This is a genomic window from Ruegeria sp. CDSB013 (genome assembly GCF_059611165.1).
Genome location: NZ_JBXWPA010000002.1, coordinates 225331 through 337313, shown reverse-complemented (window position 1 = coordinate 337313; position 111983 = coordinate 225331). Strand labels below are relative to the sequence as shown.

The following is a 111983-nucleotide window of genomic DNA, read 5'->3' as shown; positions in this document are numbered from 1 at the left end:
TGCGTCGGCAAAGCCTTGGCCGATGACCTGTTGCAACAGCTCGTGCAGCGTATCCCAATAGCCATCCACATTCATGACCAGAATGGGTTTGTCGTGCAGGCCCAGCTGCCGCCAGGTGAGCGCCTCGAACAACTCATCCAGCGACCCCGGGCCGCCGGGCAGGACAATAACCGCATCGGCGTTCATGATCATGACCTTCTTGCGCTCGTGCATCGTCTCGGTGACCACGAAACGGGTCAGGTCCGTCTTGCCGACTTCGCGTTGCAGAAGGTGCACGGGGATGACGCCGAACGTGTCACCACCAGCGGCTTGAGCGGCCCGTGCGACCTCGCCCATTAGCCCCACATCCCCGGCCCCGTAGACCAGCCGCCAGCCTTCTTTGGCCAAAAGGGTTCCAAAGTGTTGCGCCGCGTCGGAATAGGCCGGATTCGCGCCATTTCGTGACCCGCAATACACACAGACAGATTTCTGAGACATGGGTTGGCTTCTCCGGGCTTGTATATGGTGTTTTGACCCGTGATAGCGGGATTGATAGATTGGCTCAACCGTTAGGCAGAATGTGTTTTGCTCAAAGCACTTGCGCTGCGGAGCGAAAGGAAAAGAATGAACTCCAAGTCGGGAAGCGAAAGCTCCGGTACTTTCATCTGGGGGGTGATTGCCGGCATCGTTGCATTAGTCGGGGCGGGCGGGTTGTACCTGTCCGGCGTCTTCGGGACGGGCCCTCAGGAAGCTTCACCGCAGCAAGACACCTCTGTCCAAACCACGGAAGAGGCCAGTTCGGTTTCCACCCCGTCCGAGGATCAGAGCACGGCAATTGAGGAACCGGAAACCGCTGATCCGTCTGATTCCGAGACTGCACCGGCGACGGAAACGGCTGAGGCTGACCCGGGTGTCGCGCCGCCGACTCTGGACCAGATCTTTGTTGAGCCGGACGGCAATACCGTTCTTTCTGGCAATGCAGAGCCAGGCACGGATGTTCGTGTCCTGCTGGATGGTGAGCAAGTGCACAGCTTTACCGTCGACAACACCGGTCAGTTTGCCGAGTTCCTTTCGATTCCATTTTCAGACGATGCGCGCGGGCTTACGTTGGAAACTGCGGGCCAGGATCAACCCGTTCGTTCGGACGACTATTTGATTGCAGCCTTGCCTGAACCTGAACCTGAACCTGAACCGACGACCGAGCAGGTCGCCGCTGCCGAAACGGGTGACGCTGCGCCCTCCGGCGACGAAACAGCAGGAGCGCAAGACACACCCTCGTCAGAGCCAACAGATGAAGCGACGACCGGGGATGTCGAAACGGCGGATGCGCCCGCAGAACCGTCTGCGGATCAACCCCAGGAGACGGCACAAGAAACCGCTGAAGAAGGCAATGAAAATCAACAAGTTGCCATTCTGCGTTCCGGCGAGGACGGGGTTGAGTTGGTTCAGTCTCCAACCGCCGAAACCGACGCCTCAGACGAGGTGGCTTTGGACACGATTGGCTATTCCGACGTTGGCGACGTAGAGCTTACCGGCCGGGTCCCGGACGGGTCTGCGGTACGCCTGTATCTGGATAACCAGCTTGTCGATGATCTGTCGCCGGTTGATGATGGTAAATGGCGCAGCGAACTCGAGGGAATTGATCCCGGTATATATACATTGCGCGTCGATGAAATCGCCTCGGATGGTACAGTGGTCAGCCGCCTGGAAACCCCGTTCAAGCGCGAACCGCTAGAGGTGCTGCGCGCGGCAGAGGCCAGGGATGAGCCCGAGGGCGAACCAGATACGCCCCCCATCCGCGCGGTCACCGTGCAGGAAGGCGACACGCTTTGGGCCATTTCGCGCGACCGGTTCGGTGATGGTATCCTGTACGTGAAACTGTTCGAGGCCAACCGCGGCGCGATCCGCGATCCTGACCTGATTTATCCCGGTCAGATATTCACCATCCCGGAATGAACTATTGCCGCTGGCCCTTGGTGGGCCGGCGGTCTATCTCTGACCGCAAATCAGGTACGTGATGAGACGAGCAGCGCCAATGACATCAGCCGATACGCCCACGTCCGACGAACGCAGCTCTGGCTGGCGCACGATCCGGAAAGTTGCGCCCTATATGTGGCCCGAGGACGAGCCTTGGGTAAAACGACGCGTCGTGCTGGCCATGGGCATGCTTGTTTTGGCCAAGCTGATCGCGGTCTATACTCCGATCCTTTACAAGGGCGCAGTTGATAGTTTGGCGGGTGAGGGCGTACCGCCGCTTGCGTTGGGTGCTATTGGTCTGACGGTGGCTTATGGCGTCGCGCGGATGATGACCGTCGGCTTCCAGCAGCTTCGCGATGCGGCCTTTGCTCCGGTGGGGCAACGGGCCTTGCGCGCGCTGGCGTTGGAGACGTTCCAGCATATCCACCAACTATCCATGCGTTACCACGTGACGCGTCGCACCGGAGGGCTTAGCCGGATTATCGAGCGTGGTGTGAAAGGCGTGGAATTCCTGTTGCGCTTTTTGCTGTTTTCGATTGGTCCGCTGATCCTGGAACTGCTGTTGGTCGCGATCATCCTGATGTGGCTGTTCGACGTCTGGTATCTGGTTGTCGTTGCTGTCACCATCGCGCTGTACATCTGGTTCACCTTTGCGGTGACGGAATGGCGCGTGAAGTTGCGCCGCGAAATGAACGATCAGGATACTGAGGCCAATCAACGTGCCATCGACAGCCTGCTGAACTTTGAAACCGTCAAGTATTTCAATGCTGAACCGCGCGAGGCGGCACGGTACGACGTGTCGATGAAAGCCTATGCCGGGGCAGCGCTTAAGACGGCGTATTCGTTGGCCTTCCTGAATTTTGGTCAGTCCCTTCTGATCACCTGCGGACTGATCGGCGTGATGGTTCTGGCGGCCATGGGGGTGCAACAGGGAACGCTGACCGTCGGCGATTTCGTCATGGTCAACGCCTATATGATCCAGATCACCGTGCCGCTGAACTTTCTGGGCACTGTCTACCGGGAAATCCGTCAATCGCTGGTGGACATGGGTCAAATGTTCGACTTGCTGGAACAACCGACCGAGGTGCAGGACAAGCCCGGCGCGCCAGGTCTGGTGGTCAGTGGTGGTGAGGTGACATTGGACAATGTGCGCTTTGGTTATGATGTGGACCGCGAGATCCTCAAAGGTGTGTCGCTGACGGTACCTGCTGGCCAGACTGTTGCAATTGTCGGTGCCACAGGTTCGGGTAAGTCGACGATAGGCCGCTTGCTGTTCCGGTTCTACGATGTCACCGGGGGCGCGTTGAAGATCGACGGGCAGGACGTGCGCGACGTGACCCTGAACAGCCTGCACGCAGCCATCGGCGTCGTGCCGCAGGACACTGTGCTGTTTAATGATACCATCCGCTACAACATCGCTTATGGCCGGGACGGGGCCACTCAGGAAGATGTCGAAGCTGCTGCCAAAGCTGCGCAGATCCACGACTTTATCGTGACCTTGCCAGAAGGCTATGACACCAAGGTTGGAGAGCGGGGCTTGAAGCTGTCGGGTGGCGAGAAACAACGGGTGGGCATTGCGCGCACCCTTCTGAAGAACCCGCCGATCCTGCTGTTGGATGAGGCGACCTCGGCGCTGGACACAGATACCGAACAGGACATCAAGGACGCATTGGCGCGGGCTGGTGAGGGACGGACCGTGCTGACGATCGCGCACCGCCTGAGCACCATTGCCGAAGCGGACCGCATTGTTGTTCTGGAACGCGGAGAAATCCTTGAACAAGGCACCCATGACCAGCTTTTGCAGCGCGCGGGCCGTTACGCGCAGCTCTGGAGTCGCCAGCAAGCGGACGCGGCCTGATCCGGTCACCTGTGTAATTCCAGAGACCAGGTAGAACAGCACTGCAAAAATGCGTTCATTCCCGCAGGTTTAATTTGACGTTCATTTTCCTTGGTGACAAATCACCTAAAATCACGGTGCCAGGTTCTTTGGCCGGACCTTAATCAAAGGAATATCTAATGAAAATGCGTGCAGCAGCAGCCTTGGCCGCAACTGTTCTTATGGCGACTTCGGCATTTGCCGAGGATCTTGAATTTCTGGTTGTGAATGACTCCAGCGCGGATCTGGTCGAGTTTAATGTCTCACCTGCATCTTCCGGCAGCTGGGAGGGGAACCTGCTGAGCGGTGGCTATGTCGCGCCCGACTACGAAATCGATGTTGTCATCGCGGATGGTCTGACCACATGTATCTACGATATTCGGGGGGCGTTCGACGATGGGTCGTCGGCGGAAGACTTCGGCCTGAATCTGTGTGATTTGGGTGAATATGTATTCACCGACTAAGTCTTAGAAAAGAAAAATGGCGAACCCTGGGGTTCGCCATTTATGTTACTCAGCCGCCTTGAGGGGCGATGTTGGTGGGTGATCCGGACGCTCTTCCTTGTCTGCATCCGGTGCAGGTGCGGCGGGTGTTTCATCACCCCAGACAACCTCGGTGGCCTGTACCTGACGGGCAGCGTGACCAACGGCCATATCCTGGGCGATTTGGCTGGAACGGCCTGCAGTGGCCCGAGCTATCGCCTTGGCCAGCCATACCGCATAGGTGGTGACCCACACCCGCAGGGCCAGGAACGATGGCGTCACGATCAGGGTCAGAACCGTTGCAATACCAAGCCCGAACACAACCGCCGTAGCCAGCTGTTTCCACCACAGCGCAGTTGGGCTGTCGATAGAATAGCCGCCATTAATGAAGTCCAGAGACAATCCGAACATCATCGGCGTCAGACCGGCCATCGTGGTCAAGGTGGTCAGTAGAACCGGCCGGATACGCGCCTCAGCCGTACGGATGATGGCTTCGATCCGGGGCATATAGCGGCTGTATTCCTGATAGGTGTCGATCAGAACAATGTTGTTGTTCACCACGATTCCCGCCAAGGCCACAATCCCTGTCCCGGTCATGATGATCGAGAACGGCTGCTGCATGACCATCATCCCGATCAGAACGCCGGTGGTCGAAAGCACAACAGCCAGCAGAACCAGCACCGAGTTGTAGAACGAGTTGAACTGGGCCAGCAGGATCACAAACATCAGGCCTAAAGCAGCCAAGAAAGCGCTGGACAGGAAAGCCTGGCTTTCTGCCTGATCTTCCTGATCGCCGGTCCATTCCCAACTGACGGTGCTGCCGAAGGGATTGGTTTCAAGCCACTCGGTCAGCACGGCAATGCGTTCGTTGGGGTTGATCAGGCTAATCCGGGCGTTTCCAGATTCCAGATCGGCGCGCACTGCATCGACATCTTCTGCACCCGTCAACATGACAAGCTCGAAATTGTTGCCGGTCGGTCCAGTGATGATCGCGCCTGTGGGTTCTGTACCTTCCACGACGCCGCGCACAACTGCCAGCCGCTGTTCCGTGCCATCCGCGTTATCTATCACAACTTTGCTCAGACCCGGCTCAACATCCGCTTTCACATCGTAATAGCGCTGCTGGTTGATCCGGTTGATCTCGGCCAGTTTGGCCACTGGCTTGCGGGTGACAAAGTTTGACAAAGGCACCAGCCCATCCGGCGTACGCACTTTGAGCGTATCCAGTGTCGACAAAACCCGGTCTTCATCGGGCAGGCGAACGCGGATTTCGATTTCCTCGTCCACGCTGTCGGGGCGCATTTCGCCCAGCAGCAGCCCGCGCGTGACCAGTTGCACCATCGCGCCAACGGTTGCGACGTCCGCGCCGAAACGACCCGCTTTGGCAACATCCACGTCGATTTGCCAGTCGATACCGGGCAAGGGCAGGGTGTCTTCGATCTTGATCAGGCCGGGTGTTTCATCGAACATCTTACGGGCCGCAGCAGTGGCTGAGTTCAGTTCTTCCCAGCCGTCCGCCTTGATGCGCAGATGAACGGGCTTGGCCGAGGCCGGGCCTTGTTCCAGGGGCAGGATTTCCACGATGAAGCCCGGAATCTTCGCAAGTTCGGCGTTCAACTGATCGAGCACGAAGTCACCGTCATATTCAGGGGCAACCGTTTCACGGTCGATCAACCCGCCGAAGATCGGTTCGGACACGTTGGGCCGGTCTTCCCACGGGATGATTTCGAACTGGACGCGACCGACAGTGTCTGCTGGTGCTTGCGCACCTCCATTGTTCTGGTTCAGCCCGCCTTCTCCGGCAAAGGAAAACACGTTCACGACTGCGGGGTGCGCGCTGATAATTTCTTCGGCCGCCAGTACCATCTGGTCCTTTTCGACCAGCGATATGTTGCCACGTGCACGAACATAGGCCGTGGCTTGCTCGGGTTCGCTTTCGACGAAGAACTCTACGCCCCGGTTATTGTTCCCAAATGCGGTCATGACTGACATCACAGCGAAGCCAATGACGACAATCGAAACAATCGGCATGATCGGGTTGCCGACCAGGAACTTGATGACATAGCCAAAGGGTGTGTGTTCGCGCGCCGTATGCACATGCTGATCGGGCGCGCGTTCGATTTTCGCGGCACTCAACGTAACAGAACCGGCAAATGCTCCGAAAATGAACAGAAAGGCACCAAGCAGAACTGCTCCGAATGCGCCTTCGGGCAACAGATAGGTCGGATTCAGCAGTTGCATCGCACCAAGGAAGATCAGGTACAGCGATGGCGGCACCATAACCGCACGAACCCACCAAGCAGTGCGCGCGCGCAGCCAGTCAGAGGTGCGGTCAAAAACCCGGCTCAGACGTCCCGAAACACCGCCCATGACAGGCAGATAGATCAGCGCAACGATCAACGAGGCGGACAGAACGAAGATCAGCGTGACGGGCAGCATCCCCATAAACTCACCCGGGACACCCGGCCAAAACAGCATCGGCAGGAAGGCACATAGGGTTGTGGCTGTGGATGACACGATAGGCCAGAACATACGCTGCGCAGCTTCGACATAGGCGTGCATCGGGCCGACGCCCTCTTTAATGCGCCGGTCGGCGTATTCCACGACAACAATGGCCCCGTCGACGAGCATACCCACTGCAAGGATCAGGCCGAACATCACGATGTTCGAGATGCTGATGCCCATGACTGCCAGGAACGCAAAACACAGCAGGAATGAGGTCGGGATCGCAAAACCTACCAGCAATGCCGCGCGTGTGCCCAAAGAGGCCAGAACAACGATCATTACCAGCGCGATGGCCGTCAGAACCGAGCCTTCCAACTGGCTGACCATCGAACCGACGATGCGGCTTTGGTCGTTCGAGGTGCCCAGCTGGATTGCGGCCTGCATCTCGGGTGGCCATTTGGCCTGCGCAGCGGCAATGGTTTGTTTCACACCCTCGACTGTGTCGATCAGGTTGTAGCCCTTGCGCTTGACCACCTGCAACGCGACGGTTTGTTCGCCGTTGAAACGGGCGGTGCCTTCGCGGTCCTCAAAGGTATAGTTAATCTGCGCCAATTCCCCCAGGGTGACGACCCGGTCGCCGTTCACTTTGACCGGCAGGCCATAAACATCCTGCGCAGTTTTGAAGGAAGAGGGGATCTTGACCGAGAATGTGCCCTGTGCGGTTTCGACCTCACCGGCAGCGATCAGCTGATTGTTGTTGCGCACAACATCTATAAGCTCGGCGGCGGTGACGTTGTACGCCTCAAGCCGAAGGGGATCGATGATGACCTCAAGCAATTCGTCGCGGTTGCCCGCGATACCGGCTTCGAGCACCGAATCCATCGCCTCAAGGTCGTCCTGTAAAGCCTTGGCGACCCGCGCCATAGTGCGCTCGGGGACTGCACCCGTCAGGTTGACGATAACGATTGGGAATTCTGAAAAATTGATCTCGGTCAGCGAGTATTGCTCGGCCCCGTCGGGGAAATCGGCTTGCGCGCTGTTCATCGCGTCACGCACATCAGCCATGATCGCGGTCTTGTCCCAGCCGAAATCGAACTCCAGCGCCACGCCCGCATACCCTTCGGCGGCGGTCGAGGTCATCTCTTTCAGCCCATCAAGGTCAGCAAGTTCGGTCTCCATTGGTTTGACCAACAGATTTTCCGAATCCTCGGCTGAGATGCCCGGAAACTGAACCGAGACAAACAGGGCAGGAATTTCAATGTCGGGCTCGCCTTCTTTCGGCAGGCTGACATAGGCAAAGCCACCAATCACCAATGAGATGGCGATGAAGGCCAGAACCATTCTGGCCCGGCCGGCGGCCCAACTGACGATTCCGGTCATTTCGAAGCTTCCCGATATGTGGGTTCAACTGTGACGCCGCGGGTCACGAACTCTTGCCCGATGACGATGATGTCCACAGTCTCCGGCAGGCCACCGACCCAAACGCCTTCGGCGGTATCACGCAGAAGAACGACCGGCTGGAAATCGACCACGTTGCTATGGCCAATCGTGCGGACACCGAGTTGACCGTTATTGCTCAGGGTCAGAGCCGATTGCGGCAGGAAATGCGCCTTGGCCCCGGCGGCCGAAATGCGGATGTCGGCGGTTTGGCCGTCCCGAATGGCCAGTTCCGGGTTCGGAACAGTGATTTCGACTTCGAACGTGCGGGTTGTTTCATCGGCCGAGCGGCTCAGGAATGTCACACGACCAGAAACCTTCAGGCCAGTGACCAACTGCGCGGTGGCTTCGGAACCGACAATGATGCGGTTAACCTCGGTTTCCGGCACAAATCCGACCAGCTTGATCGGATCCAGTTGGATAACGGTCGCGCATAGCGCACCGGGCTGCATCAGGCTGCCCAATTCGGCGGTATCGCTTTCCAACAACCCTTTGAAGGGCGCTTTGATGGTCTGGCGGTCGATTTCGCGTTCCGCGGCTTTGACCTCGGCGGTTGCGGCTTCGATCCCTGCGCGGGTGGCCTCAAGACCGGCTTCGGCGGTCTTGATACCCGCCTCAGCGGTTCTCATCGCCGCCTCGCTTGAGATTCTGCGTGTCTCTGATCCAAACCCGGAGTCAGACAGTTTATTCGCAGCCGTCAGGTTGATCTCTGCCTCGGCGACACGCGCATGTGCTTCTTCCAGGCGGGCTTCGGCTTCTGGAATGCGGCTTTGGGCTTCTAACTTGGCAGCCTTCGCTTCGGCCAAACTGGCGGGGCGGGTACCTGGGTCAAGCTCGCACAGAAGATCGCCGGCTTCGACGAACGTGCCTTTGCGCTTGGGCTCTGAGATGACGGTCGATGTGGTTTCGGCCAGTACTTCGACCTGACGATTGGCCTTTGTCTGGCCCCGCAACAACACGGCGCTGTCAATTTCACGTGCAGTTGACCTAACGGCAACGACGCCAATCGTCGCCTGATCCACGTCCACGACTTCGCCAGATTCGCTGGCAACCTCAGGGCTGGCCTCGGCTTCCGCGCGCCCGGCGAAAGAGAACAGGCTGTCCCGTTCGAAAACCAAAAAAAACAAAACAACAATAACCAAAGCGGCGTTTACTAATGAAATCAATCGCATGCAGGACTACTCCCAGAATTCTGCGCCACATTTTTTTGCGGTCATGCTAGAAAGTGGGGACGATTATGTATCGTTTCCACACTAAACTGAATAGTTCGGTTTATTTTTTTCTACAAGAGGGCAGGCCACCGGCGGGATTGTAAAAAATCGGGCTCTTGGCTTGGCGATTGCGCCGGGGTATGACATGGCGCCATACACCAAGGATGCAGCCCCGGAGGGCAGGGATGAGCGACGTCGACAGTTTTATTGATGAGGTGACCGAAGAGGTGCGCCGGGACCGCCTGTTCTTGCTATTGCGCAGATGGGGTTGGGTTGGTGTGCTTGTGGTTGTCCTGATCGTGGGCGGTGCTGCGTTCAATGAAGTCCGCAAGTCGCGCGCAACCAGTCAGGCGCAGGATTTGGGTGATTCAATCCTGGCGGCGCTGGCACAGAATCAGTCGGAAGACCGTGCAGCCAGTCTTGCCGCCGTCGAAACACAATCGCCGGGTGGGGATGCGGTTCTTAACATGCTGTTGTCGGCCTCTCAGTTTGAGGCCGGATCGGAACAGGATGCGGTTGCCAGCCTGAATGCCATTGCGTCCCAAGGGGATCTGCCGGAAATCTATCGCGCGATCGCGGCTTTCAAGGCGCTGCTGCTGCAGAGCGACACTCTGCCTGCAGCCGATCGCCGTCTTCAGTTCGAAGCGCTGGCTGCGCCGGGTGCTCCGCTGCGGTTGCTGGCCGAAGAACAGTTGGCCCTGATTGATGTGTCCGAGGGCAATGTTGACGCGGCCATCACGCGGCTTCAGACTTTGCGTCAGGACGCAGAAATTGGCGTGGATCTGCAACAGCGTGCGGCTCAGTTGATTGTAGCACTGGGCGGTGAACCAGAGCCGTTGATCGCCCAACAGGGCTGATCCGGTGGCGGCAGGAATAATAACAGGCGAGTTCGGAATATCATGGTAGCAAGTCTATTCTCCCGTATTGGATTGCCGATGGCAGCCCTTTCATTGACCTTGGTCGCCGCCTGCCGGGAACCCGAGGTTATCTTGCCGGGACCGCGGGAAGATATCCGACCTGCTGCCGATACCGAAACGGTGGAAACCCGCGGCTCAAAACCGATCAGCCTTCCGGCGCAAAGAGCCAACGCGAGTTGGCCGCAAAGCCCGGGTACGGCTGCGTTCCGGACCACCAATGCACAGTTGCGGGCAACGCCGCAGCGCATTTGGTCCGCTTCAATCGGACAGGGTGACTCGCGCAAGCAGCGGATCACGGCTGATCCCGTTGTTGCGGGCGGGTTGATCTACACGCTTGATGCCGGCGCAACGGTGTCTGCCGTGTCGCCGCAAGGGCAGGTCGTTTGGAACACCGATCTTATTCCGCCAAGTGATGGCGACTCGGATGCCACGGGTGGCGGCATGGCCTATGACAACGGTGTGCTTTATGTGTCTTCCGGTTACGGCCGCCTGACAGCGCTGGATGCCAAAACCGGTGCAGTTCGTTGGCAAAAAAGGTTGAACGCGACCGGTAGCGGCGCGCCTTTGGTCAGCAACGGTCTGCTGTATCTGGTGGCGGGTGACGAAACCGGTTGGGCGGTCAACACCAAGGACGGCCGCATTGCCTGGCAAATTCAGGGCACCCCAAGCGTTGGAAACGTTCTGGGTGCACCGGCGCCAGTCATTGCATCCGATTTTTCCGTGTTCGCCTTTGGCTCGGGTGATGTCGCAGCGACGTTCCGTCGGGGGGGTATTCGCCGCTGGAACGCGTCAGTAGCCGGGGGACGTCGCGGACGTGCGGCGGCGCAGATCGTCGATGTAACCGGTGGACCAATGGTTGCGGGAGATAAGATCTATATCGGCAACCATTCTGGGCGCACAGTTGCGTTTGACGCCAATTCCGGCGAACGGATATGGACCGCAGACGAAGGGGCCGTCGATACGGTCTGGGCCGCTGGCAACAGTATTTTCCTGATCAGTGATCGCAGCCAACTGGTCCGACTAGACGCCGCGACCGGAGCGATTGTTTGGGCGCAGGACCTGCCGGGTTTTGTCAAGGATAAGCCGGGACGCCGGGGGGCGGTCTACGCGCATTATGGTCCGATCATGGCGGGTGGGCGCATCGTCATCGCCTCGAACGATGGCTATGTTCGGTTCTTCAGCCCTGTTGACGGAGCACTGGTGAACCGTGTCGAAGTGCCAGGTGGCGCGACCACGGCACCGGTTGTGGCGGGCCAAACACTGTACGTCGTGTCGACCAAAGGTGATTTGCACGCTTTCCGTTGACCACAAGATGCGCTAAAGGGCGCGTCTGAGTCTTGAAAGTTGAGTATCATGTCGCTGACCCTCGCCATCGTGGGGCGCCCGAATGTGGGCAAATCCACCCTGTTCAATCGCCTTGTGGGCAAACGTCTGGCTTTGGTCGACGACCAGCCCGGCGTGACGCGCGACCTGCGCGAAGGCCAAGGGCGTCTGGGGGATCTGCGCTTTACCGTGATCGACACCGCGGGGCTTGAGGACGCGACCGACGACAGCCTTGAGGGCCGCATGCGCCGCCTGACCGAGCGTGCGGTGGACATGGCAGATGTCTGTCTGTTCATGATTGACGCGCGCGTTGGGGTCACGCCGACCGACGAATTGTTTGCCGAGATTCTGCGCAAACGTTCCAAACACGTGATCCTTGCGGCCAACAAGGCCGAAGGAAACGCAGCGGATGCGGGTGTGCTTGAAGCCTATAACCTTGGCCTGGGTGAGCCGGTGCGCCTGTCGGGCGAACATGGCGAGGGGATGACGGATCTTTATTCCCAGCTTATGCCATTGGCCGATGCCGCCGAGGAAAAGGCGGTCGAGGATGCACCGGAAACCGATATTGAACTGGATGAGGACGGCGAGGGCGACACGCCCCTGATCAGCGCTGAAAAACCGTTGCAGGTGGCAGTTGTTGGCCGCCCGAATGCCGGTAAATCCACATTGATCAACAAGATCATTGGCGAAGACCGCCTGCTGACCGGGCCAGAGGCTGGTATTACGCGCGATGCCATCAGTCTGCGGATCGATTGGGCCGACCCGGACGGAGACAGCACACCGATGCGTATCTTTGATACCGCCGGTATGCGCAAAAAAGCCAAGGTGCAGGAAAAGCTTGAAAAGCTTTCAGTCTCGGACGGCTTGCGCGCCGTAAAATTCGCCGAAGTGGTGGTGGTTCTGCTGGACGCTGCCATTCCCTTCGAACAGCAGGACCTGCGTATTGCCGATCTGGCCGAGCGCGAGGGTCGTGCCGTTGTTGTCGCCATCAACAAATGGGACATCGAAGAAGACAAACAGGAAAAGCTGCGGGATCTGAAAGAGTCGTTCGAGCGTTTGCTGCCGCAATTGCGTGGCGCACCGCTGGTGACGGTCTCGGCAAAGACGGGCCGGGGGCTAGAGCGCCTGCGCGCCGCGATTCTGCGGGCCCATGACATTTGGAACCGCCGTGTGCCGACGGCCGCGCTGAACCGCTGGCTGACGGCCATGTTGGAACAGCACCCGCCGCCAGCCCCGCAAGGTCGCCGGATCAAGCTGCGTTACATGACCCAAGCCAAAACCCGCCCGCCGGGCTTTGTTGTCATGTGTTCGCACCCAGACAAGATGCCAGCCAGTTACACCCGGTATCTGGTCAACGGTCTGCGCGAATCTTTTGACATGCCCGGTACTCCGATCCGCCTGACTTTGCGCGGACAGGGGGACAAGAATCCGTACAAGGGACGCCGCAAGAAAAACGCGGGCGCCTTGGCCAAACATCTCAAGGGCCGCGCGTAACTGCGCCAATTTTCAGCATTTTCGGCTGAGGGGCGTGACAGCCCCAATTCCCCGCGCTAGCATTCACTGGCGTGCATCTGTTTTGTGCGCGCGTAATTTCACGCGGAGCTTCCGCACCAGTTTTTGACAACCATTGGACCTGACCAACGTGAGGAGCGGCTGGATGGATCTGAGGGAATACACTCGGCAATACGCGGTTCAGGACAACAGATTGGCCGCGCTGAGCTATTTTGGAACTTTTGCGGTGTATTTCACATCGCTGGCATTGGCGATCATCTATGTAGATCGCTGGTTTGTCATGATTCCGGCCGGAATCGTTTTTGCCTTTTCGGCGGTGCGCCTGTACGTGCTTCAGCACGATTGCGGGCATCATTCGCTGTTTGAGACGCGCGCGCAGAACGAATGGGCCGGGCACGGGCTCTCGCCATTCACTTTCGCTCCGTTCGAAGTGATGAAGCAGAACCATAACCTGCACCACGCCGGTATTGGCAACCTCGAACACCGCGAGACAGGTGAAATCCACACAATGACCGTGCGGGAATGGAACAAGGCGGATTGGAAAGGGCGCTTGTTTTACAGGCTCTACCGAAATCCCTTCATCCTGGTTCCGGCTGGGGCGCTGTTCACGTATTTCATCCGCTACCGGTGGCCCAAGAACACGGTTCGGTTTGGCGTGAAGGGCGTATTGCTACACAACTTGTCGATCATCGTATTTCTTAGCCTTCTGTATTTGATCGCCGGCACCATGGGTATTCTGGTGTGGTTGGTATTCTCTTTGTTGGGCGGGATGCTGGGTGTTTTTCTGGTCTATCTACAGCACAATTTCGAGGACACGTATTGGGATCGCCGTCCGGATCTGGACCCGCAATTGGCCGCGCTGCAGGGATCATCGGCGCTGGATTTCGGGTGGTGGTTCGACAATGCGGTTGCCTGCATCACGCTGCACGACATCCACCATTTCAATGCGCGTATTCCGTCATATCGGCTGCGTGCATGCCACTATAACCTACCGCCCGAATTCACGCCGCGCCGGATCAAATTCCCCGAGGCAGTCGCGGCTTTGAACCTGAAACTGTGGGACGAAGACGCCAAGCGGCTTGTTCCGTTTCCCGGAAAGGATCAATCCGGTAACCTTGCACACAGTAGCTGACACAAATGACCTGCAACTCTGAGCACTGGCTTGTGAGAGCGTGTTTCTGGTATACATAAGATAATGCAGGGAAAATCGGAAAGGACAAAGAATGACCGCAGTGACCGCAATAAAAGGCGTTGGAGAGGGGCTAGGAAAGTCACTTACCGCCAACGGTTTCAAAACCGCTGAAGCCGTTGCCAAGGCAACCCCCGCTGCACTGGTCAAAGTTCCTCGTATCGGCAAAGCCCGCGCAGCCGTTTTGATCGCCGCCGCGAAAGAGGCGATTGCGGCGAAACCGGCAGCCGCCAAGCCCGCCGCGGCCAAGCCTGCCGCCAAGCAACCTGCTGCTAAAACAGGAACGCGCCGCGCACCTGCCAGAAAACCCGCAGTGCGCCGACCAGCGACCCGCAAGACCATTGCCGCCGCCGCTGCCGAGAAACGGGCGGAAGAGGCTGCGCGCAAAGCCGCTGAGGAAAAGGCCGCAGCCGAACTGGCAGAAGCCAAGGCAAAGAAGAAGGCCAAGGCCAAAGCCAAGGCTGAAAAGGCCGCTAAAAAGCTTCAGGAGATGGAAGCCGTCTTCTCGAAAGCCAAGGACAAGGTGAAGGCCAAGGCGAAGAAAGATAAAAAGAAAGACAAAAAGAAAAAGGCCGACAAGACGGACAAGAAGAAAGATAAGAAAAAAGACAAGAAGGAGGATAAGAAAAAGGCGAAGAAGTAACCCTTCTCCGCCCTTAACCCTCTTGAACCGGCGCCCTGTTGGCCGCCGGTTTTTTTATGCCAGCGTGCCGTCCAGTTGCAGCGTCAGCTTGCCGCCCAGATAGGGGGCCAGAACCTTGGGCAGGGTGACGGTACCGTCTGCGTTCTGGCCGTTTTCCAGCACTGCGATCAGGCATCGGCCAACGGCAAGGCCCGATCCGTTCAGCGTGTGAACATATTCCGGTTTGCCGCCACCTTCGGGCCGGAAGCGCGCATTCATCCGACGTGCCTGAAAGTCGCCACAGGTCGAGACCGAGCTGATCTCACGGTACGTATCCTGACCCGGGAGCCAGGCCTCGATGTCAAAGGTTCGGCGCGCACCAAAGCCCATATCGCCTGTGCACAAGATCACTGTGCGATAGGGGATGGCCAGCTGTTCCAGAATACCCTCGGCACAGCGCAGCATGCGTTTTTGCTCATCATCCGACTTGTCGGGATGGGTGACCGAGACCATTTCGACCTTTTCGAACTGGTGCTGGCGCAACATGCCGCGTGTGTCCCTGCCGGCCGATCCGGCCTCAGACCGGAAGCACAAGGAATGCGCGGTGTAGCGGCGGGGCAAATAGTTTTCTTCGATCATCGTGTCGTTGACGATATTGGTCAGCGACACCTCGGACGTCGGGATCAACCACCAGCCTTCACGGGTCTGATAGCTGTCTTCGCCAAACTTCGGCAATTGGCCTGTGCCCTGCATCATCTCGGACAGAACCAGAACCGGGCCGTTCACCTCGGTCAGTTCGTTTTCATTGATGTGCGTGTCCAGCATGAACTGCGCCAGCGCACGGTGAATGCGGGCAACGCCGCCGGACAACAGGACAAAGCGCGAGCCGGACAACTTTGCCGCCGTTTCAAAATCCATGCCGTTCTGAACGGCCTCGATTTCGAAGTGCTCCTTCGGTGCAAAACCCAACTCAGGCGGGGTGCCCCAGCGGTTGACCTCGACATTGTCGTTCTCGTCCGCACCTTCTGGTGCGTCCTCGGCTGGCAGGTTCGGGATGCGGATCAGCTGATCAGTCAGCAGCGCATCCAGATCCTTGGCCTCGGTCTGCATCCGGGCGATTTCGGCCTTTTTCTCGGCGACCAGTGCGCGCAGGCGTTGGAATTCATCCTCGTCGCCGCGTGCCTTGGCGGCACCGACCTCTTTGCTGGCCTTGTTCTGTTCGGCTTGTGCCGTTTCTGCGGCCTGAATCTTGGTTCGGCGGCTTTCGTCCAGCCTTAGCAAATCTGACGACACCGGCGCGTCCCCACGGCGCGCAAGTGCGGCGTCGAAGGCGGCGGGGTTTTCGCGAATGGCGCGGATGTCGTGCATGGTTCAGATCCTTAAATGCGTGAATCACTGAAACCGCTTATGCACCATCTGAAAGGCGGGGTGTAGCGCCGGTTACGACTTATCGGCATCCTCGTGTGTTTCATGCGCCAGATGGCCATCCCAATGCTCGGTTGGGATCTTAGGATCAGGTGGATCAGCCATGTAAGAGGGCGTCATGATCTGCACACTGTTTTCATTGAACACGGCGACGATATTGCGATGCAGGTCCGACCGGATTTTCGGAATGATGCTGCCACGGGTCGTATAGCCGTTGATCTGGTAGTTGATTGCGTAATCCGCCAATGCGGTCCACAAAACAAAGGGTTCAGGCTTGGCTTTGATGCCTTTGGTTCGGTTGGCGGCCTCAATTAACATGGCCTCGACCTTCTCGGGCGGCTCTTCATAGCCGATGCCAACCGTGGTGTGCAGCAGCAGCCCGCTGCCGTCGGTTTTTTTCGAGAAGTTCACCACATCCGAATTCATTAGTTGCGCATTTGGGATCGAGATCAACTCGTTCTTGATGGACTTCAGATGCGTCTCCATCAGTTTGATCTGAACCACATCGCCGATGTGGTCTCCGATCTGAATCCGGTCACCGATCGAGGTCGAGCGACGATAGATCACGAACAGACCAGCCAGCATGTTTGAGACGACAGAATTTGCTCCCAGCGACAGCATGGCGCCCACCAGGATCGTCAACCCCTGGAACGCGGCCGAGTCGGACCCGGGGATGTAGGGAACGGCAAAGACCAGGGCGATCATGATCACCACAACACGGGCAATGTTGAAGGTTGGGCTGACCCAGTGTTTTTCGAAATCGCCCATGTCGAAGGAACCCGCTTCGACCGCGTCAAAGAACACCCGCATCCCCTTGATGATGTACAGCGCCACCCAAGAAATCAGGCCCAACATGATCAAATTGGGGATGTAGCTGATAACGCCTTTGAAGATCAGCAATACTGGCTCTGTCAGATAGGTCAGCAACAGCTGCGCAAAATAGCGGGTTTCGGCGAAAGCCAGCAGAACAAACGAGAGGTAGTAATAAAAACCGAGAAAGAAGATGATAAGCAGAACGAAGTTCAGCCCATATCGTACCAGCGCGGCAATCGCCTCGGCCTGAACGCTTTTAGCTGTGGCCGTTTCCACGTCCCTGAGGTGACGCGAGACAAATTTCAATGTCTTCCGTCGAATCCGACGATGCACCCACAGGATTGCCACCACAAATGCAACAAACCCTACAGTCCATGCCACCGCCTCAATTGCACCGGACACGCGCGCCCGATCGGTGCGGTTGGCGCGATAGTCTTCGATGGATTGTTTGATCGCGTTCCCGTGCAAAACGCTTAGAACGCTCAGCTCCATCTGATCCAACTCGGCATCAGCTTCGGTGACGATTGAGACCCTCTCGCCATCGACCAGAGTCCAGATACCGAACTCGGTCTCTTCGTATGTCACCTCAACCGTTGGTGCGTCTGAGGCTTCGGCGATTTCGATGATCTTGTCCTGAACATCTTCCGCCCGCTCTGGCGCGGGTAGGGCACTCGAGCCCCGGACCTGGAACAAGACGTCCCCGTCCACGATGACCGGAGCCACGAAAGTGTCCGAATCCGCCCCGTCAGAAGCTGGGGACTCTGCCGGTGTTTCCTGTGCGAGTACGACATCTGAAAACCACAGGCTGGACGCCAGGGCTGTCAGAAAATAAACCAGCAAAAGGAAGGGCTTGAAATGCCTTGCCATGTGTCCCCCTTAACCCGAACTATACCCGGTTTCAACAAGGTGCCTAGGACATATCTGCAACGACTGGCTTGTTCTTTTTGCACTGTGGCCGGGTCAGGGCGGTGTACAGCGTTGCCATCGCTTGCAAAGGCGCAATTCAGAGCATAGGTTCTCGCCAAATTTGCGGAGCTTCTCCGCAGCATCAAAACAAAGGAATATCCCATGGAAGGTGGCGCAATCGCCCAGTTTCTCCCGCTGATCCTGATCTTCGCTATCATGTATTTTCTGCTCATCCGTCCGCAGCAGAAAAAGATGAAGCAGCATCAGGCCATGGTCGAGGCCGTGCGTCGCGGCGATCAGGTTGTCACCCAAGGTGGAATGATCGGCAAGGTGTCCAAAGTCAAGGAAGGCGACAACGAGATTGAAGTTGAAATCGCCGAGGGTGTGAAGGTTCGTGTTGTCAAATCGACCATCGCGCAGGTTCTGAGCAAGACCGAGCCTGCGAAGTAACTTCGCGCGATAATTCCTTGAAAAGGCAGGGTAATGCTGCAAATTGATACCTGGAAGCGGGTTCTGATCTGGTCGGTCTGCGTGATCGGCCTGCTGATGGCCCTGCCGAATGCGTTTTATACGCGCGTCGAGCAATCCAACGATGCCAAGGCCGCAATCGAGCTTGGCATCGACACCCCCGAAATGCAGGCCGAGGCGGCGCAATGGCCGAACTGGCTGCCGTCGTCGCTGGTCAATCTGGGCCTCGATCTGCGCGGTGGTGCGCATCTGTTGGCCGAAGTTCAGGTCGGCGATGTGTACGAGTCCCGGATGGAGGCCATGTGGCCCGAAATTCGCGATGCACTGCGGGATGAGCGCTCCACGGTTGGCACCATCCGCAAACAAGAGTCGGCCCCGGACGAGATTCGGGTGCGCATCAGCCAGCCCGAGGGCATGTCCCGCGCGCTTGAAGTTGTGCGCGGCCTGGCCCGTCAGGTGCAAACCCTGACCGGTGTAGGTGCAACCGATATCGAGGCGCGGGCTGAAGGCGACACAATCGTCGTTCAACTGTCAGAGGCGGAAAAACTTGCCACAGACGACCGCACTGTGCGCCAGTCGCTTGAGATTGTGCGCCGCCGTATTGATGAGGTCGGAACGCGTGAACCCACGATCCAACGCCAGGGTGCGGATCGTATCTTGATCCAAGTGCCGGGTATCGGCAGTGCTGGTGAACTGAAAGAGATCATCGGCACCACTGCTCAGCTGACGTTCAACCCCGTTGTGGGGCGGGGTACCAACCCGGACGCAGTGCCGGGGATTGGCGAAAAGGTCCTCCCCTCCATCGACGAAACCGGTTTGTTTTACACAGTCGAGTCGGCCCCAGTCGTTACCGGCGAAGAGCTGGTGGACGCGCAGCCAGCATTCGACCAGAACGGTCGCCCGGCGGTCAGCTTTAGGTTCAATACATCGGGGGCACGCAAGTTCGGCGACTATACGCTGGAAAACATCGGCCAGCCTTTCGCAATCATTCTTGATGATGAGGTCATCTCGGCCCCTGTCATTCAAAGCCACATTCCTGGCGGGTCGGGCATCATCACCGGCAACTTCACCGTTGAAGAAAGTACCAATCTGGCAGTTCTGTTGCGCGCAGGTGCTTTGCCAGCGGGGCTGGAATTCCTCGAGGAACGGACCATTGGTCCGGAATTGGGTCAGGACAGCATTGATGCCGGTAAGGTCGCGACGATCGTAGCCTTTGCCGCAGTGCTGGTTTTCATGGCGCTCAGCTACGGCCTGTTTGGTATCTTTGCCAACATCGCTCTGATCATCAACGTGGGCCTGCTGTTTGGTCTGTTGTCCCTGATCGGAGCCACCCTGACACTGCCCGGTATCGCCGGTATCGTGTTGACGGTTGGTATGGCGGTGGATGCCAACGTGCTGATCTTTGAACGTATCCGCGAAGAACTGAAATCCGCCAGAGGCCCGGCGCGCGCGATCGAACTGGGTTATGAAAAGGCGTTGTCGGCCATTCTGGACGCAAACGTGACCACATTCATCACCGCTGTAATCCTGTTTGCCATGGGCAGCGGTCCGGTGCGCGGTTTTGCCATCACGTTGGGTCTGGGCATTCTGACCTCGGTCTTCACCGCGATCTTCGTGACGCGTCTAATGATCGTCATCTGGTTTGAACGCCGCCGCCCGAAAATGATCGAGGTTTGACATGAGACTGAAACTCGTACCCCAGAATACCTCGTTCGATTTCTTCAGCCGCTGGAAAATCTGGCTGGGTATCTCGGCTTTGATGATGATCGTGGCGTTCACGTCCTTCATGCTTCAGGGGCTGAACTTCGGCATCGACTTCCGCGGTGGCACAACGATCCGGACGCAAAGCACCCAAGAGATTGATGTTGGAGTTTATCGTGACGCCCTTGCCCCGTTGGAATTGGGGGATGTGACAATCACAGAGATCTTCGATCCAAACTTTGGACCGGATGAGAATGTCGCGATGATCCGTATCCAGGCGCAAGAAGACGCCGAGGCAGTTACATCGGACGTGATCACTCAGGTCGGCGAGGTGCTTGCCGCTGCTGATCCAGGCCTCAAATTACCATTTGAAAGCGTTGAATCCGTCGGCCCCAAAGTCTCCGGTGAGCTGATCCAAACTGCCGTTATCGCGGTGGTGTTGGCGATCGGGGCGGTGCTTGTCTACATCTGGCTGCGCTTCGAATGGCAGTTCGCTTTGGGCGCTGTGGCCGCGCTGGTGCATGACGTGATCCTGACAATTGGGATTTTCTCGGAACTGCAAATCCGGTTCGACCTGGCTATCATCGCCGCGCTGTTGACCATCGTTGGCTATTCGCTGAACGACACTGTGGTCGTGTTCGACCGCGTCCGCGAGAACCTGCGGAAGTACAAGAAGAAGGACCTCAAAGAGGTTCTGAATATCTCGATCAACGAAACACTCAGTCGAACAGTAATGACCTCGGTTACCACCCTGTTGGCTCTGATCTCGCTCTATGTGCTGGGCGGTGACGTGATCCGCGGCTTTGTCTTCGCGATGATCTGGGGTGTGATCGTGGGGACGTATTCCTCGGTCTTTGTGGCCTCGACCATTCTGCTGTGGCTGGGCGTTAAGCGCGACTGGTCTAAGCCATCCAACAACGCGGGCAACCAGTTCGCAAATGTGGATGCCTGATCTTCTCGGCCAATCCCCCACGGGGCTGGCCGTTATCCTTTTTGCAGCGACATTGGGTGGCATCGTTCGCGGGTTTTCCGGCTTTGGCACCGCGCTGATTTTTTTACCTCTGGCCACACCGTTCCTCGGCCCGTTTGGGGCGCTGATCGGACTGACGATCATGGATATCTTCGGGCCACTCCCCAACCTGCGACGGGCGTGGCGCGTCGTGGACCGCGGCGACCTGGCACGGTTACTGCTGGGCTGCGCCCTGGTCCTGCCCGTTGGCCTGTGGGTCCTTACGCAGGTCGAACCTGAGGTTTTTCGATACGCGGTCAGTTTTCTGGCCTTATTCATGCTTGCAATCCTGATCCTCGGATTACGCTATCAAGGCCGCGTGCGGCGCGCGATGGTGACCGCAATCGGTGGCGCTGCGGGCTTTCTCGGTGGCGTCGCTGGGTTGCCTGGACCGGCGGTGATCTTGTTCTACATGTCTCGCCCACTTCCTGTAGAGGTTATCCGGGCCACAATCCTGCTGTTCCTTTTTGGATTCGATTTTCTCATCTTTGGCTTCCTGTCCGGCATGGGGCGTGTGACCCTCGACAGTGTCGTTTTGGGTTTGGCTCTGTCCGCCCCGAACCTTCTGGGCAATTGGCTGGGCGGATGGCTATTCAATCCGGAAAGGGCAAAGCTCTACCGTGCCGCGGCTTATGTGGTCATCGCCCTTGCTGCCTTGTCGGGCCTGCCGCTTTGGGGCATAGAAGATATCCATGCGGTTGAATGAGATCACATATAACAACGCAACACCGGTTGATGGCTACGGGCCCGGCTTTTTCCGTATTGGTGGCCAGGTTCACCAAGGGGCGGTTCTAACCGGTCCATCGGGCACCACTGGTTGGGGCGGATACGACGATCAATCCTCTTTGCTTGCATTGGCTGGGCATGTGGATGTCCTGTTGATCGGAACGGGCGCTGATCTGGCCCACATCCCCTCTGACCTTCGAGCGGCGCTCGAGCAGGCCGGCATGGGCGTTGAGATCATGAACTCACCCGCAGCCTGCCGGACTTATAATGTACTGCTCTCCGAAGGCCGTCGCATCGCGCTGGCTTTGCTTCCCACCTGACAGGAACCGCTTCATTTGGCCAAAAATACCCAGGAGAGAGCGAGGGGCTGGCCCCTCGCTACCGCGGTCATTTGAAAGCGGATCAGGTGTCACCCTGCGGCAAATCCCGCCTTTTGCCCCTATGCGCAATAAGATAAGCCGGACCGTATGACACTGACCGTATCCGATCTTGCCATCACCCGCGGGGGCATCCCCGTGCTCGAGGGGCTGAACTTCTCGCTTCGACCCGGTCAGGCATTGATCCTGCGTGGACCGAACGGGATCGGAAAAACGACCTTGCTGCGCACGCTGGCGGGGTTGCAGCCGGCGTTGAGCGGAACCATTGACGGGGCCGAAGATCAGATCGCCTACGCCTCTCACTCCGATGGGTTGAAGCCAACGTTGACGGTTGTGGAAAACCTGATCTTCTGGGCCTCGGTCTTTGGAACAAATGACATCCAACCGGCATTGGATGCCTTTGCTTTGAACGAGCTGTCGGACCGCCATGCGGGAAACTTGTCCGCCGGGCAGAAACGTCGCCTTGGACTGGCCCGGATGCTGGTCACCGGGCGGCCGATCTGGATGCTGGACGAACCGACGGTGTCACTGGACAAAAGCGCCGTCCAGATGTTCGCCGATACCGTTCGTGCCCATCTGGGGCAGGGCGGTTCGGCCCTGATCGCAACCCATATTGACCTGGGCCTGGACGGGGCGGTTTTGGATGTGGGTCCTAACAAAGCCAAGCCAAAACCTATCGACGACTTTGACGGAGGCTTCCTGTGATCGCACTGCTGCTGCGCGACCTGAAACTGGCCTTCCGCGCGGGTGGGGGCTTTGGTCTTGGCCTTGCATTCTTTTTGATTGTAACCGTTCTGGTGCCGTTCTCTGTCGGCCCGCAATCTTCGCTGCTGTCGACAATTGCGCCGGGTGTGCTTTGGCTGGGCGCGCTGTTGGCTTGCCTGTTGTCGCTTGATCGTCTGCTTGCGCTGGATTGGGAAGACGGATCGCTTGACCTGCTAGCAACGGCGCCCTTGCCGCTTGAGGCGGTTGTGACGATCAAGGCGCTGGCCCACTGGTTAACGACGGGTTTGCCCCTGGTTCTGGCCGCGCCGTTTCTGGGTGTGCTGTTGAACCTGCCGGTGCCGGGATTTTTCTGGCTGGTGATCTCACTTTTGGTCGGCACCCCGGCCATGAGTGTGATCGGGACCTTCGGCGCAGCTCTGACAGTCGGCCTAAAGCGTGGTGGTCTATTGCTGTCATTGCTTGTTCTGCCGCTTTATGTTCCCACACTGATCTTCGGGGCCGAGGTCGCGCGCCGTGGTGCCACGGGGATGGAAACGCAGACGCCGCTTTTGATGCTGGCGGGGATCACCGCCGCCACGATTGCGCTGTTGCCTTTTGCCAGCGCAGCAGTATTGCGGATCAACCTTCGGTGACGCTGTCGCAGTTTGACTGATGTCAATTGAGAACAAACACGAGTCGGACTAAATAGAGCCCATGTCTATCGCAGCCAAAGCCAATACCCTCTGGGAATACGCTAACCCGCGCAAATTCCTCGTGACCAGCGAGCGGATCCTGCCGTTCTTCTGGATGACTTCTTTTGTGTGTCTGTTCGTTGGGCTGGTTTGGGGCTTTTTCTTCACACCGGATGACTACAAACAGGGCTCGACGGTCAAGATCATCTATCTGCATGTGCCTGCGGCGCTGATGGCGATTAATTGTTGGCTGATGATGCTGGCGACCTCGCTGATCTGGCTTGTACGGCGTCACCATGTCAGCGCGCTGGCAGCCCGGGCCGCTGCGCCGGTCGGTATCGTGATGACCATGGTCGCCCTGGCAACCGGCGCGATTTGGGGGCAACCGATGTGGGGCACGTGGTGGGCCTGGGATCCGCGCTTGACCGCGTTCTTGATCCTGTTCCTGTTCTATTTGGGCTACGTGGCGCTATGGGAAGCGATCGAAGATGCCGACACAGCCGCCGATCTGACCTCGGTCCTGTGTCTGGTAGGTTCGGTTTTTGCGTTGCTCAGCCGCTATGCCGTGAACTTCTGGAACCAAGGTCTGCACCAAGGAGCCTCTGTGATGCGCGCTGCTGCCGTCACGGGTTCGGATACTGAAGAAAAGGTCAGCAACATCTATTTCTACCCGCTGCTGCTGTGCATCATCGGATTTGTGCTGCTGTTCATTGCGTTGGTTCTGTATCGCACAGGAACAGAAATCCGGGCGCGACGGATCAAGGCGCTGCTGGCGCGAGAAAGGCTAAACGGATGATCCCAGATCTTGGAAAATATGCCGACGCGGTCCTGTGGTCCTATGCTGCCTCGCTGGGGTTGCTGATTGCACTGGTCGTTCTCAGCGTAATGCGCGGGCGCAAAGTCCGGGCGGAAATGGAAAAGGTCGAACACAGGATGTCGCGCAATGGCTAAAATCTCACCCCTGATGATTGCGCCGCCGTTGATCTTCGGCGCTTTTGCCGTTTTGGCCGGCATTGGCATGTTCCGGGATGACCCCGATGCCTTGCCATCTGCACGCGAAGGGCAGCCCGCGCCACCTGTCGTTCTGACAGAGTTTCCGGGCAAAACGTTGTTCGACGATGACACCCTGCGTGATGGTGAGGTCAAGCTGGTCAACTATTGGGCCAGCTGGTGTGCGCCCTGCCGGGCTGAGCACCCCAACCTTGAGGCGCTGTCCGAAGAGGGCATCCCGGTCTATGGCGTCAACTACAAGGATCAGTTGGCCAATGCCGAAGGTTTTCTGACCGAACTGGGCGACCCTTACGAAGCCATCGGACGGGATGAGCAAGGACGCATGGCGCTGGACTGGGGTCTCTACGGTGTACCGGAAACTTATGTAATCGACGGAGAGGGCACGATCATTCTGCGCTTTGCCGGTCCGATCACGCAGCGCGTCATCGAAAGCAGGATCCGCCCGGCATTGGAAAAAGCCAGCCAGTGATCTGATCCGTTGCCATCCGGAGCGTGCCTGCTGCACGCGATCTGTTTCTTATTTCTGCTAGTTGCGCTGGCACCCAAGAAAAAGCCCCGGCGCATTGGCCGGGGCTTTGTTGCTTTAATCTTCCTTGGCAAGGTTCCGCAGCACATATTGCAGCACGCCGCCGTTTTCGATGTATTCGATCTCGGGCGCGGTATCGATCCGGCATTTCAGCGTGATCGTTTTCTCGGTTCCGTCGCCGAAGATGATGGTGCAGGGCACCTCTTGCAGCGGCTCGACCGAATCCAAGCCGTGGATTGATACGGTTTCATCGCCAGTCAGGCCCAGTGTCTTGCGGGTGTCGCCGCCGGTGAACTCGAACGGGATCACGCCCATGCCAACCAGGTTGGACCGGTGGATACGCTCAAAGCTTTCGGCGATCACGGCTTTGACGCCCAGCAGGGCCGTGCCTTTGGCAGCCCAGTCCCGGGATGAACCGGCACCGTATTGCTCACCACCAAAGACGACCAGCGGAAGGCCTAGTTCCTGGTAGGCCATCGAAGCGTCGTAGATCGAAGCCTGCTCGCCGTCAGGACCTTTGGTATAGCCACCTTCGACGCCGTCCAGCATTTCATTCTTAATGCGGATGTTGGCGAAGGTACCACGCATCATGACCTCATGGTTGCCGCGGCGGGAACCGTAGGAGTTGAACTCACGCGGTTGTACCTGACGTTCGATCAGGTACTGACCGGCAGGCGAGGTGCTTGCAAAAGACCCTGCGGGTGAGATGTGGTCGGTCGTGACCATGTCCCCAAGAACCGCCAATACCTTGGCCCCTTCGATATTTGTGATCGTGCCCGGCTCGGCACCCATTCCCTGAAAATAGGGAGGGTTCTGGATATAGGTCGAAGTCGGCGGCCAGTCATAGGTTTCCTGTTGCGGAACCTCAACGCTTTGCCATTTCTCATCGCCTTTGAAGACATCCGCATATTTCGACTGGAACGCTTCGCGGGTGACAGTTTCTTGCACCAGCTCGGCAATTTCGCTTTGAGTTGGCCAGATGTCCTTCATGAAGACGTCATTGCCGTCCTTGTCCTGGCCGATCGGCTCGGATGTCAGGTCGATATCCATGGTGCCAGCCAGTGCGTAGACTACGACCAGCGGCGGCGAGGCCAGATAGTTGGCCCTCACGTCCGGCGAAATCCGGCCTTCAAAGTTGCGGTTGCCTGAAAGAACCGAGGTCGCGACCAGATCACCTTCGGCAATCGCTTCACTGATCTCCCTCTGGATCGGGCCAGAGTTGCCGATGCATGTGGTGCAGCCATAACCAACCAGGTTGAACCCGATGGCATCCAGATGTTGCTGGAGGCCTGCTGCCTCAAGGTATTCAGACACAACCTGCGAACCGGGGGCCAGCGATGTTTTGACCCACGGCTGACGGTTCAAGCCTAGCTCATGCGCCTTTTTTGCGACTAGGCCGGCACCGATCATCACATAAGGGTTCGAAGTGTTGGTACACGAGGTGATCGAGGCGATCACAACCTTGCCCGATTCCATGCCGTAGTTTTCGCCCTTGACCACGACCTGCTTGCCCATCGGGCGCTTGAAGGTTTCGGCCATTTCCTTGGTAAAGGCAGCTTTGGCGTCGGTCAGCGCAACATAGTCCTGTGGACGTTTTGGCCCCGAGATTGCGGGAACAATTGTGCCCATGTCCAACGTCAGAGTGTCGGTGTAGATGGGCGCATAGTTTTCATCGCGCCACAGGCCGTTTTCCTTGGCATAGGCTTCGACTAGTGCCAGACGATCCTCATCACGGCCGGTGTTTCGCATGTAGCGCAGTGTTTCACCGTCGATTGGGAAGAAGCCACAGGTCGCGCCATATTCGGGCGCCATGTTGGCAATGGTCGCGCGGTCGGCCAGCGGCAAGCGGTCCAGACCGCTCCCATAGAACTCGACGAATTTGCCCACCACGCCCTTTTCGCGCAGCATCTCAACGACCTTCAGAACAAGGTCGGTGCCAGTTGTGCCTTCGACCATCGCGCCGGTCAGCTCAAAACCGACAACCTCGGGGATGAGCATCGAGATCGGCTGGCCCAGCATCGCGGCTTCGGCCTCGATCCCGCCGACGCCCCAGCCCAGAACGGCCATACCGTTGACCATTGTGGTGTGGCTGTCGGTACCAACCAGCGTATCGGGGTAGGCGACTTCGTCGCCGTTCTGGTCGGTGTCGGTCCAGACGGTCTGGGCCAGATATTCCAGGTTCACCTGATGGCAGATACCGGTTCCGGGGGGGACAACGCGGAAGTTGTTGAATGCCGACTGACCCCATTTCAGGAACTGGTAACGCTCCATGTTGCGTTCATATTCGCGATCCACGTTCATCTGGAACGCGCGGGGGTTGCCGAATTCATCAATCATGACCGAGTGATCGATGACCAGATCAACCGGGTTAAGCGGGTTGATCTTTTGTGCATCACCGCCCAGTCCTTTGATGCCATCGCGCATCGCGGCCAGATCAACAACAGCCGGAACGCCGGTAAAGTCCTGCATCAACACGCGGGCAGGGCGATACGCAATCTCGCGCGGGTTCTTGCCGCCATTGGTTGCCCATTCGCCAAAGGCTTTGATATCGTCGACCGCAACAGAAAAGCCATCGTCCTCGAACCGCAGCATGTTTTCCAGAACCACTTTCAGCGCGGCGGGAAGCTTGGAAAAATCACCCAGACCAGCCTCTTGCGCGGCAGGGATCGAGTAATATGAAATGGATTTGCCATTCACGCTAAGGTTGCGGCGTGTTTTGGCAGTATCTTGTCCGACTTTGATGGGCATCTGTGGCCTCCCTCTGAAATGACTTAGATCCCGGGATTCGCTAATAGTTATCTGCATCACCAAAGCCTTTGGTTCAAGGACCAAGGTGGTGAGCTTGTTGAGTTATGTATACCATTGCACACAAAATATAAGGGTAACGATGGTCGCATGTCTCAAGAAACGTTGATTGGAGGTTGAACGGGCTTGCGTTTAAACCGGGCAGTACACCCAGCCAAAGGCCCGAGACCCGTAATGTTCAGATCCATTCGCGCGACAGCGCTAGTTTCCTTGTTTCTCTCTACAGCAGCCCTGGCCGAGGGCGATCCGGTTGTGGTTGAGTTGTTCACATCTCAGGGCTGTTCGTCCTGTCCGCCTGCCGACCGGATCATGCATGATTTGGCCAAACGCGACGATGTGATCGGCCTGGCACTGCATGTGGATTACTGGGACTACATCGGCTGGAAGGACGAATATGCCGACCCGGATCACACTCTGCGCCAGCGCACTTATGCGCGAGAAGGTGGGCGGTCGATGATCTATACGCCTCAGATGGTGGTGAATGGGCAGCAGGATGTGGTCGGGGCGCAATCGCGGGAGCTGGATCGCCTGATCAATGCACATCTCAAGGCCACCCCGCAAGCATCCGTGACGGCCGTGCGCTCGGGTGATGATGTATCGGTGGATGTGACGCCGGTCGAACTGCCGGCCGGAGAAACCTATGACATCCGGGTCATTCAGTATTCACCGATGCGCCATGCCTCGATCCGACGTGGAGAGCTGGCTGGCCACGATCTGGACTATGCCAATGTTGTCGAGGCCTGGCATATGGCAGGTCAATGGGACGGCGTCGCGCCTCAGGCGTTTTCGGTAACCGTCGACACGGATTTTCCGGCAGTTGTGCTGGTGCAAAGGGCAGGGCACGGCCCGATTGTGGCAGCCGCGCGGGTCAAGTAATCAGGGCATATCCTCGGGCTGAACGCCCAAACCGTTCCAGGCTTTCCAGCGCCGGTGGATCCAGAACCACTGACCCATATGCTGTCTTACCATGGCCTCAAGGTCGTCATTGGTGAACTGGGTCATGGTTCTGGGGTCTGTATGCGGCACCGGATCGTGCAGCACGATTTCGAAATCCACGCCGTTTGGTTGCCGCACCGCATAACACGGGATCAGGACAGCGTTGTATTTCATTGCCAGTTCTGCATTCAGGACTGAGGTCACGGCGGGCTTACCAAAGAATGTCAGCTCTTCACCGCCATGGGCGTGCAGATCGGATACGATTGCGATGATCCCATTTTTCTTGAGCGACCGAACCATCTCGACCATTCCGCGACGGCCCTGTTCGAACATCGGCGAGCCGGTCTTATGGAACGCCTCGACATACATGTCGTTGAAATAAGGATTCGCCATGCGGCGATAGAGGCACCCAATCGGTTGACCGCTGCGTTCCTGCAGGGCGATGCGTGCTGCAAGATAGTGACCAAAATGCGCGGTGATCATCATGATCGGTCGCCCTTCGGCGACGGCAGTGTCAAATGCGGCAACACCCGAACCGCTTACCTTTGCCGTGCGCTGACGTTCGGTGAACCCTTCGGGCGAAAAGTGCTCCATAATCGCGCGACCGGCATTGTCCGGAACGGCACTGCAAATTCTGTTGACCTCGGCCTCTGACAGGTCAGGGCGGGTCAATTTCAAGTTGCTGCGCACGCGTTTGGTAAAGCCGATCAACGGTGAAAGTCCACGTGCGATTGCGCCCATGGTGGCCAGGCGAGCTTCATAGGGCAGCAACCGCAAGGTCCCGATGACGCCCTTCATGAACAATCCAGTGATGTAGTATTTTCTAAGCTCTGTGCGGCTTAGTTCCGACTTTTCGACGGGCATGAATAGGTCTCACCGGCTGTTGCGATTTGCCGGGCAAGACATACAAGGCGGAAACCGCAACCACAAGCGTTGCAAACCAAAGCCATGCTTTGACTTGCCGGATCGGACTTGCCGGTCACTCTTCGCTATCCTCTTCGATCAACGCTAGTGCGCCTTCATCCACCAGTGTTCGAATTGCAACAACGACTAGGGTCATCGCGTCTTCGGCTTCGGACAGTTTCACCTTGCCGCGTTCGGTGATTTCTTCGCGCAGGTTATCCGCCATACGCGTGGACATGTTGGACAGCAGAAACTCGACCGCTGATTTATCATCTTCGCCCTGGGCTCCGGCCAGGGCGGTAACAAGGTCTGCCTGTTCCACGCCACGCAGAATCGCAGGCACGTCCCGGGGCAGGATGCGGGCCGGGATATGGGCAAAGGTGAATATCGATTGGCGCACCAGAGCTGCAAAGTCGGTGTCTTCTTCGTCCAGGGCCGTCAAAAGCCCGTCGCGCGTCGCTGCGGCTGATTGGTTCAGAATCGCACCGACCCGCGCGCCGGGGCCATCCGAAAAGGCCGTGGCCGGGCGTCGATCAAGTTGCGCCGCCAACGACCAGCCAATCCGTTCAACCGCCTCGGGCGTGATGTTGGCTGTTTTGGACACGGCATAGGTGATGCGCCGCGCGACCGGGCCGGGCAGGTGACCCAGAAGTTGCGCGGCATTCGCAGTTTCAAGCTTGGACAACATGACCGCCGCAATTTCAGTGCTTTCGGCCAGAGCGATGGCGGCCAAATCTTCTGTCGGGATTTCGCGCAGCCGTTGCCACGGATCCCCGACCTGGCGCACCCCGGCTTCTTTCCGCAACCTGGCCGCTGTTGCAGGCGTTATCCGGTCGCTGACTGCGTCCAGAGCACCGGCCAACCCATGTGGAAAAGACAGGCCGACACTGTCCAGCGCTTCGGCAAATTCATGTGCGACGGATGCCAGCGTGATGCGATCCACAAGGCCCATCTGACCCAGCTGGTGCGTCAGCTTTTCCTGCAAATCGTCGGGAAGTTCTTCCAGGGGGATATCTGCGCCCTCATTCAACAAAAGACGCACCACGACGGCGGCTTTTTGTCGGTTGCTCAGCGCCTTGGGGACGACGCGGGGCGCGTCGTTCTGGGCGTCGGCTGCGGGTTTTGATGTCCCCGGTGCCAGTTGAACCAAAGAGTTTGTGTCCTGCATCTGCCTGTGGTGCCAAGTTTCTGTTCCACAGGCAGATTACGGAGAGTCGGGTAAAGAAAGGCTGAAGTTTAATAGTTGTAAGTCAGCCCGGTGCGGATCGCCTCGCGCAGGGATGCCTCGGCCCAGGTGCCTTCACCGCCGCGCGCCTTGATCTCGCGCCACTGTGCGATGGCAAGATCGGTTTTGCCCTCGGTGACAAAGCCCTGACCCATATAGCTGCGCGCCAGTATGTTGTCGGGATTTGCCTCAATGGCGTTCGAATAGAAGGCATTCGCCAGATCAAGCTCACCCATTTTGCGGTAGGTGAAACCCCAGTAGGTCAACACGCGATCATCATCCTGATCCATGATGCGCAGGATGTCCTGTGCATTTTCGAACTGTCCGTCATAGGCCAGTTCGCGCACAGCGTCGTAAAGTTCGTCTTCAGTAAAGTTGGTCTTGTCCGGCTTCACGCACCGTCCGGCGTCTTTGTCATAGACGCGACCGAAGAAACACTTCTTGGTCGTGTTGGTCGGCTTTGGCGGGCTGCTGTCACCGCCACCAGCGGCAATCGCGACCGGCGCGAATGCGAAGGCCTGAAGGGCGATGGCTGAAGCGAGTACTAGGCGCATATTCCTACTCCGTTGTATGGGCTACTTACAGAAAGCATAGTGCGTTCTTCTCAAAAGCTAACAACCGAAGGCTCGCGTTTATTCACGAATAGGAAGATTTTTTCTCAGCTATTCACAATTTTGGCGCAGGTATGGGCTTCTGCATCCCAATACGTGCCCGGCGCGCAGGACTGGGTTTGCTTGGAATGGCCACTGCAGGCCAAAGCAACGGAAGCTGAACAACTAAGAGCCAAAGCGCAAATCAAAGTGCGGATCATCGTGTTTCTCCTGTCCGGACATACGCGGGCATCATAGCCTGTTTTGGCCTGTCTGGCAAAAGAGCAGGGCCCGGATCACGTCACGCGAACCGGGCCCTGCGAAGCATTTGATCAATCGCGGTTTATTCGCCGAACACACGGGCGAAGATCGTATCAACGTGTTTGGTATGATAGCCGAGATCGAATTTCTCTTCGATTTCTTCAGGGCTCAGCGCGGCGGTGACGTCCGCGTCTGCCAGCAGTTCTTCTTTGAAATCGGTGCGGTGTTCCCAGACTTTCAGCGCGTTGCGCTGAACCATGGCATAGGCATCTTCGCGGCTGACACCTGCTTGGGTCAGCGCAAGCAGAACCCGCTGGCTCATAACCAAGCCGGGGAACTTGTTCATGTTCTCAAGCATGTTCTCGGGGAAGATCAGCATCTTGTCGATCACACCTGTCAGTCGCGACAGTGCAAAATCCAGTGTGATGGTGGCATCCGGCCCGATCATGCGTTCGACTGAGGAATGCGAGATATCGCGCTCGTGCCAGAGCGCCACGTTTTCCATCGCCGGGATCACTGCCGCGCGCACCATGCGGGCCAACCCGGTCAGGTTCTCGGTCAGCACCGGATTTTTCTTGTGTGGCATGGCTGAGGAGCCTTTCTGACCCATCGAGAAGAACTCTGCCCCCTCCAGCACCTCGGTGCGCTGCATGTGGCGGATTTCGATGGCAACGTTCTCGATGCTGCTGGCGATAACCCCCAGCGTGGCAAAGAACGCAGCATGACGGTCGCGCGGGATGACCTGAGTGCTAATCGGCTCGGGCACCAGACCCAACTGGTCGCAGACATGCTCTTCCACACGCGGGTCAACATTGGCGAAGGTGCCGACCGCGCCGCTGATCGCGCCAGTGGCGATTTCAGCGCGGGCGTCGCGCATGCGGGACAGGTTGCGGTCCATCTCGGCGTAGAAACGCGCGAAAGTCAGGCCCATGGTGGTTGGCTCTGCGTGGATACCGTGGCTGCGGCCGATGCGGACCGTGTCCTTGTGTTCGATTGCGCGGCGTTTCAGTGCAGCCAGCAGACCTTCGAGATCTGCGATCAGCAGGTCGGCGGCGCGGGTCAGTTGCACGTTGAAACAAGTGTCCAGAACGTCCGAGCTGGTCATGCCCTGATGGACAAAACGGGCCTCTTCACTGCCGACATGTTCGGACAAATGGGTCAGGAAGGCGATGACGTCGTGCTTGGTAACCGCTTCGATTTCGTCGATGCGCGCCACGTCGAATTCCACATCCTTGGCCTTCCAGACAGCCTCGGCATTCTCGCGCGGGATCACGCCCAGATCAGCCATGGCGTCGCAGGCATGGGCCTCGATCTCGTACCAGATGCGGAACTTGGATTCGGGCGACCAGATGGCGACCATATCGGGGCGGGAATAGCGTGGAATCATTGGCAGCGGCACCTTATTGTGATTTGGCAGGAGGCGTTGCGGCGGGGTTTAAACCCGCGCAGACAAAGGAACAAGGCGCGAGTGCGAATATGAGACGGTTTGCCCTGATTTTGGCCCTATGGCCCAGTTTTCTGGCGGCTGAGGAGTTCAGAACGCTGACGGGGGATGAAATTCTGTCTGCATTGACTGGACGGAAGCTCGATTACGGGGAAGGCATCTGGCAGACCTTCGATGATACGATGCTGACGCAGTATTTCTCGGGCGGGCCCAGCGCAGGGCGGTGGGCAGTGCGCGAGGATCGTTATTGCTCGGTCTGGCCGCCTTCGGATTTTTGGGCCTGCTATGATGTCGAGCAAAGTGGCAATGTGATCCGGTTCGTGGATGATAACGGTGCCACGACCGACGGGACAATTGCCGAATGAGCCTGCCGCGCAGACTGTCGGATTTCGAAGGCCATTGGAGCCTGACCCGGACCATTCTGGATACGCAGGCGGGGCAGGTGGTGCAGGCCGATGGTCACACGGTCCTGAGCCCGACCGAGGACGGCTTGACATACGACGAAGAGGTCACGCTGCGTGTGCCGGGGCAAGCCGAGATGAAAGGCACGCGCAGGTACCTGTGGCAAGCAGCGGGTGCGACGATTGCCATACATTTTGACGACGGCCGCTATTTTCACCGGCTGGCCTTGGGGCAGGCACATGCGTCTGACCACCACGATTGCCCGCCCGACAGCTACGATGCTGTCTACGATTTTTCGGCCTGGCCGGTCTGGTCAGTGCGCTGGATCGTCTCGGGACCTAGAAAATCTTATGAAATGAGCACCGAATATCGGTTAAGATAGCGTAATCATGTTGCAGTCAAAGCTCTGAGCGGGCATTTCTGCAGTTGAAAATAGGTGGAGACATAAGAATGAATGCGAATGTACTGGCCAATGCGATTGGCCCGCGCGAAGGCACCGCGCTGCGCGTCAAACAGGTTGTGCTGGTCGCTCTGGGTATTCTGGCGCTTGCAATTGCCGCAAAGATCAAGGTCCCGATGTGGCCCGTCCCGATCACGATGGGCACCTTTGCCGTGCTGACCATTGGCACCGCCTATGGCACACGTCTGGGTCTGGCCACCATGCTGGGCTACCTGCTGATCGGCGCGCTGGGCTTTGATGTGTTCGCAGGTTCCTCGGCTGAGAAATTCGGTCTGACTTACATGATGGGCGGTACCGGCGGTTATCTGGTCGGTTACCTTCTGGCAACCGTTCTGCTGGGCGCACTGGCCGCGCGAGGTTGGGACCGTTCGTTCGGCAAGATGGCGTTGGCTCTGGTTCTGGCAAATGTCGCGATCTACGTGCCCGGTCTGTTGTGGCTGGGTCAGCTGTACGGATGGGACCAGCCGATCCTGCAGTGGGGTCTGACACCCTTCTTGGTGGGCGACGCGATCAAGCTGGTGCTGGCTGCACTGCTGATCCCTGGCCTGTGGAAACTGGTGGGCGACGCTCGTTCGTAATTTCCAACCAATCCAAATCTGACGAAGCCGCGCCCGGAGATATCCCGGCGCGGTTTTTTGTGCCCGCACATTGGAATGCTGGACAAAAGGGGCCACTGCAGGTCAATCTGCATTCAATGAAATCATTAGGTTATTGAGATATGCGTATTCAATTAGCTTCGGCACTCGCGGTTTGTGCTTCGCTTATGCTGAGCGGTGGGACGGCATCCGCCGACACTCCGGTTACCTATACGGACAATGGACGCGCGCTATTCGGCTTTTCCGTGCCCGACTTCTGGGCGCTGCGCACCGGTGGCCCGCGCGAAATTGAAGATACCGAGCTGGGCGATGCACGTGCCGTGGCTCGGGTCATGGGGATGCGGCCAGTCACGGACGATAATGTCTGGATGGGCTTTGTGTCGCCTGCTGGCGTGGCCTCGATCGAGGGCGGTCTGCGGTATCTTGAAGACATAGACAGGTTTCTGGTCAAGGATCCGACCGTATCCGAAACCACCACGACGCGTATCGGCGGATTGCCCGCACGGGTTATTCGCGGGACCGGCAATCGCGAAGGACGTGGTGTTAACTTTACGGTTTCAGTGATCGACTTGCCGAGGGGGCGCGTAGCCATTGCCGTGGCGATCCTGCGCGACGGCGCCGATCCAGCTTATGTGAACGACCTGAACGCCGTGTTCGCGTCGTTCCGGTCCCTTCAGTAAGGAGGCGCACATGACACGCAAATTGATCAAACGTGCGACCCTTGCCCTTGGATTGGGTGCTGCCACACTGACGCTTTCGGCCTGTGATGGCGTCACCGTTGGCGTGGGATACGGGTATGACCCCTTCTACGACTCGATGTTATGGAACGACTACTATCACGACGTGGACGTAGATATAGACATCGACCGACCGGATCGACCCAGACCGCCGGATGGACGCCCACCTGCGCGTCCCGTTCCGCCAATCGCCAAGCCACCGAACAGACCGCCGGTGTCCCGACCACCGAACCGTCCAAGACCACCAGTCGCACGGCCTCCGGCGGCTCGGCCACCCATTCACCGCCCCGCAGGGCGGCGCTGAGCTAGCGGGTCAGTCCAGTAATTCCGTCGTGATCTGGGCTGACCCTTCCAAGGTTCTGTGGACCGGGCATTTGTCCGCGATTTCCAGCAGTCGCGCGCGTTGCTCGGCCGTCAGCGGACCTTCAAGGCGGATCTTGCGGCGGAACTGATCGACTTTTCCTTCGTTGGCCAGCCCGGCATCTTGTGCGTGGACCTTGTTGTGGCACACATCGACTGAAACGGTTTTCAGCGGCCACCGCTTGCGCCGCGCATACATGCGGATGGTCATCGATGTGCAAGCCCCAAGACCAGACGACACGAATCCATAGGGAGACATGCCTCGGTCGGTGCCGCCGTATGAGGCGGGCTCGTCCGCAACTGCGTGGTGCCGGGGACCTGACTGGATATCCTGCAGGAAGCCTTCCGGATCAGCTTCGGTCACTCGAACGACACCTTCGGGCGCCCCCGGTGGCGGGGCAGGCGGGCAGAGCTTGACGTATCGCGTCACCCACGCGGTGATCACGTCCGCCGCGTATTCTGCATCGGATGCGCGGGTAATCAGGTGATCGGCATCGTCGAGGGTCACAAAGCTCTTGGGGTGTTTGGCGGCCAGAAAGATTGTGCTGGCATTGTCGATGCTTACGGTCTCGTCCCGAGGGGCGTGCAAGATCAGCAAAGCGGCCTTCAGATCTGCGATAGCGGGCATCAGGGCTGCTTCGGAAATATCATCCACAAAAGCTTTGCCAATGCGGAAGGGACGCCCGCCCAACATCACGTCCGCCGATCCAGCCTGCTTGATCTCCGGCAGCGCATCTTCGAAGTGATGCGCTACATGGCCCGGATCTGCGGGTGCACCCAAAGTGACCACGGCCTTGACGCTGGGAATTCCGGCGCGGGCGCGCAACACAGCCGCACCACCCAGCGAATGGCCGATGAGCAATGCCGGAGCCATGTTGCGGCCCGCCAGATAATGTGAGGCGGCGATCAGGTCTTCGACATTGGAGGTAAAGGTTGTGTTGGCAAATTCCCCACCGGAATGACCCAGCCCGGTGAAATCAAATCGCAGCACGGCGATGCCCATTGCCGCCAGTCGGGCCGCGATCCTGCGCGCGGCAGGGATGTCTTTGGAACAGGTGAAACAATGCGCAAATAGCGCCGTGGCCAGAACCGGTCCGTCCGGCAAATCCAGGCGCGCGGCCAATTGGTTGCCGTCGTGACCGGCAAAGGTAATGCGTTCGGTGGGCATGGCAGTTCCTTGTTCGTCGGGATGACTAATAGTGTGTGCTTCCGTCTGGCCGCTCAACCCCATTGTAAGAAGCGTCACGGGAAGGTGAGTGAAGCGAACGGATTGCGCGCATTCCTTTGTCTTTGCTGTGAACCTAAAGCATCAAATTTCGTGAAGTATAATGCAAAAAGTATTTGTTTTACTAATTCATATCACACCCCCATCTTACGACCATCGCACACGTGCAGCCCAGGAGGTTCAAATGGCACATACTGCAATGGATCAAAGGGGCGTGGTTCTACGCCCGGATATACTGGCCGTGATTGCCCTGACCGGCGTGATCGGATTTGCGCTTGGTCAAACTCTGCCGCCGGTGACATCCACTGAGGCCCAGGTTTTTGATCCCGTGTCCGAAGACTGGCACGGAAATGTCAGACGGTCACATTGGTCGAACTGAAACGTCAGCTCAGCCCCATGAGCTGCCGATCAAAGGGATAGGTGGTCAGGTTCTCATAGCCGTCTTCGGTGATCAGAACCTGATCCTCCAGCTTGATCGAGAAATCTCCGCCAACCTCTCCAACGGCAGCCTCGACACAAAGGACCATGCCGGGTTCGAGCGCGTAGTCGTAAGAGCCTGCCACTGCCTTGTCCGGATAAGCAACCAGAGGCCACTCATCGCACAAGCCGACGCCGTGCATCAGGCAGCCGTATTTCTGCGCCAGAAACTTGTCGTCCAACTTGTGAGCATTGGCCGTCAGCTCCGGGATCATCACGCCGGGCTTCAGCATCTCCATATTGGTCATGATGTGTTCGTGCGCGTGCTGCATGGCATAGACCATGTCGGGCCGGGGTTTTTCGTCGCCGATCCACCATGTGCGCGAGATGTCGATGCAGATGCCGTAGGATCCGATCAGGTCGGTATCAAAGGCGATGATCTCATTCTGTTGGGTGATCCGGGGACCGCATTCCTGAAACCAAGGATTGGTGCGCTGACCCGAAGCCAGCAGGCGGGTTTCGATCCATTCGCCGCCGCGCCGGATGTTTTCGGCATGCAGCACCGCCCAAATGTCGTCTTCAGAGGTTTTGCCGTCTCCCACATTGGCGCGCGCGAATTTCTCCATTTCCGCCACAGCGGTTTCGCAGGCGTGGTTGGCACAGCGCATGGCCAGGATTTCGTCCGGGCCTTTGATGGCGCGGGTCTTTTCCGTAGCCTCTTCGCCTTCCATGATCTCGAAGCCCTGCGCCTCTAGTGCGCGCAGGCCGTGCAGCATGATCTTGTCCACGCCGAGGCGCTTGTTTCCGCCACCATGTTCGTCGATCAGAACGCGCACCTCGTTGGAAAACACGTCCGCGGCCACGTCGACTTTGTCGCCCCGGTCAAAGTAAAACAGATCAGCTCCGGATCGTTGCTCGCGCACCAGCGGGTTGAACGTGGAAAGGAACGGAGAGTTTTTATAGTCCCAAATCACCATGTAGCCGTCGGCGCACAGCAAGACGGCGCGGAATGGGTTATGCGTGTTCCACAACTGCATGTTGGTGCTGTCGGTGGCATAACGGATGTTCAGCGGGTCGAACATCAACAGCCCGCCATAGCCGCGATCGACAATGGCCTGCGTCAACCGTTTCCACCGGTGTTCGCGCATCCGGGCCAGATCGGGCAGGGCAAGGCCAGCCTTTTCCCATTCTGAAAACGCAAGCTGCGTCGGGCCGATCTCGATCCGGTCGTTTTCATTCGGGGTGCCATCACCAAGGGTCGCACCTTTGGTCGGGTCGATCTTGCGGCTGTCGCGGTAGTGTCGGTTCATGGTGGGTCTCCCTGCCTGTTCTTTGAGCGTGAAGAATCAATCTCTCGGCGTCTTGAAGGTTTGCGACCGTGCGTTCGTCGCTTTTTGACCGACAAGCGGAAATTCTGATGATACGTCAAATTCATGACGACCATTCTTCAGACTTCAATTCCGTATGACCCGTTGGACAAGCGCCCATTGCCAGGCATTCAGCCAGCAAGCATGGACAACTGGTTGCACCACGATGATGCGTTCGCCGCCCAGATGCAAAGACGCGAGGACCTTTTGGTTAGTCATCGTTCGGATGTTCTGGCGATGGATGCAGGTGCTAAACCCGCTGCGCAGGAGTTGTTGGATCTTGTCCTGAACCAAGTCTATCCCGAGTGCACAGATCACGTCACTCGCCCGGACGGGACAGGTGTTTCGATCGATCAGGTTCAGCCATTGGATACTCTGTGCCGATTGGTGCAGGAAGATTTCTGCATCCTGCAAAAGCAGGGGGATGGACATGTTCTGACCGGAGCCATCCTGTGTTTTCCTGCCAGTTGGCGTTTATCCGAGAAATTCATGCGGCCCCTGATCGACATCCATCTGCCTGTTGACAGCTACAACTCCGACATTGCCCGGCGAGTTCAGCGGTTGTTTGACGGGATACAGCCAGGGCGCCCTCTGTGGCGGTTCAACGCGCTGTGGTATGAGGACGCCGAGCTGCATCAACCTCGCAGTGCATACGACCGACGGGCCCCGCAGGAGCAAGGACACGCCAGGTTCCTGCGAAGTGAGCGGCAGACGCTGTTGCGACTGCCAGAGACGCAGGCCGTGGTTTTCTCGATCCATACATATGTTCTGGCGGCAGAGCAGGTGCCAAAAATGGAAAACCCCGCCTGATGGCGGGGCCTCCAAGGAGGGTCATTTCATACCAGGCTACATGCCCAGCGCGCTGGCAGCGCCCGCAAGTGCCCCGCTTGTGCTGAGAGCGGAGATCGCGACCGAATACACCAGCACCTGAGTGTTCAGGCGGAAGTCTTCGCCCCTTATCAGGTTCACAGCGGCCAAAGAGGCCGCAATCGGGACGGACACGCTTGCCACGGCACCCGTCAATCCCCAACTGGTCAGTCGGAGGATATCGCTGGGTTGCTCGTGGACGAGGGGGGGCGTGTCGTCCCGATCGGTAGGCTGCTCGATAGGTTCTGTCCGAAAAGCGATGCTGAGCAACTGCTCATCTGACAGCTGGATTGGCCGGGCTACTGGGGTCAGCGCCTTTTTTTCTGGCTCATCCAGGTCTTCTGCGTCAGTAACATTCAGTCCGGCAAACGGGCCTGTCACTGCCTCGAAAATCTGCTTTCTGTCACGCGGCCTGCTTGGGGCCAGCGTGTCAAATGCGCTCATGAATTGTTCGATAGTCAAAACGGTGTTGGGCGACAGCCATTCGACCCGCTGGGTCGCGCAGACGTCAACCATTCTGTAAAGGATTACGACCAGCATCAGCTCGGTAACTTCGCTGTCATCCAATAGGGGGGAAACTGGAGTCACTGTGATCGTCAGCCGGTTATTCGGCAGGGTGACAATAGGTCTCTGGATTGTCTTCAGACCTGCAGCGCGGTTGAGGCGATCGAACCGGTCTTCGGTTTCGGCGACCTTGGTATCCAGCGTCAGGCGCACCAAATACTGGCTGGACACAATGCTTGCTTCGGTGTCGTTCTGCAGAGACTTACGCTCGACCAGGTGACCATAGTCCGCAAGGGTCTTGGCAACGATGTCGCTGAACCGCTCGACCGCGTTTTCGGCCTTACCGTTGAATTGCAGACCACCGTGATAGCTGTGCTTCGGAGTCACTGCGCTGTCCTTTGTCGCATCCTGTGTTTGGAAACAATCTAGCAAGCGATCTGGGGCAGATTTGGGCAAAAATGGAAAAAAATGAGAAATCGCGGGGATTGATTACGCTATGGAAACCTAGGCATTTTAAGGGCTTTTTGACGTCTGTGGCGACAATGTGGCCGAAATCGGGTGTAACTGCCGGAATCCCGAGCCTGCTTCAACCGTCGATTCGGGCAGCCATTATTGCAATGGATTGTTGGTAAACCGAGGCGGCATTCCACTGTTGAATGACAGCAAAGTTTGGCTGACCCTGTTGATAGCCCCGACCAGGTTTCCAGCCCTTCTTACGCAGAAAATTGGCGGTTGAGGCCAATGCATCCGTCATATTGTAAAAGTCGACCTGACCGTCGCCGGTGGCATCAACCCCGTATTGCATGGCATTGCCCGGCAGGAACTGGGTGTGCCCAAGTTCGCCATGTTTTGCCCCTTTTGTCGCTGTCGTAATGCTGCCTTGATCGACCAGCTTCAGCGCTCCGATTGCGTGAGGAATGAAAAATTCGGACCTGCGGCAGTCATAGGCCAGTGTTGTGATTGCGGAAACAACCTGACTGTCCCCCATGAAGTTTCCGAACCCGGTTTCCATGCCGTGAATGGCGATCAGTACCCCGGCCGGTACGCCGTATTGGCGTTCGAGTGCTGCATAGAATTGCGGGTTGCGTGCTTTACGTTTGCGCCCCTGCGCCACGATGGTGTCTGCCCCGCGTACGCGCATGAACTTGTCCAAGGAATATTTAAAGCTTTTCTGATTGCGGTCCGCAGCGATCGTGCGCGTGGCGTACTGCGTTTGTGCCAGCGCCTGCAGCCCCTTCTTTTTGACGCCAGCACGCTTGGCCTGTTTCGCAAAGTCCTTTTTCCATGCTTCGAAGCCGTTACTGGTGTTTCCGCAAGGAGCGGCGGCTGCAACTGTGGGAAGGGACAGGGCAAGTATAAGGGCAAATCGCAGCATCAGTGAAATCCAGGCAAGTGAAATGTTATGGATAGGGTACGTGGCATTCCCCAATCCGAAAAGACGTTAGTACAGGTCCAACTCTCCAGTACCTTTCAGGCTTTCAAACCACTCTTCAGGCGTTTTGTCTATCTTGGCGTGTTTGACCATCATCGCGTTCATGTTCGGTAACTCAGACGAGTCCGGCCATTCCTCCGGCCGCCACAGGTTCGCGCGTATCACACATTTGGGGCAGTGTGCGAACACTGTTTCGACATGGATGACCAAGGCCAGTTTCGGCGAGCGGTTGTTTATTGCCATGCTATCCAGCAAGTCGCGATCTTTGCATAGACGGGCAGTGCCACGAAGGCGCAGAGTTTCCATCTTGCCCGGCACGAAGAATATCAGGCTGACGCGTGGGTCCAGCAAAATATTGTGGAACGTATCCACGCGCTTGTTGCCAGGTCGGTCAGGGATTGCGATCAGGGTGTCGGATAACACATTTACGAACCCTTCTGGATCACCTCGGGGCGAGATGTCCAGATGACCACCTGGATTGGCCGACGCAATCAGGCAGAATGTGGACTTGGCAATAAAGTCGCGGCACATCTGGTCCAGCCCGGACAGCTCTTTGGCGATGATCTGGGGCAGGGGCGCGCCGGTTATTCGCTCCAGTTCATCGCTCGAAGTCACGAAATCTGTGAATTGAGAAAAGGGGGCGTCTGATGACATGCGATCTCTCCTAACCGGGTGGGCCGAGTGTGAGAGATCGTACCAAACGAAACAAGGGCGCCCAAATGGACGCCCTTGAGTATTCTAACCCTGAACGGGATCAGCAGCTGTAGTACATGCCGTATTCAACCGGGTGCGGGGTGTGCTCGTAGGTTTCGACTTCTTCCATCTTCAGTGCGATGTAGCCGTCGATCTGGTCCTTGGTGAACACGTCACCCTGCAGCAGGAAGTCGTGATCCGACGCCAGCGCTTCCAGCGCCTCGCGCAGCGAACCGCAGACGGTTGGGATATCGGCCAGTTCCTCGGCGGGCAGGTCGTAGAGGTTCTTGTCCATGGCTTCGCCTGGATCGATCTTGTTCTTGATGCCGTCCAGACCAGCCATCAGCAGAGCGGCAAATGCCAGGTAAGGGTTCGCAGCTGGATCGGGGAAACGAGCCTCAACGCGCTTGGCTTTCGGGCTTTCAGTCCATGGAATACGGACACAACCCGAACGGTTACGTGCAGAGTATGCGCGCAGAACTGGGGCCTCAAAGCCCGGGATCAGACGCTTGTAGCTGTTGGTCGCCGGGTTGGTGAAGGCGTTCAGCGTTTTGGCGTGCTTCAGGATGCCGCCGATGAAGTAGAGTGCCTCATCCGACAGATCGGCGTATTTGTCGCCTGCGAACAGTGGCTTGCCGTCTTTCCAGATCGACATGTTCACGTGCATACCAGTGCCGTTGTCACCTGCGATCGGTTTCGGCATGAACGTGGCCGATTTGCCGTATGCGTGTGCAACGTTGTGGATGATGTATTTGTACTTCTGCAGCTCGTCGGCCTGTTTGGTCAGGCTGTCGAAGATTAGGCCCAGCTCGTGCTGGCACGAAGCAACCTCGTGGTGGTGCTTATCGACCTTCATACCCAGACGCTTCATAGTCGACAGCATTTCCGAGCGCAGGTCCTGCGCTTCGTCGATGGGGTTGACCGGGAAGTAGCCGCCCTTGACGCCCGGACGATGGCCCATGTTGCCCATCTCGTACTCGGTGTCGGTGTTCCACGACGCGTCAGTTGCATCAACTTCGTATGATACTTTGTTGATACTGTTCGAGAAACGGACGTCATCGAACAGGAAGAATTCGGCCTCGGGCCCCATGTAAGCAACGTCGCCGATACCGGACGCTTTCAGGTACGCTTCGGCTTTCTGGGCTGTGCCGCGCGGGTCACGTTCATAAGCTTCACCGGTGTCGGGTTCGACAACCGAGCAGTGCACGCAGATGGTTTTTTCCGCGTAGAACGGATCAACATAGGCGCTGTCGGTATCGACCATCAGCTTCATGTCGGATGCTTCAATCGACTTCCAACCTGCGATGGAAGAACCGTCGAACATGAAGCCTTCTTCCAGGAAGTCCTCGTCAACCTGGTCGGCCATCAGCGTCACGTGCTGAAGCTTGCCGCGGGGATCAGTGAAGCGAACGTCGACGTACTCGGCGTCCTCGTCTTTGATCAGCTGAAGAACTGCGTCCTTGCTCATAACTTAATATTCCTCTGCTTTGAGTTTGTTACAGTGCTTCCGGGCCGGTTTCCCCGGTCCGAATGCGAATGGCTTGTTCAACAGGCGAGACAAAGATTTTGCCGTCGCCGATCTTGTCGGTCTTTGCGGCCGCGACGATGGCGTCGATGGCTGCGTCGACCTGATCGTCGTCCAGCACAACCTCGACCTTCACCTTGGGCAGGAAATCGACGACGTACTCCGCGCCGCGATACAGTTCGGTGTGGCCCTTTTGACGGCCAAAGCCCTTAACCTCGATCACGCTGAGACCCTGGACGCCGACGTCCTGCAGCGCCTCTTTAACCTCATCGAGTTTGAACGGCTTGATGATCGCTTCGATCTTCTTCATCCCGGGCTCCTATTAACTCTTGTCAGTCAGGCACTGACCACGTCTAAAATCGGGCGGCAATGTGATTGCGATATCGGCCCATACAAGGTGTTGAGAAACTAGGCGATGGGTCAAATTTTGATCGACTTGCACAAAAAATAAGCGAATTTGAATCGCCAAGGGATTTGAGATGACGGAATTGCTGACAGCGGCGCAGATGCGAGCAATTGAAACAGCGGCGATTGAGTCAGGTCAGGTGACCGGGCTGGAAATGATGGAGCGAGCCGGTCGCGGGGTCGTCGAGGCGATTTTCGAGGAGTGGCCTGAACTGTCAAGAACGTCTGGCACTGCCGTGGTTTTGTGCGGTCCCGGCAACAATGGCGGTGATGGGTTCGTCGTTGCGCGGCTGTTGAAAGAGTGGGGTTGGGAGATCGAGGTTTTTCTGTTTGGCGATCCGGAAAAGTTGCCGCCGGATGCGAAGGCGAACTGTGAACGGTGGAGCAAAATTGGAGATATCGAAGGCAGTAATCCAGTAGCGGGCGAATTGCTGAAAGCCGACTTTGACCTTGTTATTGACGCCGTGTTCGGAACAGGGTTGTCGCGACCGCTTTCTGGAGACGCCAAGGCGTTTTGCCGTGAGATGTTCAAGGTTGGCATTGATGTGGCTATCGATGTTCCCTCTGGATATTGTTCCGATAGCGGGAAGTTTCTGGACGAGGAAACACAGTTCTACGATGGACCCGAGGTCGTCGGTCTCATTGTAACGTTCGAACGCAAGCGGCTTGGCCATAAAATTGGCCTTTTGGCGGATCAGGCGGAAACGTTGAAGGTCAAGGAAATTGGAATTGCCGATTTTGTTCCGTCTTTTCGACGGAACTCTTCCATTCAATACGAGACCGGGAATTCCCGCTGGCAAGTGTCAGAAAAGTACCCTTCCAATCTCCGAACGAACAAAGCGATGCACAAGTACTCTCATGGTCACGCCCTGATTATTTCTGGTGACCCCGGAAAGACTGGCGCGGCGCGATTGGCGGCGCGCGGTGCTTTGCGGATTGGGGCCGGGTTGGTAACGTTGGGTGTCCCGCCGGCCGCGCAGATGGAAGTTGCGGCGCAGGTCACGGCCATCATGTTGCAACGGGTTGAGGGTGGTGAGGGGTTGTCCGATGTTCTCAACGACGAGCGGTTGAATACGCTTTGTCTTGGCCCCGGTCTGGGATTGGAGCGTGCGCAGGCGTTGGTTCCGGTTGCTCTGGCTGCAAATCGGGCGACAGTTTTGGATGCGGACGCTTTGACCGCGTTTGCGGACGACCCTGCGGTTCTGTTTGACCAATTGCACGATAATTGCGTTCTCACACCGCATGGTGGAGAGTTCGCCCGGCTTTTCCCGGATATTGCTGAGAAGTTGACTGCGGTTCCCACCAGAGGCCCGGCCTACTCCAAGGTCGACGCAACGCGTGAGGCGGCCACGCGGGCAGGGTGTGTGGTTCTGTTCAAGGGGCCGGACACGGTGATTGCCGCACCGGATGGGCGCTGTGCGATCAATTCGGCCCATTATGAGCGTTCGGCACCGTGGTTGGCGACGGCTGGCTCTGGCGATGTGCTCGCCGGGTTTATCACCGGGTTGCTGGCGCGAGGGTTCGCCCCAATGCAGGCAGCGGAAACGGCAGCCTGGCTGCATGTTGAATGCGCGCGCCAATTTGGCCCCGGGCTGATTGCCGAGGACTTACCCGAGCAACTTCCTGCAGTCTTTCAGAAATTTGTTAAATGACGTATCGGCGGAAATTGGCCGTTTTTTTTAGCGTTCGGCAAGAAATAGCCGCACGTATACGCATCAGTGCATGTCATTCCTTTTGAAAGACTTCGGACAGAGTGGCAGACTTGTACCCAGATTTTCCTACCAACGAAATCTTGGTGGCCAAATCTTTGATATGATTAAAATTTACTTTCTGCCGATTTGAGCCGTAAGGCAGAAACTCTAAACGCGACTAACTCGGTTCCTTGCGGAGTGGCCCGTCATATCGGTTTTTCTTTTGGCGGTTCCCACAAACGAAACGTTCAAGGTGAATAAAATGACAGTGAATTTGAAACTCCCCTCGGTTGCCGCTGTTCTGGCGATGACCACGGCGATCCCTGCTGCTGCTGAACTAAAGTACGAAAACAACAGCGGCGGTTATGTGGTGCTGTACGGTCAGCTTGATCCGGTGATCGTATCGGTCGATGACGGCCAGGAGACCGAGACCCGGTTGCTGGATAATGACCTGTCCAACAGCCGCGTGGGTTTGCGAGTCATGCAGCCCTATGGCAGCAATGAGTTTATGTTCCGGTTCGAAACGGGCCTGGGTCTGCCAAGTACGGGGTCAGCAAACCAGAATGGCACCAACACAAGCGGTTGGACCCGCGAAGACATCCGCCATGTCGATTTCTCGCTTAAAGGTGGATACGGCAAGTTTTCTGCCGGTCAGGGCAGCATGGCCTCGGACGGGGCCGCCGAAACGGATTTGTCCTACGTCGGGACAGCTTTGTATTCTTTCACAAACGATGAAAACGGCGCGTTTTTCTACCGAGGAGCAGACGGTGTCCTGAGTGGGATCACCGTTGGCGACTCGGCCAGCAACTTTGATGGCGCGCGTCGGGGCAGGGTCCGGTATGACACGCCCGATTTCAACGGCTTCTCCGCGGCGATTGCTTATGGTCAGAACATTCTGTCCAGCAGCGACGATGACGATTATTACGATCTCGCGGTCAAGTACCGGAACACCTTCACCAACGGTGTCGAGTTCGCAGCGAGCATTGCCTACGCCGTAAGGGACTTCGATGGCCAACCCGGCGAGCGCAAGGATACCATCGGGTCCGCGTCGGTCCTGTTGCCCAGCGGGTTCAGCTTTACTGCAGCCCTCGGCACGCGGGACGATACCTCTACCGGCGCCAGCGACCCGGACTATTGGTACACTAAACTTGCTTATGAAGGGGATTGGGTGTCCTGGGGTAAAACCGGCGTTGGCATCGACTATTTCGACGGTTCTGATTTTGAAAATCAGGGGTCCAGCACCAAGTCCTGGGGTATTGCCGTTGTCCAGCGGATCGACGCGATCAACACAGACGCCTACCTGAAATACCGTAACCACGATTTCGACGACACGGTCGACTTTGACAAGAACGAAGCCTGGGTGCTGGGTGCGCTCTGGAAGTTCTGACGACGTTTCCCCGTAAACTAACGGCGCCCCGGTCTGACTGGGGCGTTTTTTTGTTCAAATCGGCGGCAAAACAAGGCTGATCTGGCCATTGCCTCTTGCACGTAAGCGGCTGGGCAAATAGAAGGCGTCAAATTTGCCCGGCGCGCCGTTTTGCGCGCCCCGAATCCTATGGGGACTACCATAATGCAGGTTACTGAGACGCTGAACGAAGGTCTGAAACGCGGCTACAATATCATCGTATCCGCAGCCGAGCTGGACGACAAAGTTAACGAGAAACTGGTCGAAGCGCAGCCGGAAGTCGAAATGAAGGGTTTCCGCAAAGGCAAAGTGCCGATGGCATTGCTGAAAAAGCAGTTCGGTCAGCGCCTGTTGGGCGAAGCGATGCAGGAAAGCATCGATGGTGCGATGAACCAGCATTTTGAAGACAGCGGCGAGCGCCCTGCGCTTCAGCCCGAGGTCAAAATGACCAACGAAGACTGGAAAGAAGGCGACGACGTCGAGGTCGCAATGTCTTATGAGGCACTGCCTGCGATCCCCGAAGTTGACCTGAAATCGGTCGAGCTGGAAAAGCTGGTTGTCAAAGCAGACGACGCAGCCATCGAAGAAGCGCTGAACAGCCTGGCCGAAACCGCGCAGGACTTCAAAGCGCGCCGCAAGGGTTCGAAAGCCAAGGACGGCGATCAGGTTGTGATCGACTTTGTTGGCAAAGTTGACGGCGAAGAGTTCGAAGGTGGTTCGGCTGAAGACTATCCGCTGGTACTGGGTTCCAACAGCTTCATCCCCGGCTTTGAAGAGCAGCTGGTTGGTGTCAAGGCCGAAGAAGTCAAAGACGTCAACGTTTCCTTCCCCGAGGAATACGGCGCAGAGCATCTGGCCGGCAAAGACGCCGTATTCACCTGCACCATCAAAGAGGTGAAGGAACCTGTTGCTGCAGAGGTAAACGACGAGTTGGCGACCAAGTTCGGCGCAGAAGATCTGGCCGCGCTGAAAGGTCAAATCGCCGAGCGTTTGGAAGCGGAATATTCCGGTGCATCGCGCGCTGTTATGAAGCGTGGCCTGCTGGACGCGCTGGACGAGAAGGTCTCGTTCGACCTGCCTCCGTCGCTGGTTGAAGCCGAAGCCAAGCAGATCGCACATCAGCTATGGCACGAGGAAAACCCGGAAGTGGAAGGTCACGACCACGCCGAGATCGAGCCCACAGACGAGCACAACAAGCTAGCCGAACGCCGCGTGCGTCTGGGCCTGCTGTTGGCTGAACTGGGTCAGAAGGCCGAGGTTGAGGTCACCGACTCTGAGATGACCCAGGCGATCATGAACCAGGCACGTCAGTACCCTGGTCAGGAACGTCAGTTCTTTGAGTTTGTGCAGCAGAACGCTCAGATGCAGCAACAGCTGCGCGCGCCGATCTTCGAAGACAAAGTCATCGATTATGTCTTTGAACTGGCTCAGGTCGCGGACAAAGAAGTCAGCAAAGACGATCTGCAGAAAGCCGTTGAGGCACTGGACGAGGAGTAATCCTCGTTCGCCCATCCCCGTGGGCGCAAAAAAATACGGAGCCGTCTGAAATTAGACGGCTCCGCTTGGGTGGCTTTAACTTATGAGGTGAGGGGGTCAGGCCTCATGAGCAAAAGCACGGGGGGTTCTTAGCAGAGCGGTCTTCTGCTCTGGCGTGAAGCGGTCCGAAAGCGCTTCGATCAGTTTCAGCACTGATTCAACTTCGGCTTTCGATGTTGCCGAACTCATCTGTTCGACAAAGTATTTTTCCAACTGCGTCAGAGGCTGGTGGTCATAATTCGCGGCACTTGGCTTGGCCTTTGCCCGTTCAACCAGTTCCAAGGCCTGTTCGTCGGTCAGGAAGACATCGTGTTCAATGTCGGCGTAATCCCGAATTCCAGCGATCCGTTCATCCGAACAGTCCATAAGGGCGGCCATGGCCACAACCTTGCCCATCGGCTTGGCAGTTCCAAGATAATCGTAAGGCGCATTGCCGGACCGTTGCAGGACGCGGTTCATCACCGGGTCTATCACGGCGATAGAGTCCAGAACACCGGCCATCTTGGCATATTCGAACGAGCCGATCATTACCTCGCTGGTGACGTAAGAAACGGAGTTTTCTCCGCGTCCTCGCCCAAGCTTTTTGGTATCGACGCAAAACCGGGTTGCTTCCCAGACCTGAGCGCTGCGGATCGGCGGTTCGCCGTCCAGAATTGAATGAAAAACGTCGGACAGCATGTGTGGCCCGGTCGTTTGCAGTAGTCGCATGCACCCAACGACGTCCCCCTCGTCATTGATGCTGACTACATGTGCTGGATGAAGGTCGTCAAAATGGTCGCGTTCGCGCCCATCGACAATGTTTACATCCCAACCAAGGCGGTCGCCGAAAACGCGCGCGCGCAGTTTGTACATCTCGTCCAAGACATGCTTAAACTTATTTTGGTTGATACCATCAATTACGATGATCATTTCCATCCCCCTACAGTCTGGTTACCGTAAGGATGACGTTAACTTAGATTTGAGCTAAGACTATTGGGGGTTTCCCGTATTTTTTAATCTTTTTTGATTATCCTGGGGCAATTAGGCCCAATCCAATAGCTCTTCCAATGGCTTGCGGTGTTGTCAACGCGCCCATTTTTTCGCGGCCAGACCGCATGTGAACTTCGACGGTTCGGTGTGAAATTGACAGGATATCACCGATGTCCTGCTGTGATTTTCCATCCGCAACCCACTGCAGGATCTCTTTCTCTCGCGTCGAAAGAGCTGGTAAATAGAGCGCTTTGGCCAACAGGCCAGACTGCATCACGGTATCATGCGCTGTAACTGCGGCCATCTGCAGGTCCCCCATCACATGTTTCTTCAGCTTTGCCCACTCGGAATCCGAGCAATTTCGGGTCACATTCAGCAGGCCACATTCCCCGTACGGGCCACGTACCGGAACGGTTAAGCCACGGGAAGTAATGCCAAAATCATGCGCATCCCGAAAAACCGAATGGAACTTTTCGTCGTGATTAAATCTGCCCCAGTCCACCGGAGCGATGCTGAGCGCAGATTGATACAAGGTCGGATCGAAATGGTGGAAACCTTGGCTGCCATAGTGAATCTTCCATTCGTCCGGGTAGTTGGCATATCCCTGAACATCACCCTTTACAGGGTTAAAAGTGGCGTAAGATGCGTAATCGAATCCCAATTCATCGCAGACAGCATTAATTATGTCGGCTGCCGACTTTTCCTCGTGGTCGATCGCGGCCAAGTCTATAAGTTTCACCTGTCCAACCTTTGCGGCGGCAAATCTTTCCCCAAAGAAATGCCAAGTCTGTCCATTTCACCGAATACGTTGCGTCAACTGTGGTGCCTGACGCAAGCTAATTATACATATCGCTTAAGCATAATGCGTGGTTATGGCAACAGAATACCTTAGCGATTGCATAAGCCATTATTGCAACCTTTACGCTAATGACAAGTTATATCCTTACCCAACGTCACTCTGACCTTAGGCCAGTTTCAACCAGCATCCCGGCGGCCTTCGCCTCGGGGTAGTAACCTTTGGCATAAAGGAAGATAGCCCGCTTCTGGTCGCCATCTGACAAGAGCCACGCCCCACGCAGGTATTTTCCGGCGAACTCCAGATTGGTGTCTGCATCCAACAAACCCTGTGCGTTGCCTTTGTACCCCATGGATCGCGCTGTCGCGGGTAGGATCTGCAGCAACCCGTAATAGGGGCTGTTGACCGCCCATGGCCGGTGCGTGCTTTCCCTTATGGCGAGCTTGTGCAACAGCTCGCGTGGCAATTCATAATGGTCAGCCCACTTGTTGATTGAGGCGCGCAATTCAGGGGTTTCGTTGGGGTATAGCGGCGGATCAAAAGGGGCATTGCGAGAGCTCTGCTTGCCATCCAGGCCACCACAGGCAGCCAGGGCAGGTGCGCCGAGTAATGCAACAAGTAGAGCGCGTCGCGTGTAGTGGGGCATGTGTAGTCTCCGGATGGGGTTTGGGGCATGATAGTCCTGCCGAACGCAACCGCAAGCAGACAGCCAGCCCGCGTGCTGATTTATGCCGGGTCTCGCTGCGTCACAATCCGGTGCCAGAGTGTTCCTTATTGGTCAGCTCGGAAAGGCGGGTTGTCACATATCGACCTGGAACCACAAAATGATATCCGCAAACCAGGTCTTGTTCTCTGTCGCGCGAAACTGAACGGTGTTATTGATCCCCGGGTTCAGAACAGTTCCGGGGAAGGTCTCCCATAATCCACGAATGTCGCCGCCCGACATGGATGGGCCGTAGATAAAGGTATCGTTTATCTCGATCTGAAAGGCCCCTCCGGACGGCGTTGCCCAGGCTTTGAAGGCGAGGATCGGTTTCGCGCGGTTGGTTCCGATGATCAGGTTGGAAGGGATTGGGTCGCTGAAGGTTTGGCTTTCTCCGGGGTTTAAAGAGAATGAGCCGTCGTTCACAACGATGTAGTCGCACAAGGATGCCATGGTGATTTCTCCTGCCGGATCGCGGTCCGCCCAGATGCGCGATCACGCAATTTGCTAATAAAATGAACTTCAAAAAAATACGGCTGGGGCGGCAGGGGCCGCGTGACCATAGGATAGCACAATTTCCATCCAGATTCATGGTCGGGCCGGACGTCGCTCGTTGTCACGGCCTGAGGGTCGAACACAAAAAAAGGCCGCGCCTTTCAGCGCGGCCAATCAATCTTTCAAAAGTAGCCAGATCAGGCTTTGGCTTCGTCTTCCTCAGCCGGGGCCTCTTCGGCAACCAGATCGTCATCGTCAGAAGCTGCGGATCCGATATCGTCAAACAGTTCGGCGATTTCGAATTCTGCGGCGGCCTCTTCTTCGGCAGCCAGTTCCTGGATCGACTTGCCCGAAGCCTGCAGTTCGGCTTCTTCTTGCGAGCGGGCAACGTTCATCTGGATCTTGACTTCGACTTCGGGGTGCAGCTTGACCGCCAGCGAGTGCAGGCCCAGCTCTTTGATCGGTGCGATCAGAGCGATCTGCTTTTTGTCGACGGTGAAACCAGCTTCGGTTGCGGCATCTGCGGCGTCACGCGGGGTGACCGAACCGTACAGAGCACCAGCATCCGATGCCGAGCGGATCACGATGAACTGCTGACCGTCCAGCTTTTCAGCCAGAGATTCAGCTTCTTTCTTGGTTTCCAGGTTGCGCGCCTCAAGCTGCGCTTTTTGGGATTCGAACGACGCAATGTTGGCGTTCGAAGCGCTCAGCGCTTTGCCTTGGGGCAGCAGAAAGTTGCGGGCGTAGCCAGGCTTGACGTCAACGACGTCGCCCATCTGACCCAGTTTCGCAACGCGTTCCAGCAGGATAACTTGCATATCAGTCTCTCCTTACTTCACAGCGTAGGGCAGCAGGGCGAGGAAGCGGGCGCGCTTGATAGCACGGGCCAGTTCACGCTGCTTTTTCGCCGAAACGGCGGTGATGCGCGAGGGAACGATCTTGCCACGCTCAGAGATGTAGCGCTGCAGCAGACGGGTGTCTTTGTAATCGATCTTCGGCGCGTTGTCGCCCGAGAACGGGCAGACCTTGCGGCGGCGGAAAAATGGTTTTGCGGCCATGGTATATGTCCTTTCGTCAGGCGTTGATCAGCGGCGCTCGCGGCGGCCTTCGCGCTCGTCGCGCTTCTGCATCTGGACCGAAGGGCCCTCGTTGTGCTCGTCGACCTTGATGGTCAGAACGCGCATAACATCGTCATGCAGGCGCATCAGGCGCTCCATTTCCTGAACGGCGCCAGCGGGGGCGTCGGTCTTCAGGAAGGAATAGTGACCCTTGCGGTTCTTGTTGATCTTGTAGGCCATCGTCTTGACGCCCCAGTACTCGCTTTCGACGACGTTGCCGCCGTTGTCAGCCAGAACGGTGCCGAAATGTTCGACGAGGCTTTCTGCCTGCGCGTTGGACAGGTCCTGACGCGCGATCATTACATGCTCATACAGTGGCATGTGCACTCCTGTTTATATCAAGGCGCATTTCAAAGGCGGGGCCGGTTCGTCCTTCGCGACCCTGCCACGAGAGGCTGCGCGATTCTTAACTCTTGCGAAGGATGGCCCCATATACACCATTCGCGTCGGGGGGCAAGGGCCGTCACACATGCCTTGGTGAAGTCGCGCTATTTCCATTGCGCTGCCCAATTCCTGACTCTTTTCGGCTCAAAGTTGTTTTACATACCGGGAACTAACCGGACAGACCGAACCAAAGACGGCAACGTGAACTAGGGTACAGAGAAATGACCGCGATGAACACGAATACCATCGAGAAGTCTGCGAACAGCACGACTTATGATCAATCGGTTCCAATTCTTATCGCATTTGCGCCGAATTGGAGGGCACGCACTATTCTGGCACGCGTCGCCGGCGCGTTTTTGATCATTGTGGCGTTTTCCATGTGGCTGATGTCGGGTGCGGTGATGGCAACCGAGGTTTGGCCGATCAAGCTGGCTGCGTCGCTGACGTTCCTACTGATCGGTGTCAGCCTGCTGACCATTCAGGTGCTCGATGCGCGCCCCGATGCCTATTTTGATCCGATCCGCCGCGAAGTACGCGTGCTGCAAAAGAATGAAAACGGCCGTCCTCAGACAGTACTGCGCCGCAGCTATGACACCCTGGGTGGTGCCCGGTTCGATGATGATCAGGTCGAACTCTATGACGTGGACGGTAGCCTGCTGATGAAATTGCCGCTGCAATCGGCGGATGTTGGCCGAGCGCTGAAGGGCCAATTGAGCGGAAGTGTAACGATCTTCGCCTGATTTTCACTTCTGTTCATTTAGGAACAGAAATTGTTAGAGAATAAGTCTTGTGTGCCGCCCTTGGGCGGCACATTTTCTTTATCGAGCATTCCGATTGGTTTGCATTCACAACATTTTTGGAGATTTTCATGAAATCCACCCTTCTTGCTGCTGCACTGGCCGTATCGGCGACCTCGGCATTTGCCAGCGCCGAGAAATACGTTCTGGACCCCAGCCACAGCCAGGTAGTTTTCAACTACAACCACCTTGGTTTTTCCACCACGACTGGCATGTTCTCGGGTTTTGAGGGCGAAATCATGTTCGATCAGGAAAACCCGGCAGATTCCAGCGTGAGCGTGTCGATGCCAGTGGTCGAAATGATCACCGGCTGGAAGCCGCGCGAAGATCACTTCATGACCGAAGACTTCTTTGGCGTTGCCGAGGGTGACCTGATTTCGTTCACCTCGACCGGTATCGAAGTCACCGGTGAAAACACCGCGAACATCACCGGCGACCTGACCATGAACGGCGTGACCAAGTCGGTCGTTCTGGACGCCAAGCTGAACCAAGTTGGCGAGCATCCGATGGCGGGCAAGCCCTGGGCCGGATTTGATGCCACCACGACACTGGTCCGAAGCGAGTTCGACCTGGGCCAGTTCGCACCGTTTGTAAGCGATGAGGTTGAGGTTCGTATTTCGGTAGAGGCGCAAAAGGCCGAGTAAGCCTGCCGTATATGCAAAAAGAAACCGCCGGGACCCGTCAGGTCTCGGCGGTTTTTTCTTTACTCGGCTTGGGTGGCTGTCAGTTCAACGGCTACTTTGACGGCAAAGGCCAGCGAATCTTCGGTTGGCTGCGACGTGCCAACGTCATAGTCCAAACGGTTCAATTCCAATTCACCCTGCATTTTTGCCGTACCGTCCTGCAGGTCCAGCTCGAACGGCAAGACGACGTCCATGGTTTTGTCCCGGATGGTTAAGGTGCCGCGTGCCTCATAGGCCAGATCGGTCTTGAACAGTTCGGCGTTGAAATTTGCGGTCGGGAACTGAGCGCTGTCAAAGAAGTCCGATCCCATAGCCTGCTGTGTCACGGTGCCAATGGTCAATGAGCCGATGGCGATTGTCACATCAACAGCCCCGGCCGGTCCGGATTCCGCAGGGTCGTCGAATGTGATTGCCGCAGTCCAATCAGAGAACGCTCCGCTGACGGGGCTGCCCAACTGGGTGATCGTGATCGACAAAGTGCCTTCCTGCACCTGCCAGTCGGATTGCACCGCCTCCAGTTCGGCAGATGCATTATCACCGGTCGGATGTGCCGAGTAGGCTCCGTCGAACCACCCGATGCTAAGAGCAACAGCCCAGATCACGACTGCTGCGACGACGGGGGCAGGTGAGTGCCATTGCGTTGGCGGTTCCGGCAAATCCACCCGTCCTGGCATCATACGGCGCAATGTGCTGTCTTTGTCGATCACGTGATGCTTGAGCGCGCCAACGATATGCAAAACCAGAGCACCGACCAGCACCAGCATCAGGACGAAGTGTAACCCGGCGCTTGTTTCGGCCAACGCGGGGGATTTGGGCACAAAGGGCAAGTTCTGACCGAACGGCCAGAGGATCGGCGCAAACCCCTCGGTGGCCGCATGGTGAATCCAGCCTGTCAGGGGAACCAGAACCAGCGAGCCATACAACAGCCAGTGGACGGTTTCAGCCGCAAATGCCTCGGGCTTGTTTTCAGCATTGAGCAATCCCGGCTTGGGTTGGCTGATCGCCCACAAGATACGGGCAAGCGCCACGAAAAAGACCGTTACACCGACAGTTTTGTGCAGCGAAAACAGCTGCGCCGCCTGTTGCAGGTCTTCCGGTGTCGTTGGAATGGTCGGGTCTTCGATTGCGTGTGCCAGTTGGTTTGCAAACCACCCAATCGGCAGCGCCGTCAGAATGAGCAAGGCTGTCAGCCAGTGGAAGGTTTTCGAAACGCCTCCATAGCTTTGTGTGGTGTTGGCAAGGGGCATTGGTTTGCGACTCCGATCTGTTTGCTGTGGCCACCCTAAATGCAGCCGGGGCCGACACAATAGCCTCTGACGCACAGAATGCGTGTCAGGATGCAGAGCTTGTGCCGCTCGTTCACTCGGTTTACACCCCATCGCAACCTAACGTCATCCAAGAGGTTGCAATGACACGCGCGTTCGTTTTTCCGGGGCAGGGCGCCCAGACCATCGGTATGGGCAAGGCACTGGCTGAGGCCTACCCGGCTGCACAGGCTGTTTTCGACGAGGTCGATGAAGCGCTGGGTGAAAAGCTGAGTGACCTGATCTGGAATGGTGACATTGCAGACCTGACCCTGACGCAGAACGCACAGCCCGCATTGATGGCAACCTCGATGGCCGCGATGTGTGCGTTGGAAGCCGAAGGTGTAGCCGTCACAGATGCTGCGTTCGTGGCGGGGCACTCGTTGGGGGAATACTCGGCGTTGGCCGCTGTTGACGCGCTATCGGTTGCTGATACGGCGCGTCTGCTGCGCACCCGTGGTCAAGCGATGCAAAGCGCTGTGCCAGTTGGCGAAGGCGCGATGGCCGCCATTCTGGGGCTGGACCTTGAGGCCGTGCGCGCAGTCGCAGAAGAGGCAGCGCAAGGTGAGGTCTGTCAGGCCGCGAACGACAACGATCCTACTCAGGTCGTTGTTTCAGGCGCAAAAGCAGCCGTGGAACGCGCCGCCGAGATTGCCAAGGAAAAAGGCGCAAAGCGCGCTGTAATGCTCCCTGTTAGTGCTCCGTTCCATTGTGCGCTGATGCAGCCTGCTGCCGATGTGATGGCAGAGGCACTGGCCGCGGTGGAAATCAAGGCTCCGGCGGTTCCGCTGATCGCCAATGTGCGGGCTGAGGCTGTCAGCGACCCGGACCTGATCCGTCAGTTGCTGGTCGAGCAGGTCACCGGGTCAGTGCGCTGGCGCGAGAGCGTGCAGTACATGGCGACGCAGGGCGTCACCGAGACTTGGGAGATCGGCGCAGGCAAGGCGCTTTCGGGGATGATCCGCAAGATCGACCGCGCGATTGCTGGCAAGGCTGTCGGCACGCCGGATGACGTGCAGAATGTGGTTAAGAGCGAATCATAAGAGCAATGTGCGACGCAAGTTGCGCTGCAAAAGGAAGATCGAATGTTTGATTTGACAAGTAAGAATGCGTTGATCACCGGTGCATCCGGCGGGATTGGCGGCGAGATTGCGCGCGTGCTGCACGGTGCGGGGGCCACGGTTGCGTTGTCGGGCACTCGTGTCGAACCGCTCGAGGCACTGGCCGCCGAGCTGGGTGAGCGGGCGCATGTCCTGCCGTGCAACCTGAGCGACGGTGAGGCCGTTGCGGCGCTGCCAAAGCAGGCGGCCGAGGCGATGGGCTCAGTTGATATTCTGGTCAACAACGCCGGGATCACGCGTGACAACCTGTTCATGCGCATGTCGGATGACGAATGGCAGAGCGTGATCGACGTGAACATGACCTCGACCGCCAAGCTGTGCAAAGGCGTCCTGCGGGGCATGATGAAAGCCCGTTGGGGTCGGATCATCAACATCTCGTCCGTGGTTGGCGCCACCGGCAACCCCGGTCAAGCAAACTATGCCGCATCCAAGGCGGGTATGGTCGGTATGACGAAGTCGTTGGCCTATGAAGTTGCCAGTCGTGGGATCACGGCTAACGCGGTTGCGCCCGGCTTCATCACCACAGCCATGACCGACAAGCTGACCGACGATCAGAAATCGGGCATTTTGGGGCAGGTTCCCGCCGGTCGCATGGGCGATGCGTCGGAAATTGCGGCGGCTGTTCTGTATCTTGCCAGCCCCGAAGCCGGATATGTTACCGGAACCACCTTGCATGTTAACGGCGGTATGGCCATGTTGTGAGCGCGGACAGGGGCAGGTGCGAAAGCGTTTGCCTCGCGCGTTGTCTATGCTATAGGCGGCGCATAAATGCTGGGGTCGACCAAATGGTCGGCCTTCTACTTTCCCGGTCATCCGGGACCCAACCGCCCGCACCGGGCAAATCAAAGCCAGCCTGAGCGGGCAAGGGCAGAACCGGGCACTAGGCCCTGAAAACGGAATGAGGAATAGACATGAGCGACGTCGCAGATCGCGTTAAAAAGATCGTTGTTGAGCACCTGGGTGTTGAAGAAGACAAAGTGACCGAAAACGCGTCCTTCATCGACGATCTGGGCGCAGACAGCCTGGACACTGTTGAGCTGGTTATGGCCTTCGAAGAAGAGTTCGGCATCGAAATCCCCGATGACGCAGCCGAGACCATCCAGACATTTGGCGACGCCGTCAAATTCATCTCGGAAGCTTCCTAAAGCTTCAAAATAATTAAAAAGCGGCGCTTCCGGGCAACGGAGGCGCCGTTTTTTTGTGCCTTGCCCAATTCCGCCTTGCAAGGTGCCGTATTCGTTCGCAACCTTTTACCCGAGGCACATAATTCAGAGCGGGAAGGGCATGATAAGATCCACCCCGATGATCAATACGGCCCGTTTGACGCTGAGCGGCATGCGGCCAGAGGATTTCAACCGGTTCGCCGAGATTTGGCGCAACCCATGCATCGTGCGACATATCGGCGGCAAGCCGCGGTCGCGCGGAGAGGCGTGGGATTCATTCCTTCGAAATGCCGGGCACTGGCAAATGGCCGGTTTCGGGCAATGGGCCGTGGTTCAGCAGTCGAATCGGCAGATGATCGGGCAGGCGGGGTTCTTCTACGGTAACCGCTCGATCGGCGAAGATTTTGACAGTTTCCCCGAGGCAGGCTGGATTTTGGTCCCCGAGTCACAAGGGCAGGGCTTGGGGTTAGAGGCCGCGCAGGCCGCGCATGATTGGTTTGACCGGATCATGCCTGGGCCATTGGTTGCAATGGTGAATTCGGAGAATTCTGCCTCGCAAAAGCTGGCGAACAAGCTGGGGTATGCCCCGATGCGTGAATGCGCGTACAATGGCAGCGACGTTACGCTACTGCGCCGCAATGGTCCGCCGCCGCGCCACTGACAATTTGAGACTTCCTGAATGCCGCAAACCGAACTTGGTTTGCCGATCCTGGTAAAAACGGGCTGATGTTCCGCGTGTATGGTACTCTGGATTTGCAGAGCGATTGAGCGGAGGAGCAAGCTCATGAGGATTTACCCCACGATGGAATTGCAGAACGGCCGGTGTGTCACACTGGACAAGGGCCGTCTGGACGACGCGATGATCTGGCATGTGAATCCGGCGGACACGGCACGCAGCTGGTCTGCGGCTGGTGCCACTTGGATGCACCTAACGGATTTCGATGCAATCGAAGGCCGCGACACCAACGCCGAATTGGTAGAGGAAATCATCCGCACGTCTGAGATGTCAGTGCAACTGGCCGGCGGTATGCGGACGCGAGAACAGGTCGAGTATTGGATCGACAAAGGCGCGGGACGGATCGTGATTGGCACACTGGCGGCCTGGGACCCGAATCTGGTCAAGGAGCTGGCCAAGCTTTACCCGGACCAAATCGTTCTGGCTGTGGATGTCTGGCAAGGACAGGTCATGACCGAAGGCTGGCGCAGCCAGAGTGCGTTTACGCCGGAAGCATTTATTGAGGCGTTCGAAGGTACGCCCTTTGCGGCAATTCTGGTGACCGATATCGACAGCGACATCGAAGACGTCGACGCGCAGCTGGGTCTGATCTCGGGTCTGGCGCAACTTTCGCGCACACCGGTAATCGCCAGCGGTGTCGTTCGGACATCAGATGACATCTCGCGCCTGGCCTATGTGCACAACATCTCGGGCGCGTTGGTTGGACGGGCATTGTTCCGCAAGACGGTTGACTTAGCGAATGCGCTTGATGTGGCCGAACAGGCTCACGAGCCGGTCGCTGAGTTCCAGTAAGTTTACCCCACAAGATATTGCCCCGGCTCTTTCAAATCTGCGAAAGGGTCGGGGCAAATTGTTTCGGCACAACCCGCACGGACGGACGGCCCGGCGAAATGGCGCCGGGATGGAATGTGCCGTTGCTCTTGCCCCCGGACCCCGGGCCGGGGTATGAGCGGTTCTCAAATAGGAAGCAGGCAAGAGGCATTTCATGCGCAGAGTCGTTGTAACCGGTCTGGGATTGGTCACTCCTTTGGCCAGCGGGGTCGAGGAATCTTGGTCACGGCTGTTGGATGGGGAATCCGGCGCAGGCCCGATCACCCAGTTTGATGCCGTAGAGAGCGGTGTCACCACGACCTATGCCTGCGAAGTTCCGCGCGGCGATGGAACCGACGGGACGTTTAACCCCGACGATTGGTTGCCGCCAAAAGAGCAACGCAAGATCGAAGACTTCATTCTGTATTCGATCGCGGCCGCCGACATGGCCTGCCAAGATGCCAATTGGCTGCCAGAGGATGAAGAAGACCGCCTGCGTACAGGCGTTCTGATCGGTTCCGGTATCGGCGGTTTGGGCTCTATTGCTGAAACGGCAAACCTGATCCGCGACAAAGGTCCGCGCCGTGTGTCGCCGTTCTTTATTCCCGGTGCGCTGATCAACCTGGCATCCGGTCAGGTGTCTATCCGCCACGGGTTCAAGGGGCCCAACCATTCGGTCGTGACAGCTTGTTCGACCGGTGCGCATGCCATTGGCGATGCCAGCCGCATCATTCGTTCAGGCGACGCGGAAGTCATGGTTGCTGGTGGCGGCGAAGGCTGCATCTGCGAGATTGGTATCGCTGGCTTTAACGCGTGCAAGGCGCTGTCGACGAAGTATGCCGACGATCCGAAGAAAGCCAGCCGCCCATATGACGTGGACCGTGATGGGTTTGTCATGGGCGAGGGCGCAGGCATCGTAGTTCTGGAAGAATACGAACACGCCAAGGCGCGCGGTGCAAAGATCTATGCCGAAGTGCTGGGCTATGGCATGTCCGGCGACGCTTATCACATCACCGCACCGTCCGAGGATGGTGATGGCGCTGAGCGTTCCATGAAAGCCGCATTGCGCAGCGCGGGCCTTGAGCCTTCGGACCTGGACTACATCAACGCGCATGGCACATCGACCATGGCGGATACGATCGAACTGGGCGCGGTAGAGCGCCTGTTGGGGGATCACGCCAGCAAGGCCACCATGACCTCAACCAAATCGGCCACTGGTCACCTTTTGGGTGCGGCTGGCGCGATTGAGGCGATCTTTTCGATCCTGGCGATCCGGGATCAAGTGGCTCCGCCGACGATCAATCTGGATAACCCCGCCGTTGAAACTCCGATCGATCTGGCGCCCAACGCCAAGCGTGAGCGTGAGATCAATGTGGCGTTGTCGAATTCGTTCGGCTTTGGCGGCACCAATGCCAGCGTGATCTTCGGAAAGGTCAGCTAAATGTTCCGGGCTCTTGCTTCGAATGCGCTGACCTTGCTGATCGTTGCCTTGTTCCTGATGGGCGGGCTGGTTGTGTGGGGGCAGTCGCAATACAAGGCCGAGGGTCCGCTAGAAACTGCCATGTGCCTGCAGGTCAGAAGCGGGTCGAATATGACCCGTGTCAGCCAAGAGCTTGAAGATGACGGAGCCATCAGCAGCGCCATGATCTTTCGCATGGCGGCGGACTACACGGATAAATCGCAGCAGCTGAAAGCCGGTAGCTTTCTGGTGCGCGAAGGCGCGTCAATGGAGCAGATCATCGACGAGATCACAAGCAGCGGTGCCAGCACCTGCGGGTCTGAGATTGAATACCGTATCGGTGTCACGCGCATCCAGACCCGGGTTCGCGAGTTGGACCCGGCAACGCTGGAGTTTGTCGAAATCGCTTCGTTTGATGTGACCGACGAAGAAATCCCTGCCGAATACGGTCAAAAGCGTGAAGAGGCCGATACCCGTTACCGGGTGTCTGTAGCCGAAGGCGTGACCTCATGGCAGGTGGCGCAAGGTTTGCAGGCGATTGAACCGCTGACAGGTGAGATTGCCGAGATCCCGGCCGAAGGGATGTTGGCGCCTGACAGCTATGATTTGGCACCGGGCGATGACCGGACGGCTGTTCTGCAGGCGATGCAAGACAAGCAACAATTGCGCATCAACGCAGTGTGGGAGAATCGCCAAGGCGACCTTCCTATCAGCAGCCCAGAGGAAATGCTGATCCTCGCGTCGATCATCGAAAAGGAAACCGGTGTTCCCAATGAGCGCGGGCAGGTTGCGAGCGTCTTTGTGAACCGGCTTGAGCAGGGCATGAAGCTGCAGACAGACCCGACGGTCATCTATGGTGTCACCAAGGGTCAAGGCACGCTGGGGCGCGGGCTGCGTCGCAGTGAACTGCGCCGTGCAACACCTTGGAATACTTATGTGATAGACGGTTTGCCGCCAACACCGATTGCCAACCCGGGTTTGGCCAGCCTTGAGGCTGCTGTCGCACCGGAAGAGACCAACTTTGTCTTCTTTGTTGCGGATGGCACCGGGGGGCACGCGTTTGCGGAAACCTTGCAGGAGCACAATCGGAACGTCGCCAAGTGGCGAGAGATTGAGGCTGAAAGAAACAGTTCAAGCAACTAAGAAAAAAAGGCCGCGTCGAAAACGCGGCCTTTTCTTTTTTATGCAGCGGGACGTCCGCGTGGGCGACGACGTTTCGAAGACGCGGGCTTCGATGTCGAATTTGCCCCCTGCGGTCTACGCCCCCGGAAGCCTCCGCGATTGCGGGTTTTCTTGGGCTCGGAAAATTCTGGCATGGTGCCGCTGGCGACCGGAATTTCGATCTTCATCAGCTTCTGAATCTGGCGCAGCTGATCCACCTCGTCCGGTGAGCAGAAGGCGATAGCCTCACCTTCGCGACCAGCACGGGCTGTGCGCCCGATGCGGTGGACATAGTTGTCGGGCACTTCGGGCAGGTCATAGTTGATCACATAGGCAACACCGGGAATGTCGATGCCACGCGCGGCCACGTCGGTCGCGACTAATACGTTGATCTCTCCGGCCCGGAACGCCTTGATCGCGCGGTCGCGCTGTCCCTGGCTTTTGTTACCGTGAATCGAGGCCGCGTTGAATCCATCGGCCACAAGGCCTCTCATCAGTTTCTCGGCACCGTGTTTGGTACGGGAAAATACCAAGGTCAGAGCGTCCATGTCAGCGGACAGAATTTCGCGCAATTTCCGCGGTTTGCCGGCCCTGTCGACGAAATGCACAGACTGCGTGATCTTGTCCGCCGCTTTACCTGGAGGCGAGACCTGCACTCGCTGCGGGTTGGTCAGATAGGATTGGCTAAGCTCTTCCATCTGTTTTGGCATAGTGGCCGAGAACAGCATGGTTTGGCGCGGCGTGCCCAGCTTGGGTGCGATTTTGCGTAGGGCGTGGATAAAGCCCATGTCCAGCATCTGGTCGGCCTCGTCCAGTACAAGATGTCGCACCGAGCCAAGGTCAACAGCACCGCGTTCCATCAGGTCGATCAAACGCCCGGGTGTGGCGACCAGAATGTCGGTGCCGCGCGACAGGAACGAAATCTGTCTGCCGATCGACTGGCCTCCGACCACGGTGGCCACGCGCAGTTTGGTCTTGTCGGTCAGGTTGCGCAGGCTATCCGCGATCTGGTTGACCAGCTCGCGGGTTGGGGCAAGGATCAGCGCTTTGGCGGTTTTGGGCGCGGGTTTGCCGGGCTGCGCCAGCAAGTGGTCGATCAGTGGCAGACCGAAGGCCAGCGTCTTACCGGTGCCGGTCTGCGCCAGGCCCAGGATGTCGTGACCGTTCAGCGCCAGCGGGATGGCCTGGTTCTGAATAGGGGTCGGTTGTGAGAAATTGGCACGTTTCAGTGCATCGTTGAGGGCTGGTGCAAGGCCCAGCATGTCGAAGTCGAACAAATAACTATCCTTTGTAACCCGCAAGGCAATAGCCGTGCGGACAAGACGTGTCTGGCCACGCAGCGCGTGACCGGCAGGGTTTCCGCTAAACCTCGGGACGTGCAGGCGAACCCTGCGCCATCTGGCGTCGCGTCAAGAACCCTGCGTGAATGGGAACTAGGAGAAGTAGTGATGCGCTGTGGGGTCTGCTGCGACCGTCAATGCTCACGCGTCAGCGCTGTCTTAAGGTGGCACATGCTAGTTTTTTCAGCAATTGTCAAGGCATGAATTGCGAAGTGGGAACATGTACTTGCCGCGGCCGCCAGGGAACGGATCGTTCAAATAGAAGAACCTTGTCCGGCTGGGCTTTGAAAATCCCGAAGTGCTTCTTGGCTTTCATAACATCGGAAAATACCCGATCCTTAGGGGAGATGACTTTTTGTGTATGACCAAAAAAGGAATCCAGAAATGTGCGCTAAAATACTTGTAGCTACCACTCTGACCGTGGTTCTAGCCGCGTCTTCAGCAATCGCATGCTCTCGGATCGTCTATGAAACGGCAGACGGATCCTTTCTCACCGGGAGGACGCTTGACTGGTTCGAAGATACTTCAACAGATATTTGGGCCTTCCCGCGGGGCATGGACCGTGATGGTGGTGCCGGAGAGAATTCGGTCGACTGGACGTCCAAATACGGCTCTGTCGTGGCAACGATCTATGACGGAGCAACTGTTGACGGCATGAATGATGGCGGGCTGGTCGGAAATGCTCTCTATCTTGCCGAGGCGGATTACGGGACGGAAAATGCCGGAGACAAACCTCTCCTTTCTGTCGGAGGGTGGTTGCAGTATTTTCTGGACAACTTTGCAACAGTTGAAGAAGCCGTTGCAGCGATGGAGCAAGAGCCATTCGTGATCGTAGCGCCGATGTTGCCTAGCGGACATGAGGCAGGAGGGCATATCGCGCTATCTGATGCGTCTGGTGACAGTGCAATATTCGAGTATCTAGATGGCGAGTTGGTTATCCACCATGGCCGCGAGTTTACTGTCATGACGAACTCTCCTACTTTTGACGAACAACTCGCTATCACCACTTATTGGGGTGAAGTTAATGGTCTTTCATTTTTGCCCGGAACCCATCGGTCTTCCGATCGGTTTACGCGGTTGAGCTGGAATCTGAATGCCGTTCCCTCGTTCGAAGACAAAAACGATGCGACGGCGGCGGTGTTCTCTCTCGTGCGATCAATTTCCGTACCATTCGGTGTGACGGATCCGGAGCGCCCAAACATCGCATCAACAACCTGGCGTACGGTCGCTGATCATGAGCTGGGTCGGTACTACTATGAGAGCGTGTTCAGCCCTACATTGTTTTGGGTGGATATCGAGAACCTTGATCTCTCCGATGGGGCTTCTACCCTGAAATTGGAACTTGGCGAAAAGCCCATCCTTGCGGGCGAGGTTTCGGCCAGCTTTGAACCTTCCGAGCCATTTCTTTTTCTCGGCGATACGTAACGTTGTAGTCACGGGGCTCAACCACTGACGACCGTCTGCCACATAGTCCTATCAGTAAAGGTCTCTTAACTATCAGCGCACGCTACCCGTTGCGCCGTTGTTGCGCAACGCATTGACTTTGCGGACTTTCTTGCGTATAAGTTGTGTCATGCTAGAAGAGGTGGGCGACGGCCCCGGGGCGACCCGGCGGCCGTTTTTCGTTTCTCTCGTGCGGAGATCACTCACGCATGAGGTCACAGGCACACATGACTTTGATTACCCCGGAAGAGCGGATGTCCCAGACGGCTGATTTGTTGCAGTCGCTTGAGAGATCCATTCGCGATCTGCGCCAAGCAGCGGAAGAACTGCGCAAACAGATCGGTGCCGGGGAGGATGCAGATCTTGCTGGTTCAGCCAAGCAACTCGGGCAGTTAGAGGGGCTGATCCGAAGTTGTCAGAAAGTGGAGACAAGCTTTGTCGAACAACATCACAGACAAGCCGGAATTGCCCAAGGGGGGTATGCGCTCGACCTTGAGCGCGCTCGATTTGAGATTGGGTGCAGGCTGGCTCGCCTCCGCGCCTGCTGCGGTACGGGACAGATTTCTTAGTGAGATCGGGGAGGGGGGGCTGTGCGCCCTCCCTTTCCTGTTCGAGTTCTGGGCGCTGCCGCATCAGTTGCCGCCCGAAGGCGACTGGCGGTCTTGGGTCATCATGGGGGGGCGTGGGGCTGGTAAGACGCGGGCCGGGGCCGAATGGGTGCGACAGGTGGTCGAGGGGTCTTTGCCCTTGGATCGCGGCGAGGCGCGTCGTGTGGCGTTGGTGGGTGAGACCTTTGATCAGGTGCGCGATGTGATGATCTTTGGCGATAGCGGGATTTTACAGTGTTCGCCGCCGGATCGGCGACCTGTCTGGAAGGCGTCCGAACGGAAACTGGTCTGGCCCAACGGGGCCGAGGCGCAGGCGTTTTCGGCGCATGATCCCGAAGGGCTGAGGGGGCCTCAGTTCGATGCGGCCTGGGTGGATGAGTTGGCCAAGTGGAAGAAGGCTGGCCAGACCTGGGATATGCTGCAATTTGCGCTGCGCTTGGGGGAGCGACCTCGGGTCTGTGTGACGACCACACCGCGCAATGTGAAGGTTTTGAGGGAATTGCTGGCGTCTCCGTCCACCGTGCAGACCCATGCGCCGACCGAGGCGAACAGGGCCAATCTGGCGGCATCGTTTCTGGCCGAGGTGCGGGCGCGCTATGCGGGCACACGGCTGGGGCGGCAAGAGTTGGACGGCGTGCTGCTGTCGGATGCCGAGGGGGCGTTGTGGACCGGGTCCATGCTGGATGCAGCGCGAGTTGAGAATGTACCAGAGTTGGACCGTATAGTGGTGGCGCTGGACCCGGCGGTGACGGCGGGTTCGAATGCGGATGCTTGTGGGATCGTGGTGGTCGGCGCACAAGTGCAAGGGCCGCCCGAGGAGTGGCGCGCCTATGTGCTGGCCGACCGGACAGTGCAGGGTGTTGGCCCGGCGGGCTGGGCACAGGCAGCGATTGATGCGATGGATGAGTTCGGGGGTGAACGGCTGGTCGCTGAGGTCAATCAGGGCGGGCAACTGGTGGAAGAGGTCGTGCGGCAGGTGGACCCTCTGGTCCCTTTTCGCGCCGTGCGGGCGTCTCGCGGCAAGGTGGCGCGAGCTGAACCTGTGGCAGCGTTGTACGAGCAGGGGCGGGTCAGCCATGTGATGGGGCTGGACGCGCTGGAGGAGCAGATGTGCCAGATGACCGCACGGGGGTTCGAGGGGCAGGGCTCGCCCGACCGCGTCGACGCGCTGGTCTGGGCGTTGCATGAGTTGGTTGTGGGGCCTGCGGGGGTGTTTAGAAGGCCGAGGGTAAGGGCTTTGTGAAAGATGTTCATTAGTGATCAAAAAGATAGCTGCAAGTGCAGTAACTCCGCACTCTAAGTAAGAAAAATCGCAGATAAGATACCGTAAAAGTTGCAGAAACTCAACAGGATCAATTGTGGTGCATTTGAGAGTTTGTTACCGGCCCAAAGCTAAGTTAACGAGCACAGATAACTAATATTTTTGAAGAGGTAAGCAAGTGACCGAGTCACCCGTTCAGAAAAAACCATCAATTGCAAAGTATATTTGCGTCTGGGTCTTGGCGGCTTTCACGGCAGGGATCGCCATCAGGGTCGTGGACCTTTTTCTAGTCTACACTTTGTTTGATGTTTCGAACCCAACCAAAGATGCTTATTGGACACTCGCTCCCATACTGGAATATGCAGCCTGGGCCTGTGTGATCATCGGAATTTACTCTTATTTTGATAGTCTCCTCGTGGGAAAAGTAATCCCTTGGATAATGGTCTTGGGTGGCCTTGGGGTCATATTGGCAATCACCAAAACGTATGCAGCATTCTCAAATTCTGGATTGTCCTTGTCTCCGTTATTTGCTGTTTCCAGTCTGATTTCATTCGGCTTTGCCGTGTTCGCCATCAATCATTACTTCAAGGTAAGACAGCCTCATCGCTACTAAGCACCTGACTGCAAGATGTTGGGGTGGGCAACCGGCTTATGACCGAATGCTTCGGTGTGCTGTTTGATTCTCTTTGATGCGCAACCCAGTTTCATAGCTGGTAGACGAGTTTCATATTTCGGATGTGCGCGGCCCTCGAAATTTACAAGCTAAGAAATTGCTGTTGCCCACCCTCCGTACGCCCCATTCCCAAGCCCTAAACTTCTTTCCGTCATAACTCCTTTCAACAAGCCGGGCAGAGTGGCGGCAGAAAGGAGCACAGATGGTATTCGATTTCTTGCGTCGTGGATCGGCTGAGGCAGCGCCAGAGGCGAAAGCGAGCGCGGCGGGGCCTGTGGTGGCGTGGCAGACGGGCGGGCGCGTGGCGTGGAGCCCCAGGGACGCGGTGTCGCTGACGAGGACTGGGTTTTCGGGGAACCCGGTGGGGTTCCGCTCGGTCAAGTTGATCGCCGAGGCGGCGGCGGCACTGCCTCTGGTGCTGCAGGATCAGGCGCAGCGCTATGACGTGCATCCGATCATATCCCTGATGCGCCGTCCGAATGCGGCGCAGGGGCGGGCGGAGTTGATGGAGGCCTTGTTTGGGCAGTTGTTGCTGTCGGGGAACGCCTATGTCGAGGCGGCACAGGCCGAGGATGGATTGCCGGTTGAACTGCACATCCTGCGCTCGGACCGGATGAGCGTGGTGCCGGGGGCGGATGGATGGCCCAAGGCGTATGACTATACGGCGGGCGGCAAGACGCATCGTTTCCCGGCTGATGCGATCTGTCATATCAAGTCATTCCACCCCCAAGACGATCACTATGGGTTCTCGCCGATGCAAGCTGCGGCGATGGCGATTGATGTGCATAACAGCGCGTCGCGGTGGTCGAAATCTCTGCTGGACAATGCTGCGCGGCCTTCGGGGGCGCTGGTGTGGAAGGGCGGCGATGGCCATGGGGTGATGGCTGAGGATCAGTTCCGCCGCCTGTCCGATGAGATTGAACAAAACTATCGCGGGGCGCGCAATGCCGGGCGTCCGATGGTTCTGGAAGGGGGGCTGGATTGGAAGCCGATGGGTTTCTCACCCTCTGACATGGAGTTTCAAAAGACCAAGGAAGCCGCCGCCCGCGAGATCGCGCTAGCCTTTGGGGTCCCGCCGATGTTGCTGGGAATTCAAGGCGACGCGACCTATTCGAACTATCAGGAGGCCAACCGGGCGTTTTACCGCCTGACCGTTCTGCCCCTGGTGACGCGGGTGGCGGCGGCGGTGTCGGAATGGCTGGTGGGCTTTACTGGCGAAGAACTGGTGTTGAAACCCGACCTGGATCAGGTGCCGGCGCTGTCGGCGGAGCGGGATGCGCAATGGGCGCGGGTCAACGGCGCCGAGTTCCTGACTGATGCCGAGAAACGCGTGATGCTGGGGCTGCCGGAGCGCGCAGATGGCTGAGGGGTATCCGCCGTTTGACTGTGCGCCGGGCCTGCGTCTGGCTGCGCATGAACGGGTGGCCGAGATCCAGCACGCGCATCTATGCAGGCGGCTGGATCAGATCGAAGAGATGATGGAGCGGCTGGAGAAACGGCTGTGGCTGACGGTCTATGGAGTCGTTGCGGTGATCCTGGCGCAAGCGTTTCAGTCAATTCTGGTGGTGTCGCCATGAATTCAGAGGCTTATGAGGAGGTGTTCATGGATTTAGAACACAAGTTTGCGCGGTTTAGCGATGGATTGTCGGTGACCGAGGACGCGGTGATCGAGGGCTATGCCAGCCTGTTTGGGCAGGTCGATCAAGGGAGCGATGTAGTGCAGAAAGGCGCATATCGCAGGTCGTTGGCTGGGCTAACGGCGGCAGGTCAGCGGGTCAAAATGCTGTGGCAGCACGACCCGGCGCAACCCATCGGTGTCTGGGACGACGTGCGCGAAGATGAACGCGGGCTTTGGGTCAAGGGACGTATGTTGGAAACCACGCAGAAAGGCCGTGAAGCTGCGGAATTGATCCGGGCCGGGGCCATTGACGGGCTGTCGATCGGCTATCGCACCAAGCGGGCCGTGAAAAATGAAAAGGGCCATCGGGTCCTGACCGAACTGGAGCTGTGGGAGGTGTCGCTTGTGACTTTTCCGATGCTGCCCAGTGCGCGGGTGGCGGCAAAGGGGACGACCCCGGACGCCGAGGACACCCTGCGCAGTATTGCCGAGGTGATTGATCACGCCCGGCAGGAGCTGGCGCGAACCTAGCGCGCCTCAATCCCACCCAAACAAGGAAGTTCTGATGAGCAAGACCGAGACCCCGGCCTTGACCGGAGAGGGTGTGCCCCTGGTTCAGGAGGTGAAGCAGGCGATGACTGGCTTCGTGAGCGAATTCAAGGGCCTGAAGGCTGAAGTTAAAACCAAACTGCAACAGACAGAAGAGCGACTGACCATGCTGGATCGTAAATCAATCACCGCGGCGCGCCCGCATCTTGCGGCTTCAATCGAGGAGGGTGCGCCGCATCAGAAGGCTTTCGACGCCTATGTGCGATGCGGTGACGATGACGGCTTGCGCGGTCTTGATATCGAAGCCAAATCGCTGTCCAGCGCCGTAAACAGCGATGGCGGATATCTGGTCGATCCGCAAACCGCCGAGATGATCAAGTCGGTGCTGAAATCCACGGCCTCGATCCGTTCGATCGCTTCGGTGTTGAATGTCGAGGCGAACTCGTTCGACGTGTTGATCGACCACACTGACGTGGGCGCTGGCTGGGCGGATGAAAGCTCAGCGGCCACCGAGACAGCGACCCCGTCGATTGATCGAATCTCGATTGCCCTGCACGAGCTGAGCGCGCTGCCCAAGGCGTCGCAACGTTTGCTGGATGACAGCGCGTTTGATGTCGAGGGCTGGCTGGCCGGTCGAATTGCCGACAAGTTTGCCCGTGCCGAAGCGGCGGCGTTCATCTCGGGCGATGGTGCGGACAAGCCAAATGGCATTCTGAACCATGCCAAGGTCGACAATGATGTTTGGACCTGGGGCAATCTGGGCTATGTCCCGACCGGCATTGACGGTGGTGTCGATGCGGACGCGATTGTCGATGTGGTTTATGCGCTGGGCGCGCAATACCGCGTCAATGGCACCTTCGTAATGAATTCGAAAACTGCTGGTGTGATCCGTAAGCTAAAGGACAGCGATGGCCGCTTCCTGTGGTCGGACGGTCTGGCTGCGGGTGAGCCTGCGCGCCTGATGGGCTATCCGGTTCTGATTGCCGAGGACATGCCGGATGCGGGCACCGACAGTTTCTCGATTGCCTTTGGTGACTTCCAGGCCGGCTACACTATTGCCGAGCGCCCTGATCTGCGCGTCTTGCGTGATCCGTTCAGCGCCAAGCCGCACGTTCTGTTCTATGCGACCAAGCGTGTCGGCGGCGACGTGAGCGACTTTGCCGCGATCAAGCTGGTGAAATTCGGCACCGCCTAAGCGGTGACGGATCCGGGGGGTCATTGGCCCCTCGGGCGCGGGCGCGGGCCGGGGTGAGATCCCCTGCGTTGTCTAGCTGCTCCCCTCCGTCCGAGCAACGTGGGGCGGTGCGTGCCCGTCATTTTCTTGAGTGAGGCCCCCGGAGGGGTCCGAGATTGCGGAGTGAATGGATGATGTTGATCGAAGAAACCGCCATCGCGGATGCGGCGCTGCCGGTGGATCAGTTTAAGGCGCATCTGCGGCTGGGCACAGGCTTTGCCGAAAACAGCGTTCAGGACGATGTGCTGAAAGGCTTTCTGCGCGCAGCCGTTGCGGCAATCGAAGCGCGTACTGGCAAGGTTCTGATTGAGCGCGATTTTTCCTGGAGCCTGACCGTCTGGCGAGACCAGTCGGGTGAAGTGTTGCCGGTGGCCCCGGTCACCGAGGTCAAGAGTGTAACGCTGGCAGATGCAGAAGGTGCAGAGACCGTCGTCACCCCGGATAGATACCGGTTGGAAAAAGACGCTCAGCGTCCCCGGCTACGCCCCGTTGGGGCACTGATGCCGAAGATGACAAAGGGTGGTTCTGTCAGGATCGTCTTTGGCGCTGGGATAGCAATGGATTGGGGTGGGTTGCCCGCCGATCTGGGGCAGGCCGTGCTGCTGCTGGCCGCGCATTACTACGAATACCGCGATGAGACAGCGCTGGGTGCCGGGTGCATGCCATTTGGCGTTACCAGTCTGATCCAACGCTATCGAACAGTTCGGTTTGGCGCTGGGGTGATGCAATGAAAGCGCCGCGGTTGAACAGAAAGCTGGAGTTGGAAGCGCCGGTGCGCGTGGCCAATGGGTCAGGCGGATACACCGAAACCTGGGTGCCGCTGGGCACGGTATGGGCCGAAGTGACCGCGCGCAGCGGGTCAGAGCGGCAGGTGGCTGGCGTCCCGATATCGCGGGTCGGCTATCGCATCGTGGTCCGGGGCGCGCCCACAGGCTCCACCATGCGGCCATCGCCGGATCAGCGCTTTGCAGAGGGCGCACGTCGTTTTGTCATCCGCGCTGTCGCCGAGCGTGATCCGCGTGGCCAGTACCTGACCTGTTTTGCGGATGAGGAGGTGGCAGCATGAGCTATGGCGTTTCAGCAGCCCTGCAGGCGGCGGTTTTCCAGCAGCTGTCCGGTGACAGCCGAGTAAACGATCTGTCAGGAGGCGCGATTTATGACGCGGTGCCGGCCGGAGCAGTACCACAGACTTATGTGACGCTGGGACCGGAAGAGGTTCGTGATGTCTCTGACCGATCGGGTGGAGGTGCGGTGCACCGGTTCACGGTTTCGGTCGTGTCCGAAGCCGCAGGGTTCGGGGCCGCCAAGACCCTGGCCGGTGCCGTGTGTGATGCGCTGGACGGTGCCATGCCCAGCCTTGATCGCGGGCGTCTGGTGGGCCTGTGGTTCGAGCGCGCCTCGGCCCGGCGCACCGGGACCGGTGGAGCGATCCGCCAGATCGACCTGAGATTTCGTGCGCGCGTGGAAGATGACTAACCAATCAACGGAGAAAGCATATGGGTGCCCAGAACGGCAAGGACCTGTTGGTCAAAGTGGATATGAACGGCAGCGGTCTGTTCGAAACTATCGCGGGATTGCGCGCCACGCGCGTCAGCTTCAACGCGGAAAGCGTGGATGTCACCAGCCTGGAAAGTCAGGGAGGTTGGCGCGAACTTCTATCGGGTGCCGGGGTCAAATCGGCTTCGATATCCGGTTCAGGCGTGTTCAAGGATGCCGGGACCGATGAACGAGCGCGGCAATTGTTCTTTGACGGCGAAACACCGGATTTTCAGGTCATCATCCCGGATTTCGGCATTGTTGCCGGGCCGTTTCAGGTCACAGGTGTCGAATATGCGGGCTCGCACAACGGCGAGGCGACCTATGAGATGAGTTTGGCCAGCGCCGGCGCGCTGAGTTTTACGGCGCTGTAAGCCGATGGCCAATCCGTGGACAGGCGAGGTGGCTTTGACCATCGATGGAGAGCGGCGGGTGCTCAAGCTGACGCTGGGTGCTTTAGCGGAATTGGAGCAAGAGCTGGGTGCCGGTTCGCTGGTGGAACTCGTGCAACGGTTCGAAGGCGGAGCCTATTCCAGTGGTGACGTATTGGCACTGATCGTGGCCGGGTTGCGCGGCGGTGGCGGCGACGTCAACCGCACCGATCTGCTGAGCGCCGAAATTGAGGGTGGCCCGATGGCAGCTGCGCGTGCGGCAGCGGAGTTGTTGGCGCGGGCCTTCATGGTGCCGGATCAGGCATGAGCGGGTTCAACTGGCCCGCCTTGATGCGGGCCGCGCTTGTCGGTCTGCGTCTGACGCCGGATCAGTTCTGGCGACTGACCCCGGCCGAATTGCAACTGATGCTGGGGCAGGGCGCAGGGATCCCGGCGATGAACCGGTCTGGCTTGGATGCGTTGCTGAAGGCCTACCCGGACAAATTACAAGGAGAGCGTGATGACGGATCGTGACGGGTTTGACGACTTGCAGGAACGCGGCGATGCGCTGGGAGACTCGCTGGGTGACGCGGCATCTATGGCGGCTGCTTTTGACGGCCAGATGAAACGGATCAGCGCGGCGTTTGAGGAAACCGGAAAGGATGTCGCGACGCTGGAACGCGGCATGTCCAGCGGGTTGCGCAAAGCCTTCGACGGCGTAGTGCTGGATGGGATGAACCTGTCCGATGCGCTGGACGTTTTGAAGAACTCAATGATCCGCACGGCGTATTCGGCAGCGATCAAGCCGGTGACGGATCACTTTGGCGGGATGCTGGCCGGAACCGTTGGCGGTCTGGTGCAGGGGCTTTTGCCATTTGCCGACGGTGGCAGTTTTTCGCAAGGCCGGGTGATGCCTTTCGCCAATGGCGGCGTTGTCAGCGGCCCAACCACATTTCCCATGCGTGGCGGAACCGGGTTGATGGGGGAAGCCGGACCCGAAGCGATCATGCCTTTGGCGCGCGGGTCGGACGGTAAGCTTGGGGTACGCACCTCGGGAGGTGGGCGTGCCGTCAATGTCGTGATGAACATCACCACCCCGGACGTGCAGGGGTTCCGTCGCAGTCAAAGCCAGATTGCGGCGCAGATGAGCCGCGCACTTGGGCGCGGCAATCGCAACAGGTAACTTGAGGGAGCAGGCCATGAATTTCCATGAGGTTAGATTTCCCGCCAGCCTGAGCTTTGGTTCGGTTGGCGGCCCCGAGCGGCGCACAGATGTCGTGACACTGGCCAACGGGTTTGAAGAACGCAACACGCCCTGGGCCCATTCGAGGCGACGCTATGATGCCGGGCTCGGGATGCGCTCGCTTGACGATATCGAAGCGATGATTTCGTTCTTCGAGGCGCGGCAGGGGCAGATGTTCGGATTTCGGTGGAAGGATTGGTCTGACTTCAAGTCGGGCGCAGCAACGGCTGAGGTAGACAATGCCGATCAGGTTATTGCACGCGGCGACGGAAAGACGACCGAGTTCCAGTTGTTGAAAACCTACAACTCTGGCGGGTTCAAATACGTCCGTCCGATCCTCAAACCAGTTCTAGGGACCGTCAAACTTGGCCTTGAGCAGGACGAAATGCGCGAAGGCGTGGATTTCGAGGTAGATCTGGCGCGGGGCCGGGTCACGTTTACGAACGCGCCACCGCAAGACGTCGAGATTACGGCGGGGTTCGAGTTTGACGTGCCCGTTCGTTTTGACACCGACAAGATCCAGACCAGCGTGGCCAGCTTTCAGGCAGGCGACGTGCCCAACGTTCCGGTGGTCGAGGTGCGGGTCTGATGGGCGGTAATGCACAGGGGTTGCAGGAGCATCTGCAAAGCGGGATGACCACCACCTGTCGATGCTGGGCCATCACGCGCACGGATGGGCAGGTCTATGGGTTTACCGATCATGATATGGAGCTGCGCTTTGACGGGCTGGTCTTCAAGGCAAGCAGTGGCCTGACCGCGGCAGCGATCGAACAGGCGACAGGCCTTTCGATTGACAACTCCGAGGCGATGGGCGCGCTGTCTGATGCGGCAATCAGGGAAGAAGACATCGAAGCCGGGCGGTTTGACGGTGCTCAGGTTCAGGCTTGGCTCGTGAACTGGGCAGACCCCGAACAAAGGGTGTTGCAGTTTCGTGGCTCGATTGGGGAAATGCGTCGCGGCGGTGGTGCATTTCATGCTGAGCTGAGAGGGCTGACAGATCTTTTGAACCGGCCGTTGGGACGGATTTATCAAAAGCCCTGCACCGCAGTGCTGGGCGATGGTGCCTGTCGGTTCAATGTGGCTGCAGCCGGTTTCCAGGCAGAAGCGGAGATCGTCAGTCTGTCGTCGGGCAGTGTGCTTCAACTGAAAGGTGCGAACGCGCCGGATATGGGATGGTTCGGACGTGGCCGGCTGGATGTGATTTCCGGCACGGCCTCGGGTCTTTGGGCGTCGGTGAAACAGGATGAGCGTATCACGGGCGGGCGCAATGTCACCTTATGGACGGGGATCAGTGGCGGACTGACAGTCGGTGATCGAGTCCGGCTGACCGCCGGGTGCGATAAACGCATGGAGACCTGCCGAAGAAAATTCAACAACCTCATCAATTTTCAAGGTTTTCCGGACTTGCCGGGCGAGGATTGGGTGATGGCTGTTCCTAAGAAAGACAAACCGAATAAAGGGGGCAGCAGACGATGACAGTAGACCGGCAGGACATAGTTGCAGAAGCGCGCCGATGGCTAGGCACGCCGTATGTGCATCAGGCGTCCGTCAGGGGCGCGGGGGCGGATTGTTTGGGATTGCTACGCGGCATCTGGCGCGCGCTGTACGGAGCTGAGCCGGAGTCCGTGCCGAGCTACAGCATGGACTGGTCAGAGCCACAGGGGGATGAACGCATGTGGGATGCGGCCCGCCGAAATTTGACATCAAAGCGGCCCTCGGAACTGGCAGCAGGCGACGTATTGCTGTTCCGCATGCGCGATGGCGGCGTCGCCAAACATGTGGGTGTTGTCAGCGAAACCGGCGCGGTCCCGCGGTTCATTCACGCATATTCAGGGCACGGCGTTGTGGAAAACGCCCTAAGCGACCCTTGGCGTCGCCGGGTTGTCGCCTGTTTCGCATTCCCGCTGGAGGTCAAATAAATGGCTACGATTGTACTTTCCGCAGCAGGCGCTGCTCTTGGTGGCTCGATCGGAGGCACTGTCGCGGGTCTTTCCACAGCGATCATAGGCCGGGCTGTCGGCGCAACGTTGGGGCGGGTCATCGACCAGCGGTTGATGAGCCAATCCGTGATGGGTGGCGGCAGCGAAGTTGTCGAAACCGGGCGCCTGGATCGTTTCCGCCTGACCGAAACCGGAGAGGGGGCTTCGGTCACTACCGTGTTCGGCCGTATGCGTGTTGGCGGGCAGATCATCTGGGCATCGGACTTTCTGGAAACCCGCAGCACCAGCACGACAACCCAATCCACGCGAGGTGGAAAAGGGTCTCGTCGGCCAAGCTCGGCCACAACAACCACGACCACGCATACCTACAGCTATTCGATCTCGCTGGCGATTGCCGTGGGCGCTGGGCAGATCTCTGACATCTCACGTATCTGGGCCGATGGTGAAGAGCTTGAGCGCGCCGGGCTGAATATGCGCCTGTACAAGGGCACCGACAATCAATTGCCTGACCCGTTGATCGAGGCGGTCGAGGGCACCGGGCAGGTCCCTGCGTACCGGGGCACGGCCTATGTGGTGATCGAGGACTTTCAACTTGCCGCGTTCGGCAACCGCGTCCCGCAGTTTTCCTTTGAGGTTGTCCGACAAGAACAGCCGGGGCTGCCAGACACGCCCGGTGCCGTATCCCGGATCGTGCGCGGCGTTGCGATGATCCCGGGTACGGGTGAATACTCACTGGCCAGCAGGCAGGTGAATTATTCCAAAGGGCAGGGGCAAAGCTGGGCTGCGAACGTGCATTCGGCTTCGGGCGTTTCGGATCTGGTCACCTCGACCCATGCGTTGAATGCTGAATTGCCCGCCTGCGATGCGGTGTCGCTGGTCGTGTCGTGGTTTGGCGACGATCTGCGGTGCGGTCAGTGCAAGGTGCAGCCAAAAGTCCTGCACAAAGAGTTTGATGGCGAGAACATGCCGTGGAGCGTATCAGGCGTATCCCGGGCGGCTGCCCAGATTGTTCAGATCGAAAATGATCGACCTGTCTATGGGGCGACACCTGCGGATGCGTCCGTGGTCGAGGCGATCCGGCATCTCAACGCATCGGGCAAACGGGTGATGTTCTACCCGTTCATCCTGATGGATCAGTTGCGCGGCAATGGCCTGCCGGATCCGTGGTCTGATGCCACCGATCAGCCGCACCTGCCATGGCGAGGGCGGATCACGCTGAGCGAGGCACCAGGCCGCAACGGGTCCCCGGATAAGACAGCCGGGGCCGATGCGCAGGTTGCGCAGTTCTTTGGCCAGGCCCGCGCAAGTAACTTTGTCGTTGGCGATGGCATCGTCACCTATTCCGGCCCGCAGGAATGGGGTCTGTTCCGGTTTATTTTGCACTATGCGGCGCTCTGCAAGGCAGCCGGTGGAGTGGCGTCGTTCTGCATCGCATCCGAGATGCGCGGCCTGACGCAGATCAGGGGCGCGACCGGGTTTCCTGCGGTGGCGCAGATGCAAATCCTCGCGGCGGAAGTGCGCAAAATCCTCGGGCCGGACACCAAAATCGGCTACGCGGCCGATTGGAGCGAGTATTTCGGTTACAAACCCGTCGATGCTGGCAGCGACCGGTATTTTCATCTGGATCCGCTTTGGGCCGATGACAATATCGACTTCGTTGGTATCGACAATTACATGCCGCTGTCCGATTGGCGGGACGGAGAGGATCACGTCGACGCCAAAGCGGGCGTAGATGCGATCTATGATCTAGACTACCTGCGTGGCAATGTTGAAGGTGGGGAAGGGTACGACTGGTACTACCCTTCGACCGAGGAATCCAAAGCGCAGATTCGGTCTGCGATCGAAGATCAGGCGCATGATGAGGCCTGGATCTGGCGATACAAGGATGTACGCAACTGGTGGTCGCAACCGCATCACGAACGGATCGGAGGCGTGCGCCAAGCCAATCGGACCGCATGGGTGCCTAGGTCCAAGCCGATCTGGTTCACGGAACTGGGTTGTGCGGCCATCGACAAAGGCACCAATCAGCCAAACAAGTTTCTGGACCCGAAATCCTCGGAATCCAAGCTGCCGCGCTATTCCAACGGTCTGCGGGATGATTTCATTCAGGTGCAGTACCTCAAGGCGATTTTGGGCTATTGGTCCGAGGCAAAAAACAACCCGGTTTCCAATACTTACGGCGGCCGCATGATTGATCTGTCCAATGCCTATGTCTGGGCTTGGGATGCGCGACCATATCCAACCTTCCCGAACCTGCAAAGCCAGTGGAGTGATAGCGAGAATTACGCGCGAGGGCATTGGTTGAACGGGCGGTCGGGGTCGCGCACGCTGGCATCGGTAGTGACCGAGATTTGTCACGGGGCTGGTGTGACCGACATCGACACGTCGCGCCTTTATGGTATGGTGCGGGGCTATGCTATCGAACAGGTCTCGGACGCGCGATCAGCTTTGCAGCCGCTGATGCTGCGCTATGGTTTCGATGCAATCGAGCGGGACGGCGTATTGCGGTTTCAGATGCGCAATGGGCAACGCGCCATCGCGCTGGATCAGGAGCATCTGGCGCTCAGCTCTGATATTGAGGCCGGTATTGAACATCGCCGCGAAGCCGAGGCTGAAATGACGGGTCGGGTGCGCTTGCGCTTTGTCCAATCGGATGGGGATCATGACATCGTCGCGGAAGAGGCCGTTCTGCCCGACACGCGGACCCATTCGGTGTCTGTCAACGAAATGCCCCTGTCCATGACACGTGCCGAAGGTCGCCAGACCGCGGAACGGTGGCTAAGCGAGGCGCGGGTGTCGCGCGAAACCGTGCGCTTTGCGCTGCCGCCTTCGTTGAGGCACATCGGCGCGGGGGATGTCGTCAGCCTGGATGAGGGCGGACAGGGTGCGCGTTTCAGGATTGATCGACTGGAGCAAGCCGAGATGCAATTGGCGGATGCCGTTCGGATCGAACCGGGAATATACGCGCCGTCTGACCTGCCTGATGACCTAGTCTCGACCAAGCCCTTTGTCGCCCCGGTTCCGGTTCTGCCGGTGTTCATGGATCTACCGCTGATAACCGGCTCAGAGGTGCCGCATGCGCCTTACCTGGCTGTGTCTGCCGACCCCTGGCCCGGCAGCGCTGCGGTGTACTCGGCCGTGAATGATGAGGATTATACCTTGCAAGAGGTGATCTCGGCGCAGGCCGTCATCGGGTTTACCCAAACACCCCTGCGGCGGGCCGGCGTCGGAGTTTGGGACGATGGTGCGCCGCTGCGCGTCAGGCTGGTCGATGGTTTGCTGGAATCGCGCCCGCGCGACGCTTTGTTGAATGGTGCCAATCTGGCCGCAATTGGGGACGGAATGCCCGGCAACTGGGAACTGTTCCAGTTCGCCAGCGCCGAACTTGTGGGTCAGGGGACCTACGCCCTTTCAGGGCGCCTGCGCGGGCAATTGGGGACGGACAGTGTCATGCCCGACATCTGGCCTGAAGGTTCAACTTTTGTCTTGTTGGATGAAAGAGTTTTCCAAACCGGGCTGTTGCGGTCTGAAAGGCGGGTGGCGAAACATTATCGCATTGGGCCGGGAACACGGGCCTACGACGATCCTTCTTTCCTCCACCAGGTTCACGCCTTCGACGGCAACGGACTTCGGCCATATGCTCCGGTGCATGTCAAATTGGCGAAAATCGGAGCAGGTGACGAAATTTCATGGATCCGTAGAGCCCGACTGGACGGCGATGACTGGGATGGATTTGACGTGCCGCTGGGGGAAGAGACTGAGGCCTATCTGGTGAAAATCAGCATCAACGGATCAGTAATACGCGAACAGGTTACATCAGAGCCGCGCTGGACATACCCATCGGCAATGAAAACTACCGATGGCGCGACCGGCGCTTACGAGGTTGATGTGGCGCAGATCTCTGCCAGTTACGGGCCGGGTCCCGCCGCACGTCTTCTGGTTGGGTAAGACACGTATGCGTCCTGTTTTGCACGGCGATGTAAGTGCCGCGGCGCGGGTATTGCTGAACGCGCCGCCTGCCGACCGGGAACGCCTGTGCACCAGAATGATTAGCGAAGCTGAACTGGCCGACATTTATGTCGGCCATACAGGCCGGCTACACCCACTGTTTGGAAATGGCTCATTGATGACAGTGGCTAGAACCCGACCATTGGCCGACGAGCCAAGCTTTGACGATTTGCAATATTGCCAGTGTTTTGAGATGGTTCTGCGATGCCTGATTCAATTCCGCGTTACCCGGATGCGCAGCTGACGCACTTGCTGGCCGCTGGGTCAAGGTTCAGGCGACCCACCGGAATCTCTTCACCGCAATCCTCGCAATAGCCGAATTCTCCATCTTTGATCCGGGTCAGGGCCACTGACAATCGATGTGTTTCGATATCCCGATTTGCTTGTTGAGCCTTGGCCATGGCCTGATTTTGCAGGGCGTCCATCCGGCTGAGCCGCCCGACAGCTTGCTGGTCCAGTTCAACCACTGCCTGGGCCTCGGTTCCAAGGGCAGAATGCTGAGCCAACTCGTCCAATCGTGCACGGATACGGTCTTTGAAATTCGCCACCTGCGTCTCATTCATTTTCGTTGCCCTGTCGATCACGGGTTTGCGTTTGGCGTTTTTGCCACTAAATGGCATTCTAGGCGCAGCAAAGGATGAAAAGCCATGTTCGAAACGCGCAGCCACGTGACCCCCGTCGACCCTGTTTGGGATCGCATCACCGCCGAAGCTCAGTCTGCAGTTGAGATTGAGCCTTTGATGGGTGGGCTGGTTCACGCCTGTATCCTGCACCACCGCAGCCTGGAACGGGCGCTGTCCTACCGGATTGCAGCCAAGCTGTGCTCGAACGAAATGTCGATGATGGTGCTGCGCGAGATCGTGGACGAAGCCTATGCCGACGACCCCGCACTGCTCGAAGCTGCGCGCGCGGATTTGATGGCCGTCTACGAACGCGACCCGGCCTGCCACCGCCTGTTGCAGCCAATCCTTTACTTCAAAGGGTATCAGGCGATGCAAGCCTATCGCGTGGGGCACTGGTTGTGGCGCAAGGGGCGTTATGATCTGGCGTATTTCTTTCAGATGCGCTCGTCCGAGATTTTCGGGATTGATATCCACCCCGCGGCAAAGATCGGGAAAGGTATCATGATCGACCACGCGCATTCGATCGTGATTGGTGAAACGGCGATCGTTGGCGACAACGTCTCGATGTTGCATTCGGTGACCCTTGGCGGGACCGGCAAGGAAGAAGAACAGCGCCACCCCACGATTGGCGATGGGGTGCTGATCGGGGCAGGTGCCAAAGTTCTGGGCAATATCGTAGTTGGCCACTGCAGTCGTATTGCTGCAGGCTCGGTGGTGCTGCAGGAAGTGCCTGCTTGCAAAACCGTGGCTGGAATACCGGCCAAGATCGTCGGAGAGGCCGGGTGCGATCAACCCTCGATCTCGATGGATCACATGCTGGGCAAAGACCAGTAACTCAAGTCAGTTCAAGCGGTCGTTTTTTTTGATCGACCGCTTGCGCCGCCGTTCTTCACGCCGCTTTTTTCGTTCTTCTTTCCTTTTCGCGCGTTCAGCTTCACGTTTGGCCGTTTCGGCTGGATCAGAACTGAAGGCGGAATGGTCACCCGGATAGGTTTTGGGCTTCGCCGCCGCAACCGCCGGCATACCAATCACAAGGGCTGCAACAAGCAAGAAGTTTACCGAATAGGTGGAAGTCATAGGGCACCTGTGTCCGTGATTTTCATTCAGACAAGGTGGTTGACGGTAGGCGTCCGCGCAACACGCGTGGTGATCACAAGCTCTCACATGACGGTTGTGATCTGGTTAGGCCGCGCCGGTCTGGTATCGGCGCGACCCTAATTTTTTCTTAGGCCAGCATGACCATCGGGTTTTCCAGGTTTTCCACAATGGCTTGCAGCAACTGGGCGCCAAGCGCACCGTCAATAACCCGGTGATCGACAGACATTGTGACCGACATAACCGTAGCTACTGTCAGTTCACCGTCATCTCCGACAACCGGTTTTTTCAGCCCGGTTCCCACTGCCAAGATGCCCGCGTGCGGCGGGTTCACGATGGCGTCGAAATTGTCGATACCGAACATACCAAGGTTCGAGACCGCGAATGTGCCGCCCTGATATTCATGCGGGGCCAGCTTGCGCTCGCGGGCACGCCCGGCAAGGTCCTTCATCTCGGTCGACAATGCGGACAGCGATTTAGTGTCGGCGTCCTGCAGAACCGGAGTAAACAATCCGCCTTCGATGGCGACTGCGACAGCTACGTCCGAGGGTTTAAGTTGCAGAACCCGGTCACCGGCCCAGACGGCGTTACATTCGGGAACCTGTTGCAGCGCGTTGGCGACGGCCTTGATGATGAAGTCGTTGACGCTCAACTTTACGCCGCGGCCTTCCAACTGCTTGTTCAGCTGGCTGCGGAACTTGAGCAGCGCGTCCAGCTTGATATCGCGGCGCAGGTAGAAATGCGGGATCGTCTGCTTGGCCTCGGACAGGCGGGCAGCGATGGTCTTGCGCATCCCGTCAAGCTTGATCTCTTCGTAGTCGCGACCTTCGTACATCCGGGCAACAGCATCCGCGGACGGACCGGCCGGAGCTGCGGCGGCTGCCGGTGCAGCAGCGGCGGGTGCGGATGCGGCAGCCGGAGCCGGGGCAGTTGCAGTCGCGCCTTCGACATCAGCTTTTACGATCCGCCCATGTGGCCCAGAACCAGCAATCTGCGCCAGATCCAGACCTTTCTGGGCCGCGATACGACGGGCCAGCGGAGATGCGAAGATCCGACCGCCATCCGCTTTGGCCGGAGCAGCCGAGGCAGGGGCAGGCGCCTCGGGTGCCGCTGGCGCGGCAGCCTCGTTGCCCGCTGCGGCAGCAGGAGCAGCCACCGGCGCAGCGGCAGGGGCTGCGGCAATGTCATCCGCGCTTTCGCCGTCTTCCAGCAGCACCGCGATCGCGGTGTTTACTTTGACCCCTTCGGTGCCTTCGGGGATCAGGATCTTGCCGATTGTGCCTTCGTCGACGGCCTCGAATTCCATCGTGGCTTTGTCGGTTTCAATCTCCGCCAGCAGGTCGCCGGACGAGACGGTGTCGCCTTCCTTGACCAGCCATTTGGCAAGGGTGCCTTCCTCCATGGTCGGCGACAGGGCGGGCATCAGAATTTCTGTAGGCATCTGTCTGTCGCTCCTTACCGGTAGGTCACTTGTTTGACGGCGGCGATCACTTCTTCAGTTGTGATCAGGGCCAGCTTTTCCAGATTTGCGGCGTAAGGCATCGGGACATCCTTGCCGGTGCAATTGATGACCGGCGCGTCGAGGTAATCGAACGCTTCCTGCATCACCACGGATGAGATGTAGCCGCCGACCGAGCCTTGCGGCCAGCCTTCTTCGACGGTCACCAGACGGTTGGTCTTCATCACCGAGTTGATAATCGCGCCTGTGTCCATTGGCCGGATAGTGCGCAGGTCGATCACCTCGGCACTGATACCGTCCTCGGCCAGCTCGTCGGCGGCCTCAAGCGCATATTGCATGCCGATGCCAAAGCTGACGATGGTCACGTCCGAACCTTCGCGCCAGATACGTGCCTTGCCCAGCGGGACGGTCAGGTCATCCACTTGCGGCATGTCAAAAGAACGACCGTAAAGGATTTCATTTTCCAGGAACACGACCGGGTTGGGATCGCGGATCGCTGATTTCAATAGTCCTTTGGCGTCAGCCGCCGAATAAGGCATCACAACTTTCAGGCCAGGCACTTGCATATACCACGCAGCGTAATCCTGGCTGTGCTGCGCACCGACGCGAGCAGCGGCACCGTTGGGGCCACGGAACACAATGGGGCAACCCATCTGACCACCGGACATGTACAGCGTCTTGGCCGCCGAGTTGATGATCTGGTCAATCGCCTGCATGGCGAAGTTGAAAGTCATGAACTCGACAATTGGTTTCAGACCAGCCATGGCGGACCCGACGGCAATACCAGCAAACCCGTGTTCGGTAATCGGAGTGTCGATCACGCGCTTGCTGCCGAATTCGTCCAGCATGCCCTGGCTGATTTTGTAGGCGCCCTGATACTCGGCGACTTCTTCGCCCATCAGGTAAACGTCTTCGTCACCACGCATTTCTTCGGCCATCGCGTCGCGCAGCGCTTCACGCACGGTCTGCTGGACCATTGGTGCATCCGCCGGCCAGTCAGGGGACAGATCCACCTTGGGTGCCGCAGGTGCGGTTGCAGCGGGGGCGGGGGCTTCTGCTGCCACGGGGGCAGCCTCAGCCACCGCCGCGCCTGCGGGCGCAGCCGCCGGGATGGCCGAGGCGTCTTCGCCTTCTTCAACCAGCACTGCGATAGGGGTGTTCACTTTAACACCTTCGGTGCCTTCGGCGATCAGGATCTTGCCGACGATGCCTTCATCGACGGCTTCGAACTCCATCGTCGCCTTGTCGGTTTCGATCTCGGCCATAATATCGCCGCTGGATACGGTGTCGCCTTCCTTGATCAGCCACTTGGCCAATGTGCCCTCTTCCATTGTGGGCGAAAGGGCGGGCATGAGAATTTCGGTTGCCATGTCTTAATCGTCCTCTCAGGCGTAAATGTCGGTCCAGAGCTCTTCGACGGAAGGCTCGGGGCTTTCTTTCGAGAATTCGGCGGCTTGATTGACGATCTCTTTGATCTCTTTGTCGATCGCCTTCAGATCATCCTCGGTCGCGTGTTTGCCGGTCAGCAGCAGCTCGCGCACATGTTCGATCGGGTCGCTTTGTTCGCGGACTTTCTGAACCTCTTCGCGGGTGCGGTACTTGGCCGGGTCGGACATCGAGTGGCCGCGGTAGCGGTAGGTCTTGATCTCAAGAATATAGGGGCCTTTGCCCGCACGGCAGTGCGCGACAGCCTTTTCCCCAGCGGCTTTGACAGCCAGTACATCCATGCCGTTGACGATCTCACCTGGGATGCCGAACGCTTCGCCGCGGTGGTAGATATCTTTGGTCGAGGTCGAGCGCGCCTGCGCCGTACCCATGGCGTATTGGTTGTTCTCGATCACGAACACCACCGGCAGATCCCAAAGGGCGGCCATGTTGAAGGTCTCATAGACTTGGCCCTGGTTCGCAGCGCCGTCACCGAAATAGGTGAAGGTCACGCGACCATTGCCCTTGTACTTGTCCGCAAAGGCCAGTCCCGCACCCAGCGGAACCTGTGCGCCAACGATGCCGTGACCACCATAGAAATGCTTCTCTTTCGAGAACATGTGCATCGAGCCGCCCTTACCTTTGGACAGACCACCGATGCGCCCGGTCAGCTCGGCCATCACGCCGCCTGGATCCATGCCGCAGGCCAACATATGGCCGTGGTCGCGGTATGAGGTAATACGCTTGTCACCTTCTTCGGTCGCAGCCTCAAGGCCGACAACAACGGCCTCTTGGCCGATGTAGAGGTGGCAGAAACCGCCAATCAGACCCATGCCATAGAGCTGACCGGCCTTTTCCTCGAATCGGCGGATCAGCAGCATTTCACGGTAGTATTCGGTAAGTTCTTCCGCAGAAACATTTGGTTTCTTTGTGGTTTTTCGCGCAGCCATTGTGGCGATCTCCCCCTCTCGGCAAGATAGTTTAGCGTTAAACTATCTCATAAAGCATTTGTTGCTTTCTGGCGAGGGGAAATGTGACGCAGCGTCCGGCAAGGCAGAATTCAGCGCGTGATCATGCGGTTAACCCGTGGGGTGGCATCCATTGGTGGGGGGGGGTCAGCGAATGACGATCTCATCCGAGCGGATCATGCCCAGCACGGACCGCGCCTGCTGATCCAGAAGATCCAGATCCAGGTAATTGTCTGACAGGCGGCGCGTCAGGTTTTCCATTTCCGTGATTTCGGCGTCAAGTTTGGCCAGGTCGCGCGACAGGGCGTCCCGTTCCGCTGCAATCTCGACCCGTCGGAACAGGCCATAGTCGCCCTGCACGGCGGCGAAGGTGAAATAAACACCCAGCGTGAAAGCCACCATGAAGAATACAACTGAGCCCAAACCGGGCCGATGGGAACGGGACACTCTGTTTACCGCCGTATGAAGTCTGCCTCAAAAACGTGCCCTTTTCGGACATCTGCCTGCACTATGTCACAGGTGATTCGGCTTGTGAATCCCTCGATTCGCAATTTTTGATGCTCAGCAGAAAAAATATGTTCGCCTGATGAATTTGGCTGGGATAAGAAGCGGTTATCGCCAGGCTTCCAGCGCCTGGTTGCGTTGCAGGGTTTGTTCTTCCATGCAGGCCCAATAGAACATGGGGGCCGCGCTACCGTCGCTGTCCAACTCGGGGTCACACGTCACGTCACGGCGTTTCAGCCAAGCGCGTTGCTCGGTCAGCAGGGCTTGGCCATCACCGCGCGCGTCCGATGCGGGTTTGATCTCTGACCAAAGGCGGTTCAGCTCTTGATCGGCAATTTCCCATTTTTTTTTGGCGCAGAAATTGGCGTCAACCTGTGTTTGGCCATCGCAATGGGATTGCGCATATGTCGTGATGGGCAGCAGGGTGGTGGCAAGGACGGCAATAGCTTTCATGGCACATCTCCCGGTTTGACAGAGAGAGTACCATGAATGCCGATTGCCAGACAGACAGCGGTTACTGATCCAGTGCCGCGACGCCGGGCAGTGTTTTGCCTTCCATCCATTCCAGGAACGCGCCACCGGCAGTCGAGATGTAGGAAAAGTCCTTGGCAGCACCGGACGCATTCAGCGCAGCGACCGTGTCACCACCGCCCGCAACCGACACAAGCTGTCCGGACCGTGTCAGTTCGGCCGCCTTCAAGGCCGCTGCGTTGGTCGCGGCATCAAAGGGTTCAATCTCGAACGCGCCCAGCGGACCGTTCCAGATAAGCGTCTGGCTCTTTTCGAAAATCGCGGTGATTTCCGCGACGGCTTCCGGACCAGCGTCAAGGATCATGCCGTCTGCAGGGCATTGATCGGCTGGAAGGACCTGATTTGGGGCGTGGGCCTCGAACTTTTCAGCGACGACGACATCGCGAGGCAGGACGATCTGGCAGCCGGTCGTTTCGGCCTTGGCCAGGATCTCGGCCGCCGTGTCTTTCATCGCGGTTTCCGCCAGCGATTTGCCGACATTCACGCCTTGTGCGACAAGGAAGGTGTTCGCCATGCCCCCGCCGATGATCAGGTAATCCACCTTTTCGATCAGGTTGCCCAACAGGTCCAACTTGGTCGAAACCTTGGCACCGCCGACAACCGCAGTAACCGGGCGTTTAGGCGCGCCTAGCGCGGCTTCCAACGCGCTCAGCTCTTGCTGCATCAGGCGGCCCGCGCAGGCGGGCAACAACCGGGCCAGTGCTTCAGTCGAGCTGTGCGCGCGGTGTGCGGCCGAGAAGGCATCATTACAATAGACGTCGCCCATCTTTGCCATGCCGGCAGCTAGTTCCGGGCTGTTTTTGGTTTCCGCCGCGTGAAAGCGCGTGTTTTCGAGCAATAGCACTTCGCCGCCGCTGAGGTTTGCTGCCGCTGTTTCTGCCTCGATCCCCACGCAGTCATCGCCAAACCGAACCTTGGTGCCAAAGGCCGTCTCCAAAGTCGGAACAAGCTGCTTCAGCGACAGGTTTTGGCGACGTTCGCCGCCTGGGCGTCCGAAATGCGCCAGCAGGATGGGCTTGCCGCCAGCTGCCAAAATGTCCTTCACGGTTGGCACGATGCGCTCGATACGGGTGGCGTCGGTCACCACGCCGTCGACTACCGGCACGTTGATATCCACGCGCACCAACACGCGTTTGCCGTTCAGGTCCATGTCGTCCAGTGTTTTCCAGCCCATCGCGCAATCCTCGACAAATATGAAAGTGACTTAGGCGGTTCTTTTCCTGCATTTTGCCGTCAGGTCAATGCGTCACTTGGCATTCCCGCGCCCTGCGCATAGGTATTTGCGCAAGATAAAACGACAGGAGGGCCTAATGGCCGAGATCAAGGATCCCGAAAACACAATCATCGTCGAACTCAAAGACGGCAATGTCGTCATCGAGCTGTTGCCGGATGTAGCACCGCAGCACAGCGCTCGCATGAAGGAACTGGCGCGCAGTGGTGAGTATGACAACGTGGCCTTTCACCGTGTGATCGATGGTTTCATGGCGCAGACCGGCGATGTTCAGCACGGCGACATGGAAGACGGGTTCAACCTGCGTATGGCGGGTACCGGCGGGTCGTCTCTGCCCAACGTTCCGGCGGAATTCTCGAAGCTGCCGCATGACCGCGGCACGCTGGGCGCAGCCCGTTCGCAGAACCCGGATTCGGCCAACTCGCAGTTCTTCATCAACTTCAAGGACAACCACTTCCTGAACGGTCAGTACACCGTTTACGGTCGCGTCATCGACGGGATGGAGCATGTGGACGCCATCGTACGTGGCGAGCCGCCTATGAGCCCTGACCGCATGATCAGCGTCAAGGTGGCAGCCGATGTATAAACTGGCCGCTGCTTTTGCCTTGTTGGCCAGCCCGGCGCTGGCCACGGGCCTTGAGGTCGAGATCGAAGGTGAGGGGGCCAATGGCACCGTCACTATCGACCTATTCGATGATCTGGCCCCGAAACATGTCGAGCAAATCGCTGCCCTGGCCAATGAAGGGAAATACGATGGCGTGGTGTTTCACCGCGTGATCGACGGCTTCATGGCTCAGACCGGCGATGTTGAGCATGGCCGTCTGGGCGGCGACTTGCGTCGCGCTGGCACCGGTGGATCTGACCGTGCGGACCTTCCGGCCGAATTTTCGGATTTCGAATTCGACCGGGGTGTTGTCGGCATGGCGCGGGCGCAAAACCCCAACAGTGCCAACTCGCAATTCTTCATCATGTTCGAGCCGGGCCCGTTCCTGAACGGCCAGTACACGGTTGTTGGTCAGGTGACCGGCGGCATGGACGTGGTAGATGCGATCAAACGCGGTGAGGGACAGAATGGCGCGGTGATCGGCCAGCCGGACGTGATGAAAAAAGTCACCGTTACCGAATGATCTTTGAACCCGGCGCTTACTCCAGCGCCGGGTTTCTCGTCATTGATCGATGAAGTTTCGGATCGCTTGCGTGTAAGTATCCGGATCCTGAAATGACGCAAAGTGACTGACGTCTTTCAAAATCAATAGTTCAGCGTCCGGGATCGCCTCGGCAATCGCCTGTGAGTGTTCGGTCAGAATTGCTTCGTCATGTTCGCTCTGCACGACCAGAGTGGGCACGGTTACGGATTGCAGCCCCTCAAGCCCTCCGGGCTTTTCCGTCGCCCACATGGCTGCGACACCGCCCAGAAACGCTTCGAACCCGTCCGGAGTGGGGGACATGGCGGCATAGTCCCCGGCCATCATCCCGACGTAAGTTCCAAAGACTTCGTTGGTTTCGACTGAAGGGTCAATCCCATCCAAAGTAACGTTGCCCGCATGGGCGAAATGGCTGGCAAGACGATCCGGCGCCGTGGTCGAGATCGTGTAGCCAATGTTGGCACCGTCAGACCATCCGACCAGATTTACTTGCTCAACATTCAGATGATCCAGCAGCGCCAGATAGTCCTGCGCCAACAGTTCGTAGCTGTAGGTGCTGCCGTCATTGGTTGAACGGCCGTGCCCGCGCGTATCCGCCACAATCACGCTGTGGTCACTGGCCAGATCAGCCACTTGCGCTGCCCAGATATCGCCATGCGCCAGACCGCCATGGATTAGCAGCACGGGCGTGCCCTCTGCCGATCCATAGGTGGCGTAATACATATCTATGCCATTCACGCTGGCGGTACCACTGGACGCGGCCTTGGGCATGGCAGGCGTTTCGGGGATTGTCAGCCAAGCATCCTGTGCCAGTCCCGCTGTCGCGGTCAACGTCATCGCAGTGACCATCAGTGTTCGAAGCATGTCTACCTCTCTGGTTTCGCGTCGTCTCGTCAGGGATGATAGCTTAGGAAGAGGAAAGCGGGGGAAATAATCCCCCGCTTGGCCTTTAGTCGTCTGTTGTCATCGCCTTCCAGATCAATGCGCCGATTGCGCCACCGATCAGGGGTGCAACCCAGAACAGCCAGAGCTGCCCAAGGGCAGGCGCGTCCGCGAACAAAGCAACCCCTGTGGACCGGGCCGGGTTGACCGATGTGTTGGTCACCGGGATCGAGATCAGGTGGATCAATGTCAAACCAAGCCCGATGGCGATGGGGCCGAACCCGGCAGGAGCGCCGCTGGAAGTGGCCCCCAGGATGATGATGATGAAGAACGCAGTCATGACGATCTCGATCACCAGAGCGGACATCATTGAATAGCCCTCGGGTGATGCCTCACCATAGCCGTTCGAGGCAAACCCACCCACGCCGTCAAAGCCGGGCGCGCCGCTGACGATTAGATACAAGACAGCAGCCGCAGCAATTGCGCCGATGACCTGGGCGATCCAATAAGGGATAAGGTCCTTCGCCGGAAACCGTCCCCCGATCATCAGCCCAAGGCTGACTGCAGGATTGAAATGGCCGCCCGAGATATGCCCGACGGCATAGGCCATCGTCAGAACGGTGAGGCCGAAGGCAAAGGAAACGCCCAGCCAACCGATGCCCACATCGGCGACCCCGGCGGCCAGAACGGCGCTGCCGCAACCGCCCAGAACCAACCAGAACGTACCGAAGAACTCGGCCATGAGTTTTGATGACATGAAAAATCCTCCTGAAAACACTAATTTAAGACTAATTCGAAAATGATGTTTTGTGAAATGTTTGGATAAGGGGAAATTTCACTGGCAGTGGTCAGGAGTGAGGCGGTGGGAGCCTAAGCACGCCTAACCCCAGGTAACCGGGTCCAGTTGGAACAGTTTGGCAAGTTGGTCATAGACCTCAGGGGCCTCAGATTTCAGGTCGCGGGGCTTTTCAAAGAACACCTCGACGGAAACGGCAAAGAATTCTTCATGGCCGGTTGCGCCATAGGCGTCGATTACCGTGCGCCGCCCGCTTTCGACGGCGCGGACAAGGGTGTCATAGGCAGTCAGAAAGACACGCTCCCATTCAGCAAAGCTTTGCCCGTCGCTCAGGATCGGAACGCCGTTGGTGCCACCGGACAGATCGTCTATCTGGTGGGCAAACTCATGCAGTACGACATTCTGCCCGTCATGGTCGTTCAGTGCGCCCAGCTTGCTGTGGGTCCAAGACAGGATAACCGGTCCACGGTCCCAGCTTTCCCCGGTGCGCACGATCTCTTTCTCGCTGACGACGTATCCTTCCTGTCGCCGCTGCCGAGACTTAAAAGCGTTCGGGTAGATCAGGATCGTGGTCAGGTGATCGTACCAGAGGTCGCTGTTTACAATTAGCAGACAGGCCTGCGCGGCGATGGCCAGTTCCATCTCTTCGGTTACGTCCAGCCCGTCGCAACCAAAGAAACGAACCTGATCCAGAAACAGATTCACCTTGCCGTCCAGTTTGACACGCAGGTCTAGGGGCAGGCGGCGGATCAACGGCACTTGCTGCTCGATGAGGATGCGTTGGTGGTCTGTCAGGGGTGTGGACAATAACTGTAGGCGCGCCCGGGACTTGGACCAGTAGCGATACAGTAGGAAACCGGCAATAAGCGCCAAGGCTGTGAAAAAGAACAACATAAAGGTCACTATAAGGACGCGCCGGGCGGTTGGAACCGGAAAACCCAATCGTCCCCGTCAAATGAAAAACGCCGCGGGTTTCCCCGCGGCGTTCGAAACTTGGAAAGTGGTCCGCGTTACTGCTTGACTTCGGCCGCCGGGTTGGCACCCGCCTTGCCGCCGCGGCCCGGGTTCAGGGGGTCGTCCTGACGCTGAACCGAACCTTCGAAATGCGCGCCGCTTTCGATCGCGATGGTCTTGTGGATGATGTCGCCTTCGACACGTGCGGACGAGGTCAGGCGTACCTTCAAACCACGGACACGGCCCACGATGCGGCCGTTGATCACGACGTCATCGGCGGTGACTTCGCCTTTGATGGTGGCAGTCTCACCGATTGTCAGCAGATGCGCACGGATGTCGCCTTCGACAGTGCCTTCGACCTGGATATCGCCCGAGGTCTTCAGGTTGCCCGTGATGTGCAGGTCCGAAGACAGAACCGATGCCGGTGGCTTGGGCTTGGGCGCGGTGCTGGCCTTGTTTTCTGCCGGTGCAGGGGCCGCCGGTGTCGCCGGTGCAGCGGGTTTTGCCGCCTCGGGTGCAGTGGACGAGGGCTCGTTGATTTTGCTCTTAGAAAACATTTCTCGCAGCCTTGATGTAAGTCATTGGGTTAACAGGTTTTCCGTTCACGCGAACTTCATAGTGCAGGTGCGTGCCGGTCGACCGTCCGGTGCTACCCATATCAGCAATATGATCCCCGCGCGAGACCCTTTGACCAACCTTCACGCGTATCTTCGTGTTATGGGCATAAAGTGTCTCAATTCCGAACGCGTGCTTGATTTTTACCAGCCGTCCAAACCCGGACTGCCAGCCGGCATGGGTGACCACACCGTCGGCGGTGGCAAAAATGTCGGTGCCATGGGCACCTGCGAAATCAGCGCCGTTATGCATGCGGCGACCACCTGTCTTGGGGTCTCGACGCGTCCCGTAACCGCTCGTGAATCGCACGACGGAATTGACGGGGCTTGCAAACGGCGCTTTCTCTGCAGCAATTCGGTACAGGTTCAACTGATCCATCTGTTGCAACAGAGTATTTGCGCGGATCTCGTCGGGGGTCAGTTCCTCACCGCGCGTGCTGAAAGAAATAGGGGTTAGGGGGCCGCCCATGCCGCTATAGCCGCGGCGGACTTCTTCGATGATGCGGTCGGTGGGCATGCCGGCCTGGCGGAACATCTTGTCCAGTGGTTCGACCGAGATCACCATTGCCTCTTCCAACTGGCGGAAGATCTCGTCGCTGCGTTCCTGCATCAGCCGGATTTCCAGCTCAAGATCGTCACGCTGTTCCAGCGCGTCCTTGGCATTGGCGGCAATCTGGTCGCGTTCCTCGGCGGTACGGGACAGTGCCTCGGTCATAAAGTTCATCTGTTCAGGGTTGGCAACGGCGGCCATGTACATGTCGCCTTCGCCCGCTTCCTGCTGAAGCGTGACCAGTTCTGTACGTGCTTCTTCGCGCTGTTTCATGGTAGCGCGCAGCGTGGTCTGGATAACCTCGATCCCGGTCTCAAGCTCGCGGCGGCGGTTTTCCGACGCCAGCAGTTCCGACTGCATGGCCGAAATCTGCTCGAGCGCTGCGTTGAACCGGTCCTGAGCCGCCAAAGCCTCCTGCGCTCGGACGTCCCGTTCCGTGGACATGATGTTCAGTCGTTCCTGATAGGTCGCCTGATCACGCTTTGCCTGTTCCCGGAAGTTTCCCGACCCGATGCTGTCCATCAACAGTATCGCAGTCGCGACAGCTGTCCATCCCACGAACAAGGCGACACCAGCAACGGCTATGACCTGCGTTTCCGAGCTTAGCCGAATAAACCGCGTATCATTGTCGGATTTCAGAAAGACACGGCGTTCGGGAAAATGCCGCTCGAACAATGAATGTAATTTGATTGCCAGACGTGTTCTCACGCGTCCTACCTCTCCATCCCCAAAGATCGGGACCGGTCGTGAGTGATAGCCGTCCCTTGGGCGAAGTGCATAGAGCGAGAGGGAGCTTTGGGCAAGTTTGTTAACTTATCGACCTTGCGTTACCGGTTTTTGCCGCCGATTCTAGGCGAGAAATTGCCGATAACGTCAACTTGTGCCCGTTATTGCGTCTGTCCCGGCAATGGCAAATCCTCCGTCAGAGGCCAATAGAAATCCGGCGGCAGCCCGGCCTCGGCCCGTTTTTCTTCGTTAAACGGGGGCTTCAGGACGCCATGGAAATACTGGCGCACCAATTGGTGAAATACACCTTGGGATCTGCGTTTTTACGCCCACACAGGGACTCGTTATACCAACCAAAACCGATTTTTTTTCGTATCGATCAGCGAAATCCCCTTGAAACAATCAATGCATGGAGCCGAAAAACTTCCACTTCAAAAAGTTCCACGCGCGTTATGGAACTTTTTCTCCTTAAAACCCCATCAAAAGTTCCATGCACTTGAGTTCCAATCCGGATCGAAGCGAGGACAGAAGCGCCAAACGGGAAGAGAAACGGGTTTGGCTTGGCCAATTCTTCTGCTTTGCTTGGACGAGATCCCGCTTGCCGAAGTGGTTTCGCCGTCTGTGCGCCGGAACTTTCGCCTCCTGAATCGACGTGCAGGTGACTACTTGAAGTACGAGGTCCGCAAGCAAAACGCTTCAGTGGCGCGGGCAAATGCCAATATACTCAGCGAACATAAGCTGGAAGCTCGTCAACGAGCGGCCAATAAAAATCGGGTGGCAATCCGGCATCTGCCCGTTTTTCTTCATTGAACGGAGGCTTCAAACCTCCTTTGAAATAGCGCTTCACTAGCGCATGGAATACTTCTTTTGGATCACTGTTGTCCCTACCACAGCCGAAGTTAAACCATTTCGCCCCATACGCCACGTGGCTGACTTCTTCGCTGTAGATGGTTTTGAGGCTTTCAACAACCGCGGTCTCGCCAGCTTTCTCGAAAATCTCTATCATTCCTGGCGTTACATCTAGCCCTCGTGCCTCCAATACCATTGGAACGATAGCTAACCGCCCTTGTAGGTCGTTTGCAGTATCTGTTGCCGCGCGCCACATTCCATCATGAGCGGGCAGGGCTCCGTAGTAGCTTCCCATCCTTTCCAGGCAATCACAGATCAGATTGAAGTGTTTTGCTTCGTCGTCTGCGGCTTTCACCCAGTCGTCATAAAATCCTATCGGCATCGGCACGCGGGCGAAGCGTGAGATAATATCCCAGTGCAGATCGACGGCATTGAGTTCGATATGGGCGACCGCATGCAGAAGCGCAATTCTTCCTGCTGGAGATCCCGGCTTGCGCTTTGGTACGTCGCGGGGACTGAGCAACTCCGGTTCCTGTGGGCGAGCAGGATGATCTGGTGGAATAGAACGCCCTAGTTCAATGATTTCTCCCTTAGTGCGCGCAGTTTTCCAAATAGAAGCGTAGGCTCGTGATTTGGCTGTTTTTGCGTGACCATCCGCCGTGGAGAGCACGTCGACCGCCATTGCAGTCAACGTAGTCGGACGCTGTGTTTCAGTGTCTTTTTCAGTGCGGCTAGACAAAGTGTAACTTGCTCCCGGTTCGGTGGAATTAGCAGAGCTTGGCTTTAAACCAAATGGCGCATTAAACATTTTAAGGTTGCCCGCAACGCCTACTATAGGGCGCAGCCTGCGTCCAGATTTCAGGTTGCTGCGTGGTCTGAGCCATGATGCGCTCCCGATACTAAGGCCATCTGTCAGTTAGAGCGCATATTGAATGACCGGTTAATTGGAAGATCGGACGGTCGATGAGCGGACTGAATCCGAGTCGATGAGCCAGCCTTTTGACTCAGAATACTTGGGCACGGATTGGAGAGTTGGGCTGGTGAACTAGACGAAGCGAGACACCTCACTGCTATCTTGGGCGGCGACCTCAGGAGCCGCCCGAAGCTGGTGCATCGAGATCAATGCCAGCTGATCAGTCGAGATGCGGAATCACTTGCGGCGCTGCGGCGCATCCCGCCCGAAGCGCTGGTTGAAGTAGGACAATCGGGATGGAAGCAAAAACTATTCCTACGCGGGCGATTTCGCTGTCCGCGCGCTCGCGCAGGATCGGGCGGCCAAATTCAAATCACGGACATTAGTATTCGGGCCAAGTCGTCAGGCCTATCGATCATCACGTAGTGCCCGAATGGCACCGAAACCGCTGTCCACCCCGACTGATGCTGGTATCGCTCAAAAAACGGTTGGCCAAGCCCTGGGACCCAGCCAGTGGCATAGATGTAGGTCCGCTTTAACACCTTGGTTCCGCCGCTCACCAGTTGAATCGGTTGCTCAAATGTCTTGAGTGGTTGCGCGACATTTCGGCGGTCTACCCACGCACAGTCTGCTCCATTCACCGAAAAAGCCTCCGCTGGGCCCGGCGCGACTTTGCCATCGACGGCACTATCACGAAGCCCTGCCGCGATATCCGCAGGCAACACATCCAAGGCGGCCTGCCCATCGCCCGGCACGAGCGCATCGAGGTACACAAGTGAGCGAATGTGGTCGGGCGCTCTATTTGCGACTCCGGTGACAACCATGCCGCCATAGCTATGACCGCACAAAACAATGTCAGAGAGTTCTTCGCACGTGATCACCCCCAGGACATCCTCGATATGCATGGCCAGATCGGTTTCGTCACTCACGAGATGAGCACGTTCGCCCAGACCTGTCAGTGTAGGGGTAAAAACGTCGTGGCCCTCCCTGCGCAGAAGCGCGGCTACGCGAGCCCAGCACCATCCCCCTTGCCACGCTCCATGGACCAATACAAATGTCGCCATAACCCGCCCAACTCCGTCGATACTGCAATGACAGTAGATTCAACAGGGCCGACTCGTCCACAGCATCGTTTGGACGTTCAGCGCCGATCCCCTGCATATACACACGGCTCTCGAACCCTCCAATCAAATGGCCATACTAAAATCATAAATTACGATTTGATTATACATTATGTATGAGTATCCTTCCACATAGAGACAGCATATAGCGCGAAGCCGCAGGAGGTATTGGTGGGTCACGTTAAGTCGTTAGTCGCGATTTCGCTAACTGCATTGGTAACAATATTCCCCAACCCAAGTGTCGCAAACGAGATCTCAGAGCAGATTGCTGCTCTACTCGGTGCCGAGTTGGACGTGAGTAGCACGCTACCTGACAGCAAGAGCTTGGATGCTGAAATCCTAGTGCCGCGTTTCTACGAAGAGAGGGGCTTCACTCCTGCGTGGACACGCGATGAATTGGCAGACGAACTCTTTGATGAGTTGGATAGTGCTATAGAACAGGGCTTCAGACCGGAAGATTTTGACTTAGCGGAGCTTCAAGCCGCATTTAAGGCCGCCCAAACTGGCGATGTTTCTAATCAAGCATTGTTCGATATTCTGGCAACGGACGCTGCGGTGAAACTGGTTCATCATTTGGTGTTTGGGAAAGTCGACCCAAATGCACTGGACGATGATTGGAACTTCTCAAAACCGGTAATTCAACAAGACCCAGCCGTTGCCCTGAATCAGTTTCTTCAAGGTGAAGGTTTTAGCGCGTTAATCGAACGCATCGATATCGACAATGCGCAGTATACGATGCTTGTCGAAGCACTGAGTAAGTATAGGGCCATTGCTTTACAGGGCGGTTGGACCAATGTTCCGGATGAAACCGTTCTTAAACCAGAGATGGTGGACCCTGCTGTCGCTAAGCTGCGCGAAAGGCTGGCGGCAGAAGGCTTCGTTGAAACAAGCGGTTCTTCTGAAGATGGTGAAAACGGCATAAACACAGCTTGGGTTTACGACGATAACTTGGTGAAATTAGTCAAATCTTTTCAGAGTCGGCATGGATTAGAAGCCGATGGGGTCATTGGCGGTAAGACGTTCGCATCGCTAAACAAACCGGTGGAAGATCGAATTAACAAGCTGCGTCTCAGCTTGGAACGTGGCCGCTGGCTTATGCGGGAAGTCGACGACGAATTCGTGCTGGTGAACATTGCAGGAGCCCGCACATATTTGGTCACATCGGATGGCACGCTTTGGACCACTAGATCAATCACAGGGTCAGCCTATCGAAAGACCCCAGTGTTCCGAGACGAAATCAAGTATATGGAATTCAATCCCACCTGGACCGTTCCCGCCTCGATTTTTCGTAAAGACAAACTTTCGCGCATCCGCAAGGATCCTGCCTATCTGACACGCAACAACTATGTCGTTCGGAACAAGGATGGCCAGACAATCCCCGCAAACACTGTAAACTGGGGGGCGAAGAACCCCGGCGTGACCCTGGTTCAGCAACCGGGCCCAGACAATGCGCTGGGTTTGGTTAAGTTCATGTTTCCAAACAAATACGCTGTATACTTGCACGACACAAACGACAAAACCCTTTTTGACCGAAACGAGAGAAATCTCAGTTCTGGCTGCGTTCGCCTTGAGTATCCGTTCGAGTTCGCGAGCCTTCTGATGGAGGGAGAGCCAGATTGGAGCCGGCAGAAGATGCAGTCCATTTTGGATAGCGGAAAGACAACGCGCGTTGATCTACCTGAGCCAATGCCGGTTCTTTTAACATACTGGACAGCGTGGGTCGAAGACGGGGTCGTTCATTTCCGCGAGGACCCATACGAGCGGGATGCTCGTATCCTGGCGGCTTTGGACCGATGAGCACTAAATGCGCGGCGCGCGCGAACCGAATTATGTGCCCATCTAGTCCAGCAGATTGGCGAACGCCGAATTGCAGATAGACAAAACGGCGTAGGCGACGACAGGGGGATGCATGAGGACTTGGCTGTTTAGAACAATTGGGGTTGTCGTACTACTTGTGTTTGCAACAATCGCACTTGTTTGGTTACTACTTGCTGCGCCGCTATTTTCGGAGATGCGACGTAACCTGGTCGAAAAAGTCCTTTCTGAACAAATCGGACAACCGATTGTGGTCAACGACGATGTAAGTGTCGCGCTTGGACGCATCACCCACATTTACGTCGGTGGTGTGGTTATCCCGAGCCAATCAATGCCGGAAACATCTCTTGCAGAATTGAACCTTCTGGAACTGGAATTGGATGTTGCCGCTTTGGCCAATCGTCGTCTGCACTTTGACAACCTCGTCGTTGACGGTCTCCAGGCGAATTTCCTTACGTCTGCTGACGGCACTACAAGTTGGCGAAAAGGCCGACCGACGCCAAAACCGGAACCCGAAAACGCCACGGAAGAGGACAATCAAGAGGCTATAGCTGAGACAGGCGGGTCCAATGAGGGCAACCCAGAAGGTAGCGGGATCCTCTCATTCCTGAGCGACAAGAATGTAACTTTCACATCCATTGGGTTGAACATTGATGATCAATCCTCTGGCTTTTCGTTCGTGTTTGACCTCCAGTCTCTCGCTCTGGAACAGGTAGACGAAGGGCAAAGAACAAAGGTCTCGGGGACAGGCTCCGTCAACGGCCAAAGTTTCGAAATTGAGGGTGACTATCCTCATAGTGCACCGTTTACGACGCGCGCCAATTTTGGCGAAATGACGGTAAGCTACGACGGCGAACCATTTTCGGAAAACGAGGGAGGCGGCTATCGTGCTGTCTTGCAGATGGACACTGGTGAATTCGGTGACTTTCTTGAAGTCATTGGGCTGGAGCGAGTTCTGGAAGGGAATGGCCAGTTGCAAGCAGAGCTTGTTTCTCAGGATGCTCTGAAAATCGAGACCTTTACGACCACCGTAAACCTTGAGGACGGACAGCAACTTACAGCAGAAGGATCGATAGAAGACCTCTACACAGCTCGGGGCGTTGATCTGCTATTCGACGCGCGGCTTTATCCTGAGGGGCAGCCGCCGAACGCAGCAAAGAGTTTCCAGGAGCTGAAGTTCACAGCCTTTGAAATGCACATGGTAGGATCCCTTGCGTCTTTCGAGTTCGAGAAACTTCTGTTCCAAACTAACGCATTTGACCAAGGCCTGGACGTGATCGGGCCAGCCTCTATCGAACGCATTCGCCGCATGCCCGATGGTCGGCTTGCGATGCTGGGCATCGCCTTACAGGCTGGACCCATTGAGGACCCAATTCTAAAGGCCGACGGCGAAATTCTCGACCTGCTTCAGCTTCAGGACGTGACTTTCGAAGGCACACTCAACGGGCCGGCCAAATTGATTTTGCCAAATATGGATGAAGATTTTGTCGATCAGCTCGGTGGCATAAATGCCGACTTCAGCTTGTCCAATCAAGGAGGGCCTGTTTCGCTCAACAGGTTTAACGCAACCACCTATGGCACAGATCTTTGGGCGCTTGACCTCGCGCTATCGGTCAGCGAATTGAAAGGGCTGTCAGGCCTTGATTTTGACGTGGAACTGGATGTCAGCGACGGAGCTAGTTTTCTGACTGCGCTCAAATTGCAACCTGTCGAGATTGGTACACTTGCCGTCGATGCAGTGACGTCGAAGCAGGGCGAGGACTTCACTGCCTCAATCGAGTTTGAAGCCGGTTCGTCACACCTTCTGGCCGCTTTGGATGCAAAATTTCCCGATGGCGCTTCTGTAATTCGCGGAAACGTTGCGAGTAAAAGGCTCGATTTAAACGATCTAAAAAACCTGACCGCCACGCTGGACCAGCTCAAAAGCTTGGTAGGCGACGCTTCAAAAGATCCTGAAATCAACGTACAGCCCTTGGCTCTACCGAAGGAAACCAACGTACAGCCCCTGGTTTTACCAAAGGAGAAAGGAAAGCCAGCCGATCTTCTAGATGTGCAGCGCGTACTGAGAGAGGCTGACGTCGAGGTACAAATCGACTTTAAGGAGATTGTTGGCCAACAAGGCGTAACTTCTGTTTCCAGCCAATTGTCTGCAAAAGAAGGAACCGTAGATTTTGGCCCGCTCAAGATGGCATATGGCGGTGGAAACTTCAGCCTAAGGGCAGTGATGAATCTGATTGACTCACCTGATTGGCTCTCCTTGTCGGGGTCAACTTCAGGATGGGAATTCGGAGAGATTCTCGATGAACTGGGTATCGGGATAGATGCCTATGGACGTTTGAGTGGTGAATTTAACGTTTCGGGCAGTACCGCGTCTGGCAAAGCGTTTGTGAATTCCATGCGCGGCAATGCTTCTTTGTCGATGTCACAAGGCTATGTCAGCACCAGCCTTCTGGAGTTGGCAGGCCTTGGTATTTTCCCTTGGCTGTTCTCAGAGGAACTCCGTCAAGGTTACACGGACATAACATGCGTTGTGGCACCAATTAACATCGAAGCCGGCCGGGTAAGCTCAGACTCCATCGTGGTTGAAACGGGTTCTGTTCAATTGGTGGCCAAGGGCCAAGTGGATTGGGTCAAAGATACTATTGTGATCAGGGCAGAACCTCGTCGAGTTGGCCAACCGCTATCCCGTAGCGCGTGGCCGTTTGATGTGACTGGCCAACTTTCGTCACCGAAGTTCAAGTTGGATGTGGGTGGATCCAGAAACAAAGCTCCGGAAGGTGCTGATGCGATGCCAGCAGACAGGCAACCGTGCGTGCCAGACATGAATCAGCTTCAATAGTCCGTCACGACCTAGTTCTTGAGTGGTTCAGGCTGTTCTGCCTGACATGCCAAAACGGCCTCGATGGCTTTTGAGGACCCACTCAGATCAAGCTCTACTTCGGTTCCACTTTCACCAATTATCGTGACGCTTTGGCGCTTTCCGAATTCGGTCACAAACGCGGGATTATCGAAAAAGGCATACCCCCCGGGGACGCCATTTTTAAAAACACCTACGGCTTCGCCTTCAAACTTTGCGTCACCAAAATCGAAGTTCACGATACCGGTTGATCCGTCCTCAATCTGAACCCAGGTCGGATTGTAAGCGGCGAAGAAACCGCCAGCCTGATTGGGTGCGACGCCAATTTCAACTGTCATGTCGTCTTCGAAAGGCTTCCACGCGAGGCAGCCATTTCCTTTCTCGGGGTCGATCAAAATTTTCCAGTCGCCGGACTCACCCCACGGCTCCATACCAGCGGCAAGAGCGCCACTCGCGAGAAGCGTTACTATTGCGGTAAATGTCCAATTGATCATTTGGAACCCCAAAACGTTCTGAAAACTATTGCATTAATCTTACCCATTGCTCTGGATCAATCAAACTAATCCGACAACCTGCAAGGGCGGGGTTTAGTAGACCCAGAGTGGACTTGGTATTCTTTTACTCCGCTATATGAGCAAGCTTTCCATCCCATTCCTCAGTGGGAATCTTAGGACTTGGCGGGTCAGCCATGAAGGACGGTGTCATAATTTGCGTACCGTTCTCGTTGAACACTTCCACGATGTTTTGGTGTAGATCAGACAGAATCTTAGGCAAACTCGATCCTCGAGATGTGTATGCGTTAATTTCGTAATTGATGGCATAGTCAGCCAACTGTGTCCAAAGTACAAAGGGCTCCGGGTTTTTCTTCAAACTCTGTGTGCGATGAGCCGCCTCTATCAACATTGCCGTGATTTTTTTTGGCGGCTCCTCGTACCCGATCCCGACCGTCGTGTGCACGAGAAGGCCTCGACCATCGACTTTGCGCGAATAATTCACGACCTCTGAGTTCAACAACTGAGCGTTTGGAATACTGATCATTTCGTTTTTGATGGATTTGATAAGTGTTTCCATAAGCTTGATTTCGGTTACGTCCCCTATCTTGTCGCCAACCATTATTCGATCACCAACATTCGTGCTGCGCCGATAGATGACAAACAGACCTGCCATCATGTTCGATACAACTGTGTTAGATCCCAACGAGACCATGATACCGGCAAGAATTGTCAGGCCTTGAAACGCCCGGGAACCTGAGCCCGGAATGTATGGGTAGGCGAACACCAGTGCGATCACGATGATCAAAGCCCTGAACAGCATGTTCGTTGGCGCGATCCAGTGCGCCTCGAAATCTTTGATTTCGAATGCACCGTTCTCCAGGTTGTCAAAGAACAGATCGAGGCCGCGGATCGCAAATCGACATAAGGCTGCAATAATCACCAGCATGATCAGGTTTGGGATGTACCCAACGACAGCAAGCACAACATTTATCAATGGCTCACTAACGTACTTTAGAAGAACTTGAGCGATGGTCTGGGTTTCCGCGAAAGACAGCAAAACCAAGGACAGGTAGTAATAGAGAAAAAACAGAAACAGCACCCACATCAAAGCATGAATTGAATAAACGATGATAGACGCGATTGCCCTGCTTCGTAGGATTGACTTTGTAGCTTCCTCGACGCTTTCCGCTCTCTTTTCCAAGTTGTTTCTGACGTAGCCCAGAAACTTCTTCCGTTTGGCAAAGAAGAAGTATGACACCAGTGCAAACAACGCCGTCCAAGCAACAGCGGCCAAGGCGCTGTCAACGCGGCCTTCGCTGGATCGCGCTTCCCGGTACTTTAAAATGGCATTTTCGATGGCCTCTGCTTGCAGCCCGGCCAGAACTTCAATGTCCATTTGTTCGTGGTCGGCGTCAGCCTGAGTAGTAATAGTGACCATATGGCCGTCCACCCGTACGAGTTGTCCAAATTCAGCCTGGGAGATTTGGATGTCGACCGTTTTGCTCTCTGATCTATCCGCGACTTGAGCAATTCTTTCTTCAATCTTTGCGGCCCTGTCCGTTGCGGGCAATGCGCTGGATCCGCGGACGACAAAAAGCTCATCCCCATCGACAATAACCGGTGCTATGAATTCGGGATCTTCTCGCTCCTGCTGCGGCAGCAGTATTTCTTCTGACTGGGCCGAGGCTACACAGCAAAGAAGCAGAAAGGACATCACCCATATTACTAATGCTCTCATGTCTTTGCTCCTTCCACTGGGATCAGGTGAACATCGCGCTGCGGGAACGGTATTGATATTCCCTCTTGGTCAAACCGCTCCTTGGCTTGTCCTGTGAGGTCCCAATAGACAGTCCAATAGTCGTCAGACTTGGACCACGGTCGACAAAAGATATTGACTGAATTGTCGCCAAGTTCACCAACAAATATTTCTGGATCAGGCGACTTCAGGCATAGTTCATGTCTTGCGACCAATTCCTTCAGAACATCGATTGCGTGAGCAGCGTTGTCTGAATACGCGATCCCAAAAACCAGATCGACGCGACGCTCATCAGATGCGCTGACATTTGTGATTACGTCACCCCAGATCTTACTATTCGGCACAATGATGATCTGGTTGTCGAAGGTTCGGATTTTTGTCGAAACGACCGACATCTCGTCAACAAAACCAGATGACCCGCCAACCTGAATATAGTCTCCGGTATCGAATGGCTTTAAAACCATGATCATCAGACCGCTGGCGAGATTGCCTAGCGTTTCCTGAAGCGCAAAGCCAAGAATGAAAGACAAACCACCAAATATTGCAAACAAAGGAGTGACGTTCACACCGAACAAGGCAAGTACAACCAGAATGCCGAGAATAAAGACCGCCCAAAACACTGCGGTCGCAATGAATTTCTTAAGCATCCGCGATATTGTTGGTATCTTTTCAAGGCCGCGCTCAGTTAAACGACGCACCATTTTGGCTACAAACATCATAACCCAAACAGCAGCCAAAACACCCAACCCAGCCAATAGAAGACCAGCACCTCCCTCCCAGGAAACCAACCATTGGAGAGCGTTGTGAAATAACGTCTGTAAATCCGTTGTTTTAAGCACGCCAGTTTTGAGCGCTAAAAGATAATCGGTATGCGGTTTCAGGTCTTCTTCGGCGGCACCCTTTAGGGCCCATTCGTTCAAGACCAGAGTGTAATTATCCAAAATTACAGTGCCAGTGTCGTTTATCAAAGAAAGCTGTGATCTCAGGTCATCTTCTTGCGCTTCGTTTCCGGCCTGAAGGCTAAGATTGATACGGGCAATTTCTTCAAGTTGGTTGCGAACATGGTCTTGCCAGGCAACAGCGATTTCTGAAAGCTCATCTGTCGTCAGCGGAACAAGCAGTATCTCCAGGTCACCGGCAGAAATTGATTTGTCGGCAACCTGAGTTAAGAGATCTTCTTGCTGTACCTCAGCAGGTTCCTGTTCACTCGCCGCGTTCTGTGCGTACGCTGGAACAGCGTTTGACGTCGAAACCGCCGCAGCAAAAAGCAAAATAACCAAACTGTAGATGTATCGCGCCATGACACTAAAGCTCCCACATAAAGACTGAAGAGATCGCAAGGAGACCGAAAAGGTCTGCCACTGCAAAATAGTTGGGGGCGACCCACTCACTTGCCGCCCCCGCCGTTCCGGCCAAAATGAAGCCCGAACGGAAACTGCTACCCGGCATGCATCAAAGATTGACCCTCAGTCTCAGTCCTAAGACCAGCGGGTCGTTCGCGTTTGATCCGGGGTTTTTCAGGTATTGCACGTCTGCCGTCAGCGCCAGATTGTCGGCCAGGTCCAGACGGTAGAAAGCTTCAAGTGTCGTTTGATTGGGCAATCCTGGTGTCGTCAGGTCGGCAACAGTGGCCGCTATGCCAAGGAGATCATCATAGGGGCCAGGTCGCCACATCAAGCCTGCGTTGACTGCACGCTTGGCCAACGCACCGCCGCCATTGGACCATCCCAGCCGTCCGAAGATCATCAGTTGGTTGTCGAATGTATGGTTGGCAGAAAGTGTGGCTCCATATGTTTCCGGTACGCCAACTTGTTGGCGCGCATCCGTGTGAAACATCCCCAGATGAACGTTTGTCAGAAATCGTTTTGATTTTTCGGGCGTCCAGCCGATCTCGGCGTATTTGTAGAATTCGCTACCCCCGGAAAACCACTCAATGTCTGTGAGAGACCCATTGGCATCGCTGACCACCCCTAACGCATAAATTTGATCCGTCAGGTAGCCGCCGACCGTGACACCAAAACCGGGATCGGGGATTGGCAGCACCGGGCTAAACAGGATTGAATAGTTCGAAAAGGTCGTCCTTGGGTTCACGTAACCCAGAATGTCAGAGTAGTCGCCCGGATCGATCCGACCCGCCACCACTCCTCCTCGTCCGTTTGCGAAGGCTTGTTGCCAGTAAGCTACCGACAAGGTCGTGTTCGTGTCCCCAAACGTGACCGCAGTTGCCCCTTGATATCCAATTTGCGCAGGCAGTGCTGAGGGTGCAATGGACTGGCCCAACCGGTGTCGGTTCTCCAGAATAAAGACAAGGCTACCCGGGTTTTCACCACCCCGGTTTGCCAATTCCCACGTCCCAACCATCCTGAGCTGACCGGATGCAGATTCGTCCTGCCCGGTCAGGCTGTGAGAACTGCGTTGGTATAGCGCTTGGTAATCAAAGCTGAGCGCCAATCCGGTGTTTTCCCGAAATCGACCCAAAGCGGTTTCGGTTGGATCAATGGCACGGTCCAAACCGGGCCAACGCGAATCTTCCAGCCGGCGCAACCTGTCTTGCTCCTGCTGCGCGCTGGCTGATCCCGGACCACCCAACGATACCTGGGCTGCGGCCTCCAGTTTCGCCTGAGCAGAATTTTCCTGGGCATCAGCAGCACCGCCAAATAGTGCAAAGGCGCTCAATAATGCAGTGGCAAGGGTCGGTCGTGGTGGAAGATACGATCTCTGGTGCGACAAGCCTCCAATCACTTTACGTCATCCACAGCTTTGATTTCGGGAACACGTTCCAGCGCCACAGCCATGTCGGCGCTGCTCATCAATTCGATCATCTGGTAGTCATCCAACAAGCCGTCGCCGAGGCGGCTGACATAGAAGGCCTGGATAAAGCTTGGATCGTCTGGCAGTGAAACGGTGATGTAGTTCTTCCCGTTTCCAAGCCCCCAGTAATAGCTCAAAAGCTCTCCACCGAGCGCTTCGATCCCGCCCTTCACCGAGACTGCGCGATCCCCCGGATTGGCGATCTGCATTTCCCAAGCGGCGCTATTGGACGTGCCAATGAACAAAAACGTACGCATGCTTTCGGCATCTTCAGCAGCAACAATTGAACCACAGATCGCCAAAAAGACGCCAAGGCTGAGATGTTTCACAGTCTTTCCTTTCAGGGAAGGTTTCTTGGCTGACGTGTGGGGTTATCAAAGATAGACCACCCCACTTTCCTTTTATTCCAGCGTGTTCTTGTAGATCACGCCGTTTTTCATGATCAGATCGAAGTTGTTCTCGTAATCCGTCATGATCAGGGCATCCTCGACGGGGTTTCCATCGACCAGTAGAATGTCGGCATACGCACCTTCTGCAATCACACCGAGCGGGCCTTCGGGATAGGGGTTGAGTTTGCCTGACAGGGCCAACAATTCACCGGCTTTAGAGGTTGCTTGCATTAGAACTTCGTAGGATGACCATTGTTCGAGACGGTACTTGAACTCATCGTTCTGTTTGGTGAGAGCGACAGGATCCCCAATAATGTCGGTTGAAAAGGCGACTTTTTCGATCCCGAATTCTTTCAGCAACCGCATCTGGTTTCTCGCCCCGCCCTGAACCTCGAGGAACTTGGGCGCAGCCAACGGACCAAGCGCTTTGGTGACTGTTTCGGCATCCAGCCCCAGCAGCGAGAAGAATGGCACAACCCAAACATCCGCGTCCTTGATCGCCTGCGCCGACACCTCGGTCATCAATTGTGCATGATCGATGCTCTGCACACCTGCCTCGATGGACCGCAGAATGCTCTCGTCGTTGTAGACGTGCACAAGAACGTAAGTATCCCAATCTGCCGCAGCTTTGACTGCAGCTTCCAGTTCTTCCGGTAAGAATTGAACGGTGTGCAATGGGTCTACGCTGGAAGACACACCTCCGCCGGCCATGACCTTGATTTGCGATGCGCCCAGACGCAGCGCTTCCCGCGTCGCCCGCAGAACTTCTGGAACACCGTCAGCAAGAAACTCTACGTGCTGGTTGAAGAATGAGGGCGAGGCACCTTCGAAGTTTGGGTGCGGTTCTGTGTAGTGCCGATGTTCACCATGCCCGGACGTCTGTGAGATCACTGGCCCGGACGGGTAAATACGGGGGCCAATTGCTTTACCCCGGTCGATGGCTTTTTGAAGCCCCATCGCCGGCCCACCCGCATCACGGACGGAAGTAAAGCCGCGCAACAGCATCTTTTCTGCTTCGATCGTGGAAACGGCCCCCCAGTACATCCAATCAAAATTGTCCCTCAGATCCGCAACCGGCTCCGTGATCGCCATGTGCACATGCGCATCAATCAACCCCGGCATCAATGTGTGACCACCTCCATCCACAACCGTCGCGCCAGGCGCGTCGATGGCCTCGGTGGACACTTCTTTGATCAAGTTGCCTTCAACCAGAACGCTGGCGTTCTCGATCCGCGCCTCATTTACTCCGTCAAAGACATGGACGTTGGTGAACAGGGTTTGCGGCAAGGTATCCTGTGCAAATGCGGCAGTGGCCGTGCAAAAAACGAGGCTCGCGACGGCAGCCGTCTTTGTCGAAATACTCATGTCCTTCTCTCCCTTAAAATTTAGTGCGCGGGGTGCCGAGGTAAGTTCACCCCACGCGACACTCAGTCGAGTGTGTTCTTGTAGATCACGCCATCCTTCATGATGATCTTCAGATTGGTGTCGGGATCGGATAGCAGCAGGATGTCCTCCAGCGGGTTCCCGTCGACCAATAGAAGATCGGCGTATGCACCCACTTCGACCACACCCAGCGGGCCGTCCTGATAAGGATTGTTCAAACCAGTAAGACGGTTCATGCGCGCGCCGTTTGAAGTTGCGATGCGCAATATGTCGAAGGGTGTGAAATTCGCTTCAAGCAGGTATTTGAACTCGTCGCTCATCTTCTTGTCCTGCTCTAGCGTTTGGTCCCAGTTGTTGATGAGGTCAGTGCCCAGGGTATAGAGGTCGATCATGCCTGGCGTGGTTTGAATTACTTCAATCATGTTGGCCGCGGCATCCCGCACCGTCTTCCACTTCGCAAACGACGCTGGTGTGTAAAATGCTTCGGCCTGCTCGGTGGAGACCGAGTAGACCGGAGCCACGGCGGTCGCAAACATGATCTGTTTTTGAACCATGACCTCGGCCACTTCCGGAGTCAGAAACGGGATGTGTTCGACGGTCTTCGCGCCATTGTCGATACAGTTTCGGATCGCCTGTTCAGTGAACACATGGCAGGTCACATATGTGCCCCACTGTTCGGCGGTTTTGACTGCCATCTGGATTTCATCGGCTTGGTACTGAAGCGAATGCAGGGGGTCGAACTCGGACGTAACACCGCCGCTGACCATAATTTTGATCTGGGTTGCCCCGCGGCGCAGGTTCTCGCGTACGGCCATCCGGATCTGATCCGGCCCATCGGCTATAAAGCTCATTTCACTTTCGACCCAATGTGATGGTCCTTGCCCAGACAGTGTGGGATGACGGTCGTTCAGTTTACGGAAGTCCGCGTGCCCGGATGTCTGGGTGATGAAGGCTTCAGACGAGTAAATGCGCGGCCCTGGAAACATGCCGGAATCTATAATGCGAGCGATGGATTTTGCTGGTCCGCCTAGGTCCCGGACAGTGGTGAACCCATTCATCAGGATGCGTTCAGACCGAATTGTCGCGACGCCGCCAAGGTGAAAGGGTGTTATATTCTGGCGCAACCCATCGCTGAGAGGGTTGAACACCGTAAGATGCACGTGTTGATCATGCATTCCGGGCATCAGTGTGCGCCCACCACCGTCGATGATTTGCGCATTGGCGACGGCAAGCGGCTCAGTCGAGACCTCGGCGATCAGGTTATCGACGACCAAAACATTTGCGTTCTCGATCCGCGCCTCGTTCACCCCGTCAAAGACATGAACATTTGTGAAAAGGATCGGGAAACTTTCTTCCTGTGAAGCGGCATGAGTTGGAAACAGATGGCTCGCAGCCAATACTGCGGGCACAAGTATGCGCATCAGGCATCCGTTCATTAGGGCTCCTATCTTCAAGAATCGCAAAAGGCGCAATTAGGAGTCATTATAGAATTCGAATAACTTGATGCCTGACAGATTACCGGTTCGAGAAAAATAGTTTTGGGAAACTGCAAGGTTTCATAATTTTATTGTGGGAAATTCCTACACTCGGGAATATTGCGAATTTCTGGAGAAGAGATGACAAGAAGACTTGGTAATAACACGGATCAGTCGCTGCCACTCGTCAGGGCATCAGTTGCGGGTCCGGTTGTCGCAGCGCTTCGCAGCGTGGGGGTCGAACCCGCGTTTGTTCTTGATCCTCTGGGGTTGAACGAAGCGCAGGTAATGGACCCGAAGAATTTCCTGCGCCACGATACCGTCTACCAGATCTATCAGGCCGTGGCAGAAGCCACTTCAACGGATTTTTGCGCACGGGTCGGGCAATCCGTTGACCTTGTCAACTTTCTCCCGCTCGGCGATATGCTGGCAGAAGCCCTTACATTGGGAGACTTCTTTACCAGGTTCACACAAGCGGTTTCCAAGGAATCCAATGCCGTTACGCAATCCCTCTTTGTTGAAGGAGAGCACGCGTATTTCAGTGCCAAAAGGAACTTCCAAATTTCGGTTTCTCCCAGCCAAACCGACGCGTTTCTGACGAGTATATGGATATCCCTGTTGCACCGTGTCCTGGATTTCAGGTGGGACCCCAACCAGGTCATTCTTCGCGTCAGTGACCCGGATGCGCTGCCCGGTCAGTTTCACGGCGTTCGGGCAATCAAGTGCAATCCTCAAGGTTTTTCGATCAGGTTTCCCTCCAGCTGGTTAAGTTACAGACTACGACCAGAGGCACTGGAAAACCCCCCAGACTACAGGGTTATGGATGAAGATCTGGCCGCCCCGCAGGATTTCCTTGCGGGACTGAAAGGCCTAATCAGGGCCCATCTTGCGGATTCAGGATTTGGTGTGGATGAGCTTGCGGACCTTTGCGGCTTTCATCAGGAAACACTGAACAACCGGCTGGAACCTTACGGTCAAACGGCGTCCCAAGTGATCGCGCGCATTAAGCAGGAAGAAGCCGAACGCCTGTTGGCAAAAGACAATAAATCCGTCGGCGAGACAGCGCAAAGGCTTGGCTATGCCGACCCAACCGCCTTCTCCAGAGCATTTCGTAAATGGACGGGCGTATCTCCGGCAGCCTACAAGAAATCAAACCGGAAGGACTAGCATTGCTCCTGAACATCGCCGTCGGTCTTCTATCTGCATTTTTTCTCTTTGCTTCATCCATCAAGATTTTTGGGTGGCAAGAGAAGGTCTTTGAAATCCAGTTGGGCATGTTCGAAAGCTACGGCCTCAACAGGCAGATCATGTTCATCGTCGGATGCGGGGAACTTTTCGGGGCAATTGCCATCTGGTTTCAATCGTCGTGGATCGGGCCGCTAGGAGCACTTGCGTTGCTCTGCACATCTGTCGGAGCGATTTTCTGCCATCTAGTGTTCGATACTTGGAAGCAGGGTATACCGGCGACAATAACAGGGACGCTTGCGGCTCTTGTTTTGAACGCTGGGTATTCGAAGCTTCTAAACTTACTGTAACAACGGCCACCCGACCGATACCAAGAAATCCCAGGACAGCGATGGAACGTCCACAACGGGCCTTTATTCTCGACTTTGCAAAGTCCGCTTTCTGCGCGTTGGCGACCTTGGTACTGACCGCAGCCATGGTACGTTTGGGCTCAATATTGCCGTTCTCTGCGGTTTGCATGGTTGGCGGGTCGCAGCCCGAAGCCGACCTTCAAATCCGAGCTTTGCAGCTACCAAGATGCGCGATCAAGCTACCGGCTTTGCTAGCGCAACTTGGTTCCAGAACCGCTATTCTGGCAACCCTGCGCGGCGAAGCGCCTCAAAGTAGCGTTCAGCGCCTTCAGAGCCGCCGTAGTCCACGTTGCCACGCCATTTTGAGATCGTTTCACCAGGTTCCATTTGAAGCATTTGCGTCAAAGCAGCAGACGCTTCTTCAGGTTCCCCAAGCATTGCGTG

Annotated in this window: 113 protein-coding genes and 1 pseudogene (2 of these 114 only partly in view); 64 read left to right on the top strand and 50 right to left on the bottom strand. The window is 57.1% G+C overall.

The window, feature by feature from the left end; genetic code table 11:
• On the bottom strand, positions 1-477 hold the 5' portion of the coding sequence (locus tag AC2FJF_RS05140) for an LOG family protein (protein ID WP_496723533.1). The gene continues 75 nt to the left of window position 1, outside the view; 477 of the gene's 552 nt are visible here — the first part of the coding sequence; it begins with the start codon at positions 475-477; its stop codon lies off the left edge, out of view.
• 126 nt (positions 478-603) lie between these two features.
• Here AC2FJF_RS05140 and AC2FJF_RS05135 point away from each other — a divergent pair, with 126 nt between their 5' ends.
• From AC2FJF_RS05135 to AC2FJF_RS05125, 3 genes are all read left to right on the top strand, one after another.
• A complete protein-coding gene (locus AC2FJF_RS05135; protein ID WP_496723531.1) occupies positions 604-1935 on the top strand; it encodes a LysM peptidoglycan-binding domain-containing protein in 1332 nt (443 codons plus the stop codon).
• Between the two features lie 79 nt (positions 1936-2014).
• Positions 2015-3814 carry an ABCB family ABC transporter ATP-binding protein/permease gene (locus tag AC2FJF_RS05130; protein WP_496723529.1) on the top strand — a complete coding sequence of 600 codons (1800 nt, stop codon included), beginning with the start codon at positions 2015-2017 and terminating at the stop codon, positions 3812-3814.
• A 158-nt stretch (positions 3815-3972) separates the two neighbouring features.
• Entirely contained in the window at positions 3973-4296 is a 324-nt protein-coding gene (locus AC2FJF_RS05125) for a hypothetical protein (RefSeq protein WP_496722453.1), read from the top strand.
• 45 nt (positions 4297-4341) lie between these two features.
• Here the strand turns inward: AC2FJF_RS05125 and AC2FJF_RS05120 are convergent, their stop codons facing one another.
• The gene (locus AC2FJF_RS05120) at positions 4342-8139 is read right to left on the bottom strand and encodes an efflux RND transporter permease subunit (protein ID WP_496723527.1); all 3798 of its coding nucleotides are present in this window, start codon (positions 8137-8139) and stop codon (positions 4342-4344) included.
• On the bottom strand, positions 8136-9368 hold the full coding sequence (locus AC2FJF_RS05115) for an efflux RND transporter periplasmic adaptor subunit (protein WP_496723525.1): 1233 nt from the start codon (positions 9366-9368) through the stop codon (positions 8136-8138). Before AC2FJF_RS05115 ends, AC2FJF_RS05120 begins: the two co-directional genes overlap by 4 nt.
• A gap of 224 nt (positions 9369-9592) precedes the next feature.
• On the opposite strand from AC2FJF_RS05115, the gene AC2FJF_RS05110 reads away from it, so the two are divergent.
• The 5 genes from AC2FJF_RS05110 (at position 9593) to AC2FJF_RS05090 (ending at position 14991) form a co-directional block, all read left to right on the top strand.
• Positions 9593-10264 carry a hypothetical protein gene (locus AC2FJF_RS05110; protein ID WP_496723523.1) on the top strand — a complete coding sequence of 224 codons (672 nt, stop codon included), beginning with the start codon at positions 9593-9595 and terminating at the stop codon, positions 10262-10264.
• Positions 10265-10306: 42 nt separating this feature from the next.
• On the top strand, positions 10307-11629 hold the full coding sequence (locus tag AC2FJF_RS05105) for an outer membrane protein assembly factor BamB family protein (RefSeq protein WP_496723521.1): 1323 nt from the start codon (positions 10307-10309) through the stop codon (positions 11627-11629).
• Between the two features lie 48 nt (positions 11630-11677).
• The gene (der, locus tag AC2FJF_RS05100; RefSeq protein WP_496723519.1) at positions 11678-13141 is read left to right on the top strand and encodes a ribosome biogenesis GTPase Der; all 1464 of its coding nucleotides are present in this window, start codon (positions 11678-11680) and stop codon (positions 13139-13141) included.
• A gap of 163 nt (positions 13142-13304) precedes the next feature.
• A complete protein-coding gene (locus AC2FJF_RS05095; protein ID WP_496723517.1) occupies positions 13305-14291 on the top strand; it encodes a fatty acid desaturase in 987 nt (328 codons plus the stop codon).
• Positions 14292-14382: 91 nt separating this feature from the next.
• Positions 14383-14991 carry a helix-hairpin-helix domain-containing protein gene (locus tag AC2FJF_RS05090; protein ID WP_496723515.1) on the top strand — a complete coding sequence of 203 codons (609 nt, stop codon included), beginning with the start codon at positions 14383-14385 and terminating at the stop codon, positions 14989-14991.
• A gap of 54 nt (positions 14992-15045) precedes the next feature.
• Here the strand turns inward: AC2FJF_RS05090 and serS are convergent, their stop codons facing one another.
• Positions 15046-16338 carry a serine--tRNA ligase gene (serS, locus tag AC2FJF_RS05085; RefSeq protein ID WP_496723513.1) on the bottom strand — a complete coding sequence of 431 codons (1293 nt, stop codon included), beginning with the start codon at positions 16336-16338 and terminating at the stop codon, positions 15046-15048.
• A gap of 72 nt (positions 16339-16410) precedes the next feature.
• On the bottom strand, positions 16411-18075 hold the full coding sequence (locus AC2FJF_RS05080; protein WP_496723511.1) for a mechanosensitive ion channel family protein: 1665 nt from the start codon (positions 18073-18075) through the stop codon (positions 16411-16413).
• Positions 18076-18276: 201 nt separating this feature from the next.
• Between AC2FJF_RS05080 and yajC the strand changes: the two genes are divergently transcribed.
• From yajC to AC2FJF_RS05030, 10 genes are all read left to right on the top strand, one after another.
• Positions 18277-18564, top strand: a complete 288-nt coding sequence (gene yajC / locus AC2FJF_RS05075; protein WP_496723509.1) for a preprotein translocase subunit YajC — start codon at positions 18277-18279, stop codon at positions 18562-18564.
• A gap of 33 nt (positions 18565-18597) precedes the next feature.
• On the top strand, positions 18598-20259 hold the full coding sequence (gene secD / locus AC2FJF_RS05070) for a protein translocase subunit SecD (protein WP_496723507.1): 1662 nt from the start codon (positions 18598-18600) through the stop codon (positions 20257-20259).
• Position 20260: 1 nt separating this feature from the next.
• A complete protein-coding gene (gene secF, locus AC2FJF_RS05065; RefSeq protein ID WP_058277475.1) occupies positions 20261-21235 on the top strand; it encodes a protein translocase subunit SecF in 975 nt (324 codons plus the stop codon).
• Positions 21228-21998 carry a sulfite exporter TauE/SafE family protein gene (locus tag AC2FJF_RS05060; protein WP_496723505.1) on the top strand — a complete coding sequence of 257 codons (771 nt, stop codon included), beginning with the start codon at positions 21228-21230 and terminating at the stop codon, positions 21996-21998. Before secF ends, AC2FJF_RS05060 begins: the two co-directional genes overlap by 8 nt.
• Complete coding sequence (locus tag AC2FJF_RS05055) at positions 21985-22338, top strand: Mth938-like domain-containing protein (protein ID WP_496723503.1); 354 nt, start codon at positions 21985-21987, stop codon at positions 22336-22338. The genes AC2FJF_RS05060 and AC2FJF_RS05055 overlap by 14 nt, the downstream gene beginning before the upstream one ends.
• A gap of 147 nt (positions 22339-22485) precedes the next feature.
• Positions 22486-23100 carry a heme ABC exporter ATP-binding protein CcmA gene (ccmA, locus tag AC2FJF_RS05050; RefSeq protein ID WP_496723501.1) on the top strand — a complete coding sequence of 205 codons (615 nt, stop codon included), beginning with the start codon at positions 22486-22488 and terminating at the stop codon, positions 23098-23100.
• Positions 23097-23753, top strand: a complete 657-nt coding sequence (gene ccmB / locus AC2FJF_RS05045) for a heme exporter protein CcmB (RefSeq protein WP_496723499.1) — start codon at positions 23097-23099, stop codon at positions 23751-23753. Before ccmA ends, ccmB begins: the two co-directional genes overlap by 4 nt.
• Positions 23754-23814: 61 nt before the next feature.
• Positions 23815-24588, top strand: coding sequence for a heme ABC transporter permease (locus tag AC2FJF_RS05040; RefSeq protein ID WP_496723497.1), 774 nt, complete (start codon positions 23815-23817; stop codon positions 24586-24588).
• Positions 24585-24743: a heme exporter protein CcmD gene (gene ccmD, locus AC2FJF_RS05035; RefSeq protein WP_496723495.1), complete on the top strand. Its 159-nt coding sequence runs from the start codon at positions 24585-24587 to the stop codon at positions 24741-24743. The genes AC2FJF_RS05040 and ccmD overlap by 4 nt, the downstream gene beginning before the upstream one ends.
• Positions 24736-25272 (top strand): DsbE family thiol:disulfide interchange protein, encoded by a 537-nt coding sequence (locus AC2FJF_RS05030; RefSeq protein ID WP_496723493.1) that lies wholly within the window; start codon positions 24736-24738, stop codon positions 25270-25272. Before ccmD ends, AC2FJF_RS05030 begins: the two co-directional genes overlap by 8 nt.
• Before the next feature lie 114 nt (positions 25273-25386).
• Here the strand turns inward: AC2FJF_RS05030 and acnA are convergent, their stop codons facing one another.
• Positions 25387-28077 (bottom strand): aconitate hydratase AcnA, encoded by a 2691-nt coding sequence (acnA, locus tag AC2FJF_RS05025; protein ID WP_496723491.1) that lies wholly within the window; start codon positions 28075-28077, stop codon positions 25387-25389.
• Positions 28078-28308: 231 nt separating this feature from the next.
• Here acnA and AC2FJF_RS05020 point away from each other — a divergent pair, with 231 nt between their 5' ends.
• A complete protein-coding gene (locus tag AC2FJF_RS05020; protein ID WP_496723490.1) occupies positions 28309-29010 on the top strand; it encodes a DUF1223 domain-containing protein in 702 nt (233 codons plus the stop codon).
• Here the strand turns inward: AC2FJF_RS05020 and AC2FJF_RS05015 are convergent, their stop codons facing one another.
• From AC2FJF_RS05015 to purB, 4 genes are all read right to left on the bottom strand, one after another.
• Entirely contained in the window at positions 29011-29934 is a 924-nt protein-coding gene (locus AC2FJF_RS05015) for a lysophospholipid acyltransferase family protein (protein WP_496723488.1), read from the bottom strand. It lies immediately after the preceding gene.
• Between the two features lie 115 nt (positions 29935-30049).
• Positions 30050-31141, bottom strand: coding sequence for a flagellar motor switch protein FliG (locus AC2FJF_RS05010; protein ID WP_496723486.1), 1092 nt, complete (start codon positions 31139-31141; stop codon positions 30050-30052).
• A gap of 68 nt (positions 31142-31209) precedes the next feature.
• Entirely contained in the window at positions 31210-31752 is a 543-nt protein-coding gene (locus AC2FJF_RS05005) for a tetratricopeptide repeat protein (protein ID WP_496723484.1), read from the bottom strand.
• Between the two features lie 379 nt (positions 31753-32131).
• Positions 32132-33436, bottom strand: a complete 1305-nt coding sequence (gene purB / locus AC2FJF_RS05000; protein WP_496723482.1) for an adenylosuccinate lyase — start codon at positions 33434-33436, stop codon at positions 32132-32134.
• An 89-nt stretch (positions 33437-33525) separates the two neighbouring features.
• Between purB and AC2FJF_RS04995 the strand changes: the two genes are divergently transcribed.
• From AC2FJF_RS04995 to AC2FJF_RS04975, 5 genes are all read left to right on the top strand, one after another.
• Positions 33526-33858, top strand: coding sequence for a hypothetical protein (locus AC2FJF_RS04995; protein WP_496723480.1), 333 nt, complete (start codon positions 33526-33528; stop codon positions 33856-33858).
• Positions 33855-34277 carry a DUF6314 family protein gene (locus AC2FJF_RS04990; protein WP_496723478.1) on the top strand — a complete coding sequence of 141 codons (423 nt, stop codon included), beginning with the start codon at positions 33855-33857 and terminating at the stop codon, positions 34275-34277. The genes AC2FJF_RS04995 and AC2FJF_RS04990 overlap by 4 nt, the downstream gene beginning before the upstream one ends.
• Before the next feature lie 68 nt (positions 34278-34345).
• Positions 34346-34933 (top strand): biotin transporter BioY, encoded by a 588-nt coding sequence (locus AC2FJF_RS04985; RefSeq protein ID WP_496723476.1) that lies wholly within the window; start codon positions 34346-34348, stop codon positions 34931-34933.
• Positions 34934-35073: 140 nt separating this feature from the next.
• Positions 35074-35631 (top strand): hypothetical protein, encoded by a 558-nt coding sequence (locus AC2FJF_RS04980; RefSeq protein WP_496723474.1) that lies wholly within the window; start codon positions 35074-35076, stop codon positions 35629-35631.
• Positions 35632-35641: 10 nt separating this feature from the next.
• Positions 35642-35992, top strand: coding sequence for a hypothetical protein (locus AC2FJF_RS04975; RefSeq protein ID WP_082649311.1), 351 nt, complete (start codon positions 35642-35644; stop codon positions 35990-35992).
• 9 nt (positions 35993-36001) lie between these two features.
• On the opposite strand, the gene AC2FJF_RS04970 is transcribed toward AC2FJF_RS04975, so the two are convergent.
• Positions 36002-37216 (bottom strand): bifunctional alpha/beta hydrolase/OsmC family protein, encoded by a 1215-nt coding sequence (locus AC2FJF_RS04970; protein ID WP_496723472.1) that lies wholly within the window; start codon positions 37214-37216, stop codon positions 36002-36004.
• Positions 37217-37457: 241 nt separating this feature from the next.
• Between AC2FJF_RS04970 and AC2FJF_RS04965 the strand changes: the two genes are divergently transcribed.
• Positions 37458-37652, top strand: coding sequence for a hypothetical protein (locus AC2FJF_RS04965; RefSeq protein ID WP_496723470.1), 195 nt, complete (start codon positions 37458-37460; stop codon positions 37650-37652).
• 4 nt (positions 37653-37656) lie between these two features.
• Here AC2FJF_RS04965 and dddP read toward each other — a convergent pair whose 3' ends face one another.
• On the bottom strand, positions 37657-39000 hold the full coding sequence (gene dddP, locus AC2FJF_RS04960; protein ID WP_496723468.1) for a dimethylsulfonioproprionate lyase DddP: 1344 nt from the start codon (positions 38998-39000) through the stop codon (positions 37657-37659).
• Positions 39001-39123: 123 nt separating this feature from the next.
• Between dddP and AC2FJF_RS04955 the strand changes: the two genes are divergently transcribed.
• Positions 39124-39867, top strand: a complete 744-nt coding sequence (locus AC2FJF_RS04955; RefSeq protein WP_496723466.1) for a heme-dependent oxidative N-demethylase family protein — start codon at positions 39124-39126, stop codon at positions 39865-39867.
• Positions 39868-39903: 36 nt separating this feature from the next.
• On the opposite strand, the gene AC2FJF_RS04950 is transcribed toward AC2FJF_RS04955, so the two are convergent.
• The 5 genes from AC2FJF_RS04950 to AC2FJF_RS04930 all read right to left on the bottom strand — a co-directional run bounded on the left by AC2FJF_RS04950 (position 39904) and on the right by AC2FJF_RS04930 (position 44388).
• Complete coding sequence (locus AC2FJF_RS04950) at positions 39904-40815, bottom strand: hypothetical protein (RefSeq protein WP_496723464.1); 912 nt, start codon at positions 40813-40815, stop codon at positions 39904-39906.
• 199 nt (positions 40816-41014) lie between these two features.
• Entirely contained in the window at positions 41015-41803 is a 789-nt protein-coding gene (locus AC2FJF_RS04945; RefSeq protein WP_496723462.1) for a lytic murein transglycosylase, read from the bottom strand.
• Positions 41804-41869: 66 nt separating this feature from the next.
• Entirely contained in the window at positions 41870-42514 is a 645-nt protein-coding gene (locus tag AC2FJF_RS04940) for an MSMEG_1061 family FMN-dependent PPOX-type flavoprotein (protein ID WP_496723461.1), read from the bottom strand.
• 100 nt (positions 42515-42614) lie between these two features.
• On the bottom strand, positions 42615-44021 hold the full coding sequence (gene glnA, locus AC2FJF_RS04935; RefSeq protein WP_496723459.1) for a type I glutamate--ammonia ligase: 1407 nt from the start codon (positions 44019-44021) through the stop codon (positions 42615-42617).
• 28 nt (positions 44022-44049) lie between these two features.
• Positions 44050-44388: a P-II family nitrogen regulator gene (locus AC2FJF_RS04930; RefSeq protein ID WP_058274017.1), complete on the bottom strand. Its 339-nt coding sequence runs from the start codon at positions 44386-44388 to the stop codon at positions 44050-44052.
• Positions 44389-44557: 169 nt separating this feature from the next.
• On the opposite strand from AC2FJF_RS04930, the gene AC2FJF_RS04925 reads away from it, so the two are divergent.
• The 3 genes from AC2FJF_RS04925 to tig all read left to right on the top strand — a co-directional run bounded on the left by AC2FJF_RS04925 (position 44558) and on the right by tig (position 49076).
• On the top strand, positions 44558-46135 hold the full coding sequence (locus AC2FJF_RS04925) for an NAD(P)H-hydrate dehydratase (RefSeq protein ID WP_496723457.1): 1578 nt from the start codon (positions 44558-44560) through the stop codon (positions 46133-46135).
• A 301-nt stretch (positions 46136-46436) separates the two neighbouring features.
• The gene (locus AC2FJF_RS04920; RefSeq protein WP_496723455.1) at positions 46437-47561 is read left to right on the top strand and encodes a porin; all 1125 of its coding nucleotides are present in this window, start codon (positions 46437-46439) and stop codon (positions 47559-47561) included.
• 183 nt (positions 47562-47744) lie between these two features.
• A complete protein-coding gene (gene tig, locus AC2FJF_RS04915) occupies positions 47745-49076 on the top strand; it encodes a trigger factor (protein WP_282151585.1) in 1332 nt (443 codons plus the stop codon).
• Between the two features lie 96 nt (positions 49077-49172).
• On the opposite strand, the gene AC2FJF_RS04910 is transcribed toward tig, so the two are convergent.
• The 7 genes from AC2FJF_RS04910 to rpsF form a co-directional block, all read right to left on the bottom strand.
• Positions 49173-50024 (bottom strand): acyl-homoserine-lactone synthase, encoded by an 852-nt coding sequence (locus tag AC2FJF_RS04910; RefSeq protein WP_496723453.1) that lies wholly within the window; start codon positions 50022-50024, stop codon positions 49173-49175.
• 97 nt (positions 50025-50121) lie between these two features.
• Positions 50122-50823, bottom strand: a complete 702-nt coding sequence (locus AC2FJF_RS04905) for a LuxR family transcriptional regulator (protein WP_058274014.1) — start codon at positions 50821-50823, stop codon at positions 50122-50124.
• 214 nt (positions 50824-51037) lie between these two features.
• The gene (locus AC2FJF_RS04900; RefSeq protein WP_496723451.1) at positions 51038-51526 is read right to left on the bottom strand and encodes a transglycosylase SLT domain-containing protein; all 489 of its coding nucleotides are present in this window, start codon (positions 51524-51526) and stop codon (positions 51038-51040) included.
• A gap of 153 nt (positions 51527-51679) precedes the next feature.
• Complete coding sequence (locus AC2FJF_RS04895; RefSeq protein ID WP_496723449.1) at positions 51680-52036, bottom strand: hypothetical protein; 357 nt, start codon at positions 52034-52036, stop codon at positions 51680-51682.
• 239 nt (positions 52037-52275) lie between these two features.
• A complete protein-coding gene (gene rplI / locus AC2FJF_RS04890; RefSeq protein WP_058277502.1) occupies positions 52276-52896 on the bottom strand; it encodes a 50S ribosomal protein L9 in 621 nt (206 codons plus the stop codon).
• 12 nt (positions 52897-52908) lie between these two features.
• Positions 52909-53136, bottom strand: a complete 228-nt coding sequence (gene rpsR, locus AC2FJF_RS04885) for a 30S ribosomal protein S18 (protein WP_005982441.1) — start codon at positions 53134-53136, stop codon at positions 52909-52911.
• Between the two features lie 27 nt (positions 53137-53163).
• Positions 53164-53517, bottom strand: coding sequence for a 30S ribosomal protein S6 (rpsF, locus tag AC2FJF_RS04880; RefSeq protein ID WP_082637099.1), 354 nt, complete (start codon positions 53515-53517; stop codon positions 53164-53166).
• A 284-nt stretch (positions 53518-53801) separates the two neighbouring features.
• On the opposite strand from rpsF, the gene AC2FJF_RS04875 reads away from it, so the two are divergent.
• Positions 53802-54320, top strand: a complete 519-nt coding sequence (locus AC2FJF_RS04875; RefSeq protein ID WP_496723447.1) for a hypothetical protein — start codon at positions 53802-53804, stop codon at positions 54318-54320.
• A gap of 128 nt (positions 54321-54448) precedes the next feature.
• Positions 54449-55021, top strand: a complete 573-nt coding sequence (locus tag AC2FJF_RS04870) for a YceI family protein (protein ID WP_109311412.1) — start codon at positions 54449-54451, stop codon at positions 55019-55021.
• Positions 55022-55080: 59 nt separating this feature from the next.
• Here AC2FJF_RS04870 and AC2FJF_RS04865 read toward each other — a convergent pair whose 3' ends face one another.
• A complete protein-coding gene (locus tag AC2FJF_RS04865; protein ID WP_496723444.1) occupies positions 55081-56307 on the bottom strand; it encodes a cytochrome b/b6 domain-containing protein in 1227 nt (408 codons plus the stop codon).
• A gap of 161 nt (positions 56308-56468) precedes the next feature.
• Here AC2FJF_RS04865 and fabD point away from each other — a divergent pair, with 161 nt between their 5' ends.
• The 7 genes from fabD to mltG all read left to right on the top strand — a co-directional run bounded on the left by fabD (position 56469) and on the right by mltG (position 62796).
• Positions 56469-57407 (top strand): ACP S-malonyltransferase, encoded by a 939-nt coding sequence (fabD, locus tag AC2FJF_RS04860; protein WP_496723442.1) that lies wholly within the window; start codon positions 56469-56471, stop codon positions 57405-57407.
• A 42-nt stretch (positions 57408-57449) separates the two neighbouring features.
• Positions 57450-58187 (top strand): 3-oxoacyl-[acyl-carrier-protein] reductase, encoded by a 738-nt coding sequence (gene fabG, locus AC2FJF_RS04855; protein WP_496723440.1) that lies wholly within the window; start codon positions 57450-57452, stop codon positions 58185-58187.
• 209 nt (positions 58188-58396) lie between these two features.
• The gene (locus AC2FJF_RS04850; protein WP_005982462.1) at positions 58397-58630 is read left to right on the top strand and encodes an acyl carrier protein; all 234 of its coding nucleotides are present in this window, start codon (positions 58397-58399) and stop codon (positions 58628-58630) included.
• A gap of 139 nt (positions 58631-58769) precedes the next feature.
• Positions 58770-59309 (top strand): GNAT family N-acetyltransferase, encoded by a 540-nt coding sequence (locus AC2FJF_RS04845; RefSeq protein WP_496723438.1) that lies wholly within the window; start codon positions 58770-58772, stop codon positions 59307-59309.
• A gap of 123 nt (positions 59310-59432) precedes the next feature.
• Complete coding sequence (locus tag AC2FJF_RS04840) at positions 59433-60176, top strand: 1-(5-phosphoribosyl)-5-[(5-phosphoribosylamino)methylideneamino]imidazole-4-carboxamide isomerase (RefSeq protein ID WP_496723436.1); 744 nt, start codon at positions 59433-59435, stop codon at positions 60174-60176.
• A gap of 193 nt (positions 60177-60369) precedes the next feature.
• Entirely contained in the window at positions 60370-61635 is a 1266-nt protein-coding gene (gene fabF / locus AC2FJF_RS04835) for a beta-ketoacyl-ACP synthase II (RefSeq protein WP_496723434.1), read from the top strand.
• Positions 61636-62796, top strand: a complete 1161-nt coding sequence (mltG, locus tag AC2FJF_RS04830; protein WP_496723432.1) for an endolytic transglycosylase MltG — start codon at positions 61636-61638, stop codon at positions 62794-62796.
• 38 nt (positions 62797-62834) lie between these two features.
• Here the strand turns inward: mltG and AC2FJF_RS04825 are convergent, their stop codons facing one another.
• Positions 62835-64091: a DEAD/DEAH box helicase gene (locus AC2FJF_RS04825; protein ID WP_496723430.1), complete on the bottom strand. Its 1257-nt coding sequence runs from the start codon at positions 64089-64091 to the stop codon at positions 62835-62837.
• A 420-nt stretch (positions 64092-64511) separates the two neighbouring features.
• Between AC2FJF_RS04825 and AC2FJF_RS04820 the strand changes: the two genes are divergently transcribed.
• The 19 genes from AC2FJF_RS04820 to AC2FJF_RS04730 all read left to right on the top strand — a co-directional run bounded on the left by AC2FJF_RS04820 (position 64512) and on the right by AC2FJF_RS04730 (position 80882).
• Positions 64512-65579, top strand: a complete 1068-nt coding sequence (locus AC2FJF_RS04820) for a linear amide C-N hydrolase (RefSeq protein ID WP_496723429.1) — start codon at positions 64512-64514, stop codon at positions 65577-65579.
• A gap of 498 nt (positions 65580-66077) precedes the next feature.
• A complete protein-coding gene (locus tag AC2FJF_RS04815; RefSeq protein WP_496723861.1) occupies positions 66078-67448 on the top strand; it encodes a DNA-packaging protein in 1371 nt (456 codons plus the stop codon).
• 196 nt (positions 67449-67644) lie between these two features.
• A complete protein-coding gene (locus AC2FJF_RS04810) occupies positions 67645-68079 on the top strand; it encodes a hypothetical protein (protein WP_282151500.1) in 435 nt (144 codons plus the stop codon).
• Positions 68080-68341: 262 nt separating this feature from the next.
• Complete coding sequence (locus AC2FJF_RS04805; RefSeq protein WP_282151499.1) at positions 68342-69505, top strand: phage portal protein; 1164 nt, start codon at positions 68342-68344, stop codon at positions 69503-69505.
• Positions 69498-69716, top strand: coding sequence for a GTA head formation protein, RCAP_rcc01685 family (locus AC2FJF_RS04800; RefSeq protein ID WP_108860356.1), 219 nt, complete (start codon positions 69498-69500; stop codon positions 69714-69716). Before AC2FJF_RS04805 ends, AC2FJF_RS04800 begins: the two co-directional genes overlap by 8 nt.
• A 26-nt stretch (positions 69717-69742) precedes the next feature.
• Positions 69743-70288, top strand: coding sequence for an HK97 family phage prohead protease (locus AC2FJF_RS04795; RefSeq protein ID WP_496723426.1), 546 nt, complete (start codon positions 69743-69745; stop codon positions 70286-70288).
• 34 nt (positions 70289-70322) lie between these two features.
• Complete coding sequence (locus AC2FJF_RS04790; protein WP_496723424.1) at positions 70323-71501, top strand: phage major capsid protein; 1179 nt, start codon at positions 70323-70325, stop codon at positions 71499-71501.
• A gap of 170 nt (positions 71502-71671) precedes the next feature.
• The gene (locus AC2FJF_RS04785; RefSeq protein ID WP_496723422.1) at positions 71672-72271 is read left to right on the top strand and encodes a head-tail connector protein; all 600 of its coding nucleotides are present in this window, start codon (positions 71672-71674) and stop codon (positions 72269-72271) included.
• Complete coding sequence (locus AC2FJF_RS04780) at positions 72268-72606, top strand: phage head closure protein (RefSeq protein ID WP_496723420.1); 339 nt, start codon at positions 72268-72270, stop codon at positions 72604-72606. Before AC2FJF_RS04785 ends, AC2FJF_RS04780 begins: the two co-directional genes overlap by 4 nt.
• Positions 72603-73016 (top strand): DUF3168 domain-containing protein, encoded by a 414-nt coding sequence (locus AC2FJF_RS04775; protein WP_496723418.1) that lies wholly within the window; start codon positions 72603-72605, stop codon positions 73014-73016. The genes AC2FJF_RS04780 and AC2FJF_RS04775 overlap by 4 nt, the downstream gene beginning before the upstream one ends.
• Before the next feature lie 20 nt (positions 73017-73036).
• Entirely contained in the window at positions 73037-73450 is a 414-nt protein-coding gene (locus AC2FJF_RS04770) for a phage major tail protein, TP901-1 family (protein ID WP_496696792.1), read from the top strand.
• Positions 73451-73454: 4 nt separating this feature from the next.
• Positions 73455-73775, top strand: a complete 321-nt coding sequence (locus AC2FJF_RS04765) for a gene transfer agent family protein (protein ID WP_496723416.1) — start codon at positions 73455-73457, stop codon at positions 73773-73775.
• Positions 73772-73981 carry a rcc01693 family protein gene (locus tag AC2FJF_RS04760; protein ID WP_496723414.1) on the top strand — a complete coding sequence of 70 codons (210 nt, stop codon included), beginning with the start codon at positions 73772-73774 and terminating at the stop codon, positions 73979-73981. The genes AC2FJF_RS04765 and AC2FJF_RS04760 overlap by 4 nt, the downstream gene beginning before the upstream one ends.
• Positions 73968-74630 carry an RcGTA-type gene transfer agent tail tape measure protein gene (locus tag AC2FJF_RS04755; RefSeq protein ID WP_496722543.1) on the top strand — a complete coding sequence of 221 codons (663 nt, stop codon included), beginning with the start codon at positions 73968-73970 and terminating at the stop codon, positions 74628-74630. The genes AC2FJF_RS04760 and AC2FJF_RS04755 overlap by 14 nt, the downstream gene beginning before the upstream one ends.
• A 16-nt stretch (positions 74631-74646) precedes the next feature.
• Positions 74647-75279, top strand: coding sequence for a phage distal tail protein, Rcc01695 family (locus tag AC2FJF_RS04750; protein ID WP_496723412.1), 633 nt, complete (start codon positions 74647-74649; stop codon positions 75277-75279).
• Complete coding sequence (locus tag AC2FJF_RS04745; protein WP_496723410.1) at positions 75279-76166, top strand: phage/gene transfer agent baseplate hub protein; 888 nt, start codon at positions 75279-75281, stop codon at positions 76164-76166. Before AC2FJF_RS04750 ends, AC2FJF_RS04745 begins: the two co-directional genes overlap by 1 nt.
• The gene (locus tag AC2FJF_RS04740) at positions 76163-76609 is read left to right on the top strand and encodes an NlpC/P60 family protein (RefSeq protein WP_496723408.1); all 447 of its coding nucleotides are present in this window, start codon (positions 76163-76165) and stop codon (positions 76607-76609) included. Before AC2FJF_RS04745 ends, AC2FJF_RS04740 begins: the two co-directional genes overlap by 4 nt.
• Positions 76610-80578 carry a baseplate multidomain protein megatron gene (locus AC2FJF_RS04735; protein ID WP_496723406.1) on the top strand — a complete coding sequence of 1323 codons (3969 nt, stop codon included), beginning with the start codon at positions 76610-76612 and terminating at the stop codon, positions 80576-80578.
• Entirely contained in the window at positions 80490-80882 is a 393-nt protein-coding gene (locus AC2FJF_RS04730) for a DUF7742 family protein (RefSeq protein WP_496723404.1), read from the top strand. The genes AC2FJF_RS04735 and AC2FJF_RS04730 overlap by 89 nt, the downstream gene beginning before the upstream one ends.
• Here AC2FJF_RS04730 and AC2FJF_RS04725 read toward each other — a convergent pair.
• Positions 80863-81201 carry a TraR/DksA family transcriptional regulator gene (locus tag AC2FJF_RS04725; protein WP_496723402.1) on the bottom strand — a complete coding sequence of 113 codons (339 nt, stop codon included), beginning with the start codon at positions 81199-81201 and terminating at the stop codon, positions 80863-80865. The genes AC2FJF_RS04730 and AC2FJF_RS04725 overlap by 20 nt on opposite strands.
• A gap of 84 nt (positions 81202-81285) precedes the next feature.
• On the opposite strand from AC2FJF_RS04725, the gene cysE reads away from it, so the two are divergent.
• Positions 81286-82095, top strand: a complete 810-nt coding sequence (gene cysE / locus AC2FJF_RS04720) for a serine O-acetyltransferase (protein WP_058277511.1) — start codon at positions 81286-81288, stop codon at positions 82093-82095.
• 6 nt (positions 82096-82101) lie between these two features.
• On the opposite strand, the gene AC2FJF_RS04715 is transcribed toward cysE, so the two are convergent.
• From AC2FJF_RS04715 to AC2FJF_RS04685, 7 genes are all read right to left on the bottom strand, one after another.
• Entirely contained in the window at positions 82102-82338 is a 237-nt protein-coding gene (locus tag AC2FJF_RS04715) for a hypothetical protein (protein WP_496723400.1), read from the bottom strand.
• Between the two features lie 148 nt (positions 82339-82486).
• On the bottom strand, positions 82487-83797 hold the full coding sequence (locus AC2FJF_RS04710) for a pyruvate dehydrogenase complex dihydrolipoamide acetyltransferase (protein WP_496723398.1): 1311 nt from the start codon (positions 83795-83797) through the stop codon (positions 82487-82489).
• A gap of 14 nt (positions 83798-83811) precedes the next feature.
• Entirely contained in the window at positions 83812-85185 is a 1374-nt protein-coding gene (locus tag AC2FJF_RS04705) for a pyruvate dehydrogenase complex E1 component subunit beta (protein WP_496723396.1), read from the bottom strand.
• A gap of 15 nt (positions 85186-85200) precedes the next feature.
• Positions 85201-86190, bottom strand: a complete 990-nt coding sequence (pdhA, locus tag AC2FJF_RS04700; RefSeq protein ID WP_058273998.1) for a pyruvate dehydrogenase (acetyl-transferring) E1 component subunit alpha — start codon at positions 86188-86190, stop codon at positions 85201-85203.
• Between the two features lie 165 nt (positions 86191-86355).
• Entirely contained in the window at positions 86356-86655 is a 300-nt protein-coding gene (locus AC2FJF_RS04695) for an FtsB family cell division protein (RefSeq protein WP_199913500.1), read from the bottom strand.
• Between the two features lie 165 nt (positions 86656-86820).
• Positions 86821-87165 carry a lysozyme inhibitor LprI family protein gene (locus tag AC2FJF_RS04690; RefSeq protein ID WP_496723393.1) on the bottom strand — a complete coding sequence of 115 codons (345 nt, stop codon included), beginning with the start codon at positions 87163-87165 and terminating at the stop codon, positions 86821-86823.
• A 61-nt stretch (positions 87166-87226) separates the two neighbouring features.
• Positions 87227-88417 carry a phosphoglycerate kinase gene (locus tag AC2FJF_RS04685; RefSeq protein ID WP_496723391.1) on the bottom strand — a complete coding sequence of 397 codons (1191 nt, stop codon included), beginning with the start codon at positions 88415-88417 and terminating at the stop codon, positions 87227-87229.
• Positions 88418-88553: 136 nt separating this feature from the next.
• Here AC2FJF_RS04685 and AC2FJF_RS04680 point away from each other — a divergent pair, with 136 nt between their 5' ends.
• Positions 88554-89060: a peptidylprolyl isomerase gene (locus AC2FJF_RS04680; RefSeq protein ID WP_496723389.1), complete on the top strand. Its 507-nt coding sequence runs from the start codon at positions 88554-88556 to the stop codon at positions 89058-89060.
• A complete protein-coding gene (locus AC2FJF_RS04675; protein ID WP_058277518.1) occupies positions 89053-89601 on the top strand; it encodes a peptidylprolyl isomerase in 549 nt (182 codons plus the stop codon). Before AC2FJF_RS04680 ends, AC2FJF_RS04675 begins: the two co-directional genes overlap by 8 nt.
• A gap of 39 nt (positions 89602-89640) precedes the next feature.
• Here the strand turns inward: AC2FJF_RS04675 and AC2FJF_RS04670 are convergent, their stop codons facing one another.
• The 8 genes and pseudogenes from AC2FJF_RS04670 to AC2FJF_RS04635 form a co-directional block, all read right to left on the bottom strand.
• A complete protein-coding gene (locus AC2FJF_RS04670; protein ID WP_496723387.1) occupies positions 89641-90483 on the bottom strand; it encodes an alpha/beta fold hydrolase in 843 nt (280 codons plus the stop codon).
• Positions 90484-90568: 85 nt separating this feature from the next.
• The gene (gene aqpZ, locus AC2FJF_RS04665) at positions 90569-91258 is read right to left on the bottom strand and encodes an aquaporin Z (protein WP_496723385.1); all 690 of its coding nucleotides are present in this window, start codon (positions 91256-91258) and stop codon (positions 90569-90571) included.
• 123 nt (positions 91259-91381) lie between these two features.
• The gene (locus AC2FJF_RS04660) at positions 91382-92191 is read right to left on the bottom strand and encodes a M90 family metallopeptidase (RefSeq protein WP_496723383.1); all 810 of its coding nucleotides are present in this window, start codon (positions 92189-92191) and stop codon (positions 91382-91384) included.
• A 116-nt stretch (positions 92192-92307) separates the two neighbouring features.
• A complete protein-coding gene (locus tag AC2FJF_RS04655) occupies positions 92308-92808 on the bottom strand; it encodes a bactofilin family protein (RefSeq protein ID WP_496723381.1) in 501 nt (166 codons plus the stop codon).
• Positions 92798-94123, bottom strand: a complete 1326-nt coding sequence (locus tag AC2FJF_RS04650; protein WP_496723379.1) for a DUF5930 domain-containing protein — start codon at positions 94121-94123, stop codon at positions 92798-92800. Before AC2FJF_RS04650 ends, AC2FJF_RS04655 begins: the two co-directional genes overlap by 11 nt.
• Positions 94124-94302: 179 nt before the next feature.
• Positions 94303-94481, bottom strand: a pseudogene (locus AC2FJF_RS04645) (DUF455 family protein); the annotation flags it as partial.
• Positions 94482-94865: 384 nt separating this feature from the next.
• A complete protein-coding gene (locus AC2FJF_RS04640; protein WP_496723859.1) occupies positions 94866-95672 on the bottom strand; it encodes a ferritin-like domain-containing protein in 807 nt (268 codons plus the stop codon).
• A gap of 599 nt (positions 95673-96271) precedes the next feature.
• Positions 96272-96967, bottom strand: coding sequence for an alpha/beta fold hydrolase (locus AC2FJF_RS04635; protein WP_496723377.1), 696 nt, complete (start codon positions 96965-96967; stop codon positions 96272-96274).
• Between the two features lie 228 nt (positions 96968-97195).
• Between AC2FJF_RS04635 and AC2FJF_RS04630 the strand changes: the two genes are divergently transcribed.
• Together AC2FJF_RS04630 and AC2FJF_RS04625 are read left to right on the top strand one after the other, a co-directional pair.
• Positions 97196-98821 (top strand): L,D-transpeptidase family protein, encoded by a 1626-nt coding sequence (locus AC2FJF_RS04630; RefSeq protein ID WP_496723375.1) that lies wholly within the window; start codon positions 97196-97198, stop codon positions 98819-98821.
• Between the two features lie 112 nt (positions 98822-98933).
• Entirely contained in the window at positions 98934-101678 is a 2745-nt protein-coding gene (locus AC2FJF_RS04625) for an AsmA family protein (protein ID WP_496723373.1), read from the top strand.
• A gap of 11 nt (positions 101679-101689) precedes the next feature.
• Here AC2FJF_RS04625 and AC2FJF_RS04620 read toward each other — a convergent pair whose 3' ends face one another.
• The 7 genes from AC2FJF_RS04620 to AC2FJF_RS04590 all read right to left on the bottom strand — a co-directional run bounded on the left by AC2FJF_RS04620 (position 101690) and on the right by AC2FJF_RS04590 (position 109965).
• Positions 101690-102190 (bottom strand): hypothetical protein, encoded by a 501-nt coding sequence (locus AC2FJF_RS04620; protein ID WP_496723371.1) that lies wholly within the window; start codon positions 102188-102190, stop codon positions 101690-101692.
• 124 nt (positions 102191-102314) lie between these two features.
• Positions 102315-103928, bottom strand: coding sequence for a mechanosensitive ion channel family protein (locus AC2FJF_RS04615; protein WP_496723369.1), 1614 nt, complete (start codon positions 103926-103928; stop codon positions 102315-102317).
• Positions 103925-105247, bottom strand: coding sequence for a mechanosensitive ion channel family protein (locus AC2FJF_RS04610; RefSeq protein WP_496723367.1), 1323 nt, complete (start codon positions 105245-105247; stop codon positions 103925-103927). The genes AC2FJF_RS04615 and AC2FJF_RS04610 overlap by 4 nt, the downstream gene beginning before the upstream one ends.
• Before the next feature lie 151 nt (positions 105248-105398).
• Entirely contained in the window at positions 105399-106622 is a 1224-nt protein-coding gene (locus tag AC2FJF_RS04605; RefSeq protein WP_496723365.1) for a carbohydrate porin, read from the bottom strand.
• Positions 106623-106684: 62 nt separating this feature from the next.
• On the bottom strand, positions 106685-107086 hold the full coding sequence (locus tag AC2FJF_RS04600) for a hypothetical protein (RefSeq protein WP_496723363.1): 402 nt from the start codon (positions 107084-107086) through the stop codon (positions 106685-106687).
• Between the two features lie 72 nt (positions 107087-107158).
• A complete protein-coding gene (locus AC2FJF_RS04595; RefSeq protein WP_282152803.1) occupies positions 107159-108511 on the bottom strand; it encodes a metal-dependent hydrolase family protein in 1353 nt (450 codons plus the stop codon).
• A gap of 62 nt (positions 108512-108573) precedes the next feature.
• Complete coding sequence (locus tag AC2FJF_RS04590) at positions 108574-109965, bottom strand: metal-dependent hydrolase family protein (protein ID WP_496723361.1); 1392 nt, start codon at positions 109963-109965, stop codon at positions 108574-108576.
• A gap of 180 nt (positions 109966-110145) precedes the next feature.
• Here AC2FJF_RS04590 and AC2FJF_RS04585 point away from each other — a divergent pair, with 180 nt between their 5' ends.
• Together AC2FJF_RS04585 and AC2FJF_RS04580 are read left to right on the top strand one after the other, a co-directional pair.
• Entirely contained in the window at positions 110146-111171 is a 1026-nt protein-coding gene (locus AC2FJF_RS04585) for a helix-turn-helix domain-containing protein (RefSeq protein WP_496723359.1), read from the top strand.
• Positions 111120-111539, top strand: a complete 420-nt coding sequence (locus tag AC2FJF_RS04580; protein WP_496723357.1) for a DoxX family protein — start codon at positions 111120-111122, stop codon at positions 111537-111539. Before AC2FJF_RS04585 ends, AC2FJF_RS04580 begins: the two co-directional genes overlap by 52 nt.
• 276 nt (positions 111540-111815) lie before the next feature.
• Here the strand turns inward: AC2FJF_RS04580 and AC2FJF_RS04575 are convergent, their stop codons facing one another.
• On the bottom strand, positions 111816-111983 hold the 3' portion of the coding sequence (locus AC2FJF_RS04575; protein WP_496723355.1) for an adenylate/guanylate cyclase domain-containing protein. Its footprint extends 1530 nt past the window's final position; only the last 168 of its 1698 coding nucleotides appear in the window; its start codon lies beyond the right edge, outside the window — the gene reads right to left on this strand; the stop codon is at positions 111816-111818.

Bases quoted from the DNA above. Each gene is read 5' to 3' on its own strand.
- AC2FJF_RS05135 (WP_496723531.1), top strand. From the start codon at position 604: ATGAACTCCAAGTCGGGAAGCGAAAGCTCCGGTACTTTCATCTGGGGG.
- AC2FJF_RS05130 (WP_496723529.1), top strand. From the start codon at position 2,015: ATGACATCAGCCGATACGCCCACGTCCGACGAACGCAGCTCTGGCTGG.
- AC2FJF_RS05125 (WP_496722453.1), top strand. From the start codon at position 3,973: ATGAAAATGCGTGCAGCAGCAGCCTTGGCCGCAACTGTTCTTATGGCG.
- AC2FJF_RS05120 (WP_496723527.1), bottom strand. From the start codon at position 8,139: ATGACCGGAATCGTCAGTTGGGCCGCCGGCCGGGCCAGAATGGTTCTG.
- AC2FJF_RS05115 (WP_496723525.1), bottom strand. From the start codon at position 9,368: ATGCGATTGATTTCATTAGTAAACGCCGCTTTGGTTATTGTTGTTTTG.
- AC2FJF_RS05110 (WP_496723523.1), top strand. From the start codon at position 9,593: ATGAGCGACGTCGACAGTTTTATTGATGAGGTGACCGAAGAGGTGCGC.
- AC2FJF_RS05105 (WP_496723521.1), top strand. From the start codon at position 10,307: ATGGTAGCAAGTCTATTCTCCCGTATTGGATTGCCGATGGCAGCCCTT.
- der (WP_496723519.1), top strand. From the start codon at position 11,678: ATGTCGCTGACCCTCGCCATCGTGGGGCGCCCGAATGTGGGCAAATCC.
- AC2FJF_RS05095 (WP_496723517.1), top strand. From the start codon at position 13,305: ATGGATCTGAGGGAATACACTCGGCAATACGCGGTTCAGGACAACAGA.
- AC2FJF_RS05090 (WP_496723515.1), top strand. From the start codon at position 14,383: ATGACCGCAGTGACCGCAATAAAAGGCGTTGGAGAGGGGCTAGGAAAG.
- serS (WP_496723513.1), bottom strand. From the start codon at position 16,338: ATGCACGACATCCGCGCCATTCGCGAAAACCCCGCCGCCTTCGACGCC.
- AC2FJF_RS05080 (WP_496723511.1), bottom strand. From the start codon at position 18,075: ATGGCAAGGCATTTCAAGCCCTTCCTTTTGCTGGTTTATTTTCTGACA.
- yajC (WP_496723509.1), top strand. From the start codon at position 18,277: ATGGAAGGTGGCGCAATCGCCCAGTTTCTCCCGCTGATCCTGATCTTC.
- secD (WP_496723507.1), top strand. From the start codon at position 18,598: ATGCTGCAAATTGATACCTGGAAGCGGGTTCTGATCTGGTCGGTCTGC.
- secF (WP_058277475.1), top strand. From the start codon at position 20,261: ATGAGACTGAAACTCGTACCCCAGAATACCTCGTTCGATTTCTTCAGC.
- AC2FJF_RS05060 (WP_496723505.1), top strand. From the start codon at position 21,228: ATGCCTGATCTTCTCGGCCAATCCCCCACGGGGCTGGCCGTTATCCTT.
- AC2FJF_RS05055 (WP_496723503.1), top strand. From the start codon at position 21,985: ATGCGGTTGAATGAGATCACATATAACAACGCAACACCGGTTGATGGC.
- ccmA (WP_496723501.1), top strand. From the start codon at position 22,486: ATGACACTGACCGTATCCGATCTTGCCATCACCCGCGGGGGCATCCCC.
- AC2FJF_RS05040 (WP_496723497.1), top strand. From the start codon at position 23,815: ATGTCTATCGCAGCCAAAGCCAATACCCTCTGGGAATACGCTAACCCG.
- ccmD (WP_496723495.1), top strand. From the start codon at position 24,585: ATGATCCCAGATCTTGGAAAATATGCCGACGCGGTCCTGTGGTCCTAT.
- AC2FJF_RS05030 (WP_496723493.1), top strand. From the start codon at position 24,736: ATGGCTAAAATCTCACCCCTGATGATTGCGCCGCCGTTGATCTTCGGC.
- acnA (WP_496723491.1), bottom strand. From the start codon at position 28,077: ATGCCCATCAAAGTCGGACAAGATACTGCCAAAACACGCCGCAACCTT.
- AC2FJF_RS05020 (WP_496723490.1), top strand. From the start codon at position 28,309: ATGTTCAGATCCATTCGCGCGACAGCGCTAGTTTCCTTGTTTCTCTCT.
- AC2FJF_RS05015 (WP_496723488.1), bottom strand. From the start codon at position 29,934: ATGCCCGTCGAAAAGTCGGAACTAAGCCGCACAGAGCTTAGAAAATAC.
- AC2FJF_RS05010 (WP_496723486.1), bottom strand. From the start codon at position 31,141: ATGCAGGACACAAACTCTTTGGTTCAACTGGCACCGGGGACATCAAAA.
- AC2FJF_RS05005 (WP_496723484.1), bottom strand. From the start codon at position 31,752: ATGCGCCTAGTACTCGCTTCAGCCATCGCCCTTCAGGCCTTCGCATTC.
- purB (WP_496723482.1), bottom strand. From the start codon at position 33,436: ATGATTCCACGCTATTCCCGCCCCGATATGGTCGCCATCTGGTCGCCC.
- AC2FJF_RS04995 (WP_496723480.1), top strand. From the start codon at position 33,526: ATGAGACGGTTTGCCCTGATTTTGGCCCTATGGCCCAGTTTTCTGGCG.
- AC2FJF_RS04990 (WP_496723478.1), top strand. From the start codon at position 33,855: ATGAGCCTGCCGCGCAGACTGTCGGATTTCGAAGGCCATTGGAGCCTG.
- AC2FJF_RS04985 (WP_496723476.1), top strand. From the start codon at position 34,346: ATGAATGCGAATGTACTGGCCAATGCGATTGGCCCGCGCGAAGGCACC.
- AC2FJF_RS04980 (WP_496723474.1), top strand. From the start codon at position 35,074: ATGCGTATTCAATTAGCTTCGGCACTCGCGGTTTGTGCTTCGCTTATG.
- AC2FJF_RS04975 (WP_082649311.1), top strand. From the start codon at position 35,642: ATGACACGCAAATTGATCAAACGTGCGACCCTTGCCCTTGGATTGGGT.
- AC2FJF_RS04970 (WP_496723472.1), bottom strand. From the start codon at position 37,216: ATGCCCACCGAACGCATTACCTTTGCCGGTCACGACGGCAACCAATTG.
- AC2FJF_RS04965 (WP_496723470.1), top strand. From the start codon at position 37,458: ATGGCACATACTGCAATGGATCAAAGGGGCGTGGTTCTACGCCCGGAT.
- dddP (WP_496723468.1), bottom strand. From the start codon at position 39,000: ATGAACCGACACTACCGCGACAGCCGCAAGATCGACCCGACCAAAGGT.
- AC2FJF_RS04955 (WP_496723466.1), top strand. From the start codon at position 39,124: ATGACGACCATTCTTCAGACTTCAATTCCGTATGACCCGTTGGACAAG.
- AC2FJF_RS04945 (WP_496723462.1), bottom strand. From the start codon at position 41,803: ATGCTGCGATTTGCCCTTATACTTGCCCTGTCCCTTCCCACAGTTGCA.
- AC2FJF_RS04940 (WP_496723461.1), bottom strand. From the start codon at position 42,514: ATGTCATCAGACGCCCCCTTTTCTCAATTCACAGATTTCGTGACTTCG.
- glnA (WP_496723459.1), bottom strand. From the start codon at position 44,021: ATGAGCAAGGACGCAGTTCTTCAGCTGATCAAAGACGAGGACGCCGAG.
- AC2FJF_RS04930 (WP_058274017.1), bottom strand. From the start codon at position 44,388: ATGAAGAAGATCGAAGCGATCATCAAGCCGTTCAAACTCGATGAGGTT.
- AC2FJF_RS04925 (WP_496723457.1), top strand. From the start codon at position 44,558: ATGACGGAATTGCTGACAGCGGCGCAGATGCGAGCAATTGAAACAGCG.
- AC2FJF_RS04920 (WP_496723455.1), top strand. From the start codon at position 46,437: ATGACAGTGAATTTGAAACTCCCCTCGGTTGCCGCTGTTCTGGCGATG.
- tig (WP_282151585.1), top strand. From the start codon at position 47,745: ATGCAGGTTACTGAGACGCTGAACGAAGGTCTGAAACGCGGCTACAAT.
- AC2FJF_RS04910 (WP_496723453.1), bottom strand. From the start codon at position 50,024: ATGATCATCGTAATTGATGGTATCAACCAAAATAAGTTTAAGCATGTC.
- AC2FJF_RS04900 (WP_496723451.1), bottom strand. From the start codon at position 51,526: ATGCCCCACTACACGCGACGCGCTCTACTTGTTGCATTACTCGGCGCA.
- AC2FJF_RS04895 (WP_496723449.1), bottom strand. From the start codon at position 52,036: ATGGCATCCTTGTGCGACTACATCGTTGTGAACGACGGCTCATTCTCT.
- rplI (WP_058277502.1), bottom strand. From the start codon at position 52,896: ATGCAAGTTATCCTGCTGGAACGCGTTGCGAAACTGGGTCAGATGGGC.
- rpsR (WP_005982441.1), bottom strand. From the start codon at position 53,136: ATGGCCGCAAAACCATTTTTCCGCCGCCGCAAGGTCTGCCCGTTCTCG.
- rpsF (WP_082637099.1), bottom strand. From the start codon at position 53,517: ATGCCACTGTATGAGCATGTAATGATCGCGCGTCAGGACCTGTCCAAC.
- AC2FJF_RS04875 (WP_496723447.1), top strand. From the start codon at position 53,802: ATGACCGCGATGAACACGAATACCATCGAGAAGTCTGCGAACAGCACG.
- AC2FJF_RS04870 (WP_109311412.1), top strand. From the start codon at position 54,449: ATGAAATCCACCCTTCTTGCTGCTGCACTGGCCGTATCGGCGACCTCG.
- AC2FJF_RS04865 (WP_496723444.1), bottom strand. From the start codon at position 56,307: ATGCCCCTTGCCAACACCACACAAAGCTATGGAGGCGTTTCGAAAACC.
- fabD (WP_496723442.1), top strand. From the start codon at position 56,469: ATGACACGCGCGTTCGTTTTTCCGGGGCAGGGCGCCCAGACCATCGGT.
- fabG (WP_496723440.1), top strand. From the start codon at position 57,450: ATGTTTGATTTGACAAGTAAGAATGCGTTGATCACCGGTGCATCCGGC.
- AC2FJF_RS04850 (WP_005982462.1), top strand. From the start codon at position 58,397: ATGAGCGACGTCGCAGATCGCGTTAAAAAGATCGTTGTTGAGCACCTG.
- AC2FJF_RS04845 (WP_496723438.1), top strand. From the start codon at position 58,770: ATGATAAGATCCACCCCGATGATCAATACGGCCCGTTTGACGCTGAGC.
- AC2FJF_RS04840 (WP_496723436.1), top strand. From the start codon at position 59,433: ATGAGGATTTACCCCACGATGGAATTGCAGAACGGCCGGTGTGTCACA.
- fabF (WP_496723434.1), top strand. From the start codon at position 60,370: ATGCGCAGAGTCGTTGTAACCGGTCTGGGATTGGTCACTCCTTTGGCC.
- mltG (WP_496723432.1), top strand. From the start codon at position 61,636: ATGTTCCGGGCTCTTGCTTCGAATGCGCTGACCTTGCTGATCGTTGCC.
- AC2FJF_RS04815 (WP_496723861.1), top strand. From the start codon at position 66,078: ATGCGCTCGACCTTGAGCGCGCTCGATTTGAGATTGGGTGCAGGCTGG.
- AC2FJF_RS04805 (WP_282151499.1), top strand. From the start codon at position 68,342: ATGGTATTCGATTTCTTGCGTCGTGGATCGGCTGAGGCAGCGCCAGAG.
- AC2FJF_RS04800 (WP_108860356.1), top strand. From the start codon at position 69,498: ATGGCTGAGGGGTATCCGCCGTTTGACTGTGCGCCGGGCCTGCGTCTG.
- AC2FJF_RS04795 (WP_496723426.1), top strand. From the start codon at position 69,743: ATGGATTTAGAACACAAGTTTGCGCGGTTTAGCGATGGATTGTCGGTG.
- AC2FJF_RS04790 (WP_496723424.1), top strand. From the start codon at position 70,323: ATGAGCAAGACCGAGACCCCGGCCTTGACCGGAGAGGGTGTGCCCCTG.
- AC2FJF_RS04785 (WP_496723422.1), top strand. From the start codon at position 71,672: ATGATGTTGATCGAAGAAACCGCCATCGCGGATGCGGCGCTGCCGGTG.
- AC2FJF_RS04780 (WP_496723420.1), top strand. From the start codon at position 72,268: ATGAAAGCGCCGCGGTTGAACAGAAAGCTGGAGTTGGAAGCGCCGGTG.
- AC2FJF_RS04775 (WP_496723418.1), top strand. From the start codon at position 72,603: ATGAGCTATGGCGTTTCAGCAGCCCTGCAGGCGGCGGTTTTCCAGCAG.
- AC2FJF_RS04770 (WP_496696792.1), top strand. From the start codon at position 73,037: ATGGGTGCCCAGAACGGCAAGGACCTGTTGGTCAAAGTGGATATGAAC.
- AC2FJF_RS04765 (WP_496723416.1), top strand. From the start codon at position 73,455: ATGGCCAATCCGTGGACAGGCGAGGTGGCTTTGACCATCGATGGAGAG.
- AC2FJF_RS04760 (WP_496723414.1), top strand. From the start codon at position 73,772: ATGAGCGGGTTCAACTGGCCCGCCTTGATGCGGGCCGCGCTTGTCGGT.
- AC2FJF_RS04755 (WP_496722543.1), top strand. From the start codon at position 73,968: ATGACGGATCGTGACGGGTTTGACGACTTGCAGGAACGCGGCGATGCG.
- AC2FJF_RS04750 (WP_496723412.1), top strand. From the start codon at position 74,647: ATGAATTTCCATGAGGTTAGATTTCCCGCCAGCCTGAGCTTTGGTTCG.
- AC2FJF_RS04745 (WP_496723410.1), top strand. From the start codon at position 75,279: ATGGGCGGTAATGCACAGGGGTTGCAGGAGCATCTGCAAAGCGGGATG.
- AC2FJF_RS04740 (WP_496723408.1), top strand. From the start codon at position 76,163: ATGACAGTAGACCGGCAGGACATAGTTGCAGAAGCGCGCCGATGGCTA.
- AC2FJF_RS04735 (WP_496723406.1), top strand. From the start codon at position 76,610: ATGGCTACGATTGTACTTTCCGCAGCAGGCGCTGCTCTTGGTGGCTCG.
- AC2FJF_RS04730 (WP_496723404.1), top strand. From the start codon at position 80,490: ATGGCGCGACCGGCGCTTACGAGGTTGATGTGGCGCAGATCTCTGCCA.
- AC2FJF_RS04725 (WP_496723402.1), bottom strand. From the start codon at position 81,201: ATGAATGAGACGCAGGTGGCGAATTTCAAAGACCGTATCCGTGCACGA.
- cysE (WP_058277511.1), top strand. From the start codon at position 81,286: ATGTTCGAAACGCGCAGCCACGTGACCCCCGTCGACCCTGTTTGGGAT.
- AC2FJF_RS04715 (WP_496723400.1), bottom strand. From the start codon at position 82,338: ATGACTTCCACCTATTCGGTAAACTTCTTGCTTGTTGCAGCCCTTGTG.
- AC2FJF_RS04710 (WP_496723398.1), bottom strand. From the start codon at position 83,797: ATGCCTACAGAAATTCTGATGCCCGCCCTGTCGCCGACCATGGAGGAA.
- AC2FJF_RS04705 (WP_496723396.1), bottom strand. From the start codon at position 85,185: ATGGCAACCGAAATTCTCATGCCCGCCCTTTCGCCCACAATGGAAGAG.
- pdhA (WP_058273998.1), bottom strand. From the start codon at position 86,190: ATGGCTGCGCGAAAAACCACAAAGAAACCAAATGTTTCTGCGGAAGAA.
- AC2FJF_RS04690 (WP_496723393.1), bottom strand. From the start codon at position 87,165: ATGAAAGCTATTGCCGTCCTTGCCACCACCCTGCTGCCCATCACGACA.
- AC2FJF_RS04685 (WP_496723391.1), bottom strand. From the start codon at position 88,417: ATGGGCTGGAAAACACTGGACGACATGGACCTGAACGGCAAACGCGTG.
- AC2FJF_RS04680 (WP_496723389.1), top strand. From the start codon at position 88,554: ATGGCCGAGATCAAGGATCCCGAAAACACAATCATCGTCGAACTCAAA.
- AC2FJF_RS04675 (WP_058277518.1), top strand. From the start codon at position 89,053: ATGTATAAACTGGCCGCTGCTTTTGCCTTGTTGGCCAGCCCGGCGCTG.
- AC2FJF_RS04670 (WP_496723387.1), bottom strand. From the start codon at position 90,483: ATGCTTCGAACACTGATGGTCACTGCGATGACGTTGACCGCGACAGCG.
- aqpZ (WP_496723385.1), bottom strand. From the start codon at position 91,258: ATGTCATCAAAACTCATGGCCGAGTTCTTCGGTACGTTCTGGTTGGTT.
- AC2FJF_RS04660 (WP_496723383.1), bottom strand. From the start codon at position 92,191: ATGTTGTTCTTTTTCACAGCCTTGGCGCTTATTGCCGGTTTCCTACTG.
- AC2FJF_RS04655 (WP_496723381.1), bottom strand. From the start codon at position 92,808: ATGTTTTCTAAGAGCAAAATCAACGAGCCCTCGTCCACTGCACCCGAG.
- AC2FJF_RS04640 (WP_496723859.1), bottom strand. From the start codon at position 95,672: ATGGCGGTCGACGTGCTCTCCACGGCGGATGGTCACGCAAAAACAGCC.
- AC2FJF_RS04635 (WP_496723377.1), bottom strand. From the start codon at position 96,967: ATGGCGACATTTGTATTGGTCCATGGAGCGTGGCAAGGGGGATGGTGC.
- AC2FJF_RS04625 (WP_496723373.1), top strand. From the start codon at position 98,934: ATGAGGACTTGGCTGTTTAGAACAATTGGGGTTGTCGTACTACTTGTG.
- AC2FJF_RS04620 (WP_496723371.1), bottom strand. From the start codon at position 102,190: ATGATCAATTGGACATTTACCGCAATAGTAACGCTTCTCGCGAGTGGC.
- AC2FJF_RS04615 (WP_496723369.1), bottom strand. From the start codon at position 103,928: ATGAGAGCATTAGTAATATGGGTGATGTCCTTTCTGCTTCTTTGCTGT.
- AC2FJF_RS04610 (WP_496723367.1), bottom strand. From the start codon at position 105,247: ATGGCGCGATACATCTACAGTTTGGTTATTTTGCTTTTTGCTGCGGCG.
- AC2FJF_RS04595 (WP_282152803.1), bottom strand. From the start codon at position 108,511: ATGAGTATTTCGACAAAGACGGCTGCCGTCGCGAGCCTCGTTTTTTGC.
- AC2FJF_RS04590 (WP_496723361.1), bottom strand. From the start codon at position 109,965: ATGAACGGATGCCTGATGCGCATACTTGTGCCCGCAGTATTGGCTGCG.
- AC2FJF_RS04585 (WP_496723359.1), top strand. From the start codon at position 110,146: ATGACAAGAAGACTTGGTAATAACACGGATCAGTCGCTGCCACTCGTC.
- AC2FJF_RS04580 (WP_496723357.1), top strand. From the start codon at position 111,120: ATGGACGGGCGTATCTCCGGCAGCCTACAAGAAATCAAACCGGAAGGA.